This window comes from Rhizobium sp. NZLR1 (genome assembly GCF_017357385.1).
Lineage (GTDB): Bacteria > Pseudomonadota > Alphaproteobacteria > Rhizobiales > Rhizobiaceae > Rhizobium.
Window position 1 is genome coordinate 113797 of record NZ_CP071637.1, and the last position, 115343, is coordinate 229139.

Consider the following 115343-nt stretch of genomic DNA (forward strand, 5'->3'; position numbering starts at 1 on the left):
TTCAGCGGTCTGAGGGCTGGAGAACTGGCAGGCGCCTTTGGATGGTGCGCTAGACGAGCGAGTCCACGACGCCGCCATCGACTCTCAGCGCCGCACCGGTCGTGGCGGACGCGAGGGGAGAGGCGACGTAGACCACCATGTTCGCGACTTCCTCGACCGTTGCCGGCCGCTGGATGATCGAGGTCGGCCGATGCGTTTTGACGAAGTCGATGCCGGCTTGCTCGAAGGACCGCTTGGCCGTGACATGCCCCTTGAGCATCTCGGCGGCGCCTTCGGACATGGTCGGGCCTGGTAGCACCGAGTTCACCGTCACTCCCGTGCCAGCCATGCGCTTGGCGAGACCGCGCGCAACCGCAACGTCGGCGGTCTTGCTGACGCCGTAGTGGATCATCTCGACGGGAATATTGAAGGCGGATTCCGAACCGAGGAAGATGAAGCGCCCCCACGACTTGGCAGCCATTTTCGGAAGGTAGGCGCGCGCCAGGCGCACGCCGGCCATGACGTTGACCTGCCAGTGGCGGTCCCAGATAGCATCGTCGGTCTCGAAGAAATCCAACGGCTGAAAGATTCCGAGGTTGCTGACGACGATGTCCGGCTCGGGTTCGGCTCGGATCATCGCGTCACAACCCTCGGCGCCGGCGAGGTCGAGCGCATGACCGCGCGCACGGCCGCCGAGGCGCGCCACCGCTGCATCGACCTTTTGCCGGGTGCGGCCGTTGATAATGACTGCTGCGCCCGCCTCATGGAGGCCGCGGGCAATGGCAAATCCGATGCCTTCGGTGGATCCTGTAACCAGGGCGACATTACCTGAAAGGTCGATGTTCAACTTGCTTCTCCTGGAAGGTTGGCCGGGCGCCGCGTGCATCGCGCCGCCACCAGTGTGTTGGACGGAGCCGGCGCTTCGGACCCGGTGATGGCGACGTCCCTGTCGGCAATGCGGGAGCGGCTTACGCCGCCGCGTTCAGGGTATTGAAGGCGGCCCGGTGCGAGGTGACGAAGTCCTGAACGGTCATCGGCGGCACGCCCGTCACTTCGGCGATGATCTTGTCGGCGCCCGAGAAGATCCCGTTCTGGTAATCGAGGGCGATCGCGCAGAAATGCTGGATCAGAAATTCCGGCAGGCCGAACTTTTCCAGGCGATCGCGATAGGCGGGGATGGTCAGCGGCTGGTAGCTGATCTTGCGGCCGAGCACCTCGCTGATGGCCGCGGCGATGCCCGGCTGGTCAAGCTCGGTCGACCCATGAAGCGTGTAGGTCTTGCCGATATGGGCGGCCGGATCGGCCAGCAGCAAGGCGATCAGACGGGCCTGGTCCTCGGCGGCGATCGGCGCATGGCGGCCAGCGCCGTAGGGCAGGTCGATGATGCTCTGCTCGACGATCGTCTTGCGTGCAAACGGGTAGAGCAGCCATTGCGAGAAGAAGGTCGGCCGCAGGTGGATGGTGGGAATACCCGACCAGTCGAAGATCCGCTCGGCGATCCAGTGATCGCGCGCCGCATGGCTCTTGGAATCTTCGCGCGCGGAGATCTGCGACATGTTGATTACGGCCTTCAGCCCGGCGCGCCTGGCCGCATCGGCGAAATATGCCGTCGTCTGGATGATGCCGGGACGGACGGGATAGCAGAAATAGGCGGCGGCGGTGCCGGCGGCGGCGCGGATAACGTCGTCATGCTCGAAGAGGTCGCCGACCACGACCTCCGCGCCGTCGCTGCGAAGCGCCTCGGCCCGCTGGTCCTCCTTGTGGACCATGGCCCTGACGGCATGACCCTTTTCGAGCAGACGTTGGACGGTGTAGCGGCCAGTCTCACCGGTCGCGCCGGTAACGAGGAACGTGTCAGTCATTTCTATCTCCTTGTGTTTGGCTGCATCGTGATATGTGTAATTACACACTTTCGGGTAAAAAAGGGAGCTACCCGCCGAGGTTCAGCTCCAGAATTTCATCGCGCATGCGCACGGCACGGTCCTGTCCGACCTCCCGCTCAAACGCGGCCTGGGCGTTTTCCCAGAGCGGAATCGCCTCCGCCACCTTTGCAACGCCCGAAGGGGAGAGTGTGACATCGAAGGCGCGGCCGCTGTCGGCTCTGCCGGCGACAGCCCATCCGGCCATCTGCAGCGGCTTCAGCGCGCGGACCAGAGTCGTGCGCTCCATGCTCAGCATTTCAGCCAGACTGGTGATCTTGAGGCTCTGGTAGGCCTCGAGCAGGGACAGGATGGAGAACTGCGAGACCGACAGTCCGGCAGGCGCCAGATGATTGTCGTAGAGACGACTCAGATGTCGCGCGTTCTGGCGTGCGGCGAGGGCGTAACAGAGATGGGGACCAGTTGGTGTCGGCATGGGGTACATCTAAATGTGCAATTGCACAGTGTCAAGTCCATACCTCGCCTCCGATCGACAAGGCGTCAGACCTACAAAGCCGCGGTTCAGGGCTCATTGCTTAAAGTGCAATTACACACTACGTTCAGGAATGTCGCAGTCGAGTTTGGATCGCGCTTACGCGACACGATAGAAATCACGCCATCCCGGAGAAACGACATGTCGAGCAGTAACGGAGAAAAGCATCCATTCCTTGATGATCTTGCTGAAGACGCGGAGCTGAGAGGGACGGTCCTGCGCCGTCCGGTTTCGGGTCGTGACAATATCAAGCGCCTGGTCGAGGCGGTCGGCACGCTCTACGCCTCGCAGACGCCCACCTTCTATGGGGCGATCGATCAGCGCCATTTCCTGCAATACAAGGCAACACTTCGCACCGGCCTCGATCTGGAAGCGGTAGGTGTCATCGAGCGCGACGAGACCGGGCTCGTTCGGCGCGTGACGATGACGTTTTCGCCTTTGGACGCTGCGCTGTCGCTGTCGGCAGGACTGGGCGGCATTGTCGGGGAGGAGTTTGGTGACGATCTCTTTTACGACGCGTCGGTCAACGCGATCACGGCGTCCTGATTGCCAGACTCGCATACGATCGCATGCAAAGGCGCCGGAGGCTGGGCTACAGCCAGCCCCCGGCCTTTCCCACGCCATCAGCCGCGAAGGAACGCCAGCAGGTCGGCGTTCAAGCGGTCCTTGTCGACATGCAGCAGCCCATGCGAGCCGCCTTCGTAGACAATGAGCTTGGCATGTGGAACGAGCCCGGCGGTCAGTTTCGCGGAGATTTCCAGCGGGACGATCTGGTCGTCGCTGCCGTGGACCACCAGCGCGGGAACGGTGATCTTCTTGAGGTCGTCGCGGAAATCGGTTTCGGAGAAGGCGCCAAGCGCGTGATAGGCGGCAAGAAAGCCAGTTGCCTGCCCCTGCCGCCAGTAGCTCTCCCGCAGGCCCTCCGAGATGTGCGCCCCCGGCCGGTTGAAGCTGTAATACGGCATGGCGACCTCGAGATTCCACTGTGACCGGTTTGCCTGCACCGCCGCACGGAATGTATCGAACAGTTCCTTTGGCGCACCGTTCGGGTTGGTCGCAGTCTTCAGCAGGAAAGGTGTCACCGAGGAGACGAAGGCGACCTTGGCGACGCGGCTCTGGCCATGGCGCGCGACATAGCGTGCGACCTCTCCACCGCCCATCGAATGGCCGACGAATGTCGCCTCGCGCAGATCGAGCGCCTCGACGAGCTGGGCCAGATCATCGGCGAAGGTATCGTAGTCGTAACCACCGGCCGGCTGGCTTGATCGGCCAAAACCCCGGCGGTCATGGGCGATGACGCGGTAGCCATTCTGCAACAGGAAGAACATCTGGTCCTCCCAGGCGTCGGACGAGAGCGGATAGCCATGGCTGAACACCACGGCCGGACCGGTGCCCCAGTCCTTAAAGTAGAGGCTGGTGCCGTCTTTCGTGACCAAGCGGTCGCCTGTGAGCTTCCCGGCATGGACTGACGCGGGCGTTTTTGCTGCCGCCAAGTTCGCGCTAGCACCGGCCGCCGCCAGTCCGACGCCGGCGATGGCGGCCCCTTTCAGCAGGTTGCGCCGGGAAGTTCTGTCGGGTGTTGAGATCGTAGACATGAGGAAACTCCGTGAGAATTATGCCGCCTGGGCGGCGCGATTGGCGAATGTGGTTGGGCGTCGGTGCCGTGTTCGCACCCCTTTCGTGCGGGTGGATCAGAAGCCGAGCCTGCGCAGATCCTCCGCGACGAACATCTGGCCGCTGCGATTCTTGACGCTCGGCAGTTCGGAGACCTTGGCGCGCCAGGACTTCAGCGCGGAATGATCGTCTGGGATGGCAATGCCGGCGGCGTCCGCGAACATCAGCCCGGCAAACACGTGATGTCGGCCATCGAGAATGCATCGCCGGCGACGTACGAACGATCCCGCAACACCCTGTCGAAATACCTCATGCCGGCGAGCGCCTTGTCGCGCTGGCGATTGCCCCAGTCCTGACGGCCGGCCCATTCCGGGCTCTTGAACACCTGCAGCTCGGCGCCGAGGCCCGGCGTCGCGTGATGGAAGTAGTTGCCGACAGCATCGAGCAGTTCGGTCTCGGCCCGTTTCTGCATCATGTGGATCACGGCCTTTTCCTTCGGCGTCTTGCCGGTGAGCCGAGGATCGCCGTCGAGATTATCGAGGTATTCGGTGATGGCGGTTGCCTCCGCGATGTAAGTGCCGTCCTCGAGCTGGAGGACCGGCAGCACGCCAGACGGGTTCTTTTCGAGGAAAGCCGGCTGTTTGTGTTCGGCGCCGATGAGGTCGACGGAGACGAACTCGACCTGCGGTTCGAGGCCCTTCTCGGCGAGCACGATGCGGATACGGGCCGGATTGGGAAAGCCGGGGCGATCGAAGATTTTCATGGGAGACTCCTTTGTCTGTCTATCGATAGATAGATTGCAGTCGTGGTTTATCCCTTCCCTTTTCTGGCGTCAACAACTATCTATCGAGTGATAGGTAAGGATCGATGATGGCCAAAACCAAAACGGATATGCGCGAGGCGGTCATGACCGCCGCAAGGGCGACGGTGCAGTCGCATGGCTACAATGCGCTCAGCTTTCGCGAACTCGCGAAAGAGGTGGGGATCAAAAGTGCCAGCGTGCACTACCACTTCCCGACCAAGGGCGACCTGGGGGCGGCGTTGGCGCGCCGTTATACCGAGGAGGGGGCGGCCTATCTCGCTGAGCTCCTGGCGACGTCCGAGGACGCGACCTGGTGTATGGACAAATACACGGCGATCTTCCGCTCGGCCCTAGCCAACGATAACCGCATGTGTCTGTGCGGCATCATGAGCGCCGAGCTTGACGATCTTCCGATCGAGGTTCGGACCGAGGTCGACAAATTCGCGGCCATGAACGTTGGTTGGCTTGTCACGGTGCTCTCGCGGGCAAAGCCTTCAGTGAGCGAACAGGACCGGCGGGAACAAGCGATGGCGATCTTTGCCGCCATCGAGGGCGCCCAGCTGGTCGCGCGCGGCTGCCGGGACATCGGCATCTACGACCGGACGATCCGGTCTTATCGGACGACTGGTCTTATCCCGTGATTGGTGATTATGGACCATCCTTTCAGAGTTCATAAGATGCTGAAACGATCGGGCTCTCTCCCGAGAAAGACCCGTTTCGCAGCAGGGATTGGGGGACACATCCAACTTCCGTCGCCGTGGCGCTGCCCTACGGCAGCCGACCGTGGCGCGACGGCTGCAGATCAAGTTTGCTGACCACGGCTTATGTTTCGGTGGATGCAATTGTTCATATTGCAGCCACTTGGGACCCGCGGGCACCCCGCGACGGCGGCGGAGAAGACAGGCGCATCATAGGGTGTTTTTCAGATGGTATGCTGCCCGATCTGCCGAATCTCTATCGGAACGATGGAGGTTGATTATGCGACCCGCATCTGTGATGCTTATCCCGTGCTTCTTTGCGAAGTAGGCTACGTCATAAGGGTCTGAAACCTTTTTACGTGTTTCCTGCACAATGAGATGATCTCGGTTCATTGCATCTCCTGGTAGCTGATCGATCCGTTGAGCAACGATGGCCGCTTCGTCGTTGTTTGGCGAGAGACAATCTCAGTTTGTGTCTTTTGATCGAAAGCTCTGGGGCAGGTGTTGCAGATTGGACTCAAGTAAACCGATATGGAACGCGCACCATCTGGCTGGCCGATATTGTTCTTACCAAGCGGTCATTCTTGTCGATGTCAAAATGCTACGGCCTTGGTTAGCTCAGAAGTTTCAATAATGAGGGTCGGTGGTTCGAATCTTATCAAGGCGCGCATAGGCGGCCCTTCGTATCGGCTCTCATTTGGACCCTCAATGCCTCAATGATCGCCGCGCGATTCTCACGGTCGCCTCAGCCGCACTGAACGTCGATAACGAGTCAGACTAGAACGCGATCAACCTACCTGCTCATCAAAATAGCTTTCTGCGCAGGAAGATTGGTCGCAATCGACTATGGTTGCTTATCGGGCGATTGATCGTACTGAGCGTACGCATCTAGCATCATCTGCGTATACTCACTCGTGCTGGAGGTTAGCTCGCCCAGTCCAGGCCAGGCGAAAGGTATGGAGGACCACATCGATTCAAGTTCAACCTCGATACCCAGCTGGGCCGCCACAATCAAAGCCTGAACCGGCTCTTTGTCGTGCGGCCACAAGTCGTCCTCTAGCGATATCCAGACGTCATTCTCGTCATCGACACTGATCCGAGCTTGAAGCGCGCCGAGCCTCTCGCTGATGTTCGTGGCGTCATCAAGCAAAGCACTTCGGATGAGGAGAGTGATCTTCTCCTCATTCAGCTCGAGTTTGGGTCCGTCATCTACAAGCCGGAAACGGGGCTTGTCCCCGTCCACGGTGCTGTCAGTTTTCACGGGCGGGAGAGATTTGCCCTCATCTTCACACCAGAAGGCCGTGTCGAAGATGTCGAGAGGAGATGCGCCACACCCGGGGCAATGCCAGAGGTTTTGAGCGATCTGAGTACCGGTAATCGTTCCGTTACAATGTAAGCAGAACCACACTCCCGAGTCTCGGCCCCACAGCGGGTGGCGAACCACCCCGTCGATGTCAGGTTTTGTGGACCGTCGGGGCCAATCGGTAGAGATCTCACCACGAACCTGGACCGCCCGATCTCTGACCAGGCTAAGCGCCTTCTGAAGAAATTTTGGGTCAAAAACAGGGCATTTCCCATCATTTTCGGTAGATGTCTGGACGATCGGTGACGCGCCAGGGTTCCCCGGCACCGTGATACTCCACCCATCTCCGGCCATGATGACGTCGTGGAAAGCCACTTGAAGGCGGTATGCATGACCTCCAATCACGCCATGCTCGGCCTGTTCCAGAAGTGCGAAGCGGCGGGTCATCGCTTCGGGATCTCCGGTCTGAAAATCCGGCACCGGAAGAGCATGTGCCACGAAGGATTCAACGCTCGCCATCTGTTCGGAATTAGGCATCCAATCATTCTTGCTGACGGAAATCAGCTTTGTCCAATTGGCAAAACCCAATTTCACCGCAACCAAGTCAAGAGCTTGGTGTAGCGTAATCCTGTTGGCCCGCGCGTATCGTTTAGCAAGAAGCTTGAGGCTACTAAGTTTGTTCGCTTCGGTCATATCCATATCCTGAAATGATCCGACCATGTGCCCGCTAATGGCCAGACCATGCCTATTGGCACGGAGTGACACTTCAGAAATGAAACGCTGACATAGCTTTGCGTGGCGGGCACACCGGCCCGCGTGTAGGGCCAGGCTTTGTATGCCAGGCAGGGCGTTGTCGGTCAAGCGGATGCAAATTTGCCCACAGCGATTTCACACAGCACGCCGGCAACCGCGGAGCGGTGAGGACATCGTCGCCTTATTTTCAATACGTTAGTTTCAAGTGGCCGGCGGGCCGCGGGTTCGCATCCCTTCAAGAGCTCGGAATGGCGTGTCCGATCCTTCTCTGGAAAAGGCGCTTGAGCGTAGTCAGCTCCTGATAGCAGGTGTCGCCGTGTTCGCGACGAGGCTCATATTGATGCCCATTGATTACCATATAATATTTCGGATGCGGGGCTCGAGCAGCGGAATCATTTCTTTGACCTTGGGAGAGGAATTCCTCTGAGAGGCATATACGAGATAGCTCGGCCACGGGGCCGTTGACCACTCCGGAAGTACGCGCATCAGCCGTTTTTCCGAAATGCTGCCATGAACCAGAGTGGGCGGCATGAGGGCAATTCCTTCGCCGATCAAAGCGAGGTGCTTGATAGCACCAACCGAGTTTGAGGAGATACGGGCTTGTGGAACGATCCTGGCTTTTTCGCCGTCGGTGGAGACCAGATTCCAGGTGGTCAAGCTGTTGGTATTCTGCTCGGGTAATATGACAAGACACTGATGATGTGCCAGTTCGCGTGGCAGGCTAATCTCGTGCGACTGCTCCAGGTATTGGGGAGCCGCAACCAGGATCAGGCCGGCTTCCCCCAATCGCTTTGCCGTAAACCCGGCGTCCTTGAGCGGACTTGCCCTGATGGCGATATCGACCCCTTCACCGACCAAGTCCACAAGGCGATCCGTCAAGAGCATTTCGACTTTCACGTCGGGGAACTTCTTCGTGTACTCAATTGCGGCATCGCAGATCGACGCGTAGTCGAAATCGACGGGCGCTGTGATTTTCAGGGTGCCCGAAGGGTGCTGCTGAAACGACGAGGCTTGAGCGCCGGCGCTCGCCAGCGCAGCCACAGCTTGCTCCGCTCTCTCGAAAAATATGCTTCCAGCGTCCGTGAGACGGAGTTTTCTAGTCGTGCGCACGAGAAGGCTCACTCCAAGCGCTTTTTCGAGGTCGGAGATCCTATCGCTGACAGTCGAATTGGGAAGCTCCAGTTCTAGCGCGGCTTTCGTGAAGCTTCCCAGCTGCGCGACCCGAACAAATATCTTCACGCCATTCAAGTCCACGGGCCCCTCCGACTCACTGTCCGGCTCAGCGGATAATATAATCGAAATGTACGGACTAATCTACCAGGACAAAGCGGTCTATCTCTTGCACTCGTACAGATCAAAAAAGAAAATTTAAGGAAAAACCGCATGTCACAGAGCCACACGGACAAAATCCAGATCGAGCAACTCATCGAAAAGTATATCGGCGCACTGAACCATTCGAAAGCCGACGACGTGGTGGCGTTGTTCACCCCGGACGCCGTGCTGATGGGAGCGGACGCCCCAACGGTGGAGGGGGCGGAGCAGCTCAAGGCTTTCTTCGACCACGGCTTCGGCTTGATCAAGCTCGAACCTAAAATCGACATCGACGAGATAATCTTCACCGGAGATTTCGCGTTCGCAAGATCGCATTCGCAGGTGCGGGTCACCGTTTTGCAGGCCAACAAATCCCATTCCGAAGAGAACCGCGAGCTGTTCATATTCAGAAAGGATGGCGGCGAGTGGAGAATTGCGCGGTACATGTTCAACAAGCTACCTCCCGCCCATTAACGGTATGACGAGCTACCCGTTTCAGAAACCCTGTGTTCTGGACAGTCTGCCATCCGCTCGTCGCGATGGCGACGGCAGGGTTTGGCCCTGCCGTCGAACGCGGATCGTCTTTGCCGGTAGGACCGCAAGAAGGGCGGCGAGTCTTTCTGCCGGAGTTGTCTGGCGAGTGGTGGTGTTTTCGCGGCGGTGCCCGGCGCCTAGAAAGCGGCCTCACCGATCGACGCCCCGCCATCGACATGCAACGTCTGGCCGGTCATGAAGGCGGCATCGTCGGAGAGCAGGGAGGCGATGGTCGGGGCGATCTCTTCCGGAGCGCCGAAGCGTCCCATTGGCACGCCGGCCAGGTATCGTGCTTCACCGGCGCTGCCGGCCGGATTGTTGGCCCGGAACAGTTCGGTCTCGGTCGGACCAGGCGAGACGGCATTGACCGTGATGCCCGAGGTCGCAAGTTCCAGGGCCCAGCCGCGGGTGAAACTGACCAGGGCCGCCTTTGCTGCGGCGTAGGCCGTAGGCTCGACACTACCGAGAATCGTCAGGCTCGTTATGTTGACGATCCGTCCCCAGCCTCGCGCCTTCATGCCGGGCAATGCTGCCTGGGTAGACACCAGCGCTGGATGCAGGTTGACCCGCAAGACGAGCAGACTGACGTCCTCGCGATTATCGTCTCCGGCGAAGGACGTCTGATATGTTGCGAGGCAGCCGAGGATGCCCCAGCTTTGCGGTGCGACGTCCCCTGTAAGAGAGGATGTTCGCGGCCTTGGCGAGGATATCTAGCCACTTCTACGGACGCCTGCCGGTCCTGCCTCGATCAGCATGTTGATCCTGGAGAGAAATGTCGCGAGGACGGGAGAGGGGTTGTCGCGGCGATAGCCAACCGCCAGCTCGATTGTCGGTGGTTCTCCGTCGAGAGGGCGACTTACAACCGACCAGGGAAGTAGCGGCTCAACATACGCAGGAAGCAGCGCAATTCCCCTTGTTGAGGCAACGAGCGAAATCCCCATCGCGAAATTGTCAATGCGGTGGGAAGGGGTGATATCGATCCCTTTGTCCCGTAGATAGTCGTCGACGACCGCGCGCAAGACGTGCGGTACGTCGGAAAAGCCAATGATGCTCTCGCTCGCCAAATCTAGAGGGGTGACCACGGAGCCGGCCGCAAGCCGATGATCACTCGGCAGGACGGCGACCAGCGGTTCGCGCGCCACGACTTGGTAGGTAACATCCGGGCGCGGCTCAACGCGCAGAAAGCCGAGGTCAAGCTCACCGCTCTGGAGAGCGTCGGCCACATCGGCGAGTACAGGCTCGATACTTTGAAATCGATCAAAGGCAGTTCGGCGCGCAGGATTTGTGTGACATGCGGCAGCCAATCGACCTCCTGTCCCGTGAGAAAGCCCACAGCAAAGGTAGCCTTGGCAGGCCGTGCCGCGCGTCGGGCTGCAGCAATTGCCTCGTTTGCTTGACCGAGCGCCAGCCTCGCATGATCGAGAAACGCTGAACCCGCAGGCGTCAGCGTGATCCCACGGGCATTGCGGATGAAAAGCTCGGCGCCGACCTCGAGTTCGAGATCGCGAAGTTGTCGGCTGAGAGACGGCTGTGCGGTATGCAAGCGCTTTTCTGCCGCTACCGTGAGGCTGCCCTCTTCAGCGACCGCGATGAAATATCGAAGGTGACGCAGTTCCATCAAGCCATGCCTCTGAGGTATCGCTCGCGAACATATAAAGTCTTTTTCCAGGCCGCAAGGATAACTTATCTATCCCTCAACGAGATCGAGATCACCCGATGGCAAGCGCTACCGAACACAAGCGCTTCCGAGTGTGAAACCACTTGTTTTTCGAACATAGGAAAAGGAAACCATCATGGAAAACCAAGTCATTCTGATCACTGGCGGCCTGACCGGCATCGGTCGGGCAACGGCGGTCGCCGCTGCACAAGCGGGCCATACAGTCGTCGTGTCAGGTCGCAACAGCGAGACCGGCGAGGCATTGGTCAACAGTTTGCGTGCCGCCGGCGCCGAGGCTGAGTTCGTTCGCGCCGACGTCCGCAACGACGACGATGTTCGCGCGCTCATCGACCATACCGTCAGCCGGTTCGGCCGGATCGATGCAGCCATCAACAACGCCGGCACGGAAGGCACGCCCGGCCCGATCGGCGATCAGACCGGTGAAAGCTATGCCCAGACCTTCGACACTAACGTCCTCGGCACGTTGCTGAGCCTGAAGCACGAGCTGCGCATCATGCAGAACCAGGGCCATGGAAGCATCGTCAACATCTCGTCAACCTATGGCCATGAGGGTGCTGCCGGCGCTTCGATCTACTCGGCCAGCAAGCACGCTGTGGAAGGCCTCACCAAATCCGCGGCTCTCGAAGCGGCACCACATGGGGTCCGTGTCAATGCGGTGGCACCGGGACCGACCGATACGGGCATGCTCGATCGCTTCACGGGTTCCGAAGACCGGAAGTCAGCCCTTGCGAGGTCTGTGCCGCTCGGCCGTGTCGGCAAGCCCGATGAACTTGCCGCAGCAATTCTGTTTCTCGCATCACCCGCCGCATCCTTCGTGACGGGGCAGATCGTTACCGTTGACGGCGGCAAGACGGCTGGCTGATTTTCTCAACCGATTTCACACATGGGCTCTGCTATGACCAACTATACCCACGATACCGTCCCGACGCAGTTCGTCGAGGCCAACGGCATCCGCTTCGCCTACCTCCGGTTCGGCAAGCAAGGCGGCATACCGCTTGTCTTCAACCAACATTACAAAGGCACGATGGATAACTGGGACCCGGCTGTGACCGATGGGCTTGCCCGGGACCGCGAGGTGATCCTGTTCAACAATGCCGGCGTGGCGAACTCATCCGGTGAGACGCCTTCGAGCTTTCAGGAAATGGGTGCTAACGCGATTGCCTTCATTCGGGCGCTAGGCCTCACCAAGGTCGACGTGCTCGGTTTCTCGATCGGTGGCTTTGTCGCCCAGGAAATCACGCTGCAGGCGCCTGATCTCGTCCGCAAGCTGATTTTAGTCGGCACGGGTCATCGTGGCAACGATATGTCGCAGAGCCAGTCGAACGCCATCTTTTCGGGCAACTATGATCCGCCTGAACATCTGTGGCTCGCCGTACATTTCTCGCCGTCCGAGACAAGCCGGGCCGCCGGCCTGAAATTCATCGAGCGCAAGCTTCGCCGTCAGGAGCGCGATCCGGAAGTCAGCCTGCAGACCGTTGAGGCTCAAGGCGCAGCGATCGGCAAGCACATCATTCCGCGCGATGACGCGCTGGATTACCTGAAGACGATCCATCAGCCGGTGTTGGTCGTGCAGGGAAGCAACGACGTCATCATCCCCACCAAGCATTCCTACACCCTGCAGCAGAACCTGCCGAACGCGCAGTTGATCCTCTATCCGGACGCCAATCACGGCTCGTTCTATCAGTATCCGGAACTGTTCGTGGCGCACGCCAACCTGTTCCTGAACGTATAAACCGGCCGCCTCACCACAATCCGAGATCGAACGGCGCCTGGCAATAGGCGGACGCCGAACGATCCCTCACACCCCAAGGAGATACCATTATGAACGGCTGCAAAGGTAAGACAGCACTCGTCACGGGTGCTTCCCGCGGCATTGGCCGCGCCACGGCACTCGCGCTCGCAAAGGCCGGAGCCCAGGTGCTCGTGCATTACGGTCGCGGCGCTGACGAGGCAAAGGCCGTCGTCAAGGAAATCCGTGACGCGGGCGGCCGGGCTGAAGCCCTCGGTGCCGACCTGTCCTCGCCGGCGGGGCCGCATGACCTCGCCAAGCAGGTTCGTGCCATCGTCGGGGATCGTCTCGATATTCTCGTCGCCAATGCCGGTACGTCACAGGCCGCGACGATAGAAGAGACGACAGTCGAGGATTTCGATCGGCTGTTTGCCGTCAACGTCCGCGCTCCCTTCTTCCTTGTCCAGCAGCTTTTGCCGATCCTCGGCGAACGCTCGAGCGTCGTGCTGCTGTCGTCGCTCGCAGCGGATGCTGCGGTGGGAAACCTATCGGCCTATGCATCGACCAAGGGCGCCATCGATACCCTCGTCAAGCATTTCGCCGCGGCGCTTGGCCCGAGGGGTATCCGCGTCAATGCCGTCGCACCGGGCGTCGTCCCGACCGACATGTCGAATTTTGCGAAGACCGACCAGGGTCGTGAATTCACGCTCGGCATGCAGGCGCTGAAGCGGATGGCCGAGCCAGAGGACATTGCGGACGCTGTGGCATTCCTTGCCTCTGAAAACGCCCGCTGGGTGACCGGCGACACGCTGCATGTCGACGGCGGCTCCAAGCTCTGATTGCAACCCCATTGCCAAACCCATCACTCAAGGACAGTCATCATGAACGCCAACTTGAAACTCTACCAGTCGAACGGCTCGCCGAATTCCCGCCGCGTCCGCATCTTCCTTGCCGAAAAGGGTGTCACGCTCACCCAGGTGGCGATTGATCTCGGCGCCAAGGAGCAGTTTTCCGACGCCTATGTCGCGATCAACCCACGCCGGGTTGTCCCCACACTCGTGCTGGAAGACGGAACCGTGATCGGCGAAGTCCCCGCCATCATGCGCTATCTCGACGAAGCTTTCCCGACCAAACCTTTGCTCGGCGCAGATGCCAAGGAGAAAGCCGTCATCCAGATGTGGGAACGACGGATGGAGCTTGAAGGCTTCGCGGCCGTCATGGAAACGGTCCGCAACCGCGCCGCCGGCCTGAAGGGACGCGCGATTGCCGGCCCGCATGATTACGAGCAGATTCCGGCCCTGGTCGACCGCGGCATGGAACGGGTGAAGGATTTCTACACCGACCTCGAAGCCCGTCTCAACGAGCAACCGTTCGTAGCCGGACCCGCCCTATCGGCCGCCGACATCACCGCCTTCGTAACGATCGGTTTCGCCACCAATGCGCTCCAGCTCGCGATCCCCGAAGCGAACGCGGCGACCAGTCGCTGGTACAACGCCCTGGCAGCCCGCGAAAGCTTCTCGGCCTGACCTCTCAAATCCAGCTCCGTCTCCCAAGAACATTGGCAGGTACATATGATGTCCAAGCTCTTCACTTCAGTGCGGATCGGCGCGCTTGACCTCAGTCATCGCGTCGTCCATGCCCCAACGACCCGACTGCGTGCGCTGGCGGACGAGACACCCAGCCCGATGATGGTGGACTATTATCGCCAGCGGGCATCGCAGGGCGGTCTGTTCATCACCGAGTCCGCCCATCCCTCGCACGACAGCCGCGGTTATATTGGCGCGCCCGGCATCTATACAGACGCCCATGTGGCGGGATGGCGGCAGATCACCGACGCCGTCCATGCCAAGGGTGGTTTGATCATCATGCAGATCGCTCATGATGGCCGTCAGAGCCATGTCGATCTCAGCGATGGCGGCGCTCCGATAGCGCCATCCGTTGTGCCGTTCGAAGGAAAGGCCTTCACGCAAAACGGCCGGGTTCCCGTTTCGCCGCACCGGGAGATCGCACTCGAGGAAATCCCGGTGCTGATCGAAAGTTTCCAACGCGGTGCCGAGCGGGCCAAGGCTGCCGGCTTCGACGGAATCGAACTGCATGCCGCAAACGGCTATCTCGTCGACACCTTCCTTCAGGACGGCACGAACAAGCGCACCGACGCTTACGGTGGCTCGATCACCAATCGGATGCGTTTCCCGCTCGAACTCACCGCGGCCTTGATCTCGGTATTCGGCGCCGATCGCGTCGGCGTCCGTATCTCGCCGAGCGGCACCTGGGGGGCGATTTCGGACAGCGATCCACAGGCGACGTTCGGCGCATTTGCCGAGGCCTTGAACGCCTACGGTCTGGCCTACCTGCACATTATCGAACCGCGCGTCAGCGGTGTCGAAACTGTGCATGAAGGGCAGGCACCTGTCGCATCCTCCTATCTGCGCAAAATCTTCAAGGGGCCCATCATCGCCGCCGGCGGATTTGATCGCGCCGACGCCGAGTCGATCATAGAACGTGGTGATGCTGACGCTGTTGCGTTCGGTCGGTTCTTCACATCGAACCCCGATCTGCCGGAACGGTTTCGTCGCAACCTGCCGCTCACGCCCTATGTGCGCGAAGCCTTCTGGGGTGGTGACGAACGGTATTATACGGACTTCCAGCCTATGGCCGGCGATACCCCAACGCAGTTGCATAGTCTCGTCAAGAATTAGCTTAGGCAGGAAACTGCGTCGCTCCGAGCTCCGGCTCAATTTTTCAAAGTTGGTCCCACGTAACTTTCTGGCGATGCATCAAGCAATCTCGACTTCGCGGCCAGGAAACGCACCAATCACCCAATCTGAAAAGATCTGTGTTGAGGCCGGAACCGTTCCTTTAGGAAGCGCAAGATAGAAAGCGTGGCGAGCAATCGGAGGCGCATCGACGGGCTGTATCAACGACCCCTTGTTGAGGAAGTTCTCTATCAGAGGAGGACCGATCAGAGCGAAGCCTTGGCCATCGAGAGCTGCCTGAACCAAATTGGTGTAGGAGTTGACCGTGATGCCGGTCCGAGCCTTGCCCATGTCGATCCCGAGGGTGTGGAAATACTTCGCCCACCGGGTTTGCTCGTCGTAAGGACCTTCGAGATGAATGAGAGGCTGCTGAAGTAGATCGATGGGGGTCAGTCTGGTCCCGGATGGCAACAGCTTGTCTGAGCAAGTGGGACTGATGGACTGACGGCTGAGAAAAGTCGCCTCGGCATTGTCAGGTTGCGCATCACCGTATCGGATAGCAACATCGATATTGTCGTCGAAGCCCAGGTTTCCGTCGGAAACGATAAACCGCAGCTCGATGTCCGGATGGATTGCCCTGAACTCGCCAAGCCTTGGCATCAGCCAATAGGTCATGAAACCCGGCGTGGTCCCGACATTGACGACATTGGTGTCGGCTTGCCTGGTGATCTCCGCTGTCGCCCGAAGCGCTCTCTCCAAGGCATCGGAAATAGCTACATGATACCGCTCTCCGGCCTTCGTCAGCCTGACTGAGCGCTGCAAGCGCTGAAACAGCGGGACACCAAGGAATCTCTCCAGCGCTTGGATCTGCTGGCTGACAGCCACGCGTGAGACATTGAGTTCCATCGCCGCCTTGGTAAAGCTAAGCTGACGTCCAGCGGCTTCGAAGGTCACGAGGTGGTTCGGGGGTGGCAGTCTTGACCGAAGCTTTTGCATAAAGCTGAGCTTACGCATATCGTAGGAATTAAGCAACTTGCCATCGCCTGTATGGAACGTAAGCTGACCCCTGCTTGATAACAATAATTCAACATACGACGCCGGAAGCTTGATGCTCACCGCCGAACGTTCAGGCGTAATTTGTTCGAAAGGGGAACGACATGAAATCTATTCTCGCAGCAATCGGCTTGCTTGGCGCGAGCCTGCTTGCCAGCGTCACCAACGCGAATGCCGCCTGCGGCAATGTTACGATCACCGAGATGAACTGGTCATCGGCCGCGGTGGTCACCGCCGTCTCCAGCTTCCTGATGGAGCAAGGCTACGGCTGCACTGTCAAGAAGGTGCCGACCTCCACTGTTCCGGCACTCACCTCGCTTGCCGAAACCGGGCAGCCCGACATTCTGACCGAGGTCTGGCCAGGTGTGGCCGATGTCTATTACAAGCTCGAAAAGGAAGGCAAGATCGTCAAGGTCGGCGACGTGCTGTCCGATGGCGGCGAAGACGGCTGGTGGATTCCCCAGTACCTGGCTGATGCCCATCCAGAGCTAAAGACCCTTGATGGCATTCTGGCAAATCCGAAGCTCGTCGGTGGTAAGTTCAACAATTGCCCGGTCGGCTGGGGCTGCCGTACGTCGGATGACAATTTGATCAAGGCGTTTGAGCTCGAAAAACACGCGATCGAGATCTTCAACCACGGATCCGGCGAGACGCTCGCCGCTTCGATTGCTTCGGCTAACACCGCGAAGGAACCATGGTTCGGCTACTACTGGGCACCGACAAGCGTGCTCGGCAAGTACAAGATGTTCAAGGTCGACATGGGGCCAATCGACAAGGACAAGGCAAAGTGCAACGCGACCGCCGATTGCGCGACACCCGGCAAGACCGGCTGGCCGAGCGCGACCGTGCTCACCACTATGGGCAAGGCCTTTCACGACAAGAACCCGGAATTGGTCGCTCTCATGAGCAAGGTCAGCTTCAAGAACTCGCAAATGAACGAACTGCTCGCCTGGCAGGAAGACAACAAAGCGACTGCCGACGAGACGGCGGTCCACTTCCTGACGACCTACAAGGACGTCTGGCCAAGCTGGCTTTCTGAAGACGCCAAGGCCAAGATCAGCGCCATCGTCAAGTAACGTCTCGGGTCCGCGGCAATCCGCTTGCGGACCCCATCACGTTCGATCCTTGTCTCAAGGGCAGCGTCAACCTGTCCCTCAAGCTTCAGATCCTGGGTGCTCATGGCTTTTTACGATGGACTGTTCAATCACCTTGGTCTTCGTGACTGGTGCGACGCTTCGGCCTCGACTGGCCCTGTCAGCATGGCCGACCTGATCAAGAAGAGCAAAGAGGCAGGTGGGCCGCCGCCCTCATTAATGGATGCTCCCTTTCCCTCGCTCGACGCCTTCCACGATGCCTGCCGGGCCATTCCACGAACGCGCGATTTTACGTCGGGGATAGAAAGCGGCTTCCTATACATCCGCGTAGCGCTGAAGACGGTGCTCGATCCCCTGACCCAGCCGCTGTCCTGGCTGCTCGATTCATCGCTGCGCTTGGTTGAGATTGCGCCCTGGTGGGCGATGGTCCTGGCGCTTCTGGTCTTGGTCTACCTCGCGTCCCGCTCGTGGTCGATCCTGGCATTGGTCGCTGCGGGGCTTCTGGTTCTCGGCGTCGTCGATCACCTTCACTATGCGTTGCAGACCATGGCGATCGTCTTTTCCTGCACCTTCATTTGCATTCTGGTTGGCATCCCGATCGGCATACTCATGGCGAAGAGCAAACGGATGGAGCGGCTTTCGCTTCCCGTGCTCGACATGCTCCAGACGCTGCCGTCCTTCGTCTACCTCATTCCGCTGATCTTCCTGTTTTCGGTGACGGAATCGAAGCTCTACGGCATCGCCATCATCCTTTACGCGGTGGTCCCAGTTATTCGTCTGACCAATCTCGGTATCCGCATGGTTGACGGCAGTGTCGGCGAAGCCGCCGATGCGTTTGGCATGGATGGGTGGCAGAAGTTGTTCCGGGTCGAGATGCCGCTGGCATTGCCGAGCATCATGGCGGGGGTCAATCAGACGATCATGATGGCGCTGTCTATGGTGGTCATCGCATCGCTGGTCTCGGCCCCTGGCCTTGGTGTCCTCGTCCTGCGTGGTATCAACAATCTCGAACTTGGGACCGGGCTTGTCGCAGGTTTTGGCATTGTGCTGCTCGCAATCATGTTCGACCGGGTCAGCAAGGTCTCGATGTCGCGTATCAATGGAACTCTCCAGCCACGGGGAGAGCGCCCTTGACCGACCAGCCGAAGATTTCGATCCGAGACCTCTACAAAATATTCGGCCCCCACCCTCATTCCATGGTGCCGAAGGTTCATGGTGGCATGGGCAAGGCCGAGCTTCTCGAAAAGCACGGTCATGTCCTCGGGCTGAGAGACATCAACGTCGATATGCGCCGCGGCGACATCACCGTCATCATGGGCCTTTCGGGATCGGGGAAGTCGACCCTGATCCGGCATCTGAACGGTCTGATCAGTCCCACTGCCGGTGAAATCCTGCTGGACGGCATCGATGTGGCTGGCTTGACGGGAAAGGCACTTCGCGAGCTGCGACGCTTCCGCATGTCGATGGTGTTTCAGAGCTTCGCCCTGATGCCGCACATGCGTGTGGTCCAGAATGTCGAGATGGCGCAGGACGTCAGGGGCGACAACAAGACCGAGGCGCGGGAAAATGCCATCCGCTGGCTGGCGCGGCTCGGGCTCAAGGGTTACGAGAACCATTACCCGCACCAGCTTTCCGGTGGTATGCAGCAACGCGTCGGCATTGCGCGCGCACTTGCCTCCAATTCTGATGTCATGCTGATGGACGAGGCCTTCTCGGCGCTCGATCCGCTGATGCGCACCGACATGCAGAGCCTGCTGCTCGATCTGCAGCACGAGCTTTCGAAGACCATCATCTTCATTACCCACGATCTCGATGAGGCGCTCCGGCTCGCTGATCACCTTGTCATCCTCAAGGATGGCGTCGTCGTCCAGCAGGGCGAGCCGCAGAGCATCATCCTCAATCCCGCCGATGCCTATATCGAGAAGTTTGTCGATGACATCAACCGGGCTCGCGTCCTGCGCGCCGGCTCCGTCATGGTCTCGGATGTTGCGAATGGCACGGGGACCTTCGGCGAGGTGGATATCGACGACAACCTCGATACGGTCATGGCCCGCTCGGAAGGCGATCTTGCAAGCAGCTTGACGGTCGTGAAGGACGGACTACCGGTCGGGGTGATCAGAATGCAGGACGTCTTCAGGGCGTTGGTGCCGCGGCATTCGGTAAGGCCGGTCAGCGTCGAAAACGCGACCGCCGGGACAGTCAAACAGGAGCAGGCCACTTGAAGTACCTCGACCATTTCTACATCGATGGCCGCTTCGTTCCGGCCGGCGACAGGCCCCAGCGCGTCGTCGTCAACCCGGCGACCGAGGAGCCGGCCGGCACGATTGCCATGGGCACCGCCGAAGACGTCGATCTGGCCGTCAGGGCCGCTCGCCAAGCCTTCGGCACCTATGCCTTTTCCTCCCGCGAGGAGCGGCTGGCAATGCTTCGTCGCGTGCTGACCCTGTTCGATGAGCGGGCCGAGGAATTCGCCCGACTGACGACCCTGGAAATGGGCGCACCGATCACCTTTGCACGTGATGCCCAGATCGCCGGATCGCGGGCGCATATTGCCGACACGATCCGCATTCTCGAAACTTATGAGTTCGAACGCCTGGCGGGCCAGACATTGCTGTCCTTCGAGCCGGTCGGTGTCTGCGCGCTCATCACGCCCTGGAACTTCCCGGTGCTGCAGATCATCACCAAGGTGATGCCGGCGCTCGCGACCGGATGCACGATCGTGCTGAAACCGAGCGAATATGCGCCGATCAGCCCGATGTTGTTTGCCGAAGTCCTCCACGACGCCGGCGTCCCTGCGGGCGTCTTCAATCTGATCAATGGCGACGGGCCGACGGTCGGCGAAGCAATGTCGAGGCATCCCGATATCGACATGGTCTCATTTACGGGATCGACACGCGCTGGCGTTCAGGTTGCGAAGAATGCCGCCGACACCGTCAAACGCGTTCATCAGGAACTCGGCGGCAACTCGGCCAACATCGTGATGCCGGATGTCGATCTCGAGGCCTCGGTTACCAAGGGCGTTCTCGGCGCCTATCGCAATGCCGGCCAGTCCTGCACCGCTCCCACGCGCATGCTCGTGCCCCGCCATCTTCATGATAAAGCCGTCGAGATTGCCAGGCGCGCGGCAGAGTCCGTTGTCATCGGCGACGTGAACGATGATGCGACGACACTCGGCCCTGTCGTCAACCAGAGGCAGTTCGAGCGCGTCAAGTCGCTGATCGATGCAGGGATTGCCGAGGGCGCGACGCTGGTGACGGGCGGATCCGATATGCCGGCCAACATGAACCGCGGTTTTTTTGTCAAGCCGACCGTCTTCGCCGACGTGACACCGGAGATGAGCGTGGCGCGCGAGGAGATGTTCGGACCCGTCGTCAGCCTCATCCCCTACGATGGTACGGAGCAAGCCATCGCAATCACCAACGATACGCCCTATGGCCTCGCCGCCTATCTGCAGTCGAAGGATCTCGTCGCCGCCAAGCGCGTGGCATCCAGGCTACGAGCCGGGCAGGTGATGATCAACCACCCTTCATGGGACGCGTCGGCGCCTTTCGGCGGCTTCAAACAGTCGGGTAATGGTCGTGAATGCGGGGAGTTCGGCTTCGAGGCCTTTGTCGAAGTGAAGGCTGTCGGCGGTCTGCACGAAGATTGAGCGGACAGAATCTAACAATGGTCGCCCATCGAGGCGACCATTCCCCTGACATCCAGGCCGCTACCTCCCGGCACGAGAGCTTTCAATGAAGGCTCGAAGATGGTCCCGGCTTGAAACCGCCTTCGTCGATCTGCATTTTGAGGGTCGGCACCAAGACACTCCTTTGGCGCTGTTCTCTCAATCGCTGTGGCGATGCCCCATGGAACTGCCGGAAGCATTTACTGAAGTGGGACGCCGATATGAACCCGCTGGCTATCGCGATATCGACAATGGGCAAACCGGACTGCAGAACCATAAGGCGAGCGTGATCAAGCCGCAATTCGAGATAGAAGCGAGACGGAGACGTCGCTATTTCCTTTGCGAACAGTCGTTCCATTTGCCGTCGTGAGAGATTGATATGCTTGGCGACAGCCGAGATTTCAACCTGCTCGATTATGTTGTCTTCCATGAATTGTACGGCGGCGATGACAAGGGGATTGAGGGAACCCAAAGTGCTCCGATGGGATCGTTGACGCTCCGACGGGTCTCGGTGTCTGCCAATAATCGCTTGCTCGCCAATCGCCAGCACAACCTTTCGGCCAAACCTTTCGCTGACAAAATGAAGTATCATGTCGAACGACGCAATTCCTCCAGCGCATGTGTGAACGTCGCCATCGCTTTCCATGATGTTGCCACCAACAACGGCTGTTGGAAACAACTCTCTCAGCATTGGGATATGTTCCCAATGAATGGTGCAACGTCGGTCCGCTAGAAGACCGGCGTTGCCGAGAATGAAGGCGCCTGTGCATACCCCGGCAATTTCGACGCCGGATTTCCGGCTCTGCCGAAGCCAGCCTGCAACGGACTTATCCACGGCCTTTTCGACATTCCATCCGGCGCAAACGATGATCATGTCCGCGCGTTCCGACTGCGGGACGAGGCGCTCTTCGGAAACCGATCGGTCAGAGGCGACAGGAATTCCACAGCTTGCTCGCACAGGCTTTCCGTCGGCGGTGACGATCCTCCAACTGTGGGCTTCTCGTCCGAGCACGGCGTTCGCGAGACGAAGCGCCTCTATCGCGGCCGTGAATGCGAGCATGGTGAAGTCCGGAACAATGTAGAAAACAAATGTTCTGCGTTTCGCTTCTTCGGTCAAATCCATTCCCCGTTCTGGAAAGAATAAAGGTAACCCATCAGGCCGCCGCCCGCGCTATACGTTCCTTGAGGATCATCTCGGCGCCCCTTTCGCCGATCGCCATGCTGATGGCATTGAGGTTGCAACTCGGTATCTGCGGGATGATCGACGAATCCACGACCCGCAACCCTTCGACGCCGATGACCTTGAGCTCGGGCGTCACCACGGCAGCCGGGTCGATGCCCATCTTGCACGTACCGCAGGGATGATAGCTGCCCGCAGCATTGCTGCGCATGTAGTCGATCCACTCGTCGTCGGTCTGGACATCCTTGCCTGGCTTCATCTCGCCGGTGACGTAAGGCGCGAAGGCCCTCGACCGCAGCGCCGCACGGGCGATCCTGCCGCCGGCCATCAGCGTCTGAATGTCGTAGGGATCGCTCAGAAGATTGAGCTGGATCTTCGGTTGTTCGTAGGGGTCGGCTGAGCGCAGTTCGAGATAGCCGCGGCTGCGCGAATTGTTGACATTGGGCTGCAGATTGATCGCAGCCTCTTTCTGCATCTCGATGCCTTCGTCGGTGTAATTCGCGGAAAAGGCGCCGAAATGGAACTGGACATCAGGATATTCGAGCTCCGGGCGGGTCCTGACCAGACCCATGCCGGTGTAGGTATAGGTGGCATAGCCCGAGCGATCGAAGATGAACTGCGCGCCGTACTTCAGTATTCCGAGGAGGTTGAACTCCTGGTTCGGTGTCCTGACGTTCACATAGGCCTTCACCTGCGTGCTGGCATGTTCCTGAAGGTTGCGCCCGACGCCGGGGCTGTCGTGGAGCACATCGATGCCATGTGCCTGGAGCTGATTGCGAGGTCCGATGCCAGACAGCATCAAAAGCTTGGGCGAATTGATAGCGCTGGCTGAAAGGATAACCTCGCCTGAGCAGCGTTCGATCCTTGTCCGGCCGCCGACGTCGAATTCCACGCCTGACGCCCGTTTACCGTCGAATACCACGCGACGGACGATGGCACCCGTGACGATCTTCAGGTTGGGACGTTTCTTGATCGGGTCCAGATAACCCCTCGACGCGCTGAACCGCGTCCCCATATGCTGGGTGACGTGGCTTACAGCCGCTCCTTCGGTCGGCTCAGCATTGTAGGACGGATTATTGGGATATCCCAGTTCCTTCATCGCCTCGATAAAGACATAGGCGAGCTTCGGTGGCCTGCGGACGGCGCTGACGACGATCGGCCCGTTCTTGCCGTAGATGTCGGTGACGCCGTCACGGTTTCCCTCAACTTTCTTGAAGTACGGCAGCAACTCGTCATAAGACCAGCCGCGATTGCCGAGCTGCGCCCAATGATCGTAGTCGCCCCGATTGCCCCGGACATAGAACATCGCGTTGATTGAGCTGGAACCACCGAGAACCTTTCCACGTGGGACCATATCCCGCCGATTGTTGCGTGTCGGATCCGGTTCGGCCATGAACTTCCAGTTCAGGCGCTGGTCGGCCATCGCTTTGAAGGCCAGCGACGGCATCATGATGTTGAACCGCTTGTCGCTGCCACCAGCTTCGAGCAGCAGCACCTTGACTGCCGGATCGGTGCTGAGCCGGTTGGCCAGCACGCATCCGGCCGACCCCGCCCCGATGATGATATAGTCCCAGTCCATCAGTTCTTTGTCCGATTACGGGCAATCAGCTTAGCAAGGGTTCGGAACGTGGCGCGCAGGTCGGACTCCGGAATTCCCTCGACCTCCCGGTTCTGAAACTCCTGCCATCTATTGCGGATTGCCTCGCGCAGCTGCCGCCCTGTTTGTGTCAGCGTCAGGCCGCCATCAGCAGAGGTCACCAGCATCGCGCGTTCGGCGAGCGCCGAGATTGCGTCCTCAGTGTCTCGCTGTCCGAGATAAGTGGCTCGCGCCAACGCATCCTTTTTCATGCCGGCATTGTCGTAAAGGCAGGCAAGAACACGGGCGAGGGCTATATCGACGCCCTCGGCACGGCGATGCTCGTCGAATGTCGCCGAGATCAGATGATGAGCGTCGAATATTTGGGAAATGATGGTTTCGGCAGAGGATGTTTCCGGATTGGAGCCCGCGGTCTCGGGAGCCGGCGAGGCATCCGGATGGGAATCTGCGACGCTATATTGCCCCTTGGCAAAGAGAAGCGGCTCGCCGTCGAACCGGCTGGCACGCCGCACGAGACCGATGAGGATCGTGTGATCGCCGCTTTCGACCTGGGAATAAGTCTCGCACTCGAAATGCGCCAGGCAACCGTCGAGGAGCGGCGAGCCGAACTCGCCCGTCGCCCATGCGACATCCGCGAACTTGTCCTCGATCTTGCTCGAGAAATGCTTGGAGATATCGATCTGGGAGGCCGACAGAATATTCACCGCGAACCGGCCGCCACTCTTGAACAGCGCACAGCTGCGTGACGTATGCGCGATCGACCAGAGGATCAGTGGCGGGTCGAGCGACACGGAGGCAAAAGAATTGACGGTGACGGCTGCCCGTTGGCCATTCGTCTCCATGGTGATGATCGCGACCCCTGTTCCGTATTGGCCAAGGCATTTGCGAAATAGCCGACCGTCGATAGCAGGATCGCCTTCCTCGAGCGGCTGGGCGAAAGGCGTTTTGGTCGTGAGGGCAGGGCTGCTGGTCATTTCCGTACTCCCACTTTGTTAGGCGCGTTCGTAACGGCTGGCAGGAACCGGCAGGCCGAGATTTTCGCGAAGCGTACGACCCTCGTATTCCTCGCGAAAGCGGCCGCGCTTGCGCAACTCGGGGAGGACAAGCTCGACGAAATCATCGATGCCGGCTGGAAGGTGCGTAGGTGTGATATTGTAGCCGTCGGCAGCGCCCGCCTCGAACCAGGATTCCATTTCGTCGGCAACATCCTCCGCCGTCCCAACAACGGTTTTGTGTTCCTGCGCCATGCCCAGCTTCTTGTAGAGCTGGCGGATCGTCAGGTTCTGCTTTTGGGCAAGATCGTAATACATCTGCGCACTGCTCTTCAGGCCGACCTTGTCGAGATCTGGCTTCGGAACTGGCCCGTCGAGAGGCAGGTGTGAGAGATCGCCAAAAGACCGATAGAGGAGTTGAAGTCCGACGACCGGATCAATCAGGGATTCGAGCTGCTCATATTTCTCCTGCGCCTCTTCGCGCGTGCGGCCGACAATTGGCGTCAGGCCGAGCATCATGAGCAGATCGGTGCGTTTCCGGCCGTAGCCTTCCAGCCTGTCTTTGACCGACCCGTAGTAATCCTGCGCCGACTTGAGATCGTTCTTGGCCATGAAGACCATGTCGCAGTGCCTTGCCGCAATCTGTTGTCCCGGTTCGGACACGCCCGCCTGAACCAGAATTGGGCGCCCCTGCGGCGAATGACGAACGCTAAGCGGTCCACGGACGGAGAAATGCTTTCCCACGTGATCGAGGACATGCATCTTCTTCTCGTCGTAGAAGACGCCGGATTCCTTGTCGATGATGAAGGCATCCTCATCCCAGCTATCCCACAGACCTGTGACCACCTCGACGAACTCCTGCGCCCGCTCATAGCGGGTGTCGTAGTCGAGCTGCTTGCTCATCGAGAAGTTCCAGGCTTCCTGATCCGACCAGGACGTCACAACATTCCAGGCAGCTCGGCCTCCGCTGATCTGGTCGAGCGAGCCATATTTGCGGGCGATATGGAAAGGCTCGTTGTAGGTGGTGGAGGCAGTGGCGACCAGACCGATGTTTTGCGTAAGCGCAGCCAACGCTGAGAGCAGCGTTAAAGGTTCCAGCTCGACGTTATGATGCGAACGGCATATCGAGCCCTTCGGCTTGTCGTCCAATCGGACGCCAATGCCGTCTGCCAGAAATATCATGTCAAACTTGGCACGTTCTGCTGTCTGCGTGACGCCAAGAAACGACTGAAGCATCGAGTTGCCGCCACGGACCGCATCCGGATGGCGCCACGCGCCAACATGATATCCCATGTAGCGTATCGAAAGGCCGAGTTTCATCTGCTTTTTGGTCATGGAGAGCCCCGCTGGCAAACCGAAAACAATCGATCCGGTGGTCGATCGTTTCCAATGAGGTACATATCGTTGGGGCAAAGTCCGCCTTTGGCAGCGCGTTGTAAACGCCGAAAAAACTGCCGTCTTTGTAAAGTCTGGCTTACGTGAACTCCATGCTTCAGGCATTGATGGAAACGCTCCTCATCCAAGGAACTTCCACCATCTGATACGTGTCGCCGCAGAAAAATCTAGGGAACTTTGCGGAAATAAGGTGTTGGAGTACGCACGCGGTATTGCGTACATGTTGGTTAACGATGCCGTTGGTTCATATCTGTTCAAGGCGATCAGATTTCACTCGGGAACAGGCTATATTACATCCCGCTGATTGCCGATCGAAAGCTGGCGACGACGCGACCGACATCCTGGTGACCAGAATGAGCGGCTACATCTCAACTTTCATAGAGCTGAGCAATGCTTCTCTCGACGCGAGGCTTGTCATGGCGCGATCACCCATTTGGCGGGCCACGAGATTGAGTAACCCTTCGCAAAATACGATATAGGCACCCATGCTGTTGCTGAAAAAACTGCTCGCATGGGGCACGAAAAATGCGTGTCGGGAGGGGCCGACGAGAGGAGAAGCGCGTGTATCCGTCACCGCGATAACGATAAGACCGAGCTTGGCCGCAATTTCAGCCACGTTAGCGACGCTTCGGGTATACGGCGCGCAACTCGCAACGACGATGACGTCCCCCTTTTCCAACTGTGCCATCGCCTCTGCGACGCCAAGGCGAGGCGCGTCCAGCAGCGAGACATCGCTGCGTAACATCCCCAGGCCATAGGTGAGAAAGCTCGCAAATGCATGAAACTGACGGACGCCATGGACCCTGATACGGCTCGCATTTGCTAGCAAATCGGCGGCTTCAAGCAGCGCGTTCGGCTGAAGCTGCGTCAGGAAACCGTCGATATTGTTCTTGGTTTCTCGGCCTAGCCTTTCGAAGATGTGCAGTTCCTCCTCGCTGTCCTCCTTCGTCGAGAGAAGACGCCCCGCCTGCTGACTGTAGAAGTGCCGATCGTCCGCAGAAAACGCCTGGCGAAAAACCCTCTGAAAATCGCTGAACCCGGCAAAGCCGAGTTTTTGAGAAAGCCGAGTTAAGGTCGAAGCGTTCACCCCAAGACCGGACGCCAATTCGGAAATGGTTCGAACGGCTGTCTGCTCGGGTGTCTCCACCAACTTTGCCAGTACGTCGAGCGCTTTGTTACCGAGCGAGATATTGGCGTTCTCGCGATTGATGCTCACCGTGAGGTTCCGGAGTTCGTCGATTGTCGCCGGTTTTACAAAATCGGTCGCCTCGTTCGTTAAAGCCATTCATACGCCTCGGGTCACATTGCCGCGATGTTCAGATCAATGTTCTCGAAACGAGCTGCTGATCCCTCGCTATCATAAACGGCCCATTCGACGCTGTCCCTGCCGATTTTGAAGACGGCCGTGGCAAGCGTGTTTTCGCCATCGGGATCGTCAGGCTGCATGCGATAGATCGGCAATGCGTGCCGTTCCCTGTCTCGAAGAATGGAGAGCGGATCCAGTGATCCGTCGCTTGCATCGAGGATACCCCTTCCACGTTCCTGCCGGGAGGCGGACGACCCCGTTATGATCTGCGGCTGCGACGCCATGTCCGCATGCACGAGATGGTTGGCATGCACAGATGCGCCGGCAATATCCAGGACCGAGCAACGGGTGTGCGTGAACTCGACGCTGGCCAGGCGAGACTGGCCCGCTTGCGCTAGCGTCAAGTGAAACGCACCAGCGCGCGGCGCTTCAGACAGCAAAGAGAGCGCAGCATCAATCGTCGGGCAATCGAGGATAGCGCGGGTTAGCACCATTCGCGGCAACCCGCCTCCACTGAGCGTTGAACGAATGTTGTTCACGGTCAGCACGAGGCCGTTGCTGTTGATCGCGAATGTATGCCCGGGTATAGAGCCCGGATAGACGAATGCTGTGAAAGACCGACCTCGTTCGGGAGCAATGGTCGCCAGTGCGCAGCCCTGTCTCAGCCCCGGATCGCCGTCTTCGTTGTGAGCAACGACCGGGCACGCGCCTGGTATCTGAACGGTGGTGCAGCCGTCCGGCGCCATTGCCCAGAGATCACCTCGGCAATTCCAAGCAAAAACCTCGTTGAAGGGAAGCCCCAGCCCGTCCGCCAGGCCCAAAAGCTCCTGCCAGTATTGCGGGTAGCGTTGTTCGACCAGCGATCTGGCAACTCGTACCCGGTCGTCGTCCCTGAACGCCATCACCGTTGCCCAGGCATATGTCCTGACGAGATGACCGTGGACGAGAGCCGCTCCCTGGTGCCCGAGACCCCGACCGATATCGTAGTGGCTCCCCTTGAGGGTCAGGCTGGTAAGACGATAGCCGGTGTCAGTGGACATGCTGCAGGAACTCGCGGAGACGTGGATTTTGGGGATTGTCGAGAAGAACAGCCGGATCGCCGTCAACGGCGATATTGCCGTTTTCCATGAAGATCAGCCGTGTTCCGACCTGGCGAGCGAAGGCGATCTCGTGCGTCACCACGATCATCGTCATGCCTTCCTCGGCCAGCGACTGCATGACGCGCAACACCTCGTGACGCAGTTCCGGGTCGAGCGCGGAGGTCGGCTCGTCGAACAACATCAGTTTTGGCTTTACTGCCAACGCGCGGGCAATGGCCACACGTTGCTGTTGGCCCCCGGACAACTCCGATGGATAATGGTGGCCGCGATCGGCGAGACCGACTTTTGCAAGCAACGCGGTCGCCTGCGCGGTCGCTTCCGCCTTGCCGAGATTGCGGACCCGTCGCGGACCGAACGCGACATTTTCAAGGGCGGTCATCTGGGGGAACAGGTTGAACTGCTGAAACACCATTCCGGCTTCCTGGCGTATCAGCCGGACCTTGGCGCGGCTTTCTCGCACGCTGATCCCGTCAACGACGAGATCGCCGCCGTTGATGTCTTCGAGTGCGTTGATACAGCGCAACAGAGTGGACTTTCCGGAGCCGGACGGACCGATCAGGACAACAACTTCGCCCGTGTCGATCCTGAGGTCGACGTCCTGTAAGACCGAAATCGGCCCAAAATTCTTGGTGACGTTTTTGAATTCGACGAGGCTCATAGGATCCGCATCCTTTTCTCAGTGATCCGCAGGATGAGGGTCAGCGTTCCAGTCATGATCAGATAGAACACAGCGACAGCCGACCAGATTTCGACGGCGCGGAAATTCGCCGCCATGATTTCCTGACCCTGACGTGTCAATTCGCCAACGCCGATTACGATGAACAGGGAGGTATCCTTCAAACTGACGATGAACTGATTTCCAAGTGCTGGGATCATGCGCCGAAAGGCCAGTGGGCCGACGACGTAGACCAACACCTTCCAGAGCGGCAGGCCAAGCGCCAGGCCTGCTTCCTTCAAACCCTTATGGATGGATAGAAACGAGCCCCGGACGATTTCCGCGATATAGGCACCGGCATTGAAGACGATCGACACGATAGCGGCCATCAGCGGATTGATCCGGATGTCGGCCAGCAGCGGAAGCGCGAAATAGATGAACATCACCTGCACGATGATCGGTGTGCCCCGGATAATTTCAATATAGATAAATGCAGCGGCGTTGAGGGCGGCATTGCCGTAAGCGCGCATTAAGCCGGCACCAATACCGATCAACAACCCGCCAGCGAGGCCGGCAAGCGCGATCATGACGGTCAGCCGCGCGCCCTTGAACAGTTCCGGCAGTGCCTGCCAGATCACGGACCAATCGAATTCCATAGAAATCATCTCCATGCGAGGAAGGAGCGCCGGCACAGCCGGCGCTGGTAATCTCGTTTGGAGATCAGCTCTTCGGCGGTTCGGAACCGAACCACTTTTTATAGATGGTGGTATAAGTACCGTCGCTCTTCAGTTTGGCGAGTGACACGTTGACCTTGGCGACAAGCTCGCTGCCCTTGGGGAACGCCATGCCATACTGCTGTGCCATCATCTGAGAGCCGACGGTCTTCACTTTACCCTGGCCGTTGGTCTTGATGTAGTAGAGCACGTTCGGCGTGTCGTGCATGGCGGCATCCGCACGGCCGGTCGCGACTTCCAGATAGGCATTGTCGCTGTTGGGGAACAGGCGGAGCTCCGTATCCTTGAAGTTTTCCTTTGCGTAGTCGGTTGCGGATGTTCCCGTCTTCACGGCAAGCGTCTTGCCCTTCAGATCTTCCGGCCCCTTGATGGTGCTGTCTGTCGGTACCATCAGCAGGAAGCCGCTGTCATAATAGCCGTCCGAGAAGTCGATGACCTTCTTGCGCTCATCCTTGATCGTGATGCCGGCGAGACCGACGTCGACCTGCTTTGTCTGAAGGGCGGGAAGGATGCCATTGAAATCCATCGGTTGCAGCGTGTAGGTGACGCCAATGTCCTTGGCGACCGCATCCCAGAGGTCGATGTCGAAGCCGACATATTTGTCGCCTTGCTTGAATTCGAATGGCACGAATGCCGTATCGGTGGCAACGACAAGATCGGCCGCCCGTGTGGGCGACGAGAGTGCGATTGCCGTCACTATGGCGGCGCCCAGCAGGTATGCAAATCCCAGTTTCATGTGAGTTCCCCTTTTTTGGCAAAGCATCCGGCGTTTGCCTTCGGTCTACGAGTGCAAATATAGAATGCTTTTGTAACGTTGTCGCATTTGAAATTTGCACAGTGATGCCAGGGGCATGCACTGGCGGGCGGAAAATGCCCGCCTTATCCTAACGTGACGAAATCATCCTTCGGGTGACTGCAGACGGAAAGACATGCTGGATGTGAGGAGTTTCAATTGCTTAGCGTGAGACCAACGTCGTCGCTTGAAATCTCGTCCCGCTCTACATGCCCAGAAAATATTCAACACGATTAAAAGAGATCCATATGGATCATATTTTTTGATCAAGAAATGAATGGATCACAAATTGTTACAGTGTCGGGCATCGGTCGAGCCTTGATGCGCGGGTTGCCCGGAGGAAGCTGGCAAACGGCAAACGGGAACGGCCAGAAGACTGGTCATTACGGCCGTTCCAAGTTTTGGTTCCGTCGAAGGGCGCGCCTGATTGGGCGCAACGTCAATGTGTGGACGCGATAGCTGCATCCACAGCATCGCCGAGGCGCTCGACGATCATATCGATGTCGTGCTTGTTGACGATGAAGGGCGGTGCCATCAGCACGTGATCGCCGATCTTTCCGTCGATCGTTCCGCCCATTGGATAGACCATCAGCCCACGAGCCATGGCTTCCCTCTTGATGCGGGCATGGAGCTTCAGCGCCGGGTCAAAGGGTGCTTTTGTCGTCCGTTCACTGACGAGTTCGATACCCTGAAAAAGGCCGCGCCCTCTGATATCGCCGACATGATAGTGGTTGCCGAAACGCTCGTTCAGCCGCATCTCCAGGTGGCGCCCCATTTCGACGACGTTGGCGAGCAAGCCATCCCGCTTCAGGATCTCCTGCACGGCAAGGCCGGCCGCCGCCGCCATCGGATGGCCCATATAGGTATGGCCATGCTGGAAGAAGCCGGAGCCGTGGGAAAATGCGTCGAAGATCGCGCCGGACAAAAGCACGGCCCCGATCGGCTGGTATCCTCCGCCGAGGCCCTTTGCGATGGTCATCAGGTCCGGTGAGGTGCCATCCTGCTCGCAGGCATGCAACGTGCCGGTGCGGCCCATCCCGCACATGACCTCGTCAAGGATCAGCAGAACGCCGTATTTGTCGCAGATCGCCCGGATGCGCTTGAAATAGTCGGCCACAGGCGGGACTGCGCCGATCGTGGCACCCACGACGGTTTCGGCGACGAACGCGATCACCTCGTCGCCACCAAGCTCCAGAATCCTGTCTTCAAGCTGCTGCGCGGCGCGGGCTGCGTATGCCTCGTCGCTTTCGCCTTCGGCCTGGAAGCGGTAGGCATAGCAAGGATCGATGTGGTGTGTCTCGATCAGCAATGGCTTGAACTGGGACCGGCGCCATTCGTTGCCGCCGGTGGCAAGCGCGCCGAGCGTATTGCCGTGGTAGCTCTGCCGGCGCGCAATGACGTGACGTCGCTGCGTCTCGCCCTTTTCCACGAAATATTGCCGCGCCATCTTTAGTGCAGCTTCGATGGCCTCCGATCCGCCACTGACGAGATAGACATGATCAAGCCCGGCCGGCGCATCCTCGACCAGACGATCCGCCAGCCGTTCCGCAACTTCTGTGGTGAAGAACCCGGTATGGGCATAGGCTAATTTGTCCAACTGCTCATGTAACGCTTGGATCACATCGGGATGTCCATGCCCGAGGCAGGACACGGCAGCGCCACCGGACGCATCGATATAGGCCTTTCCAGCGGCATCGAAGAGTTTGATGCCCTTGCCGGCGACGGCAACGGGCAGCTGAGCGTGAATTGCCCGGTGGAGAAGATGCGTCATGGCTGTCTCTTACTGTTTCTTGGCTTGATATGAACATTGAATGAGGCCAATTGCTCGTCGAAACGACGAAGCGCCTCGACTGCTTCTTCTCCCCCATGGCCCGCTAGCAGCGCGCCCAGAACTTCAGCAACCGCGAAGGCTGGCGACATGGTGTGGAAGAACGATGGACCTTCGGTTGAGACCAAAATGGTGGCTGTTGCAAACTGCGCCAGGGGCGCGACTTCGCTGTCGGTAATAGCCACGACGTTGACGCCGCGGTGCCGGGCATATTCGGCAACTTCGATCGTCGCACGGGTGTAAGGCAGAACGCTCGCGACGAGCAAGACATCATCCGGCGTCGCTGTTCCGATCGCATCCGCGCCTGTTCCGGCGATGCCGTCGAGCATTGTCGTTTTATCGCCAATCAGCGTCAAAATGTAATGAAGGTGCCAGGCGACAGCGTGGCTGGCACGCAGGCCGAGGCAGTAGATCCGGCGAGCCTTTGCTAATGTAGCTGCGGCATTCACGATGCGATCGAGGGACCGCGGCTCAGCAAGGCGGGCGATCTGCCCTCCGATCGATTGAAGCATTTCCGCCGCAAGAGCGTGATCGCCCTTCAGCCTCTGGCTTAAGGCCTGGGCTCCGGCCTTGCCCGCAAAGCCGGCATCCCCGCTGCGCATTGCCTCGGCATAGAGATTGCGTATGGCGTCATAACCATCCAGCCCCAGATGCTTGGCAAACCGCGTCATCGTCGCCGGTTGCACGCCGGCCTGGCGGGCCTGCTCTCGCATCGACAGCAGAGCGACGTCGCTCGGATGATCGAGCACATAGCGCGCAGCGGCCTGCAATTGCGTCGACATGCCTTCGAATGCCGTGATGATCGCTTCTGTCAAAGGTCCCTGGTGCATCATCCCAACTTACATAGTTTCGATTCAGGTTGCAACATTTGTTTCATTGATAGATATTAAGATCTAATTGGATCCTATTGGAGTGAACGATTTTCATGAATGCAAAAGCCACTCTGAATTCAATTGCAGTAGCCGTCGCTCCGAACGGCGGTCGCGGCACGAAGGCTGATCATCCGGCCATACCCTTGACGCCGGCTGAGTTGGCAAGAACAGCGGCGGAATGCCTTGAGGCTGGCGCCGCCATGATCCATGTGCATGTCCGCAAGCCCGATGGCTGCCATCTTCTGGATGCCGACGCCTATCACGCTGTCATTGCCGCGATAGAGGCAGAGGTGGGTGATCGGATCATTGTTCAGATCACCAGCGAAGCGCTTGGAATATATCAACCGCACGAGCAGATAGCGGTCGTCAAAGCCGTGAAGCCGGAAGCGGTGTCACTCGCGCTCCGCGAGCTCGTTCCGGATGAGACATTTGAAGCAGAGTTCGCAGAGCTATTGCTGTGGACGAAACGGGAGCGGATCCTGCCCCAGATCATTCTTTATGATCAAGCAGAAGCTTTCCGCCTTGCTGACTTCATGCGCCGGGGGCTTGTTCCGTGGGGCGACATACCGGTTTTGTTTGTGCTTGGCCGCTACTCCGTCAATCAGCTGTCTCAACCGAACGAGATACTGCCATTCTTGGCGATGGAGACGCCGCGGTTTGCGCATTGGAGCGTTTGCGCCTTTGGTCGTTACGAAGCCGCCTGCGTCACTACCGCAGCTCTACTCGGCGGAAATGTTCGCGTGGGTTTCGAGAACAACATTTCGTTGCCGGATGGCACTCTCGCGAAAACGAACGCGGATCTTGTTGGCATTGTCAGAAAATCGGTGGAGACGCTTGGCGTTGTCACCCACGATGGCGAAGAGCTTCGCGAGCGTCTTCATAAGATGTTGGGTTAGGGTCAGATCGGGAATGCGGCTATGCAGCAAATTTATTATGTTAGGACGCTATCGCGTTAATCAAACATTGCCAACGAATCCAAATACATAATCTGCGCGAGATGGGCTCACTGGAATTGGACGCCGACGGTTCAGATCTAATCAAGACCAAGGCATAGACCACCGATGGGCATCGGAGTGCGCCTCGGTGTCGGCACCTGCAGCGATTTAAGCGATGACATTCAATTTCTTGGCTAACAGCACGAGGAAGGTCTTCGCTATCCTTCCTACGGAGGCCTATGCAAATTCCAGGTCAACGCTGCGATGCTAACGACATCGGCGTTTGGAGACGCGAGGCAAGTAGGGAACGCCGATTGTTGTTGTGGCTGCCGATGAGGTTGGATCTAACTTAGCTCGAGGCGCTCAATCCAGAAACCCACTGAAAACGCCGACGCCGCACTGCGGACTTAGGCCCCAGTTCCTTAATTAGCTGTTGTACCGCCCCGCTTGCCAGTTTCTTCTCACCCGCCAATCGGGAGCTACATTTTTGAAGCGGTCAAGCGAGAGCTGGCCGACCGGCATCGCCGTTTCACGATTCATCAGCAACTGAGAGACGGCAATTCCCACTGCAGGTGCCATACCGAAGCCGTGGCCCGAGCATGCTGCGGTCACGAGGCCCGCGGGGCTTTCAAATCGATGAATCGTTGTCATTTGGTCAGGTGCCATGTCGACGATACCCGCCCAACTGCGAAGGAACTGCGCGCCCTTGAGGACAGGCATCGTCTCGATCGCCCTGCGCAGAATATTGCGGACGATTTGTGTGTTGGGCTTTGCCGGCTCTTTCCCGATTTCCAGATCAACCCACTCATACGGTCCGCCGTTCATGTGAAGGTTTCCTCGCTTCGTTTGGCGGATCGAGAGACCATTGCCGATAAACGCTTGCTCAAACAGAGGCGGCATCGGTGTTGTGACGAGCGCTTCCAGTCTCACCGGAGCAAGTGGGAAATGGATGCCCAGCGGCGCAAGCAGCAAGGAATTGTGAGCAGCAGCGCAAAGAGCCAACTTGTCACAATGAAGTTCACCCTGCGGGGTGCGAACACCCTTCACCTTACCGCCTTCGGCGAGCAGCTCGAGGACGGGGGTATACTCGCGTATTTCCCCGCCAAGATCGTTAAAAGCCCAGGCAAATGCCTGGGACGTCCGTTGCGGATTGGCGTGCCCCGACCGGCTCGTCCAGATGCCCCCGAGACAATTCGGGCTCAGGCACGGGATCAGCTTTCGCATCGCGTCACCGTCCAGGAATTCGAACGGGATGTCTGTTTTCTGGAAGGTGCCATACAGCGATTTAAGTTCGTCCAGTTCGCGTTCATCCAGTGCGGCCCAGATTCGCCCTTTCTGTGTCCACTCGGTCGGGTAACCCAGTTCATCGTCCAGGCTGTCCCAGAGCTTTTCGGCTTCCTGGGCAAGTGGACTTTCTGCAGGCGTTTCACCGCGCAGACTGAGATAGCCCGTTGCGCGCGACGACGCTTCGTAGGCAGTCGCGCCCGCATCCAGAACCAGCACCTTAGCGCCTGCTTTTTGTGCCTGGTAAGCGGTTGCCAGTCCCAATATCCCGGCGCCAACAACAATTATATCGAAGTTTTTCATTGTCTTATCCGGGTTGGCAATCTGATCAGTCTTGGCGGGTTTCGTAAGGCCACATCTGCCAATTCAGACGAATTTCGTCGCTCTCGTCGTCGTCCGCAATAAGACCCAGGTCAATTGGGCGCAGAGGGAAACGGTAGCTAGCCGGGCGGATCGCCTCGACGTCACAACCAAAGCGGAGCGACAGCGCCACAACTGCTTCATCGCGACAACGCTTACCTTGGCAATGGCCCATCGATACACGCGTCATCCGCTTCATAAAGTCTTGATTGATGCGAGGAGCATCAGAACTGTCACTTTGATTGACGGGCGTTTGCTGGTTGCGCAGCTCCTTACCCAGGTACGCAGGTGGGGCGATGCCACAGAATTCGCCCCGACTGACAGACTCGCATTGGCAGAGGGTGACTGCGTCATCGCCGCTCTGGTGCAAGGCGCTTATCCAGGCCTTGATGTAGTCCAACGTAGAAATTGAGGCGGCGGGAGGTGGCCCTGGAGGCGCATCCGGCTCCGCGCCATTGATCCGCTCAAGAAGGGCGTCAACCGCTCGATCATTGGCTGCCCAGAAGACGTTCTCAAGGCTGGTTTCGCCCTGAGCGTTGATTTCCGGGACCCAAGAGGCAACGTTCGGGTCATATTGCATCTTGCAGCCCATCGCGGCCGGCAATTCAATATTGGGCAATGTTGCAATTGCCACCGCAATGGAATCGCAATCGAGATCGAAAGTCGAGCTGCCATCGAGCGACGCGCATCGAGCTCCGGTGACGGCGACTGAACCTTTCGCTTCCTGCAGAACATGACCGAGGTGTACGGGGATAGTCTGTTGCGACAGCCATTCAGCTGCCTCTATACCTGCAGCGACCTCGTCGCCGGCTTCGATAACAGCGACGATCTCCACTCCACGTGACAACGCGGACCGAATGAAACGCAATGCGAGCTCGGAGGTGCCTAATACGACCACCTTCCGACCCTCGAAAACCTGATAGAGGTCGAGCAGCGCGATACCGGCCTTGCCTCCGAAGACGCCGGGCAACTCCCAACCCTTGAACGAGGGGACAAAGTCGCGAACGCCCGTGGCGATGATCAGAGAGTCGTGCTCCAGGATTTCGTTGCCATCCCGGGTCACCAATCCGACCCTTGGCCTTCCAACGTTGACGCAATTGGGACCATTGCGGAATGCGCCCCACAGGATAGTGGAAACGCGAATATCGACGCCTGCCTCCAGACATTCGACGAGCTCGGGGCTTCCTTCCAATAGGGCTTGTGCAATCGAGTTGTCGTTCAAGAGTGCCGAAGGAAGACCAGCCCCGTAAAACCATGGAGCATCGAAGCTCATATCTTTCATTGCTTGTGGATGCTCGTCGACGAGCGTGACGTCTTGTCCGACCGAGTGAGCCGCGAGCGCAAGTCTGCATCCAGCAGCGCTTGCTCCTACAACGACGATTTTCCCTAACATAGCCGTCTCCCTTCCCGATCAGGCTTCGTCGATACGGCCCTGGAGCTTCAGAAGCCTGGCATGTTCGAGGGTTGCCCCATTCCACGTGCGGCAGATGGTGAAAGCTCGTTACCCGAACCGATGTTGTGATTCCTCTCGTCGAGGGGAACACTTGAGCCAGCAGTCAGACGATAGCTCGCTTAAAACAGACCGACAAGTCGAAAAATACGACCTAGTGATCTTTTTATTGTCCGAACCAAACCGAGCGTCATCTCGGCCTTGTGGGCGTCGAACGAGAACAGCCGCGGCCGCAGGCGGGGCAAGAGCTCCTGCCGTCGCGCGCGGCGGTCTATCTCGTCATTGTGGGCGTCACGCGTCCAGACTACGAAGTAGGTGAACGCCGATTCGCTCTCCTGCCGGCAATCCGTGCAATGACAGATGCCATTCCGATTGGCGCCCCACGGACATGGTAGCGAACCTTGCCCGCATCTGTAGCTTCCCTGTCTTGCGATCATATCGCCCCCTGGTGCACTGCTCAGCAGGGACTCTTCCTCGTCGAAGTTGCCGATTGCACAGAGCGACGCTTCGACCGCCGGCTCGCGTGCTGTATGACACCCTCCCGAAGCGCTCGCGTTCAGCAGAAGGGTAATTTTAGTGCTTTGACGGGCTATGCAGACCTGAAATCTGAACGTATCGTACGAAAACTGACTCTCGGGTCAGTGGGGAGAATAGAGCAACAAGGACGCGTTGGAGATGAAATCCCTCCTGACACTTATTTCCATTCTCGTTTTGGCCAACACGCCGGTCGCATTCAGTGCGGGGTGCAAGGGCGATGTCCAAACCGTGACCCAGGGCAAGCTGACGGTGGCCGCCTACGACTATCCGCCGTTTTCGATCGCTTCCCCTGACGGCCAGATTTCAGGCATTGATGCCGCCGTCGTCAAACGGATGGCCGCGGACAATTGCCTTGAGGTAGTAACTTTAGTGACTGATCCCGCGGCGACGGTACAAGCCGTTGTCGCCAACAAAGCCGATGTTGCCATCGGCAGTTGGAATCGAACCGAAAAGCGCACGAAAGTGCTCGGGCTTTCAGCACCCTTGTATCTTGACCACATGGGTATTTATTCGAAGGCTGGGTACGATAGCCTGGAAGCCACCATCGGCCATCAGGCCGGCACCGTATCCGGCTTTTTCTGGGTTCCCGATCTGCAAAAGCTATTCGGCGCAAATCTGAAGCTTTATCCAACTCCGGTTGCGATGGGCCAGGATCTGGCGGCCGGGCGGATCGACGTCGGCTTCCTGGGCTACAATACCGGCATCTTCAACCAGAGAAACAACGGCGCCTACAAGGGCATCGAGATCAAGATGGCCACACCCGACGAGCGGGTGAATGCGTCGGTCTTGCCGCCGCAAATCAGTATCCTCTATACCAAGGGCAATGAATCTCTTGGTCAGGCTCTCGACGCGAGTATCAAAATTCAGCACGAAGACGGCTCTATGGCAAAGTCCATCAGCGATGCGGGATTCGACACTTCTATCCTTGATGTCGGAGAACCGCGCCTCGTCAAGTGAGCCTGAAGATCCCGGTTCGCATCGTCGCTACAGGTTCGGATGCATCCATTCACCCGTGCCCCGCTCGGAGAGGCATGGATGACTTGGCTTGCTACTAAAACAGTATTTGTCGTTGCGGCGCAGCAATATGGGTAGCCCTGCGCGGCGCTTTCCATGTCGAGGAATTGTCATCCGCATAAGGAGCGAGCAGCCCGTTAGCTCGCCCGCTCCTTCTGCATCGATAGTTCAAGCCTTGGCTATTCCATCTGGCAAGTCGAAGGCGGTTACAGGGGGCACTTCCCCCGCGAAACGCTCCACTTCTACCAAGCATGTTTGAGCAATGGTTGCTTGGCTTAGGCCCGACGCCGGCTTGTCAAGCGTTAGAACATTCGGATTTCCATGTTTCTCCAGCACATCTGCGCCTCCCCAATCGACAGGATCAAACCATGCTCCCGTCCGCAAGATGACTACTTTCTGCATGAGATCAGGAACAACCTGCAGAGCTGCGAGACAAGCACCACGTTCGTTGAAAACTCGAACAATGTCGCCGTCGTCAATCCCCCGGGCCTTGGCGTCGTTGGGGTTCATCAAAATCGGCTCTCTGTCCTTGATCTTTCCTGCGCGACTATAGGCTGAATGGTCGAGCTGACTGTGCAGCCTTCGGCGCGGCTCTTGGCTCAGGAGATGGAGGGGGAACTGCTGAGCCATATCCGATCCAAGCCACTCATGGGGCTCCAACCATGTTGCTTGGCCCGGACAATCATGCAGATCGAACCCGTGGACCTTGCTAGAGAACAGTTCGATCCTTCCGGAGGGGGTGGAAAGCTGGTTTCGTTCTGGGTCTTCCCTGAATTTCGCGAGCAGTGTCGCTGACTTTCTTTGACCGGACAACTCGACCCGCCCGATCCGCAGAAAGTCGTCATACTTAGGTAGGTCCACCTCCGAGGACAGCGTCCTTCTGAACTGCTCATACATATCCAGTAGCCAATCGTCCGCGCTCTTCCCAAGAGTGAACTCTTGTGCGAGCTGAAGTCTGTCGGCGATACCGGTGAAGATATCAAAATCACTCTTGGAGTCGGCGAGGGGTTCCCGGCACTTGCTGACGGCGACGAGATGACCCTCTCGCGAAGCATATCCAAGGTCGTTCCGTTCAAGATATGTGCTGGTGGGAAGAACAATATCCGCGGCCTTGGCGGTAGCCGTCCAGTACGGCTCATTGACTATGATCGTCTCAGGATTTTGCCACGCTCGGCGCAGACGATTGAGGTCTTGATGGTGATGGAACGGATTGCCACCTGCCCAGTAGATGAGCTTGATGTCCGGATAGGTGTAGACTGAGCCGTCGTAGGTGAACTTACCTCCGGGGGTAAGCAGCATGTCGGCCACACGAGCAACTGGTATAAACTCTTTGATCGGATTGTTGCCTTGGGGAAATCTTGGTCCGGACAGTTTTGCTTCTGACGATCCAACGGAATTCAAAGTCCCGTATCCAAAACCGAAGCCTCCTCCCGGCAGGCCGATCTGGCCCAACATCGATGCTAAGGTGACGAGGGCCCAATAGCTTTGCTCGCCGTGGCTTTGACGCTGTAGTGACCAAGATGCGTTAACCATCGTGACCGACCCTGCCATATCCCTGGCAAGGGCTACAACACGATCGGCCGGGATGCCCGTAATGGCCTCCGCCCAAGCCGGGGACTTTGGGCAGCCGTCCTTGTGACCCAGAAGATAGCTCTTCACTTCCGTAGCGCCGACACAGTAGCGTTGAAGGAACTCCTCATCATGAAGGTTCTCTGAGAGAAGAACAAACGCTAGTGCAAGCATAAGTGCGACGTCAGTTCCTGGCCGGATGGGCACCCATTCAGCGGCACCGCTAATATCGTTCTTTAGCGGGCTGACATTGATGAATTTCTTACCCATCGCCCTCATTGAAGCGATGGCATCCTTCACTCGGTGTTGCGACGTCCCTCCGGGTGACATCTGCGTGTTCCGAAGGGGCAGACCGCCAAATGCGACGAAGAGCGTTGTGTGTCGGGCCAGCGTTTCCCAGTCGGTGTGCTGCTCCAGCAGACTTTCCATTGGGCCAACGATGTGCGGCATGATAACCGAGCCGCATCCATAACTATAAGAGTCGCGCGACTTCACGTAACCGCCAAGGACATTCAGAAAGCGGTGAATCTGACTTTGTGCGTGATGAAATCGCCCGGCACTGCCCCAGCCATACGAGCCACCGTAAATGGCGGTATTGCCGTACAGTTGAACAACGCGGTTAAGTTCGTTTGCGACGATATCGAAGGCCTCGTCCCAAGGTAGCTCGACAAACCGATCTGACCCTCGGTCGATACCGGAGTTTCCGGGTCCTCCAGTTAGCCAGCCTTTGCGAAACGCTGGCCTGAGAACTCGCAGTCGATCGACTTCCGCCGACAGCTGATCGAGCCCTATTTCGCTTGGATCGGGGTCGGACCGCCATGGTCGCAGTGTTGCCAGCCCTTGAGGGCCCGACTGGACTTCATGCAATCCCCAATGCCCAAGCGTGAACGCGAGCCTTTGATCCTCCATTTCAATCGGTCCTGTGATCTCGGTGTCAGCTGAGCAGCGTCTTCGGCGGCAAGATCGTCGCGGCGAAACCAAATCGCACGACTTGCTCCGTTGTGCGTGGTGCGCTCCAAACGGAAACATCATCCTCCGCATAAGGTGAAAGGCGGCCCGTTAGTTCGTCGGCGTTAGCTGCGAGCTTGTCAGCCAGCGGGCTGTTTCCTGCTCGAGCCGCCCAGGCGTGCCCGGCCTGCTCGATTTCCCGCAGTCCGGGCAGTCTGATTGGCAAACTCTCCCGCCATTGATGAGATAATCTTGCGACGGCCCCTGCGGCTCCTTCGAGATCGCCATGCCGATAGATGGCGACGGCGTCTGCAAACGCGCTTTTGAGGCGGCTTGCATTGACCCATTGCGTCAGGGATTTTTCCTCAAAGCCCCGATAGTATTCGGCATATTTGCTCGCCAAACGCATGTGAAACGCGTGTGCTTGGGGGGTTAGGGATGCGCGCATATGCTGGACCTCAGCCAGGACAACATCCCACCTGGAAAATGCCCCCGTCCGAGCCTCATCCTCAGACACACCATCCGTTAGTTTAGCTATTGCCCCCAGGTGCGACCTGACGGCAAGGCATACCTCGGTTTCGAGCTTGCTCAAACCATCAAGTCTGACGCGTCCGAGTGCGCTTCTGATGTCGACCCCGGAGCGAGCACGATCACTCAATTTCCAGAGGAGACCAATAGTGTCTTCGTAGTCCGGATTAGACACCGATATATGCGACTCGGACATGTTCGTTATCCTTCATGTCGGTAGCCATGCCTTGAAGAGAAATTCGTCCCTGCTCCAGGACTGCGGCCTTTGCGCTCAGACCCAATGCCACATTGGCATTCTGCTCCACGAGAAGAACCGACTTGCCCTCGGCGTTGATCGACCTGATCACCTCGGCCATCGCAGCGACCATCACTGGCGAAAGACCCATCGACGGTTCATCCATCAAAACGAGTTTTGGTGCAGCCATGATAGCCCGCCCGATCGCCAGCATCTGCTGCTCACCGCCGCTTAACGTGTTGGCGTATTGCTTGCGCCGTTCGGCAAGCCTTGGGAAGACGCTACAGATGTTGTCGTAGTCGCGCTTGACCGCGACCTGATCACGCCTGAGATAAGCGCCGATCTTGAGGTTTTCATCGACTGTGAGCTCTGGAAAGACGTGACGACCTTCCGGGACATGGGCGATACCGCGTTCGACGATCGCCTTTGGCGTAAGGCTCTCGATCGCCTCTCCCTCGAACAAAATACTCCCTGAACTTGGCCTGACGAGACCGGAGATCGAGCGCATGATCGTGCTCTTGCCGGCGCCATTGGAGCCGATGATACAATTGATGCCATGGTCAAAGGACAGCGAAATATCGTGGACCGCAGCGACACGACCGTAGTGGACGACCAGGTTGCGAAGCTCTATCATGCGGTAGTTCCCAAATAGGCGGACATCACTTCAGGATGGCGTCGAACATGTTCAGGCGTACCTTCCGTCAGCACACGACCGAAGTTTAAAACAGTGATGACGTCGCAAAGGCGCATGACTGTGCGCATATCGTGCTCCACCAGTACTACCGTCGTGCCGCTCTTGCGGATTTCCCGAAGCATTTCGACCAGGCGGTCCTTTTCGCTGGCTGTCATGCCAGTAAACGGTTCGTCCAGCAGAAGAACACGCGGCCTGGCGGCAAGCGCGATCGCAATGCCAAGAACCCGCTGTTGGCCGTGAGACAGATCGCGTGCTGCACTGTGTTTCAGGTCCGTCAGGCGTGAGAAAACAAGGAGCCTCTCGACTTCGTCGCGCCTTGATTTTGCATAGGCATTGCTCTCCACAATCCAATCGACCCAGGAGCTCGATGCCTTTGCCAAGAGGCCGTTGCCAATATTCTGCTCCACCGTCTGTTCGGGAAAAAGCACTGTCCCTTGGAAGGTGCGCACCAGTCCGTTGCGTGCGCGAAGACTGGTCGATAGCGACGTGACGTCCTTGCCATCCAATTCGACACGGCCGGCGGTCGGACGATAAAAGCCCGTAATGAGGCTAAATAGGGTGGTCTTACCCGCACCGTTCGGCCCGATCAGCCCGTGAATGCTTTCACGCTCGACACTGAACGTCACGTCGTTGACAGCCGTAAGCCCGCCGAACTTTTTAGTGACTCCATGTAACGATAGGATTGTCATCACGCATCTCCTTTCGAAGGCGCTGCAATACCACTTGTAGTGCCGGGCGTTTGCTTGGCTACCGGAACTGCGGCAAAGCCGATCAGCCGTTCCAATCCTTGCGGCCAGAAGAGCATGACCAAGATGAGTATGACGCCGTAAACGCCAGGCCGCAATTCGTCGGCAAAACGCAAGGACTCGTCAAATCCCATCAACAAGATGCCTCCCAGGATCACACCATAGAAGGAGCGTGTCCCGCCAACGATTGCCCAGATCATCAGATAAAGTGCGAAGTTGAGGTTGAAGCGGTTGGGCGTAACGGTTCCGAAGGCATAGGCAAGCAGGACGCCAGCAACGCCTGCAAATACGGCTGATATGACGAAGGCAACGCGGCGATATCTCCTGGTGTCGATCCCAACGGCCTGAGCAAGCACATCTTGCTGCTCAATCGTCCGCCAGATCTGCCCCAAACGCGACTGTTCGATGCTCCAGATGATGAGCAGACAGACAACGCAAACCGTCAGCGCAAGATAGAAGAACGCTGCGGGGTGCCCAAAGTCGATGGCGAAATTGCCGATACGCAGAAAGGGCGGGGAGATGCCCGAAAAGCCTCGCGTGCCGCCGAAATAGTTAAATTTGCGCCAGAGCAGGCGAACGGCTTCCGCAGCGCCGAACGTGCCCATCAGGAAGTAGAAGCCGCGCATCTTCAGGAGAGGAAAGCTGAGGATTGCCGCAACCGAGCCTGCCACTAGAGCACCGGCAAGAAGCGACACCATGAAGGGTGCTCCCCAGTCCTTGACGAGGATCGCGGCTGTATAGGCGCCCACGCCCTGAAGGACGACGTGGGCGAAGGACCATTCGCCCGTGAGCACAACAATGCGATAGCTCGACAACATGAGCACCATGATCACGATTTCGGTGGAGAAGGAGACGTAGTAGTCTCCCGTCACCGCAGGGATCATGGCAGCCGCAGCAAGCGCTAGAACCGCGGCACTGAGACCGATTTTTTTCCGAGCGTCCATGAGTTAAACTTTCTGCGCCTTACCCATCAGTCCGCTTGGCATGACGATGAGCACGACGAGCATCAGGCACAGGCCCGCAATGCTGGCGATGGTGCTGTCAAAGTACGCTGAGACGAAGGTGAAGAACGTTGAGTAGATGATTGCAGCCAGGATCGCACCCTCCATGGAGCCGATCCCGCCAAGAATGATCACAATGAAGGCGGTGATGATGATGGGCTGACCCATGTAGGGGCTGACCCGAACGATCGGAGCCATCAATCCACCGGCAACACCGGCAAGCGCTGCACTGAGCGCCATCGCCATCAGCGAAATAGTGCCGATCGAAATCCCCTGCAGGCAGGCGGCGTCACGGTCCTGCGCAACGGCGCGAAGCGCCCAGCCGAACCGGGTCGTCCGCAACAAAATTGTCAGACCGCCAAGCAGAACGATCGCGGCCGCGATCACGAACAGGCGGTGAAGTGGCATATTGGCGCCGGCAATTTTTACGACGCCCGTAAACGGGCTATCGACCAGGTAATTCGCGTTCACGCCAAAGAGCCAGGCGGCTGCCGTCTGCAACACCAGCAAAACGCCGATGGTCACAATCAGTGGCCCCAGGGGGTTTCCCTTAAGCCGTCGAAAGAGGAAGAACTCCATGAACGCGCCAATGGCGGCGGTGATCACAATGGCGGCGACGAGACCCACCGCGTAACCGGCTCCAAGGTGGGTGCCGAAGTACCAAGTGGCGTAAGCGCCGACCATATAAAGTTCGCCATGGGCGAAGTTTTCGATGCGCATTACGCCGAAAATCAGAGCAAGACCGACCACAACGAGCGCGGAAGCCGCGCTCGCCATAGCGGAATTGAGAAGAGTCTCAATCAAGAACTGCATGTCAATCCACCGCCAGTCCGTCTTATCGCTTCTGATCGGGCATCAGTTGCTCTTCGCGCCAGCGCTTCAGGAAAACGTCCTTGTGCGCATCGTACCATGCAACCTGGTCGCCGACGTCGACGATATTGACCTTGCCATCCTTGACGGCGACGACCGGCCAGTTTCCGACCAGTGCGCTGTCGGCTCCAAAAAGTTCCTTGCCCCACCACCGCGCCTTGCCAAAGATATGCTGCGGCGGGTTGGCCTTCATGCTGGCAAGAACCTCGTCGGCATCGAAGGAACCAGCACCCTCAACACCCTGCTTCCACACCTGAAGCGCTGCAGGGAATTCCCACGACGTGTTGTTCCATTCTTTCGGGTAGGCCTTGATGAAATCCTGGTAAAATCCGGCGGGGTCGTCGAAGCCGCTTGCCGTTTTTGCGATCGAGGGATCGTCGAAGCGCGGGAAGAATGCGATCGATCCCTCCATGAACTCCTTGCTGGTGCGCGCGACCATGTCGGGCAAAAGCTCGAAACCTGCATGCAGGATCTTGCCTTTGAAGCCCTGCGTGAACAGTTGCTCAACGAGAAGAAGCGCGACAGAGGGGTAGGTGGTATCGATGCAGGCCACATCTGGCTTGGCCGAAAGCATGGCACTCACGACAGGCGCAAAGTCCGTCGTGGAATTGTCGAAATATTGATCGGCGACGATCTGAAAATCGTGGGCGTCAAAGCCGGCGCGCCATGCGGCAAGCGAGGAGCGTCCCGTGACGTCATCCTGCGCGCAAAGCGCAACCGTCTTGGCTGCAGGTTCTGTCGTGCGCAGATATTGGACGCCAAGACCAAAATAAAACGGATGAATTTCAACCGGTGCAATCAGATACTTTGCGCCGGCGTTGAGGTCCGACACGTAGAGCGTCGACGTCAGCATCTTGTTGCGGTTCGAAAAATCTTGAAGGGCCGACCAGTCGTCGCCGCCGATGACCATGGTGAATTTCACATCCTGATCCACGAAGGCGCGTGCACCTTGCAGGGTCTTCTCGGCAATGTAGGCTCCATCGAAGGAGACGACCTCGACGCTGTATTTTTCACCTTTCACGGTCAAGCCACCGGCCTTGTTGAGACGATTGGCCCAGATTTCCGCGCCATTCTTGGCCGGCAGGCCCCAGAGGGACAGGTCACCGGTCTCGGGAACCAGCGCGCCGACTTTGACGGTCTTGTCTGCAGCGCGCAAAATTGATGGCATTGCCAGCAGTGTAGTACCAGCCGCAGCCGAAATCAGGGCCTGGCGACGGGTTAAAGAAAGGGACTTGCTCAAGACGTGCTCTCCTCTGAATTGATTTTCAATCTTATTGACCAGCTGTACTGTTAATTTGACTGGTGCGTCAGATTATGAACTAATCAGTCGAATTCGCAAGTGGATTCGTAACGCAAAAGTACACGCCCCTTTGAGGCGGAATGGCGCAGTTCGCACGGGCCGCGGCCGGCATGACGATCGCGGTGAGGTCAGGGAGAGATGGAAGGATGAGTATGGAGTTCGATTTCATCGTGGTTGGCGCGGGGTCTGCCGGATGCGCTTTGGCGTCACGGCTGTCGCAGGATCCATCATGCTCGGTTCTCTTGCTGGAGGCGGGCGGTGATCACAACAACTGGGCAGTGGACATGCCTCTCGCGGTTGAGAGGCTGCTCGGTGAAGATCCTCGCAACTGGAATTTCCTGACCGAACACGAGCCATATTTGAACGGCCGAAGGGTCGTACATCCGCGAGGCCGGCTGCTTGGTGGCTCCTCGTCGATCAACGGCATGGTCTATACCAGAGGACATCCGCTTGATTTCGAGAGCTGGAAGCAAGAGGCAGGCTGCCATGGCTGGGGCTATACCGACGTTCTTCCCTACTTCAAGCGCGCCGAAACTTGTCTCGCTGGAGGAGATTCCTACCGCGGTAGCGATGGTCCGCTGATGGTCACCAAGCCTGATCTCAGCCGCGAGCCGTTAAACAGTGCGTTCATGAAAGCTGGAGAGGAGGCCGGGTATCCGGCAACGCCCGACAGCAATGGCTACCAGATGGAGGGTTTTGGCCCCAACGAGCAGACGATCTTTCAAGGCCGGCGCTGGAGTGCGGCGCGCGCCTATCTCGACGGGGCAAGGAAGCGTCGCAATCTTAAGGTCGTCCGCGACGTCCTGGTTGACAAGGTTGCATTAACACGGGGCCGGGCTACGGATGTTGTCTATTTTAATGGCCAGCAGCGATCGGTTGCGCGAGCAAGGCGAGAGATCATTTTGTCGGCCGGGTCTTTTGGCACCCCGGCAATCCTGCTGCGTTCAGGAATCGGACCGGCCGAGGAGTTGCGCGACCTCGGCATCGATCCTCTCATTGCCTCGCCGGACGTCGGTCGAAACCTGCAGGATCATCCTGATGTCACGATTCAGTTTTGGGCCGCAGGCTCGGTCGGTCTATTCTCCGCCACACGAGGTGTCAGAAAGATCATGACGGGCCTGCAATGGTTCTCGCTGAAATCCGGCCTTGCCGCGAGCAACCAGTTTGAAGCCGCCGCCTATCTGAGGACCCGTGCCGGCATCCCATATCCAAACCTGAAGCTTGAGTTGCTGCCGCTTGCCTTTCAGCATGACAGCTTTGATCCGCATCCAGGACCATCCTTCCAGATCCACATGACGCTGCTTCGTGCCGAAAGCCGGGGCCGTGTCGCCCTCGTGAGCGCAAACCCCGTACAGTTGCCATCAGTGGTGTTCAACTATCTCCAGGATCCCCGCGACATCATGGTCCTGCGCGAAGCCATCCGGCTTACCCGGGAAATCGTCGCTCAACCGGCATTCCAGGGACTGGCGAGGGCGGAGATTGCGCCGGGCCGTGATGTTCAGGCCGACGACGCGATCGACGCCTGGCTGAGGGATCACGTTGCGACCGCCTACCACCCGGCTGGGACGTGCAGAATGGGCAACGACGCGGCAAGTGTCGTCGATCCGGATCTCAAAGTGCGAGGTGTCGATGGATTAAGGATAGCTGATGCCTCGATCATGCCGCTTGAGGTCAGTGCCAACCTCAATGCGTCGACCATCATGATCGGCGAAAAAGCCGCCGACCTGATCCTCGGCAGGGCGCTTGCACCGCAGTCCGCCCCCTTCTGGACCAATCCAAATTGGGAAACCGCGCAGCGCTGAAACGCGACATACGCACTAAACAAAAAAACTGACCCACTGGACAGATTTTTCATGCTCCGGTACGAATGGCAGGGACGATAAGCGTAAAAGTGCCCTCCCGCTAAGTTGAGGGCGCCGTCCAGGGGAGATGTCCACCCTTGCGCCGGCAAACAAAAGGATCATGAGGATGGATCATTTTTCGAAGTTTTTTATTGATGGCGCCTGGATAGAGCCGTTTTCCGCTCGCTTCATGGATGTCATCGATCCTGCCACCGAGAAACCTTTCGCACGCATCGCTCTCGGGTCCGCAGACGATGTTGATGCCGCCGTTAAGGCCGCACGGCGCGCCTTTGACGCCTATTCCCAAACGTCGGTTTCGGACCGAATTGCGTTTTTCAAACGCGTGCTCGATATCTTCAAGCGCCGTCAGCATGAAATCGCCGATATCGTCACGCGGGAAATGGGCTCGCCAATCACTTTCAGCATCGAAGCCCAAACGGCGACCTGCGTCGCACATCTCGAAGCCATTATCGAGATCCTCGGCAATTACAGCTTCCAAGAGCAAAGTGGCACGACCCTGATCGCCAAGGAGCCGATAGGCGTTGTTGGTCTCATTACGCCTTGGAATTGGCCGATCAATCAGGTCATCTGTAAGGTGCTTCCCGCGTTTGCCGCAGGCTGCACGATCGTCTTGAAGCCCAGCGAAGTCGCGCCGCTGGATGCCACGATTTTTGCCGAGATCCTCGACGAGGCCGGTCTCGCGCCTGGCGTCTTCAATCTAGTCAATGGCGAGGGGCCGATCGTCGGCGAAGCCATGTCTTCTCACCCCGATATCGACATGGTTTCCTTTACCGGTTCGACCCGTGCCGGCGTGCGTGTCGCTAAAGCTGCCGCCGACACCGTCAAGCGTGTGACGCAGGAATTGGGTGGCAAGTCCGCCAACATCCTGCTCGATGACGTCGACCTGTCAACGGCTGTGCGGGATGGCGTCATAGCCTGCTTTGCAAATAGCGGCCAGTCGTGTGACGCGCCGACGCGCATGCTGGTGCACCGGTCCTCTTACGCGGAGGCGCTCGACATCGCAGAGGCAGCAGCGCGCGGGCAGGCCGTCGGCGATCCGGCCGATCCCGCAACCATTCTCGGTCCGGTCGCGAGCGAAATGCAGTTTTCGAAAATCCAGACGTTGATCGGGAAAGGTATCGAGGAGGGGGCGACGGTCATCTGCGGCGGCGTTGGTAAACCAGACGGTCTCGATGTTGGATACTATGTCCGGCCAACGATTTTCGGTCATGTCTCGAATGACATGACGATCGCCAGGGAGGAAATCTTTGGTCCCGTTCTTTGCATCTTGCCATATGACGATGAAGAGGACGCGATCCGCATCGCTAACGACACCCCCTATGGCCTGGCAGCCTATGTGCAATCGGCCGATATCGAGCGAGCACGGAAAGTCGCACGGAAATTACGGGCCGGCTCCGTCTACATCAACTATCCCGACTGGGATGCAGTCGCACCTTTCGGCGGTTACAAGCAATCGGGCAATGGTCGGGAAGCCGGACACCATTCCCTGAGCGAATATTTGGAGATCAAGGCGATGGTCGGTCACGGATAGTTTCGCAATAACGTATCGAAGATCACAAACGGCGACCAAATCCGGTTTTGGCCGCCGTTCTTTTTCCTTAGGTATGTCGGAAGGAAGGCGCGTCGGAAGGTGCAAGGGGCTCAAGACCCAGGATGAGGTCGGCCGCCTTTTCCGCGATCATGATGGTCGGGGCATTCGTGTTGCCGTTTGTCGGCCGCGGCATGACCGATGCATCAACGACCCTCAGCCCCTTGATGCCGTGCACGCGCAATTGCCCATCCACAACACAGTCAGGCCCATCTCCCATTCGGCAGGTCCCGGCGTAGTGGTACCCGGTTTCGGCATGGGCGCGAATGTATTTATCCAGGAGAGTATCATCGTCGAGCGTCTTGTTGGGATGGATGCGTTCGCCGCGATATTCGCTGAGCGTTGGCATTTCCAGGATTTCGAAAGACCGCCGGATTCCTGCACGCGCCTCGACCCAGTCACGCTCTTCCGACAGGTAATTCGGTTGAATGACGGGATGGTCCTCGGGATTCGGTGATTTCAGGGAAATCCATCCGCGGCTTTCAGGCAGGCCGGGGCTAAGATGAACCTGGAAACTATGGCCCGGAGCAGAAACGCGACCGCTATATTCGGCCGCGAGCGCCACGAAATGCAGGTGAACGTCCGCATAGGCTTTCGACGGCGTCGATCGTAGGAAACCGCCGGCCTCGAAGAAATTGGATGCGCCAAGCCCGGTTTGGTTGGCGAGCCATTGGGCGCCAATCATCGCCTGCTTCAAGGGTTTGGTTGCACCATAGTAGGAAAGTGGTTTCGTGCATTTGTACGACACGATCCATTCGAGGTGATCGCCGAGGTTCTTGCCGACACCGTTAAGGTCGATCACCGGTTCGATACCCTTCGATCTCAGATCGTCGGCGTTCCCAATCCCCGACAGCATCAACAGCTGTGGTGACTGGATTGCGCCGGCACAGAGAATGATCTCGCGCTCCACGTGGGCGGTCTGAGTCTTGCCTTCGCTTCTGTAGGCCACGCTTTCGGAGCGGCGGTTTTGAAAGTTCAACTGCCCGACCAGCGCCCCAGTCACGACCGTCAGGTTGGGACGGGTTTTCATGATCGGGTGCAGATAGGCGCGCGAAGCGCTTTCGCGGATCCCGTTGTGAATCGTCGCATCGAAATAGCCAAAACCTTCCTGGCGAAAGCCATTCACGTCGGGGGTGTGCTGGTGCCCCGCCTCGTAGGCTGCCTGCAGGAAAATCTCGTAAAGGGGACTTTCTGGCTTGCCACGCGACACATGCAGCGGCCCGGTAGAGCCGCGATAGTCATCGCCGCCTTCCGAGTACGTCTCCGAACGCCTGAAATAAGGTAGGCAGTGCGCATAGTCCCAGTCGTCCAAGCCCTCGTCGAGAGCCCAGTTGTCGAAGTCCATCGCGTTTCCACGCACGTAGACCATGCCGTTGATTGTCGACGAGCCGCCCAAACCCTTTCCCCGGAAGAATTGCAACTGCCTGTTGTTCAGCGCTTGCACTGGCTCGCTCAGGAACTGCCAGTTATAGGTCGGGCTGTTAAGAGGATAGACCAGTGCGGCTGGCATGGTAATCCTGAAGTCCCACCGACGGTCAGGACCGCCAGCTTCAAGCACCAAGACCTTCACGGCAGGGTCGGCGCTAAGCCGATTGGCAAGGACGCTCCCAGCGGATCCAGCTCCAATGATGACATAGTCAAATCGTTCGGCGACGGTCATGATATCGTTCCATAGATGACGTGGGACCTACAGATCGTGTGACCTCGACGTACATTTCGCCGGGATCCAGTTCTGACAGCCTCAGTTCCTGAAAGTCAGTTCGACTTCCTGATGAAAGTATTGACTTGTGAGTTAAAAAAATAAACCCGTGGGTCAGAATATCGCAACGACAGCTTCCTGGTCAAGCGGCCTTGGGCCTTTACATAACGTCGTGCGATCGGACGCCAACATTGCTGACAAAGGTCTCCAAAACATTGACTAAAGGGACATTTTAAAATACCCATTGGTCAGATCTATCAAAAACAGCGTGACGGAGAATCCAGATGCCGCGTCGGATCAATTTCATCAACCCGTTCGGGACCACAGCCTATGACGACCTCATCCAGGAAACGCTGACGCATTACGCCATGCAGGACACGCAGCTCGAGGTCACCCATCTCGAAGGCTGCCCGGCGGATATGGACTATTTTTATCCGAAGCACATGGTCGAAGCGGCTCTATTCGAAGCCGTCAGGAAATCCGAGGAAGATGGATTTGACGCTGTGATCGTCGGCTGCTGCTATGATCCGGGCGTTATGGTATCGCGTGAGCTGGTTAACATTCCGGTTATCGGTCCGTTCGAGGCAAGCTTGAACATGCTTTCCTTCTATGGACGCACAGCCGTCATTGTGGCTGATCATGTCAAAGCTGGTTCGCAGATGAAGGACAATGTCAAGCTCTACGGTGCCTCGGATAGGATCCTTGGCCTCGATGTGATCGACTGGTACGTCAAGGACATGGTACTGGACACCTCGGCGGTCGCCCATGATGTCGTCGAACAAACCGCAAAGTCGATCGAGCGCACTGGAGCCGAAGCCGTCATTTTGAACTGCACCATCATCGCAGCCTCCTACCAGAAGTTCTTGATGGACGGCGGAGAGCCGGCACCGTTCCCGATCCTCAATCCCAATCTGATGGCGCTTGGCATGGCGGAAACGCTTGCTAATCTTTACCAGAAGGGGAACTACCACGTTTCAAGGCTTGGCTATTACGGTCAGCCGAAAGACCCCCACTTCCAGGCTGTCACAGAAGTCACCCGTCAGGCGTGGCGCAACGCAAAGCCGAACCTCGTGAGCAGCTACATTGCCGAATGAACAGCCGACGATCACTCGGTGAGAAACGATAAAGCCGCAACGGACAACCCGTCTGCGGCCTTTTCAGTTCTGGAATGCCGTTTGTTTCAAGGACGGGGGATGGCGCAGCGAGATCCTGGCCAGCATGGTCAACCCTGAAAGAGAACTTACTAATAAGGGGAGTGCTCAGCCCGGCCAGTGGCAGGTATGCCGTGTTTCGATCGCGGCATATGCACCCCTAACGGTTGCAAGGGGCGCTGCCAAGATCGTATCTGTTAGGTGGCCGTCCACCCGCCATCAATGGCAATCGCCTGGCCGGAGACGTAGCTTCCGGCATCTGTCGCCAGAAACAGAGCAACCGCAGCAACTTCGTGCGGCAAGCCCTTGCGCTTTGCCGGAACTAGCCGCTTGTATCCCTCCGGATCGCTGCCGACGCCCTTTTGCATGTCGGGACCGTCGGCACCCAAGATGGCCGCAGAGTTACCGCGAATGTCGGTCTGGATTACGCCCGGGCAAATTGCGTTGACCGTGATCCCATACTGGCTGTGACTGACGGCGATCTGGCGTGTAAGGCCCACAACACCAAATTTCGACGCCGTATAGGAGGCGCCATCCGCCGCACCACGTAGTCCGCCAACCGACGATGTGTTGATGATCCTGCCTGCGCCTTTTGCCATCATGTGCTTCAGGGCTGCCCGGCATCCGAAGAAGGTACCCTTCAGATTGATGTCGATAATCTGGTCCCAAAGTGCTTCAGTCGTCTCCAGACAATCGGCAAATCCGTCGAACACGCCGGCATTGTTCACCATGACGTCGATTGCGCCAAATCGCTCGACAGCGCCTTCCACCAGAGCGTTGACCTCTCCTTCCACGCGGACGTCGGTCTTCTGGAAAGAGACCTTCAAACCAGCTGCGACCAGTTCATCGGAAAATTTCGTCCCGACTTGGTCGAGGATCCCGCCGATGACGACGTTTGCGCCCGCCTCGGCCAAGGCGCGCGTGATGGCAGCGCCAATCCCGGTTTCTCCGCCGGTGATGACTGCTGTTCGTCCCGACAAGCTCAGTTCCATAGCATTCTCCAATCATAGATCTGTTTTCGAGTGTCGCCGCGGCTGCGGCTCTAGCTATCTGGCAAATTGCGGTTTCGATGCATTCCAGACGCGTCGGGCATTATCGAACTCGTCCTTGAAATGCCCGGTGGGTTGCATGTAGAAGCCCTGGCGAGCCAGCTGATAGCCGCCTTTCTTGTGAAGATCGGCAAGTCCTTCCGCTATTTTCAGCGCCATCAGGTTGGGATTGATGATTGGCACCTCCGAGGGACTGCCGCCGTCCATCAGGTACTCCTGGTAGATCGCTGCGATTATGGTGCAGCCCATGATGACGGTCTCGGCGCCGAAGCGCTCTGCGGCCTGTTTGGACAGGCGCACCACGTCCTTGGCAACGGCCTGGCGGTCATGGATCATGTCCTTAACGAACCAATCGATTGCATCGACGCCGCGAACCGTGTTGCCCTGGCCATTCAGGCGAGCCTGATCGTAGATATAGGGAACAGCCTTGCGGTGATCAGTCAGCACCATCGTTGAATGTCCGTAGTAAGCCGCCATCTGAAACGATGCTTCAAGTGGGCCGATAACCGGAATGTCGACGAGCTCGCGCGCGATTCTGACGCCCGGATCGTAGAGGCACCCGACGATCACGGCGTCGTATCCGGCTTCCTGCGCGACCATGATCTGCTCGAAGAGCGATTGTTCGATCATGTGTTTTGAATAGAAGAAATCGATGTCCGCCGGGCAATTGTCGAGATGCGTGACGTCAAGGGCCGTGCCCTCGGACGCGTAGTGCGACAACGTCTTTAGGATGATCGCGTCATAGCTTTCCGACCCGAACGGATTGATGAAGTTGATGCGTTTTGTCATTGGCGCTCACAAAAACTGACCAAAGGGAATGTAAATTAGACTCGAAAGTTTGATTACTCTTTTGGCTCCTTGTCAAGCGCATATCGCCAGGCTGGGCACGACGCGGACGACTAAAATTTCTGTTGACATACTCCACAGTCAAAATAACAGTATTAAAAGTCTTTAATTTAGGCGGAGAGGTTTGATGAAAACGGCCATCACTGAAATGTTTGGCATCGAAGCCCCGATCTTCGCCTTCAGTCACTGCCGCGATGTCGTCGTCGCGACGTCAAAAGCCGGTGGGATCGGGGTTCTCGGAGCCGCCTGGATGACGCCTGAGCATCTTGAGCAGGAACTGAAGTGGATCGACGATCACATTGAGGGCAAGCCCTACGGTGTGGACATGATCTTCACCTCGACCGCCTCCGACATCTCAGGCGGCAAGAGCCCCCGCAAGATCCTTCCACGCGAGCAGGTCGACTATATCAACGGCCTGATGTCCCAGGATGGTGTGCCCGAACTTCCGCAAGAAGATGTCGACGGCTGGTACGAAGACTATGCCGCGAACTTGAGCTTCACGCAGGAGGAGAGTGACGCCCTTTTTGAGGTCGCTATGCGCCACCCCGTCAAGCTGGTAGTCAGCGCACTCGGCGTTGCCCCATCAACCGTGATCGACAGGGCTCACGCTGCCGGGATCAAGTTCGGCGCCCTAGTCGGATCGTCCCGCCAAGCCGAAAAACAGGTTGAAGCCGGCATGGACCTGATCATTGCCCAGGGCACAGAGGGCGGTGGACACACCGGAACCGTGGCTTCAATGGTCTTGTGGCCGGAAGTGGTCGATCGCGTTCATCCGATTCCGGTTTTGGCTGCCGGCGGCGTCGGCAACGGCCGCCAGATGGCGGCAGCACTTGCCCTAGGCGCAGAGGGCGTCTGGTGCGGAACGGTTTGGCTCGGTACCGTCGAAAGCGAGCTCAATCCGGATATGCGCGACGTCCTATACGCGGCCAAATCCACCGATGCAGTCATCACCTACGGCTATACCGGCAAGCCGTGCCGTGCGCTGAAAAGCAAGTTCACCGAGGCCTGGGCGGCTGAAGACGCGCCCAAGCCTCTGAAAGTCCCTCTCCAGTCAATTTTGTCGGGAGAGCCTTTCCGCAGGGCGGAGCGGTCCCATCGAAAGGACTGGATGACCTATGCAGCAGGTCAAGTCGTTGGCCAGGTCAACGAGCCGAAGACCGTCAAGCAGGTCGTCTACGACATGTTGACCGAATATGTCGACGCTATGGAGCGCATGGAGAGCCTGCTGCAGGACTGAGCCCCGCCCGTCCGAGAATTCGAAAGCCTCTGTGTTTTCCAAGATCCGGTTACAGGGTGAGACCGGCAAGCCAGTCACCTTCGTCAAAAAGCAAAGAGAGGGAATAACTATGAAGCGTATTCTAACATTTACAGCAATGGCTCTGCTGGCCCAGGCCGCATCCAGTTTCGCAGCCGACTGTGCGACAAAGGTCAAAACCGTCCAGGAAGGTAAGCTGATCGTTGCTGCCTACGACTACCCGCCTTTCTCGGTCACCTCGGGCCAGGGCATTTCCGGCATCGACGTCGACATTGTCACCCGCGCCGCCAAGGAAAATTGTCTGGAGGTTGTTCCCATGGTGCTCGATCCGGCGGCAACAATCCAGGCGGTCGTCAGCGGCAAGGCAGACGTTGCTATCGGAAGCTGGAACCGCACCGAAAAACGAGCCAAGGCCGTGTCGATGTCGGCGCCGACCTATCTCGATCCAATGGGGATCTTCTCCAAGGATGGCGCAGACACTGTGGCCGCCTTCGACGGCAAGAATGTCGGTACCGTTCAGGGCTATCTTTGGGTTGGCGAGATGCAGACGATGCTCGGACCCAAGTTGAAGCTTTATCCGACGCCTGTGGCGCTCGCACAGGACCTAGAAGCCGGACGTATCGATATCGCCGCGGACGGTTACAATTCAGGCGCTTACATCCAGAAGACGGCGGACGGCTACAAGGGCATCCAGATCAAGCTCGCAAAGCCTGACGAGCGCATCCAGGCTTCGATCCTGCCCGCCCAGGCCGGCGTGATCTACACGAAGGGGAATGAATCGCTCGGGGCCGCCCTCGACAAAAGCATCGAAAGCCAGCACAAGGATGGGACGATTGTAAAAGAACTAGAAGCTGCCGGCTTTGACAAGAAGGTCGGAGACGTCGGTGAGCCTCGTATGGTGAAGTAGTCCTTTTCAGCCTTTTTACAGTGAAGACCGCTTCGGGCAGCCGAAGCGGTCTTTTGGTTTTTGCGGCCGTCCATGCTTGGTGGCTTGAACGGCTTTGCGAGCTTACGTCCGGGTTCTATTTTTCCGGCAACGGATCTCGGGTAAGGTCGTCGGCAAGACCATTGCGTGTCCGGCGTCGATTGGAACGGGACGTGACCGCGGAGGAACTATATGTTGAACTGGCCTGGCATTCCCGATGATGCAATTGAGTTCTTTTACAAGGTGTTCGCCGAGGCGAACCGCATCGTGTCGGAGCGATTGATCAATGTTCCCAACATCCGCGAAACCAGCCTGGATGATGGGCTCATCGAAGCAATTATACCCTCTTGCGCCCCAAGACTTCTGCCGTCCGGAGCGGTCGTGCAAATGGACGTGCACAATATCGGTGGCCTGCGACGTCTCTACAGTTGGGAGACAGCCGATATTGCAATCCTTGTTTTCGTCTACCGGGCCGAGGCGCTTATTGCGCAAAAGATTGGTCTATTACAGTCCAAGCGGCTCTACCCCGAGAACAATGATGTCCAGGACGAAGACCCGGTGGGATTTCAATATGGCATGAACGAGTTTCTGCGTCGGGATCCTCACTCACCGTTGCACAAGTTGCACGTCCAGTATGATTTCGTGGACGGCTGTAAATATGCTGCCCTGAAAGCGGGCAGCAAGCAGGTGGCGGCGATGAAGGACATGAATAACGTCTTTGGCGAGGTCGTCTACTACCTCCTTTATAATCCACCAACCGTGCCGTCATCGACCCGGTATCCCGTCAAGGAGTATGTCCGATTTGAAGAGGCTCCGGTCGGTTGCCGCGTGCGGACGGCGGGCGCCGTCGAGACGTCGCTGGAAGCCCTCAAGGAGGGAGAATCGCCCACATATGCTCAGCTCGAGGGTGCGCAGGCTTCCGGCAATTGGCGCCTTGAATCCTGGGTCGTTGATCTTTTGAAATGCAATGTCGGGCAGCAGTTTGATGAGAGCCGAGAGGAAAAAGTCGCTCAAATGCTGGAGCGGCGGTCGGGACCGATCGGGGCGGCGATCGCGATATCCATCGCCTTGCCTGAGGATAGCTGATCCGGTGTTGGTGTTTCGATGAGCCGGGCGCCTCTCGGATGGGACGCCCGCTCGCCTGATCGGTCAAGCAGTCCAGCCCGCGGCGGCCATGTCCCTGTTCAATTCCTTGCGCTCGCGCGCGTAGTCGACAATATCGTCGGGAAGCGTGCGAATACGGGTCTTCGACTGAAGCTCCTCGGAGATATGGGCAACGACGCCGGGGAACGTCGACAGAAGGGCAAGACCTGTCATTTCGTCGGGGGTGAACGACATTTCCGTGAGGATGGCGGCCATCATGCCGACTTCGTTGATGGCCATCTCGGGCTTGTTCACCCGCTTGATGAAAGCGCGATGAACCGCTTCATACCAGTCGCAGACATCACCCCACACGCCCGCCTCGGCAGCAATCGTCTTAAGCTTCTGCGCTCGCGGGTCGAGATATTTGAAGTTCGGATGGCCGAAGCCGCCAACGCGCATCTTCGTCTGGCGGATCTCGTCGACCGCGGCTTCCGCACATTCGTCGATGGATGCGCCGGGCTTGCGGTGCGTGTCGTAGGTGTTGCGAATGAAGGTCCCGGCGCTATCAGGCGCAAGCGTATATTCGCCTGCCGAAAGCATTGCCGTCGCAAGACCGGCAACCATTGAGGGATTGCCGGAGACACAGTAGCGAGCTGCCACGGTTCCCGGCTTCTTCAGAGAATAATCGAGGACGGAGCAAAGGACCGCGTCGATCATCTTCGTCTGTCCCGGTGTCGGGAGCTTTCCGCGAATGAGCAGATAGGTTGCCGCCGCAAAGGACATGTTGCCGATAATGTCGCCCAGGCTGTAGCCGCGGATGAAGACATCTGCATCCTCAACATCGCTCACGCTGGTAGTCCACGACTTTCGCACATCGGTGGGCATCTACTCGGTCCTTCCTGAACTGGTATTCCGACCATCGACTGGCCGCTCGCCAAAATAGTTATCAAGGATCGAAATATTTGTCCAGCGGGTATGTTTTTTGGATTTTATGGTATAATTTCTTTTGGAGGCGATCGTTGCGAATCCGTCCCGCGCTGAGCTGATCGCGGCATCATCATTGGAGGCTCTTTTGAGAACTTACTCTGGCGTGGTTTATCCTTTGAATTGTGATGCCATGGGCCACATGAACGTCCAGTATTATGTTGCCGCTTTCGACCAAGCGATGTGGCACTTGGTTCATTCCCTGGGCTACCGCGCAGAGTGGCAGACAGAGCGTAGCCAAGGCTGGGCGGACGTCCAGCACACGGTGAGCTTTTCAAAGGAGCTTAAGATCGGCAGCCTCTTCTACATCAATAGTAACGTCGGACGAGTGGGACAAACGTCACTGACAACGCTCCATAAGCTCTACGATATGGCCGGCAACCTCTCCGCGGCGAACGAGATCAAATCGGTCTACTTCGACCTCAAGGAGCGGAGAAGCTTGCCGTTGCCTGACGTGATCAGATTGGAGGCAGAGCAGTCGCTCTTCAGGCTCCAGGACATTCAGCCGCTCTAACCCGACGCGCAAACCACAGGCAGGGCCCGTATGAAAGATCATCATCTCGTCGTCGTCGGTGGCGGGTTCGCCGGCCTGCAACTGATCAACGACCTCAAGGGCGTTCCGACCCGGATAACGCTCATAGACAGGCGCAACCATCACCTTTTCCAGCCTCTGCTCTACCAAGTGGCAACGACACTCTTGGCGACATCGGAAATCGCCTGGCCGATCCGCTCTCTTTATCGGAACCGGTCGGAGGTGACGACGCTGCTCGGCGAGGTCGTTTCCGTGGACGCGAAAGCCAATGAGCTGTCGCTCAGCAATGGCGAGGCTATCTCATACGACAGTCTGGTGCTTGCAACGGGCGCAACGCACGCCTACTTCGGCCGGGATGAATGGGAGCCGGTCGCTCCCGGGCTCAAGACGCTGGAGGATGCGACGACAATCCGTCGACGAGCCTTGCTCGCCTTCGAGAGGGCAGAGGCAACGCGGTCGTCAGGAGAGAAAGCAGCGTTTCTAACGTTTGCGATTGTCGGGGCAGGGCCAACAGGTGTTGAGCTTGCGGGGATCATCGCCGAGCTTGCCCACAGAACGCTTCCGCAGGAATTTCGCCGTATCGATACGCGTGCGACCCGCGTCCTCCTGATTGAGGCAGGGGGACGGATCTTGCCAAGTTTTGACGAAGCGCTTGCGCGTTATGCACACGATAGCCTGCGTAAGCGCGGCGTTGAAATCATACTCGGTCGGCCGGTGACCAATTGCTCCGTCGAGGGGGTCACGGTCGGTGACGATTTCATAGCCTGCAAGACCATCATTTGGGCTGCAGGTGTGAAGGCGTCGCCTGCGGCCAAATGGTTGGGTACAAATTCCGATCGCGCGGGACGCACGATCGTGGATCCGGATCTGACCGTCTCCGGCCAGCCGAACGTGTTTGTCATTGGCGATACCGCTTGCGTGATCCAAGCTGAGGGGAAGCCTGTGCCAGGGATTGCGCCGGCCGCCAAGCAACAGGGTGCTTATGTGGCCAAGGTTCTCCGCGCCCGGCTAGCAGGAAAGAATCCGCCGGGACCATTCCGCTATCGCCATCAAGGCAGCCTCGCGACGATAGGTAACAGTGCAGCCATCATCGATTTCGGGCGTATCAAACTTAAGGGTTCGCTGGCGTGGTGGATATGGGGTCTTGCCCATATTTATTTTCTCATTGGAACCCGCTGGCGGTTTGCTGTCGCCTGGAGCTGGCTCTGGATTTCTATCAGCGGCCAGCAGAGTGCCAGACTCATCACGCAACGCGAAACCATCAAGGAGTTTGCCAAGGACGAGTGATGAGGCTGCCACTTCCACGATCCGAAAGCCAATCTATCGCAATTTGAATGCATAGACTCTTTTATAGACTTGTCAGTATGTATTTTTGATTGTTAGTTCGGTTTGCGTCGCCTTGTGCGACCGAACCAGGAGGGAACGAATGAGCATAGATAATCGCATCCTGACTATTTCTCGCCGCAACGCTTTGAAATGCGCCGCCGTCGGGGCCGGAGGAGCACTTCTGAATTTCGCATATCCTGTCTTAGCTGACGCGGCGTTAGACGGGCCGCTCGTGACTACTCACGAGGGAAAGCTTCGGGGAACATCCACCGACAAGCTCAACATCTTCAAAGGCGTCCAATATGGCGAAACGACTGAGGGGAACGGCCGCTTTCGACAGCCGACGCCCGTAAGACCTTGGAACGGCATTCGAGAGGCGACTGCGCTTGGCGATCCATGCTTCCAAAACAACCCAGATTGGGTTGGTTGGAAAGAGGATAACAACGGCAGTGAGGACTGCCTGGTCCTGAACATTTGGAGTGCTCACGGTAGCACGAAAAAGCCAGTGATGGTGTTTTTCCATGGTGGCTCTTACATGTACGGTTCTGGTGGTGCGCCAATGTATGACGCTGCCCATCTTGCCGAACGTGGCGACGTCTTGGCGGTGACCGTCAACCATCGCATTCACATGCTTGGCTTTATGCACCTCGCAGGTCTGTCTGCAGATTACAAGGGATGCTCCAACGCTGGACTGCTTGATCTCGTTGAGGCGCTCCGATGGATCAAGAGAAACATTGCCGCCTTCGGCGGTGACGCCGAGAATGTCACTATCTTCGGGGAGTCGGGTGGGGGCGGAAAAGTCAGCTGCTTATTGGCAATGCCTGCGGCAAATGGGCTCTTCCATAGAGCGATTGTTCAGAGCGGATCTCAGTTGCGCTTACGCTCTGCTGAAAAAGCAACAGCGGACGCAAGAGCAGCTCTAAAGCTGTTGGGCGTCTCCGAAGACAATCTCCACGCCTTGGAGAGCATTCCGCCGCAGACGATTTGGGATACCTACATCAAAGTATCAGAAGCGAACATTCGTGGCGGTTTTTCAGACATTGCCTTCTCGCCGGTACTCGACCCGGACACACTGCCGTTTCACCCTGGTTCACCGGAAGCGATTGACAATTCGAAGAGCATTCCTCTCCTTGTCGGCACCAACGAAGCCGAGGGCACGTTTCCGCTTTTGATTGCTAACTTGCTTAAAGCTCCGGCCGATGAGAAGTCAGTCATCGGAATTCTGGAGCAGCTGTTTTCGAAGGTTGTAGATGAAAGTCGGACGAAACTCGCCGAATTGATTGATGCAACAAAGAAAAAGAACCCGGACATTGATCCCTACCACCTGCTTGTGGCGGTCTCTACTGAGTTGTGGATGACGCGTGATGCCATCGAACAGGCAGAATCCCGTTTCGAGCACAGTGCGTCCGATGTCTACATGTATCGCTTTGGCTGGAAGGAACCTTGCTTTGGTGGAGAATGGGCTACGCATGCGGCCGAATTACCGTTCTTGTTCGACCATCTCGACATCGACTTGATTTGGGGAGACTCAAATCTCGACGCTGCTCGCCAGAAGCTCGATCCTAATGGGAATAGACACAAGCTCCGTGACGCTGTGATAGGTTTGTGGTCGAGCTTTGCGCGAGATGGAAAGCCATTCGCAAACGCGTTGCCCACATGGCCGGCCTACGACACCAAGACGAGACAAGTCATGCGGCTCGACAGTGAATCCGTCGTCATTGCCGATCCATTAGGTGGCGACGTTCGCAAACTCCTTGCGAGCCTTGACGTGGGTGTGGGATCATAACGGGGTCGGCACAGCGCATATCGCACGTGCCTGTCGCCTTGGCAGCTTCAGACGACATCGTGTAGGGCAAGTGCTTTGTGCTTCGACATCGCGCTGTCGTCTCTCGGAGCGTCGAGCACGATGAGCCGCTGCTGGTTCCAGTAGTAGTTTGCTACAGGCCCAACGCTTCCATTTGGGCCTGCAAGCTCTTTTGGGCTGCCAGGAAAGGCGGAGGTCTGCTCAATTCGGCACAGCTCGATGACAGCATCCAGTCTGCAGCGCTTCTGGCGGAGCGTTTTATCCAGTGCAACAGCTTGCTGGATCGTTTCTGGCAAACCATGCAGCATAAAGCCATTGCGCGCATCCGAATCAGAAAGTCGCTCAATCACTACTCCTTGCGTGGTATCGTTCTAAGATGACACCGCCGCCTTCCATCTTCTGCTGGGCGGCTGCGCCACCTACCGTTCCGTTTCTGACGGCCTCGCGTAGCATCTCTCCTGGAGAAAAATGCGGAAAAGACAGTCTTTTTGAAACAGGCTATGCCTGGGCGCCGATTCCTGCCAGATGAGAACCAATGATGACCATTCACATGGAAACAATTGTTCGTTGAGCATCGGCGCGTTCACGGCGCAGGCCGGTGAGCCGTTTCGGATTTCTATTAGGATACGATCTGCCGTAGGGGATTGCGCAGGACGAGGTTCTTAATGATCGCCGAAAATACCCGAACGCCGTTGTCATCGTAGGTTTCTGCGAGCCAATGAACAATGCCGAGGTGAGGCTTGCTTCGAGACTCGCGTAAAGACTTCACCGTGAAAGTCGCGCTGAGCTTACTTTCAGGAAGCAGCGGCTTGAGGAAACGCATTTCATCCACGCCCAGCCCTGCAATAGCATTGCCCGTGAAGACCCCAGCGTTGACGCCCAGTCGCATAGTTAGCGCGTACGAGTGTGCCCCACTCGCGACAAGAGTCGCGAAGAAGCTGTTGGCTGCTCCTTCTTCACTCAGGTGAAACGGTTGTGGATCGAACTCGCGGGCAAATCGGATAATGGCGCCCCTCGTCAGCAAAATAGGCTCGCTACGAACACCGAAGCCAATCGACAGGTCTTCAAACCATAGATCTTTCACTTGAGCCTCCTACGAATTCGTGACCGGACGGCCACGGCTACATGCTCGGATAGACCGGCCCCTCGCCGCCCTGTGGCGGGACCCAGTTGATGTTCTGGTTGGGGTCCTTGATGTCGCAGGTCTTGCAGTGGACGCAGTTCTGCGCGTTGATGACGAAGGTCTCTTCGCCGTCCTTCTCCACCCATTCATAGACGCCGGCCGGACAGTAGCGCGTCGACGGGCCGGCATAGATGCCGAACTCGGACGATTTCTGCAGGGCCATGTCCTCGACATGCAGGTGGACCGGCTCGTTTTCCTCGTGGTTGGTGTTCGACAGGAACACCGAGGACGGCCTATCGAAGGTCAGCACGCCGTCCGGGCGGGGATAGTCGATGCGTTTGTGCATCGACGCCGGCTCCAGGCAGGCGGCGTCGATCTTGCCATGCTTCAGCGTTCCGAAGAACGAGAAGCCGAAAAGCTGGTTCGTCCACATATCGAGCCCGCCGAGCGCTATGCCGACCGCGGTGCCGAACTTCGACCAGAGCGGCTTGACGTTGCGGACGCGCTTCAAATCCTTGCCGATATCGCCGGCGCGCCATTCGTTTTCGATCTCGACGACTTCGTCATTGGCACGCCCTGAAGCGATCGCCACGGCGATCTTGTCGGCGGCCAGGATTCCCGACAGCACTGCGTTGTGCGAACCCTTGATGCGCGGCACGTTGACGAAGCCGGCGGAGCAGCCGATGAGCGCACCGCCGGGGAAGGTGAGCTTTGGCACGGACTGGTATCCGCCCTCGGTGATGGCGCGGGCACCATAGGAAATGCGCTTGCCGCCTTCGAAGGTGCCACGGATAGACGGGTGCGTCTTGAAACGCTGGAATTCCTCGAACGGATAGAGATAGGGGTTCTTGTAATTGAGATGGACGACGAAGCCGACGGCCACCAGATTGTCTTCGAGGTGATAGAGGAAGGAGCCGCCGCCGGTCTTCATCCCGAGCGGCCAGCCGAAGGAATGCTCCACCTGGCCCGGCCGGTGGTTCTCAGGCTTGACATGCCAGAGCTCCTTGATGCCGATACCGAATTTCTGCGGCTCGCGGTCCTTTTGCAGATCGAACTTGGCGATCAGCTGCTTGGCGAGCGATCCGCGCACACCCTCGCCGATCAGCACGTATTTGCCCAAAAGCTCCATGCCGCGCGTGAAATTCGGGCCGGGCTCGCCGTTTCGCTCGACGCCCATGTCGCCGGTTGCGACGCCTATGACCGCACCTTGGTCATTGTAGAGCACCTCGGTCGCAGCAAAGCCTGGATAGATTTCGACGCCAAGCGCTTCGGCCTTTTCGGCCAGCCAACGACAGACCAGCCCGAGCGAGACGATGTAATTGCCGTGATTGTTCATCAATGGCGGCATGAGGAAATTCGGCAGTCGGATCGAACCCGCCGGGCCGAGAAACAGGAAATGATCGGCCGTGACCTCGGTCTTGAATGGATGCCCCTCATCCTTGCGCCAGCCCGGCAATAGGCGGTCGATGCCGATCGGATCGACGACGGCGCCGGAGAGGATGTGCGCACCGACCTCCGCCCCCTTTTCGAGCACCACGACGGTCAGATCCGGGTTGACCTGCTTCAGCCGGGTCGCCGCGGACAGGCCTGCCGGGCCTGCGCCAACGATGACCACGTCGAATTCCATGCTCTCGCGTTCGGGCAGATCAGTCGTCTCGTTCATCAATCCTCCTTACCGCCGTTCCATGTTGCACCAGAGGCAAAGGAGGGGCTTTGAAACGGAACGGAGGGCCACAAGCTCGCCGGCGCCGCAATAACTGAGCTCTCCAATGCTCACACGCTTCCATCCTTCCTGAGTGGCAGAGAATTCCATCGGGGAAAGCGCGAGAAACGACCGCGCTTGATACTGGATGTGATCGGGAAAGCGTGTAAACGGCGCCATCAGCAACATGCCGATGCGAACATCGCTGCGTTCTTCGATGCCACCTGGACCGACCAGAACCGCATGCGCGTGCCCGCTGTCAAAGTTACAGCTGGCGAACGGTCCCGAAGGGCTTCGCGTCCATTCGAAATTTCGTGTCAATGCATGAAAGTTTTGCCTTAAATCGCCGAGGATACCAGTGCTGTGGGATAAACTTCCCAATGCGCTGTCAAAAGTCTCGCTCATTTGCGCAGACAGTGCCGACGAGGACTCCGCGAGCGCGAAGCGGCCGGGCCTGATCAACTTCTCGAAGACCTTTCCGGCGATGCGTTTCGGCATTAGCGGCGTATCCGGAGCTACCATTGCGCCGTACATCCCGTTCAAAATACTCTGCAGGGCAACCGGCCGCCCGACAGAGCGGCCGTCTCCCTTCTTTGCTCCACTCGTCTCGCCAAGGAGCAATAGATCATCGCGGCGGTGTGGCGTCCTGTGGAAGCTTTGGCACATCAGGCGTTAGAGTGACTTTTCGAGTTGCGGCAGGATCTCGAAGAGATCCCCGATGAGGCCGTAGTCGGCAACCTGGAAGATCGGCGCTTCCTCGTCCTTATTGATGGCGACGATGACCTTCGAGTCCTTCATGCCGGCGAGATGCTGGATGGCACCCGAGATGCCGACGGCGATGTAGAGCTGCGGTGCGACGACCTTGCCGGTTTGGCCGACCTGCCAGTCGTTCGGAGCGTAACCGGCATCGACGGCAGCGCGCGAAGCGCCGACTGCGGCACCGAGCTTGTCGGCAACCGGCAGGATGACTTCGCGGAATTTTTCCGCCGAGCCGAGCGCGCGGCCGCCTGAGATGATGATCTTGGCAGAGGTCAGCTCCGGGCGATCGGAGGCGGAAACATCCTCCGACACGAACGACGAGAGCAGTGAAGAAAGGGCTGCCGTCGAGATCTGCTCGACAGCAGCAGTCGGGCCTTGGGAGGCCGGGGAAAAGGAAGCGGTGCGCACGGTGATGACCTTCTTGGCGTCGGTCGACTGCACCGTTTGGATGGCATTGCCAGCATAGATCGGCCGCTTGAAGGTGTCGGACGATACGACTTCAATGATTTCCGAGATCTGGGCGACGTCGAGCAGCGCTGCGACGCGCGGCATGACGTTCTTGCCGACCGAGGTCGCAGCCGAGATGATGGTGTCGTAGGCGCCGGCAAGTGAGACGATTAGATCGACCAGCGGCTCGGCGAGATTGTTGGCAAGTTCGTTGCTCTCGGCCAGCAGCACCTTGGAAACGCCTTCGAGCTTGGCGGCGGCATCGGCAGCAGGCTTTGCGCCCTTGCCGGCCACCAGCACGTGCACGTCGCCGCCGATAGATGCGGCTGCGCTCAGGGCCTTGGCGGTCTGGTCGGAAAGGCTTTGGTTGTCGTGGTCAGCCAGAAGAAGAATGGCCATGGTTCTGATCTTCCTTTCCGTAAATTAAAGCACGCCGGCTTCGTTTTTCAGCTTGTCGACGAGTTCGGCTACCGACTTGACCTTGACGCCGGCCTTGCGGCCGCCGGGCTCTTCGGTCTTCAGCACCTTCAAGCGCGGGGTCGTCGTCACGCCAAGATCGGCAGGCGACTTCTTGTCGAGCGGCTTCTTCTTCGCCTTCATGATGTTCGGCAGCGAAGCGTAGCGCGGCTCGTTGAGGCGCAGATCGGTGGTAACCACTGCCGGCAACTTGATCTCGATGGTCTGCAGGCCGCCATCGACCTCACGGGTCACTTTTGCCTTGCTGTCGCCGATCTCTATCTTCGAGGCGAAGGTCGCCTGGGCGACGCCCATCAGGGCTGCGAGCATCTGGCCGGTCTGGTTGCTGTCGTCGTCGATTGCCTGCTTGCCGACGATAATCAGACCGGGCTTTTCGGCTTCTGCGATGGCTTTGAGGATCTTGGCAACCGTCAGCGGCTCAATCGCGTCGTCGGTCTCGACCAGGATGGCGCGGTCGGCGCCCATGGCAAGCGCCGTGCGCAGCGTTTCTTCCGCTTTAGCGGGGCCGATCGAGACGACGACGACTTCCTCCGCCTTGCCGGCTTCCTTCAGCCTGAGCGCTTCCTCGACCGAGATCTCGTCGAACGGGTTCATCGACATCTTGACGTTGGTGAGTTCAACACCCGTGCCATCCGGCTTGACGCGGATCTTCACGTTGTAATCAACCACCCGCTTAACAGGAACGAGAATCTTCATGGCTCACCTTCAAGGGATTTCTGCCTCGCCAACCCAGGGCAAAGCGTCGCTGCGAACCGAAGCTAGCAAAACATACCGATAAGTCAAATCAAATGACCGGAAGGTCAGAATTTCAATTTTTCACAGCACTCTGCGGCTTGGATGCGAGTGGATCAGCTTGTCAGCCAGGCGATTTGGATGTAACTGACGGATGGGTCAAAAAAACGGAAAGATAAGTCTGTGCCATTTGCAACTGGAATGGTCCCCCCGTGGATTGGTGGCCAAAGCAACATCAAACCAGCGACGAGGATGCCGTCTATGAGGATCATTTTGCTTGGACCGCCAGGCGCCGGAAAGGGCACGCAGGCCCGTCATCTCGCCACCGAGTATCGGATCCCGCAACTGTCCACGGGCGACATGCTACGCGCTGCCGTATCGTCACGATCGGATATCGGCAGAAGGGCCGCGGACCTGATGCAATCGGGCGAGCTCGTTCCTGACGATATTGTCACCGGTGTTGTCGCCGATCGCCTGTTCCATGAAGACTGCCGTACCGGCTTCATCCTTGATGGCTTTCCCCGAACGATTGTGCAGGCGCAGGATCTGCAGAAAATTCTCCGTTCGTCGCATGCACAGATCGACGCCGTCATTTCGATTTCGGTCGATGAGAATGCTCTGGCCGCGCGTATCGAGCGACGGGCGGAAGAGGCGCGCCTCAGCGGTCAGCCCGTTCGCACCGACGACGATCCGGAGGTGCTAAAAAAGCGCATCCATGAGTTTCGTCAAAAGATCGAGCCAGTCGTGGAGTTCTACGAAACGGTTGGTCTGCTGCATACCATCGACGGGATGGGCAGTATTGAACGCGTGTCCCAGCAGATCGACGCCATCTTGAGCGCGGTGCGACTGTCAGTGAACGTCAAACCCACTGTTGCTTCCCGGTTCTAAGCGACCTTCAACGATCACATTAAGAGGATATCTCGATGCAAAACTCGCAAATTGCCGCGCGCCGCGCCGAAGCGGTCTCCCGCGGTGTCGGCGTCACCACACAGGTCTATGCCGAACGCGCGGAGAATGCCGAAATTTGGGATGTAGAAGGGCGCCGCTACATCGACTTTGCCGCAGGCATTGCCGTCGTCAACACCGGCCACCGCCATCCCCAGGTCATCGCCGCTGTGAGGGATCAGATTGATCGCTTCACTCATACCTGCCATCAGGTCGTGCCTTACGAGAACTATGTTCGCCTTGCCGAGCGCCTGAACGACCTCGTTCCGGGCAACTTCAAGAAAAAGACAGTGTTCGTCACCACAGGCGCGGAAGCGGTAGAAAACGCGGTCAAGATTGCGCGGGCGGCCACCAACCGCTCTGCCGTCATTGCCTTTACCGGCGGTTTTCATGGCCGCACATTCATGGGCATGACGCTGACCGGCAAGGTGCAGCCTTATAAGGTCGGCTTCGGCGCAATGATGCCCGATGTCTTCCATGTGCCGTTTCCTGCCGAGCTGCATGGCACCTCGGTCGAGGACGCCTTATCGGTGCTCGAAAAACTGTTCAAAGCCGATGTCGATCCAAGTCGGGTCGCAGCCTTCATCATCGAGCCGGTTCAGGGGGAGGGCGGCTTTTACGAAGTGCCGAAGGCGTTCATGCTGAAACTTCGCGAGATCGCCGATCAGCACGGGATCCTTCTGATCGCCGACGAGGTTCAGACGGGCTTTGCGCGAACTGGCAAACTGTTTGCCATGGAGCACTTTGGTGTTGTCGCTGACCTGACGACCATGGCAAAGGGGCTAGGCGGCGGGTTCCCGATTGCAGCGGTTACAGGACGAGCAGACATCATGGACGCACCCGGCCCAGGCGGGCTTGGTGGCACCTATGGCGGCAACCCGATCGGGATTGCCGCCGGCAACGCCGTCCTGGATGTCATTGAAAGCGAGAATCTGTGCGAACGTGCAGACAGGCTCGGCGCCCGCCTCAAGCAGCGTCTTCAGTCGTTGCGCGAGACGGTGCCGCAGATCGTCGATATCCGCGGACCCGGCTTCATGAATGCGGTTGAGTTCAATGTGCCAGGCTCGGGCACGCCTGACGCCGACTTTACCAACAAGGTACGTGTCCGCGCCCTCGAAAAGGGCCTCATTCTTCTCACGTGCGGCGTCTACGGAAACGTCGTGCGTTTCCTGGCTCCAATCACGATCCAGGACGAGGTTTTTGCCGAGGCCCTGGATATCCTCGAAAGCGTATTGCGCGATTGTGCAAAAGGAGCGTGAGCCATGTCGATTTCCGACGAACTCTTGAACAAACTGAAAGACAAGACCCTTGTAACGGATAAGGCGCGGATCGGCGGCGAGTGGGTCGCAACAAGCGAGACGGGCAAGCAGTTCGATGTCCTTAATCCATCGACGGGCGCACTGATCGCCACCTTACCCGACATGAACCGCGCCGAGACTGCCCGTGCAATCGACCTGGCCGACAAGGCCCAGAAGCAATGGGCCAAGAAGACAGGCAAGGAGCGGGCAGGGGTCCTTCGCAAACTGTACGACCTTATGGTCGCCAATGCCGACGATCTTGCTGTCATCCTGACGAGCGAGATGGGAAAGCCGCTCGCCGAAGCTAAGGGCGAGATACTCTACGGCGCATCCTACGTCGAGTGGTTTGGCGAAGAAGCAAAGCGCGTCTATGGCGACACTATTCCTGGTCACCAGGCCGACAAGCGCATCATCGTCATCAAGCAGCCGGTGGGTGTTGTTGCCGCGATCACACCGTGGAATTTCCCCAACGCAATGCTTGCGCGCAAATTTGCGCCCGCCATTGCAGCCGGATGCGCAATGGTCTCCAAACCGGCCCGCGAGACGCCACTTTCGGCACTGGCGCTCGCCGTTCTCAGCGAACGCGCCGGGCTGCCGGCCGGCGTGTTCAACGTGGTCCTGTCGAGGGATTCGGCTGCGATCGGCAAGGAGTTCACCGAGAACGAGAAGGTCCGCAAGCTCACCTTCACCGGATCGACCGATGTCGGGCGCATCCTGATGCGTCAGGGCGCCGACCAGATCATGAAGCTTGGCCTCGAACTCGGCGGCAATGCGCCATTCATCGTCTTTGATGACGCTGACCTGGATGCAGCGGTCGAAGGCGCCATGATCTCGAAATATCGCAACAATGGCCAGACCTGCGTCTGCGCTAATCGACTCTATGTTCAATCGGGCGTCTACGACGCGTTTTCCAAAAAGCTTGCCGCCAAGGTTGAAGCGCTCAAGGTCGGTGACGGATTCGACGACGGCGTCCAGGCCGGCCCGTTGATTTCCGAAAAGGCGCTTGAGAAGGTGGAAGAGCATATCGAAGACGCACTCAGCAAGGGGGCAAAGCTTGCCTTGGGCGGAAAGCGGCACAGCAAGGGCGCGTTCTTCTTCGAGCCGACGGTTCTGACCGGCGTCACGAAGGACATGAAGGTTGCACGCGAAGAGACGTTCGGCCCGGTCGCACCACTGTTCAAGTTCGAGGACGAAGAGGAGGTCATCGAACTCGCCAACGACACCGAATTCGGACTTGCCTCCTATTTTTACGCCAAGGACGTCTCCAAGATCTTTAGGGTCGCTGAAGCACTCGAATACGGAATGGTCGGCATAAACACCGGTCTTATTTCGACGGAAGTGGCACCTTTTGGTGGCATCAAGCAGTCCGGTCAGGGCCGGGAAGGGTCGAAATATGGGATCGATGACTATGTCGAAATCAAATATCTCTGCCTCAGCATCTGACTGGGCGAAGGCCGCCCTTGAGCTGCCTTTTTCCTTTTTTGAGCGGCCGGTCCGCCCAGCATACCTTGACGTCAAAATGTTTGACCAGCACGACCGAAGTGGTATCGTCTGCCGATAAGAACAAAAAAAGGGGCTCGCATGCAGACCGACGAGAACAAAACGCAGGCTGTCCATGGCCGCGGAATGATATGGCCCTGGAGCTCCGGCTCACCCGATGACATTCGCTGGGCGACTTTGCTCCTAAAGGCTCTCAGCTTTCTCCTTCGAAGGACCGCCGCTGCCGGGCGCTTTGCCTCCGACCCTGTACGGGCTGCCTCTTCGGCGGCTTGGTGGGCAGCGTCTCGGTCGTAGACATTCGCGTTTAACAGCGCGATTTCGTTCCAAAGCCAGCTCGCTCGAAAAACTGACGATCAAGTATTTTTATTTGTACTATCAGTCAGATTTGCTGTACATCTGGGACTAACGGAATTATCGTCAGGATAACACCGACAGGCTTGAAGGAGTTGCATGATGTTGACCGCAGTGAACCCGCCAGGAAGCGCGTGGCCCGGCGTTTCGCAAGGCGTTATCCTTAAGGGTAGCGGCGTTTTCGTTTCGACAGGGCATGTTGGAACCGACGCGGCCGGCGAGATCATCGTATCTTCGCCGGAAGATCAGATCGTCGCGTTGTTCGACAACCTAAGGGCGACGCTGACCGCCGCTGGCCTGGAGTTTGGCAACGTTGCGCGGATGACCTGCTATGTCAAAAGCTTCGACGAGACGACGATGGCGACCTTGCGTTCCGTCAGAGCCCGTTACTGGAACCAGGACTGCCCGCCCTCAAGCGTGATTGTTCAGGCGGCCCTCTACGATCCCCGCCTGCTGGTCGAAGCCGAAGTGCTCGCGGTCGTCCCGTAATGCCGGAGGTCTCGATGAGAAAGTTCGATGTAATCGTCATCGGCGGTGGCCATAATGGTCTCGTCTGTGCGTGCTATCTCGCAAAGGCCGGACTGAAGGTTTGCGTCGTGGAACGGCAGCCGTTCGTCGGCGGGGCTGCGATCTCCCGCGAGGTCTGGCCGGGCTTTACGATCTCTGTCGCGTCCTACTGGATGAGCATGCTGCAGCCGAAGATCATGCTCGACCTCGGGCTCCAGGAAAATGGCGTTGAAGTCATTTCTGTCCCTCCGAGCTTTCATCCGTTCGACAGTGGAAAGAGCATTGTCTATTGGCCCGATGAGCAGCGCTTCGTCGAGGAACTCGCACAGTTCTCGAAAAAGGACGCCGAGAACTATCCGAAGTTTGCCGCCCATATGGCCGACATCATTCCCTATATCCGCCGGCTGATGTTTGAGACTCCGGTGGACCCGATGACCGGCAAGATCAAGGACATCACAAAGGCCATGTCGCTTGCCTGGCGGCTACGCGACATCGGTGCCCGCGTCTATGACATCTGGGACCTGCTCACCCTCAGCGCTGACGATTATCTGCGCCGCTGGTTCGAAAGCGATGAGGTTTTGACGGCATTCGGCAGTTATGCATCGGGTTCGGCAGGTCTGATCAGCCCGAAGACCCAAGGCTCAGCCTACGTGCTCGCGAGACCTTACCTGCGCGACAACTCGACATCTGCTGGCGGAGGCGGGCTGATCAAAGGCGGCATGGGTTCGATATCTGAAGCGCTTCTGCGTGTCGCCAAGGCTCACGGCGTCGAGGTCTTGACCGGTGAGAAGGTTAGGAAAGTCGCTATCAGTAACGGCAAAGCCGTTGGCGTCGAACTCGAAAGCGGCCCGCATCTTATAGCCAAGACGGTCGTCTCAAACGCTGGCGCGAAGATGACCTACTTCGACCTGATCGGCACAGAACACCTTTCGGACGCCGTCAAGGGCCAGGTCGAGCGCCATCGCACCAAGTCGATTGCCTTTAAGATCAACCTCGCCTGCAATGCATTACCGCGATGGACGGCCTACGACAGCCGCAGACTAAACGAGCCGAACCCAGGCTCTGTCACACTTGCTGAAAATTCCGACGAGCTGGAAGATGCGTTTCACACCGCTCAAAACGGTGAGATGGCCAAGCATCCCTATCTCTGGATCACCACGCCGAGCGCCTTTGACGAGACCGTCGCCCCTGAGGGCAAGCATGTGGTTCAGATCATGGGCGGACACGTCCCCTACAAACTCAACGGACGTGAGTGGGACGAGGTAACGAAAAAGGAATTGCTCGATATCGTTGTCGCTCAGATTTGTCGCTACGCGCCCGGTTTCGAAAAAGAAGTCCTGCACGCCCAGATCCTGACGCCAAAGGACATCGAGGAGATGTTTGCCATGGTTGACGGGCATGTTCACCATGGTGAGATGAGCCTCGACCAAGTGTTCTTCCGCCGACCGATCCAGCACTACGCCGACTATCGTACACCGATTTCTGGGATGTACATGTGCGGCGCAGCCTGCCACCCGGGCGGCGGCGTTAACGGCGTGCCCGGTCACAATGCGGCACGTGAAATTCTCCGGGACCTCGGCAAGGCGTTTCCGGCCAAGGTTCGCCCATAGGGAGGCAGTGGACGGCAGATGAACTACGAGCAATTTACGCCCGAAGAAAACGAAATCGTCTCCACCGTGGAGCGGTTCATCGAAGAGCGCGTCCGGCCAGATGTCATGGTCTTTGAGAGAGACGGCATCTACCCGCAGGCCATTGTCGAGGAGATGAAAGAGCTTGGTCTCTTCGGGATCGCGGTTCCAGAAGAGTTTGGGGGCCTCGGCCTCAGGGTTCCGGTCTTTGCCGCCGTTATGGAGATTGTCGCGCGCGGCTGGACCACACTTGCAGCCTATATCAACAGCCATTCGACAGTGGCCTATGCGATAGCGTCGCACGGAACCGGCGAGCAAAAGGAAAAATACCTACCGGGTCTAGCGACGGGCGATTTCAGGGGCTCGCTTTGCTTGACCGAACCGGGCTGCGGATCTGATCTCCAGGCCATTCGCGCGAACGCGGTCGACCGGGGAGGGGCCTACGATCTGACGGCGAGCAAAACCTACGTTACAAATGGCGACAAGGCGACGCTCCTGCTGACGCTGGTCAAGCATCCAAAGGAGAGCCCGGAGGCAAAACAGAAGTTCAGCCTGCTTCTCGTCGATAAAGCCGCCGCCGGCGTGACCGTGACCACAACGTTCCACAAGATGGCCTTTGGCTTGGTCGATACCGTGCAAATCGAAATGGACAACGTCGCCGTTCCCAAAGCGAACCTGCTCGGTGCTGCCGAAGGCAAGGGTTTCCATCAATTGTTCGATTCTCTTGAGATCGGCCGGATTGCGATTGCCATCAGCGCGGTCGGTCTTGCTGCAAATTCACTCTCTGAAGCAAAGCGCTACGCATCGGAGCGCGTCACCTTCGGTGTGACGATCGACAAGCACCAGGCAATCCAGTTCAAGCTGGCGGACATGGCGACGAAACTCGTGACCGCGCGTTTGATCACCATGGAAGCAGCCTGGATGAAGGAACGCGGCGGGCGTTGCGACATGATCAGCGCAATGGCGAAAATGTACGCCAGCGACGCGGCGGTGGAGATCGTTCACGACGCCGTCAAGGTTCACGGGGGCGCCGGCTACATCCAGGAATATGCAGTCGAAAGGCTTTACCGCGAGGCGTTACTTTATACGATCGGGGAAGGCACGAACGACATCAACCGGATCGTCATCTCTCGCCGCATCAATGGCGACGAAGAGCAGACCTATCTCGGACTTGTGCCATGACCACCGTTTGCCTCACCTTCGATTTCGATGCAGTCTCGCTATGGATCAGTTCGCTGAAGCAGACCACGGCCAATCCGATGTCTCGCGGCGAGTTTGCCCCGAGGGTCGGGTTGCCCAGGGTCTTGGCGCTCCTGTTGGAAAAGGGCGTGAAGGCAACCTTTTTCGTGCCGGCACACACTGCGGTCTCGTTCAACGCCGAGACGAGGCGCATTCTGGACGACGGCCATGAGATCGGGATCCACGGATACTGTCACGAAACGCCGGTTGGCTTGAGTAAGACCGATGAGGCATCCCTCCTGGATAAAGCGATCGCCAAACTACGCAATGCGCTCGGCCAGGATTTTACGCCGGTCGGATACCGCTCGCCCGCCTGGGATCTGTCGGAGAATTCGATCGCGCTGCTCGAAGAGCGGGGCATTGTCTACGACAGCAGCCTGATGGCCGACGACTACAAGCCATATTGGGCCTCGAGAGGCTTTCAAGTCTCGGAAGAAGCATACCAGGCAGGTCCAGCGTCCAAGGTGGTCGAGATTCCGGTTGCCTGGGAGCTCGACGACTTTCCGCACTTCATGTTTTTGAACAAGCCGCTCTATCTCGGCATGCGAACCCCGGCTGAGGTCTACGAGCTCTGGCGCGAAGAATTCGATTTCTCGGCCACGATCGAAGGTTCGGTATTCACCTTGACCATGCATCCCGAAATCATCGGCCGCGGCCCGCGCATGGCAATGCTGTCGCGCCTGATAGACCACATGAAATCGACATCGGGCACGACGTTCTCGACGGTTGCAGATGCGGCCCGACATTGGCGGGTGCGATCTCATTAGCCTGCCTAAGGGCCAGTTGCGCCCGCCGAATTGGGCGCGACGGGACAGTCTTTCTTCTGACAGGTCCTCAGGGCCAGTGACAAAAAGCGATATGGCCGTTATCGCAAACGAGGGTTTGAACGTGACAGACAATTCCGCAGCGCCATTTCCATCCGTCTTTGCAGCCCTTGAGGCTTCGGTTCGGACAAACCCTGACAAGGTGGCTGTTATTTTTGAAGATCAGTCCCTGAGCTACCGGCAATTGCTCGAGAAGGTCGACAACACGGCGCGCCATCTGCTGGCGCTTGGTATAGGCAAAGGCGAAACCGTTGCCGCATTTGCGCAAAACCGCCCTGAGCTGATTTATTGTTACTATGCTGCGGCCAGATTGGGAGCAATCTTCGTGCCGCTCAATCCAAACCTGACGCAAAGCGAAGTCAAATACAGCTTCCGACACAGCGACGCAAAAATCCTGTTCTACGACGACTTGGTCGCCGATACCGCCAAGGGCGCAGTCGCTGCAGAGGCGCTCGTCCCCATGAGCCGGTTAGGAAACGTTCTGCCCGCAACGGAAATCGCCGCGCCATCGGTCGAGCCGGACGACGACTTCCTGATCATTTACACGTCCGGCTCAACAGGAGCGCCGAAAGCAATCATTCTTGATCACAAGGCGCAGATCAATTGCCCGATCGCCCTGGCAAGGCTATGGGGCGTGACGTCGGCCGACAGGACGCTTGTCGCGCTGCCGCTCGGCTATCTGTATGGACTCTCGACCGCCGCTGCAGCGGGACTGCAGGCAGGCGGGACGGTAATCATTCTTCGCCGCTTCCACCCGCGCGACGTCCTGGAAGCCTTCATCGAACACAAGGTTTCGGTATTCCACGGTGTGCCGACTATGTTTTCCATGATGCTTGAATATTGCGAGCAACGTGATCTCAAGTTCGATCTGAGCAGCGTGCGCAAATTGATCTGCGCCGGCGCCCCCCTCTCGGACGAAATGGCCCGCCGTTTCGAGGGCAAGTTTGCGAGATCGCTGGAAAATTACTACGCGCTGACCGAATGCACCCCGGTCTTCGGACGGTATTTTGATGACGCACACGCTCTCCCTGATGGCTCGATCGGTCGGGCGGCGCCCGGCGCGATCGTCAAGATTATTCGCTCAGATGGAAGCGAGTGCGCCGTGGATGAGGACGGCGAGCTCCTTGTACAGGCAGCCGCCACGATGAAGCGGTATTTGAAAAATCCTGAGATGACGCAGGCCTCTATGACCGATGGCCTCTTTAGAACAGGGGATCTCGTCAAGCGCGACGAAGACGGCTTCTTCTACATCACCGGCCGCATTAAGGAGATCATCATTCGCGGCGGGGCGAATATCTCGCCCTCCGAGGTCGAAAAGGTATTGATCGCTCATCCAGGTGTCCAGGATGCGGCCGTCATTGGCGCAACTGACCGCATCTTCGGGGAGATCCCAGTCGCAATTGTCGTGCGCCGTCACGGATCGGAGGTGACGCAGGACGAGCTCATTGCGCATGTCGAAGCCACTTTGTCCGACTTCAAAGTGCCACGCACGATCTTCTTCGAGCCAGTCCTGCCCCAGGGAAAGACTGGAAAGACCGACAAGAAGCTTCTGAAAGAGCGTTTCGAGCCGCTTTTGGCAGCTCGCTGACTAGCCAGTGATCAACCTCTTGGAGTGATGCGATGGACCGTTCGCAATATCGATCCCTTGATGGCCTGAGCCTTGCCTCTTTGCTTCATTCCCGGCAAGTCTCTTCTGCAGAACTGATGCGCTGTGCGCTGGTCCTGGCCGAAGACTGCGACAACGAGTTTAATGCGCTTTGCTATGTCAGGCCGGAAGAAGCCTTAGCTCAGGCGGAAACGTCCGAGCTTAGGGGGCAGTTTGGTGCCCTGCCGTTCCTGTTGAAGGATTCCGGGCTTGCTTCGACGACCTTGCCGTCCAGTGTCGGCTCCCGCCTGTTTGCTGGGCTCAAATCACCGATCAACGCGACGCTGAACGAGCGGTTCATTTCCGATGGGTTTATCTCCTTCGGCCGCACGACAGTTCCGGAATTCTGCATGGCGCCGACAACGGAGGCCGTGCAGAACTCGGGTCCCACGCTCAACCCCTGGGACAAGACGCGGTCGGCGGGTGGATCGAGCGGTGGTGCTGCGGTCGCAGTCAGCACGGGTGTTGTTCCGATCGCCCATGGCAGTGACGGGGGCGGTTCGATCCGCATTCCTGCCGCCTGCTGCGGTGTCTTTGGTCTGAAGCCGTCACGCGGGCTGGTGCCGCTCGGACCATCCCGCGGGGAGGCCTGGGGCGGCCTTGCTGCCGACGGCGTCCTGACCAGGACGGTGCGCGATACAGCAGCCGCTTTGGACGGCATTGTTGGTATGGAGATCGGCGCACCCTATGCTGCCCCGAAGGTTCCGGGAAAGTATCTGGACCTGCTTGATGTCGCGTTCGACCGGCCGCTGAGGATCGCCACGTGGACGCAAGCTTTCGACGACATCCCCGTCGCGAATGAATGCATTGCGGCCGTCGATCAAGCCGCCCGGCTCTTGGCGTCCATGGGGCACGAGGTGGTGTCGGCTCCGCTTCCGGATCTCAAATACAAGAGCTTTCTTCGCGCCCATCAGGACGTCCTTGCCGCAAGTGTTACATTGACCGTCAACGGCAAGCTGCGGTCGAGCCCGGACGCGGCCTGGCGCGAAAAGCTTGAGCCGGCGATCGTCGACGCCTACGACATCGGCACCACCTTGAGCGCGGAGACATACGCGCTTGCCATCAACCGCTTTCATGCGCTTGCCCGGCAAATGGAAGTCTACATGTCCTGTTACGATTTCGTATTGTCGCCGACGCTGACGCAACTTCCCGCCAAGCTCGGCATAATGACGATGGAGAGCGACTTCAGGACGTTCCGCAACCGTGTCGGTGAATACACGACGTTCCTGGCGATCATCAACGCCTCCGGTCAGCCGGCCACCAATGTTCCTCTATACTGGACAGAGGACGGTATTCCTGTCGGCATCCAGTTCATCGGTCATTTCGGCAAGGAATCCGAGCTCCTTCGCCTCTCGGCCCGGCTGGAAGAGGCCGCGCCCTGGATAGATCGCTATCGAGGTCGGGTTTCATAAACCAAATCAGAACAATAGCTTGACTATTTTGACCAATAGGTCGAAAAAAAGACTAACAAGTATTCTAATCTTAAGGAGAGGTTATGACTGGCGAACTCAAGGTAGGGCCGAACGCAAAATTCTTCGATGATTTCGAGGTCGATCAGAACTGGATCACGCCGCGTCGCACGATTACCGAAGCCGACATCGTCATGTTCGCGGGTATGACGGGTGACTTTAACCCGGTCCACACAGACGAGGAATTTGCAAAGACAACACCGTTCGGCACACGCATTCTGCATGGGCCCGCAGTCTTCGCGATCGCGACCGGCCTTGAATTTCGTCTGGGCTTGAAGGAAGGAACCGCAATCGCCTTCCTCGGCATGACCTGGAACCTAAAGGCTCCCGTCAAGATCGGTGACACCATTCATGTCTATCAAAAGGTCGCCGGCGTTCGCGCCACCAGCAACCCGGCGCGTGGCATCGTCAACTTCTGGGTCGAGGTCCGCAATCAGGAAGGCACCGTTTGCCAAGAAGGCGAGTGGAAGGTCATGTTCCACTCAAAGGCTGCTGCTTGATCTGACAATCGAGGCTCCGCTTTCGTCGTTCGAAGCGGAGCCTGTTCGATTGTGAGCCATCAGAACCCAAGCATATGCAGTGACGCGGGCCGGCCAAAGATATGCTGCTTCAGGGCGTTGAACAAAGCTTGGCTAGTTGGATTGGCTGCTACGCCTTGCAGCCGTTTAGAATGATCTCGACATAATGGTTGGCGATGTCGTTCGGTGAAAGCTGTCCCTTCGGCTTGAACCATGCGTGCGTGAAATTGCACATGCCGATGATCGAACTGACGATCAGATAGGTCGGGATGTCGCGGAAGATGCCTGCTTCCACGCCTTTGACGTAAGCGTTCTTGAAAAGCTGGTCATATTCCCGCTTGCGCTTGACGATGATTTTCTGCTGATCATCGGTCAGTTCACCCTGATCACGGAAATAGATCGCAGTCCAGGCCGCGCGACCCATGACGTTCAGCGCATGTTTGCGGATCATTGCACCCAGAAGCTCGTCAGCGGGCAAGTCCGTCTCGATGATGGCGACCATATCCTGCCACCAGGCTTCATGGATACGCTGGAAGATCTCCCACAGGACCTGATTCTTGTTCTTGAAATAATAGTAGACGACGGACTTTGTGTAGCCCAGGCTTTTTGCGATATCGTCGATGGTGACAGCGCGAATGCCGGTCTCCGCAAAAAGTGTAGCAGCAGCAGTCAGGATTTCCTCCTGAACATAGGCTTGCTTTTTCGCCTTCAGCTCTTCCCGCACTTTCAAATTCATCTTTGCCTCGTGCTCAATGTCTAACGATCGTCGCCAGCTCAAATGGTTTCGGATGGGTTGGCTTGATTCCGGCAGTCGCGGCAGTGGCGTGATTGACCACTTAGCGCAACGCAAACTTACAAAATTTTTGACCAATCAGTCAATTGATTCGGACTGATCGGATTAAAAATTGGGCGGATTGCATGTGGCAACGAACGCAAAAGCAACATATTCGATATCCCGGCGGTCTTGGAGCCCGTTTGGACTCGTCGCCGAGAAGCGAAGGCCACCTCGAGTGGAGGTTCCCAGGGTCTAGGCCGTATGCCGGCCAAGCCGCCTTTCAAGCGACGACACGAGAATTGTTGCCGGAATACAGATGGACGCATAAAGCAGGCCCGCAAGTAGAAGGATCGGCAGATACTGGAACGTGGTGGTGCCGATCATATAGGCCTGCGACAGCAGTTCCGGCAGAGCGATCGCAAAGCAAAGCGACGTGGCCTGGAGCATAAGTATCGCAAAGCCCAGCAGGGCAGGGGCCGCTACGCGAAGTCCTTGCGGGACGATCACATAGCGAAGCGCATCGAGTGATGTGAAACCCACGGCCACGGCGGCTTCCTTCTGGCCGTGGGGAACGGCCTGCAGTCCGGCCCGAATGATCTCGCTGGTATAGGCCGCGGTCGTCCAGGATAAGGCAGCGGCGGCAGCGGCAAAGGATGTCAGACTGATACCAGTGCTTGGAAGGCCGTAATAGGCAAATTGCAGCAGGATGAGTGCTGGTGCACCGCGGCCGATCTCGACCACGAAAATCGATATCGCGCGAGCGAACATTGATTTTGCCTGAACGCCCAATGCCAGTATTAATCCCAGCGGAATGCCGATGAACAGGGCGACCCCCGTCACCTCAAGGCTCACAAGAAGCCCGTCGACCATCGTTGGCAGGTTTTCTTGCCAGAAATCGATAAGATCGCTCATCGGGCCACCTTTGCACGCATGACGCCGTCACTGTAGCGGGCGAGAGCCGCAACAGGCAGACTGATGAGAATGTAAAGCAGGCCGGCGACCGCAAAGACCTCGAGACCTTCGAAATTGCGGCGCGACACGAAACTGGCCTGGAAGGCGACTTCTGTGACGCCGACCGTCGAGGCAATGGCTGAATCCTTCAGGAGCCCAATAATGTAGCTCGTCGCTGACGGAAGGATGACCCGGATCAGCTGTGGGGCCATGATGTCGAAAAATACCGACCAACCCGGCATGTTCAGCGCGCGTGAGGCTTCCCACTGCCCGACATGGATGCTCTTCAACGCGCCGCGATAGATCTCGGCCATGTTCGCGCCAGTGATGACGCCCAGCGCAACGATCGCAGACTCGACCGGGCCGACCTGAAGGTATCCAGAGCCAATTCCGAAATAGAGGAAGAACAGGCATACGATGGGCGGAATCGACCGAAAGGTCAAAATGAGTGCAGTTGCAAGCGCGCGAAGCAACCACGACCGCGACACTTTCATGGCACAGAGTGGGAGCCCAAGCAGCGCTCCGAACACGAACGCCCCGATCGTGATGGCGATCGTCCAGGGAATGCCACTCAAAATGATAGCGAATGATTCTGCGTTCATCGGTTCTTGACCGCCTGTAGAAAGCGTTGCGCCCGCTCCGTCTGAGGGTTGCGCATTAGCGATTCGCTCGGACCCTCTTCGAGGATGCGGCCATCGGCCATGATGATCACACGATCGGAGACGGTTTCCGCGAAGTGCATCTCGTGGGTGACGACGATCATGGTCATTCCACCCTCGGCAAGCTCCTTCATGACGGCGAGGACTTCCAGACCGAGTTCCGGGTCGAGTGCGGAGGTCGGCTCGTCGAACAGCATGATTTTCGGGTCGAGAGCAAGCGCGCGCGCAATCGCGATACGCTGCTGCTGACCACCCGAACACCGCACGGGATACTGATCGCCTTTGTTCTCCAGCCCGACACGTTTGAGAAGGGCAAGCGAGCGCCTGTCGGCTTCGGCCTTGCTACGGCCGAGCACACGCTGCTGCGGCAGGCTGACATTGGCCAGCACCGACATGTGCGGGAAAAGATTGAACGATTGAAATACCATGCCGGCGGCGCGCCGAAGTTCGGTCAGTTGCTTTTTCGTGGCAGGACGCTTGGCATCAACGCTGATGCCGGCGATGCGGATCGAGCCCTGTGTCGGCGGCTCGAGCTGATTGAGGCATCGTAGAAGCGTGCTTTTGCCAGAGCCACTCGGCCCGATGATGGCAACGACCTCACCCGTCTTCATGGTAAAGTTAATATCTTCCAGGACCCGATGTGTTCCAAAGGACTTTTCGACGTTCGAAACACGAAGGATTTCCTCTGCCTGTTGCGATTGCTCGGTCCGGGATTGCTCATTCATCGAGGACATTCTTTCGACCTGCCGGTTTCGATTAGGCCCTGGCTGATCTGATCCACGAGAGCGGGAACTGCCTTCGAGGCGGATGATTTCGGACAAAGTTCAACTCCCTTCAGTCACTCCCCATTCGTCCCGATTATTCTTTTCTGATCGGAGAGTTTTAAAAACTGACGTACGAGTATAAATACATATCCAGCTAGGGTTTGCAACGCACATTTTCCAAAATACTCTGTCGCATTCTCGACAGTCAAAAGGGGGAGCATAAGGAGTTGTGGGGCGCTCAGAGGCTACTGAGAGATACTAGGCCTTCGAGCGGAAGACATCAGGGCTCCTTTCGCTGCATTGAATTCACTTCCGTTACCTGTTGCCCCATGAACCCTCATGCTCCCCAAAATATGAATGGCCTCCCCCAGCGTAAGCAGCTCGACATCATCTTTCATGGAAACGAGAAAATTAGAGCGAGCCTGGACAGCGATTACGGTATTCGGAACGACATCGCGCACAATAATCAGCGTCCTCCCGCAAAGGCTATGGATATAGCCACGTGGTTGGAAGACTTGGAGGACCTCGTAGACAATTTCTGATGCGGAGAAATGTGCCAGATCCCTAAACGTTCCGTGACATCGCGGATGGCCTACTCGCGCAGCAGCTGCTCGAATTAAGCTTCTTTGCCCTTGGCTCACTGGAGGTATTTCTTCCGGCATTGCGGTGCAGCTCAGGTCAATGACCTGCAGTCAAGGCCAAGCTTCGCCTCGGCCAATGTCACCGTTCCCTCAACTATCTGTTAAGTATCGAGGAATGCCATTGATGGCCGATCAATTCATCGGGATCAAGGTAACGTGAGATCGTGTAGGTATTTCGGGTGGATAGTACTGCATCGTGCGATTCGTTCGGTTCACGCCATTCGGACTCGCAATTGCGAGTTTGGATTTGCCGGAGATGCGCTGCAGCGTGTCCTGCCAGAGTTTGTAGAGATCTGCGACAATCGCGGTCGAGGCCTCGTGGCGCGCCGCACGGCGCCCATCCGGGCTCTGTCCACGCACTTTCTCTTCAATTGCCCAGAGCCGAGCCATCTTTTTGATCGTAACTGTTGCTACTTTCGTGCTGCCGCTATTGCTATTTCCGATCGGCCAGCGGCCTTGGCAGGGACAGTTTTTCCTTCAATACTCTACAAAAGAGATCGATTTAGTTAGTCAATTTCCTTGGCTACGAATATTCTGTCGGAGTTGATGGGGAATCATACGCATGCTCGATAAATCTGATGCCGTGACCGGAAGCCGGTTTTCCGCGCGCTTGACGGAGTGGCCGACCGTCGTGCTTTCAATAGCCATATATGGCGGGTTTCTCGCCGTGACCTATTGGTGGCAATCGCTGCCGCCAGCGCTTGTCATCTTCACCGGCGGATGGCTCATCGCCTGGCACGGCTCGCTGCAACATGAGGTCATACACGGCCACCCGACCAGGTTTGATCGGGTGAATGACGCTATTGGGGCGGTGCCGCTGTCGCTCTGGCTTCCCTTTGCGATCTACAAGGAAAGTCACCTTGAGCATCACCGCGACGAACATCTGACGGATCCAATCGAAGATCCGGAATCCTCTTATTTCACGCGCGCCGCTTGGGAGCAGCTGGGGGCGGCGGGCAGGCTTTTAGCTCTCTGGAATACCACGTTGTTTGGCAGGCTGACGCTCGGGCCAGCAGTGATGATCCTGAGCTTTCTTGCGCAGGAATGGCGCTTGGTCCGTGCGAACGAGCCGGGACGCCGCCGCATCTGGGCGGTCCATGGAATCGGTGTCGCCGTTGTCGTCTTCTGGGTAACGGCGATTTGCGGCATACCAATTTGGCTTTATCTTTTCGGCTTCGTCTATGTCGGCGCGGCAATGACGCGGCTCAGATCCTATGCTGAGCACCGCTATGCGGACAGCCACGAGGAGCGCACGGCTATTGTCGAGAACAGTTATCTCTTCGGCCTATTGTTTCTCTACAACAACCTGCACGTCCTTCACCATCGCCGTCCCGGCGTACCGTGGTATCGTTTGCCGAAGGTGTATCGTCGCAATCGAGAAGAGCTCATCCGGTCGAATGGCGGGCTTGTCTATGACGGATATTGGGAGATCGCTCGCCGGTTTTTTCTGAAACCCCACGACGATCCGACGCATCCTCGTCACTCGTAAGGGGATCAGCTCGATACTTTCCCTAATGCTGAACGACCATCCGTGCTGCGTTGCTGGCGTCTGAAGCGTCAAGACCGTTAGGATTCTTTGGCAGACGAGCGCTGCCTAGCAGCGCATCTGTTCTTGCCCGATGACGCCGAACCCAACCAGTTCCATTCCTTATCTAATTTTAGCTACTGTTCTGAAACGAAAAGAGTTTGAAATGCGCCTTGCAAGCCTCGCGATGTACATCAGCCCACCCCCAGTTGCCGAAGCCACCACCATGTTCTGGAGCTTCCTTCGGAACACGCTGCGCGACGAGGGGGTCGAAGACGTTCCGGAGGCTTTGGACGAGCAGGTGCGATACGATGAGGCCTGGCGTCATCCCGACTTGTTGCTGGCCCAGACCTGTGGCTATCCCTACGTAAAACATCTGCGCGGCAAGGTCCGGCTGGTGGCAACGCCAATCTATGGCCACCCCGGCTGTGACGGTCCCGACAAATGCAGTTTTATCATCGTTGGCCGGGACGCGGACGCGCGTTCGCTCGAAGACCTGCGCGGCGCCAAGGCGGCGATCAACGAGCCGGACAGCAATTCCGGCGTCAACCTGCTGCGTGCGTCGGTCGCGCCGCTTTCCAGAGACGGCCGGTTCTTCTCCTCGGTCGTCGAAACCGGCGGACATCGCAACAGCATCGACGCCGTTGCGTCCGGCATCGCGGATGTGGCGGCGATCGATTGCGTCACCTACGGAAATACGCTGCGTTTCGACCCGGAACGGCTCTCCGGCGTGCGGGTGCTGGCCGAGACTGTCAAGGGGCCGGGACTGCCGTTCATCACCCGCGCGAGCGCTACGGACGCGGAAGTCGGTGTTCTCTGCCGCGCGCTCGAAAGGGCTGCTGCGGAGCCGGCGCTTGCTAAGGCGCGTGATGCGCTTTCCCTTAAAGGCTTTGAGGTCCTTTCCGATACCGACTATCAGCCTTTGGCCGATCTTGAGCGTGATGCGCATGACCTGAACTATTCCGTTATCGCCTGAGGAGCAGTCAACGGAAAATGGCAGGCGACCGAACGGCCATCCGCCATGGATGCCAATTGTGGCGGGATGTTTCTGATATCAGACATCCGAGGCAAAGGCCTTGGAGATAAGATTTACGCTTGCGACCAAGGATACAATAGCAGCAGAGTTGAAGGCAACGATCCACCAATACCCACTGGTCAGAAAGCCGTAGCTGTCGGCGATTGACAAGCCCCAGTCGGCAGACGGTGGTTGTATGCCTAAGCCTAGGAAACTAAGTGTGGCCACCGAAAAGAATGCAAAGCCTAGTCTTAACGTAAATTCGATTAAGACAGTGTCGCGGATGTTCGGAAGAATTTCGAAGAACACGATGCCGAAGCCGCTTTGGCCAGACAGCCGCGCCGCCTGGACGTAGTCCCGTGCTAGTTGTTCTCTGGTGGCGGCCCTAACAGTTTTCGCGACAAGCGGGGTATAGGCGAGGCCAATCACAACGATGACGGTAGAATTCGCTGGTCCGAGAGCGACGATCGCCATCGTCACCAAGACGACAAACGGTAGTGACATGAATGCATCGAGAAGCCTGCCGGCGATCATGTCGAGAATTCCGCCAAAGTAGCCGATCAGCATTCCAACGACCGTTCCAAGCGCCACGCCAAGCGCCGTCGCTACGGGGGCGACCATAAGAATGTCACGCGATCCGACGAGAATCCGGGAAAAGACGTCGCGGCCCAGCTGATCGGTCCCAAACCAATGCACAACGTCAGGCGGTGACAGACCCGTGAGTATGTCATCGGCCATTGGGTCAAACGGCACAAGCCAGGCGCCGAAGAGAGCGCAGCCGATCCAGAACGCCAGGATAGTGACGCCGATAGTCGATGCCCAGTTCATTTGCCTCCAGCCGCTGAGGCGTAGATTGGCCGCGATAGCCCTCATCGTCCTGTCCTTACTCTCTGGCGAGGGTCCAGCAGCGTCTGAAGCAAGTCGCCTAACGCTGCAGCCAAGACATAAATTGTCGCCATCGCCAGGACACCACCTTCGAGCAAAGGAAAGTCTCTGGCCTTTGCAGCACTCAGTATGAGATTGCCAAGACCCTGGATACCGAAGAGCGTTTCGATGACGACCAGACCGCCGAAAAGATAGCCGGTCTGTGTTGCTATTACGGCAACGGTCGGCACCAGGGCATTGCGCAAAATATGCCGGGTGATGACCGTTCGTCTGGTGAGGCCCTTAAGGACAGCTGTTCGAGTGTAGTCGGCAGCAGACGCTTCGATGAAACCTGCACGCGTCGTTCGAGCGACATAGCAGGAAAGATTTAAAACCAGGGGCAGGGCTGGCAGAATTAGATACTGAAGCTCCTGTAGAAGATTGGAGCCTTCCGGAGCCGAGCCTGACAACGGCAACCATCCCACCCAAAGACCGAAGACCATCATCAGAAGTAGGCCTGACACGAAGTCCGGCACGGTCGCAATGGCGATGCCAAAGAAAAGGATGCTCCGGTCGACCAAAGAACCTGGTCTCAGACCGCAGAGAACCCCACCGCCTATGCCGAGTGGCAGAAGCAAAGCCATGATGATCGCCGCAAGCAACGCAGAATGGCCAAGGCTGTAGACGATGAGTGGGCCTGCGTCTGACTGGAATGACAGCGACAGCCCAAAGTCACCTCTGAGAGCGTGACCGAGCCAACGTATGTATTGCAGCAGAGCCGGTTGATCGGTTCCAAGTCTGTGGTTCAAAGCCGCAACCGCATCAGCGTCAGCAAAAGGTCCGAGCATGACCCTTCCCACATCACCGGGAAGGATCTGCCCGCACATAAAGACAATGACGCTGACCAGCCAAAGCGTTAGGCCCAGAAGGCCAAGCCGGGCAGCAACTTTGACTATGACATTCATATTTTTGTGCCCGGTCAGACGAATGAGGCTTTGTCCAGAAGGAGTTGCGAGATTGCCGTAAATCTGACCCCCTGTACCTTGGCGCTGGTGATGCGGCTGTACTGAGAGAAGTAAGGGATGATCACCGGAGTCTCATCGAGGAGGATGTTCTGAATTTTTCCGGCAGCTAGACGCTGGCTTTGAAGGTCTCGTGCCTTGCTATAATCGAGCAGAAGCCCGTCGTACTGTGGATTCTTGAAGTGAGCTGCATTCCAGGCGCCATCGCTCTTGAGGGTGGCGTTCAGGAAAATGTCGGGCGTGCCTCGATGACCGTAGTCGGTGATACCCAGTGTGGAGTCAAGCCAGTTCGAATTCCCGAAGGTCGCGGCACCATAATAGGCGTCCTGCGGCAGGATGTTCAGTTTGATCGCAATTCCGACCTGTTTCGCGAAATTTTGAACGAGAACTGCATAGTCAGGAATGCTGTAAGCGCGTTCCGTCGTCAGGGTGACCTCGAAGCCGTTCGGCACGCCAGCTTCTGCAAGAAGCTTTTTGGCCTGAGCGATGTCCTGCTTACGCTGGGGCACCGATGGGTCGGACGATGGAAAAATCGGAGCAAAGGGTGTGTCGTTGCCGACAATCGCTCTGCCTTTGAAGAGGCCCTTGACCAAGGCATCACGGTCGATCGTCAGCGCCAAGGCCTGGCGGACGCGTTTGTCCTGGAAGGGCGACTGGTCGACGCGAAGATGCAACTCTTCGTGCGTGCTTGCTTGGACGCTGATGATCTTGAACGCAGGGTTCTTCTCTACGGCCAGGATCGTTCGCGACGTTTCGGGGATGACGTCCACCTGACCGGCCTGCAACGCGAGGAGCTGCGCCTGTGGATCATCGAAGAACTTGATGTCGACTTGATCAGGAAGGGCTTTTTCTCCCCAGTAGTCGGGATTGCGGACGAAAGTTGCGCCCTGCTTGGGGCGGAAAGACTGCAACTTGAATGGGCCCGTTGCATTGAAGTGGTTCTGGAAGTCGCCTTTGTAGTCCGCAGGCAGGATGATCGCATTGAAGACGTCCGACGAGACGTAGAAGGGGAAGTTGCTGTTAGGCTGAGCCAATGTGAAGGAGACCGTCAAATCATCCTTCGCCTTGATCGAGCCCGGAAGGATCAAGCCTTTGTACGCTGAAAGCGCGGAAGATCCCGAAGATGGGTTGACCAGTCGTTCGAACGTGGCAACGACGTCCTTCGCAGACAGAACCTGGCCGTCGTGAAACTTAACGCCGGAGCGAAGCTTGAATGTCCATTCGGTGGCATCGTCATTGCCGGACCAGGACACGGCCAACGACGGTTGGAGGCCATGCTCGGAGTCGTCAAAGAGCAGATACTCGCCGACTTGGCTGATAACACCGATGCTCGCTGGGTCGGTGACCGACACGGGATCGATAGCGCCGGTCGGCTGATCCAAAGCCACCCGAATTTTCCCGCCTGGCTTTCCTGTCGCGGCTCGTGCCGACGACGGCATGCCCAAGCCTTGCGACGCGGCGAGGCCGGTCAGGCCCAGCAGTGAGGCATATTTGAATAGATCACGTCTGGACAGGAAACCTGCCTGGTGTTCATCGACGGCTACGTTCCACAGGTCACCAGACATATTGCGTATGCCATTGAGGTCGTCTCGGCTTGTCATTGTTTGGCTCTCTCTAAAAAATCAGGAAACTGGTTTGCCGTCGACGCGGATTTCGTCGACCGCCTGTGGGTAAAAGGCGATCAGACCCTTGATCTTCGGAATTTCGGGAAGCGGGGCCTCGTAGCTCCAGGCGACATCTGCCCCATCCTCACCGATTTCAGGGGAATAAGACCAATAGGATGCGATCCCCTTATAGGGGCAGCGCGACGTGCTGGAGGACACTGTCAGCGTATCCATCCGGATATCCGACGGCGGGATGTAGTAGCGGGTTGGAAGGTGCGTCTCGAAAAGGAAGACAGCATTTGTCGTGTCCGCGATGACCTCGCCATTGAGCTTGACCTGCAAATGGCTCGAGCTGGATATTGTGTCTACGCGGGCGTAAGGGTCGCGAGGGTGGACGAAAATCTCTTCGTCTTCTTCGAACCACTGGTCCACGCTCTTCCAGCGGAACGCTATATGGTCTTTCAGGATCTGCAGCGCCGGGTCATCAATTTCCACAGGCGACCATGCTGCTTCCAAAGATGTCCGATCCCCGATCGTCAATCCCCAGTTCAAAACTTCAAATCCCAGTTCATGCTTCGAACGGGTTGGCTCCGTATCAAGCAGACCGGTCCTGACCGACGATTTCGGGAAAAAATAGATCGGCAAAAACTGATTGCTTCTGAGGATCAGAGCTTCCCGACTGTCAGCCACCGTCTCGCCAGCAAATTTAACCCGGACGCGTTTCGGGCTGTGCAGGACGTTCGTCAACACAGGCGTGTTTGGTTCGCGCGGCTGCAATTTTATCGCTCCATTGCTCATGGGATGACCTTTCCTGGATCAAGAGGCGGCGCGGGAGATGGATGGTGTCGCAGCGAACCGGTTGGTAGGCTTTTCGAGTCCCAACCGATCGCGGAAGGTGCCGGGTTCGTATTCGGTCCTGAACAAGCGGCGTTTTTGCAGTTCCGGCACGACCTGCTGGGTAAAGTTGAACCAATCGTCGGGGAGGAGAGGGAACATCAGGTTGAACCCATCGGCTGCTCCAGACGTGTAAAGGTCTTCCAGTTGATCCGCGACTTGTGACGCGGTTCCTGCCACGGTCGGCACGGCGCCGGAATTTGCCAGCTTGCGTGCAATTTCACCCAGCGTCAGGTTTTGTTGACCCCAGACTTTGACGCGATTGAGAGCCGTGTGGCCGCCATTGTATCCGGCTTCTTCCGGCAACGGCGGAAGCGGGCCATCAAGTGGGTAAGCAGAAACATCAACACCGCTCCAGCTGGACAGGAGATCGAGGCCGACCTGAACTGGCATCAACGTTTGCAAATATTCTTGCCGCTCTTCGGCTTCGGAAACGGAAGAAGCAACGACCGGCATCACGCCAGGCAAGATTTTGAAGCTATCGGGGTGACGGCCAAACTTCCTCAGTCGGGCGTTGATGTCCTCGCGATAGCGGAGACCCTCTTCCTTGTCCCGCACGATTGCGAAATGGAGATCGGCGTGCTTCGTGGCGAAGTTTTTGCCGTCCTCGGAGGAGCCAGCCTGGACGATGATGGGATGACCCTGGGGCGGTCGGGGAACATTCAGCGGACCACGGACACTGAAATGCTCACCCCTGTGATTAAGGGGATGAACGCGGGTGGTGTTGGCATAAATCCCAGACTCCTTGTCCAGCAGAATAGCGTCATCTTCCCAGCTGTCCCAAAGAGCCTTGACGATGTCGAGATATTCGGCGGCGCGTTCATACCGGTGCGCATGGTCAATATTACCGTCCCTCCCAAAGTTTTGCGCTTCCTCGTCCATTGCAGAGGTCACGACATTCCAGGAAGCGCGGCCTTTGCTGATATGGTCGAGCGACGCGAACATCCGAGCGATGTTGTAGGGTTCGCTATAGGAACTCGATGCTGTCGAAATAAGACCAATATTCTTCGTCACCGCAGCCAGCGCTGACAGAAGTGTAATCGGTTCCAGGCGGGCGTTCGCATAGTGAGCTACCCCACTTTGGACGGAGTCCCAGATCGCTACGTGATCGGCAACGAACAATGTGTCCAGCTTTGCTCGCTCAGCTTCTTCCAGCAAGCCTCGATAAAAATCGAAGTCGAAAACCTCATACGTCGGGGCCTGTGGATGCCGCCACGACATGCGATGATCGCCCTGCGGATTGAAAAAGAACGCGCTTAGAATCATGTTTTTACGTGGCACGGTTATTCCTCGTGATCGCCTTAATGAGCGATTTCATCTCCTGACATTGACGGCTAGCGTCTGCTAAATTCTTAGTCTAGTAAAACCATAGATTTTTGTTCTGGAGCTCACAGATGGAATTTTTGCCCAGAGATCGTGTTTTGGAGGTCTCGGCGCTCTCAGTGTTTTACCGAGGTCGGGAGACCGTCAGAGCGGTTGATGACATCTCCTTCACGATTGATCGCGGCGAAGCCTTTGGCTTGCTCGGAGAATCCGGCTCAGGGAAAAGTTCGGTTGCGCTCAGTGTGTTACAGTACCTGCCAAAGACAGCCTCGCTTGAAGCGAAAAAGATGTTTTTGGAAGGGCGCGATCTCAGAGATCTGTCCGCCGCACAGCTTCGCGAAGTTCGCCGGAAAAAGCTTTCGGCTGTCTATCAGCACCCGGGGAGCGCTCTCAATCCTTCGATGACGATTGCTCGCCAAGTGACGGAGCAGCTGAGGGGGACCTCAGTCAGCGACGCACAGCGGAAGGCGACCGATATCCTGGATCGCGTGCGGGTCAGAAGGGTGGATAGAGTTCTCAGTTCTTATCCGCATGAACTGTCCGGCGGAATGCAACAACGGGTGGTCCTGGCGATGGCGCTGCTGGCAAATCCAGCGTTGATCGTGCTTGATGAGCCAACGACGGCATTGGACGCCAATGTGAAGGCGGAGATTGTCAGCCTGCTCAACGAGCTCAGGCGGGATCAGCGTACCAGCTTCTTGATCATTAGCCATGATGTCGATCTGATCGCGGCGACATGCGAGCGCGTTGCCGTCATGAATTCCGGATCGATAGTGGAGACCGGCTCCATTTCGTCGGTATTACACCATCCCTCCCATGGCTATACGCGCGACCTGATTTTGAGCAGTCCCCGAGATGGCTTCACAAAACGAGACGGCCTGCTGGGAGTATCGACAGTGCAGCCATTCGATTCCCGACGCCAGCACAGGGCCGCTGAAGATCAGAGGGACGACGGTTTGAATGTAGCACTTCGATGTGCCGACATTTCCCACAGCTTCGGTAAGCACCGCGTCCTGAGCGGCATCAATCTTGACATTGCAGCCGGCGAAACATTTGGTCTCATCGGCGAGTCGGGATCCGGCAAGTCTACATTGGCGCGGATCATCGCGGGGCTACAACGTCCGGACCAGGGCGCTGTCAGTATATTCGGTGCTGAGACGGCTAAAACGGTCGAACGCCGAACGAAGGACCATCGAGCAGCGTTGCAGTTGGTCTTCCAGTCTCCAGACATGACCCTTAATCCCCGACATCGCATCAGAAGGATCCTAGCGGGACCAATGAAAAGGCTCACCCGCGTCAGCCGCGCAGAGATCGCCGAAAAAATCGGCTCACTCATATCCTCCGTTCGGATGCCTAGCGAAGTTGTCGCCCGACTGCCGAAAATGCTGTCGGGTGGGCAACGGCAACGAATAGCGATCGCCCGCGCGTTCGCGGCTCAACCTAAGATCGTCATATTAGACGAACCCACATCCGCACTCGACGTATCCGTGCAGGCAACGGTGCTTAACCTGCTCAACGACCTGCAAAATCAGAACCAAACTGCCTATCTGCTCGTCAGCCATGATCTGAAGGTTATCCGGTATATGGCAGACAGGATCGGCGTGTTGTTTCGTGGTCGGCTCGTCGAGATGGGAACGGCCGATGAGATATTCGAAGGTCCCAATCACCCATATACGCAAAGCCTCCTGCGTCCACAGGGATTGGCACGCGCTGTTTCAGACGACGTCTCCTCCCATCAGGATAGAGGCTGCGTATTTGCAAAAGACTGCCAGCTTGTTTCAGATCAATGTTTCGCCGAAACACCACAAGAGCAAAAATTCGGATCGACACATAGCATCAGTTGCTGGCGCGGGGCGCGTGAGTTGCTACCTGCCCGTCGATCACCGATTGGGAAGATCCCCTTCAACATCTAGGAAGCGCGTGGTTAAGTCCATCAAATGGGTTCTGCCGGTCACCGTGCTGGGCAGCGGGCTGGGCTTCATCGACAGCTCGGTCGTCAATGTCGCTTTGCCGACAATGCAAGACAACCTCCAGGTTACTCTCAGCTCGATCCAGTGGGTGACGAATGGGTACCTACTGACGCTCTCAAGCCTGGTTCTCCTCGGGGGCACCGTAGGAGATAGATACGGAGTGCTTCGCATTTTCGTTGTCGGCCTTTGCTTGTTCGCGATCGCCTCCATCGCCTGTGGCTTCGCGCCATCTATAACGGTTTTGATTATTGCCCGCGTCTTGCAGGGCGCAGCGGCTGCATTTTTGATGCCATCGAGTCTGGCTCTCCTCAGTATGTCTTATCGAAGGGAAGAGCGCGGCAAGGCGGTCGGGACCTGGGCAGCTGCCGGCGGGGCTCTGATGGCAGCCGGGCCGCCGGTCGGCGGATGGTTGGTCGGGATTGCAGGCTGGCGGTCGATATTTTTTATCAACATCCCGATCGCCGCGATCGCGTTGGCCCTTTGCTTTTTCATTTCATCCCGCGAGCGCAAAGTTTCGACGTCTTCGATCGATTTTTCCGGTGCGGCGTTGGCAACGGCTACCTTGGGATTGCTGACGTATGGATTGATTACCCTGGGCCGAGGCGATTTTGTAGGTTGGGTTTACATTGTCGCGGCGTTTCTTGCGGGCATTGTGTTCATCGTGATCGAGCATAAAATCGACAATCCGATGCTCCCGCTGGAGCTATTTCGAAACAGAACTTTTGCCGGAACAAATATTCTCACCGTAACGCTTTATGGTGCTTTGAGCGGGGCGATCTTTCTCCTGCCCTACGCTCTCATAAGGGTCCACAATTTCAGTCCAGCGCAAGTTGGGCTTGCGATGCTTCCCCTGTCCGTTATTCTCGGACTGGGCTCGCGATTGGCCGGAAATATGATCGGGCGAATCGGGAGTAGGGGGCCGCTCATCATCGGCCCGTTGATCACGGCAGGGGGTTTTGCGATTCTGGCAACCAGTTTGGGTTTCGCTGGTTATGCACGGGCCTTCCTTCCAGGACTGGTGTTGATATCAGTTGGGATGACGCTCGTGGTCCCGGCGTTGACGACTGCCGTGCTTGACGCCGCACCAGACGAAAAGAGTGGTGCCGCTTCCGGGATAAGCAATGCGGCCGCGCGATGTGGCGGCCTGCTTGCGGTCGCAACGCTTGGGATAGCTTTTGGCGACGACAACGGAATTGCGCTCACGGCCGATCATGTGGCAAACGCGTATGTCGCAGTGATGTCGGCAGCGGCATTGGCAGCGGTTCTAAGTGCGGCAATAGCTGGCTTGACGATCACCAATCTACCAAGCGAAAGCGGGAAGTGATCGGGTACTAAGGAAGCATCGATAAATAGCTGAATCGTATAATGTCTGGCGGAGGGATTCCCTTTTCTTGCGTTACTTTATAGCTTGATGGGGTGATTTATTTGGCCGCATCAATTTGTGCTATGAGACGCTCAGCCCAGTTCTGGACGAGCGGGGTCGTCGTCGTTTTGCTGCATCTGTGTTGATTTCCACTGAGAAGTTCCCCGGGCATTTCCAACGAGATTTGGCACGGCAATCACGTGCTCGAAAATTGTCAGCGCTTCATGCTTCGACGACGTCGATATTATCCGGGATATTCCATCGTCTGTATAGGTGGATTGATCGAGCTTGGGGTGGCGGCCATAGATAACGTAGGCGCTTACTGACCGAAGAACGATCGCTCTTTTGACCCGGGGCTATCGATTGCCTCCAAAAGCAGCTGGCAGGTACGCCAGTAGTGTTCCGCGATCAGCCTGGATGCTGCCTCGGCGTTTCGCGCAAGAGCGGCGTCCATCAGATCCTTGTGTTCCTTCATTGTGTCTCGTTTGTTGACACCGGCAATCAACCCCGACAGGTTTCGATAACGCTCCGCGTGATCAAGCAGCGTATTGCGCAGCGACAGTAGGCGCGGCGACCCGCATGCAGACACCAAGGCGAAATGGAACGAATTATGCACCTCGTCCCAGTGGAGTTTTTCCGCATCAATAATGTTCATGGCGTGCGGCTGCAGTTTGGACAGCTGGTGAAATGCCGAAACAATACGGCCCTCCCAGGCAACGTCACCATTTTCGATCGATTTGCTCAACGCAAGGCCATCGATTTCCCCACGAGTGATGGTCAGATCAATGAGATCAGAACGCGACACATGCGAAACGCGAAATCCTTTGTGATCCGTCGCAACGACAAGCCCTTCCGAGATAAGTCTCGAAAGGGCTTCACGAATAGAGGCGCCACCGCAATTGTATTGGGCTTTCAAGGCTACGACACCAAGCCGCTTACCCGGTTTCAGCCGCGCAAGAAGGATATCCTTGCGAATGGCGGCTGTGGCAACCGACGTCAAGCTTGGGGTCGGATTATCGTCTTCTGTTTCGATGACGAAAGCCGGAGACGGTTTCGTTGTCGGGCGTGCCGCCATTCCTGTTCTCAACCTCTCCAATTCGGTTGGCCGTTTCTCCGACCGGCCGTCAATTTCCGATATATAGCCGTTGGACATTAAACCGGCAAACGGTTCAGAAATATCGGTCGGAATGCACAATCAATCACTTGGCGATGAAGTCATGCGGCAGGTCCGGCCCCCAGATGTGCGATTCGGCAAAGGTCCATCTTTTCGGATATTGCGGGCAATCCTTGTGATGAGGTCGAGGATCCCAGTAGCCCTGGGCGTCGTTGGACATGCGGTCGAGATCGCAAAAGAGCTCGACGATATTGCCGTCAGGATCGCGGTGATAGGTGAATATGTTGTGGCCAGCGCCGTGGCGGCCAGGGCCCCAGATGACGCGTTGGCGGTTTTCTCCGAGGATTTCGCAAGCCCGACCGATATGGTTCCAGTCACGGAGCTCGAAAGCGAAATGAAACAGACCTGGACGGTCCGAGTTCAAAAAATTCAGCACATGGTGATCGGCATTGCATCGCATGAACACGAATACATCCTCGATCCAGTCCGAGCTCTTGAATCCGAGGGCATCTCCGAAAAATTGCTCTTGTCTGCGATAGTCGGTGCAAAAGGTGGCTACATGACCGATCTTGTCCGGCCGCACGCCGTGGCTTGCGTAAGGACGGTGATTTTGGTCCTCCTCGTCATAGAGATAGAGAAGGAACCCGTCAGGGTCTTGAAGCGAGATCGCTTGCCTGACGCCGGGAAACGCGTCGCTGACGAGCTCTGCCTTGAAGCCGTCGCCTGAAAGGCTTTTGGCCTCTGCCGCCAGACTGTCATCAGCTGTTACCTGGAGCCCGACGTGGCGGTAGCCTTTGGCAGGGCTTGCGTGGATGCCAAGGGCATGGCTGCCGATGCCACAGGCGAGATAAGCCGCTTCCGATGAGATGCCGGCAATCGGCAATCCGAGGACACGATCATAATGATCTTTCATCGCCGAGACGTCCGGCGTGTTCAATCCCAAAAACCCCAACCTGTATGCTCGAACGCTCATTTCTCTTTCTCCTCCCGCAAGCGGTTTCATCTGGGCGCCAAGGTCGTCCATAGGCGACGATGCGCTGATCGGCATCAAACGCCAACGCGAAACTCTCGTCAATTATTTTATCGACAAAAATAGTTATTGACGACAAAACATGCTTATGTCAGTTTTTCGACATCAAGCAGTTCTTGCGATCGGCGTACCGGACCTAACGACGCCCACATAGACATCGCAAACGTGTCGATCTTTTTTTGGAGGAGAAAAGTATGAGGTTCGTCAGGCATTCCGGCGGTAGGACGGGCTTGGTCATCGGCTCTGAAGCGACGAAGGTACTCGATGTCTTCGACAATCTGTCCATCTTTGCGAGGAAGGAGGCCGGCGCTGCCAGCAGGATCCGTTCGGTTCTAGCTGAGAAGGGTTTTCAGTCCTGGGTAGAGATGATCGGGAATTGGGACGACCTCCGCGATGCGTTCCAGGCGCTTGAACGCTCCGCGATTGTCTCTGACGGCAACACCTATGTCCTGCGTGATCTTGGTGACGTGGCGCTCGAGGCTCCGGTCGCGTCACCGACTAACAATATCTACGCCTTGGGAAGCAATACCGTCGATCATATTATTCGCGCCTTCAAGGCGATGGCCGATCTTGATCTGACCGCGGATCAGGCAGCCGCCGCCAAGCGAAGCGGTCGTCCACCGTTTGGCTTTACGGTTTGGCCATCGACCGTTGTTGGGCCGGGCGCCGTGGTTGCTCCTCCGACCGGCAGCCTCAAATTCGATTACGAGGCCGAATGCGCCGTTTTCGTCAAGCAAGGCGGCAGGTACCTCGATTCTGTCGACATCTGGGGATACACCGCCTTCAACGACTTCGGCGTGCGCGATACGCATCTTGGGCTCGCGCCACAGGCCGATTTTGGTCCGTTTTCGTTCAACATGCCAAAGAATTTTGATACCGGAAAGTCGTGTGGTCCCTGGGTCGTGGTTGACGAGGGGGCGGATGCGGAAACGCTGCGCTGCACGTTGCGCGTCAACGGCGTGCTGCGCCAAGACTGGCATCTTTCCGAGATGATCTACAGCTTCAACGATGCCCTTTCATACCTCTCCAAGGGCATCACCCTGCGTCCAGGCGATATGTTGGCCTCCGGAACGGGTGCTGGTGTTGCACTGGAGGATGGCAAGGATGGTGCCTCCTGGCTGAAGCCGGGAGATGTGGTCGAGGTAGGCCTTGGGGCGATGGAACCGCTCCGCAACATCGTGGGGCAGTGGTAATGCGGCAACAGGCGATCAATGCCGGGGGTTCGACGAGGATCTGGCGGGTTTCGGACGAAGAGCTTCAGCGGCGCTGGAACCTGGTACGCGATCATTTGCGCCAACAGGGTCTACAGGCGCTGATCGTTCAAGGCTACGAAGAGAAGATTGGAGGAAATGTCCGCTGGCTGACCGATGTGCCGCCCGGGTACCCTCGCACCATCATCTTTCACGTCGATGATTTGATGACGATGATCGATCATGGACCCGAGGGCCAATCCCGACAGCTTGGCGGGTCGGACGTCAATCGGCCGGGCGTCGGTGAGCTGATCACCACCTGGGCATTGCATGGTGGGCACTTCACCGCAGGGCTCACGGCGCGCGCGGCAGCCGGCGTATTGCGGGGGCGGGACTACAAAAAGGTCGGTCTCGTCAATTCAGGCGCAATTCCTCACGGCTTTGTCTCAGGCCTAAATGACGCGCTGGACGGTGCGGTTGCTTTTACCGATGAGACGGACTTCTTCGATCATGTGAAGGCATGCAAAAGCGCTGAAGAGATCGAACTCATTCGCGGTACTGCTGCGATCCAGGACCAGGTCTTCTCCAAGTTGCTGAACTGGATCACGCCAGGCAAGCGTGATTTTGAGATCAACGCCTTTCTGGACTACCAGTTGCAGCTTCTGGGAGCCGATCGCGGGGTCTATATCGCCACTTCAGCCCCTCCCGGCAGCCCATCACTCTTCGGATATCGGGCAGTTCAGGGTCGCTTGATGGAGCGCGGTGACCACATCAACGTGCTTTTGGAAAGCAACGGGCTCGGCGGGGAGTGGACCGAACTTGGAAGGCTGATCGCATTCGGGAAAGTCGATGGCCGAACGAGGGAGGCTCACGAGATTTGCCTTGAGGCTCAGAGGCTGACGGCGCGACGGCTTGTTCCGGGTGCAGATCCAGTCGAGATTTGGGTCGCTCATAACGATTTCATGGCAAGCCATGGGAGTGAACCCGAACGTCGTATCCATTCGCATGGACAAGGCTATGACGCCGTCGAAAGGCCTTTCATACGCGCGGACGAAACAATGAAGCTTGCGTCCGGCATGAACCTCGCCGTTCACCCCTGTTTTGTGGGAGGGCAGGTTTTTGCGACAGTCTGCGACAACGTGATCGTCGGCGATCAGCGCGGCGCGAACTTCCTCCATGCGACACCGAAGGAAATTTTCGAACTCTAACCGTATTCATCTATCTTAAGTACCGGAGGACGGACATGAACAACGGAACGTTTCTTCTCGACAGCCCGGACGTTGCCAAGGACAGACCCTTTTCGGCTAAGAAAGTTGCGGTGTCGCACGGCGCTGATCCTGACTATGTCCCGGGCCGGCGCGCCTGGGTGAAGTACAGGGAGCTGGGGGTAACCGCAGCAACAGACGGTGCCATGCGAGCCCAAGTGATCATTGCCGAGGAGGGCGACAATCAGCCGACCGGTTGGCATCTACATCGCTGTGACATGCAGTTTCTCTTCGGGATAAAAGGCGAGATCCACATCGCCTTCAGCCCAACGCACATCGTCACCCTTGGCGAGGGTGACGCATTGATGATTCCTGGCGGCGTCATCCACATGGAGCTTGGTGAGCCGTCCGGCGCCCAGATACTTGAAGTGACGGTTCCAGCCGAGATGACTACTGAGAATGTCGAATCTCCCTGGGAGGGGTGGACGTTGACTTTCTCCGGGCGCGGCGAGCCGGGGCACCGAAATAACGGACGAGGGGCCGCAGGTCAGCAAAAGCGAAGACGATGGAGGCGGGCCGACCGACAGTCGGACCCGTGAGGATTATTGTCGTCCGTCGCGTTGACGGAGGGAGTGGTAGTGCCAGGCACAGGGAGGAGAATATGGAAGAGGTCGATGTGCTTATAATTGGAGGAGGGGCGACCGGTCTTGTGGCGTCGATGCTGTTGTCGACCTATGGTGTCGACACCCTGCTCGTCAGCAAGTATCCCGAGACGTCGCGTTTGCCCAAGGCCCATCTCCTGTCGATGAAGACGATGGAGATATTTCGCGAACTGGGCCTGGAACCCATGATCCGGGCTCAGGCGACACCGCCAGCGAATATGCAATATGTGGGATGGTATGCGGGCTTGGGCGGACCCTCCCCTGACCATGGACGAGAGATCGCACGATTGGGAGCGTGGGGACGCGGCCACGAGGACATCGACTGGCGGCGAGCAAGTTCGACGCCCTATGCCAACCTCACTCAGAGCCGTCTGGAACCGCTTCTTCGACGCCACGCCGAGGAATTGGCCGCCGATAGGGTCCGATTCAACAACAGTTTTGTCAGCCTGAAGCAGGACGATGATGGTGTCATCGCCACGTTGAAGGACGGGCTGACCTCTCAGCTTTACCAGGTCAGGGCGCGCTATTTGCTTGCGTGCGACGGGGGGAGGGCGGTTGGCCCACAAATTGGGGTAACGATGGATGGCGACCTTGCCGTAGCCACGAATGTCACCGTTCACTTCAGCGCCGATCTGTCCAGCTGGGCTCGCGATCCCGAGGTTCTCATCAGGACCATATTCAATCCCGATGCGGGACGGCCTTGCGTTCTGGTGCCAGTTGGGCCGGACCGCTGGGGACCTCAGTCGGAAGAGTGGGTTCTCCACTTCATCTCGTTTCCTGGAGATCACAAGCAGTACGATGAGCAAACCTGTCTTGCACTGATGCGAGAGAGCTTGGGCATTCCGGATCTCGAGCCTGAGATTCATGTCATCAATCATTGGCCCCTGGACGCCGTCGTCGCTTCGCGGCTGCGGGTAGGACGCTGTTTCATCCTTGGCGATGCAGCTCATCGAATGCCGCCGTCGGGAGGCCACGGCCTGAACACGGCGGTCCAGGATGCCTATAACCTTTGCTGGAAAATAGCCGCCGTGCTGCAAGGTGCCGCAAGTGATGCCTTGCTCGATAGCTATGCTGCCGAGCGGCGTCCGGTTGCGGAACGTACGGTCGCCTCCGCATTCTCGAATTGGCAAAATGCGCGGCTCATGGGTGCCGCACTCGAATATGGCGGTGGACGCAGCAAAGAGGAAATGTGGGAGAGCCTGCATTTGCTGTGGTCCGGCGAGGGGCAGGAAGCCGGTCGGTTGCGCGCAAATTTGTCCACCGCGCTCGTCGCAAGCCTGACTACATACAACCATCTCAATGTCAATTTCGGCTATGCCTATCAAGCAGGCGCCGTCGTTGGAGCTGGTTCGTCAGAGCCAGAATCTCTCGACGAGATTCAGATCTATCGTCCCTCGACCCAACCCGGTCATAGCGTTCCCAACGCGATCGTCGAAGACGCGCATGGATCGAGCTTGCTCGCAGACGAATTGGGCGGCGGCCATTTCACGTTGATTGCGGGAGAGGAAGGCCGGGCGTGGTGCGAGGCCGCGAGCGTTGTGGCGGCAAGACGGGGGCTGAAGCTCAAAGCTTTCACTTTGGGAGCAACCAGCGGCGATCGCCTTGATATGCGACGGGAATGGGAGCGCCAGCGGGAATTTGGAAAAACCGGCGCCGTGCTGGTACGGCCGGACCGGTTCGTTGCCTGGCGCTGCCTGGAGGGAGCGGCTGAACCGGAGAAGGTGCTGGAGGATGCGCTTAATCTGATCTTAGGCGGCAACCGGACCAATCTCACGAGCGGGGAGACGCCCGCAGGTGTCATGGTCGAAAACGGTAAGAATCGAACGGCGCTTCGGTCCGAAATCCCAGTCGGCGGAATGATCGATGGCTAGGATATTCATTTGCGGAGATACCGGGCAGACCGATCTGCTCGAACGTGTGTCGCAAGTCTTGACCGCGAAAGGGCATTGCATTGTCCGGGGGCCGCCGGATGACTGCGGAGCGATCAAACGATATTCCAGGCAAGAACAGGACGCCCTTTTCAAAGAGGCAGACGTTGCGGTTCTAACCACGCGTCACGAATGTTCCCGTACGCTGATGAGCGCCGCGCCGCGATTGCGGGGAATCTGTTTTCCCGTGACTGGGGTTGAAACCTTGGATGTTCGGGCCGCCACAGATCTCGGAATCATCGTTGGCCACGGCGCCGTTCAGGAGAACACCGTCGGAATGGCAGAAGCGACTGTGATGCTGATGCTGATGTCGCTTTACGACGTCCAAAGAAGCTTGGGCTTGATGGCGCGCGGAGAGTGGCGCGGTGCCGTTCCATTTGCACGACAGATCGCACGTAAGACCGTCGGCATGATCGGGTTTGGGCGCATTGCACGCGAGGTTGCTTCCAGGCTCAAGCCATTCGGTGCCCGGATCATCACCTGTTCGCCGCGCACCAGCGAAAGCGACCTGCCGCAATTCGTTCAGAAGGTCGAACTTGCTGATCTGATGCGAGAGAGTGACGTGGTCGCGGTGCTGACAGGGTTGACCGACGAGACACGCGGCATGATCGGGGCACAGCAACTTTCGCTGATGAAGGAGGACGCCTTCCTGATCAACACGGCACGCGGAGCCATCGTTGACGAGCCGGCATTGATTGAGGCTTTGCGCGAGCGTCGCATAGCAGGCGCAGCGCTGGACGCTTTCGCCACCGAACCCCTGCCGCTCGACAGTCCTTTGCGACGGTTAGACAACGTTCTGCTCACACCGCACAGCATTGGTCACACGAAAGAGGGCGTCTCGGCATTGTGCCCTGCGCTTGTAGAGAACGTCACCCGGATCCTGCAGGGCGAGCTTCCGCTCATCTGCAAAAACCCGGAAGCAGAGCCGCTGTGGCGCGCGAGGCTGGTGACACTCAACGGCAAGTCAGACTGAAAAAAGAGAGCAGCGGTGGGAGAAAAGCCGTGACTGAACATGATGTCATTGTTGTCGGAGCTGGTCCCGTCGGGTTGGCGGCAGCGTGCCTCCTTGCCGACGCGGGCGCAAGGGTTGTGGTCGTGGAACAGGCTGCTGGCCCGAGCGATCTGCCCCGCGCCATCAGCATGGTTGACGAGACATTCCGGACTTTGTCCAGGATCGGCATTGCGGATCGGCTGGCCGCGGAAGCCAATCTCGATACCGGGTCACGCTACTATGGCGTGGGTCAGCGCCTGCTATTGAGTTCCAAACCCGCATCGTCGAGGACCGGCTTTCCGAGCAAGTCTCAATTCGATCAGCCGGTGATGGAGCAGGAACTCTATCGTGCTGCCCGCATGCGTGCCGGGATAACGCTCCTGAACGCGACGGAGGCGACTGGGCTGCGGCAGGACGCTGGAACCGTGACACTGGCGATCTCGGGCGAGGATGGGCCTTCTGAGCTCAAGGCCCCATGGCTCATCGGCGCGGATGGCGGCCGAAGCTTCACGCGCGAAGCGCTCGGTATCAAACTCGAGGGCTCTACCCAGGTCGAGAGATGGATCGTCATCGATCTCCTCAATGAGCGCAGTCGGTATGAAAAGGCTGCCGAATTTCATTGCGACGGAAAGCGTCCGCATGTGATCGTACCGGGCGTTGGAGGGCGGCTGCGTATCGAGTTCATGTTGTTTGCGCATGAAGATGCGAACGAAATGACCAAGCCTGATATGATCCGGAGCCTGGCGAAGCCTTTTCGGCCAGACCTTCAAGATCGCGACGTCAGGCGAGCAAGCGTTTATGTCGCGCATAGAAGAATTGCCGAACGATACCGGGTCGGGCGCGCCTTTCTGATCGGCGATGCCGCCCATTTGATGCCGCCCTTCGCAGGCCAAGGCCTGAATACGGGCATCCGCGACGCGTCCAATCTTGCCTGGAAATTGGCCGAGGTCATCGCTGGCCGCGGTTCAGACCAACTCCTCGATACTTATGAGGTTGAGCGGCGCTCTCACGCGCTCGACATGATCAGGATCTCGGGTCGTATCGGCAAGGTGGTGATGATGAGAGGCCGTCTTACCCGCCTCCGCGACGTAGTCATCCGTGCTTTGTCGCTTCATCCCTCCGTGCGGAACTGGTTGGCCGGCATGCGTTTCATCAAGGTGGTCGACTATTCGAATGGGGTCGCCCAAGTTCCCGAACCCGATGTCGAGCCACATCTTCGACGGCTGGTCGGCAGCCAATTGCCTCAACCGCGTGTCCTACTTGAAAGCGGCGAAAGGGTGCCTCTTGATGCAGCGCTTGGTGCCAGATGGGCGATCCTATGCCTTGCCTGCGACGGATCGCGGCCGTTCGAGGGGCTCGATCCCTTCTGGGCCGCGATCGGAGCAAAGAGGGTGGTGCTTGGCACCGCCAATCAAAGCCAGGCTGAGGGAGAAATCCGCGACTTGGACGGCTGGCTGGCCGAACCGGTCGCCCGGCAGCCGACCTTCCTTCTCGTAAGGCCGGATCGCTATGTTGCCGCAGCCTTCACCGCGGCCGGGCAGGCGGACTTGGTAAAGAGGTTTGCCCTCTTCCTGCATGCGCCCGTTCAAACCCTTCAAACTCACGGGCGACCGGCGCTTGCCCCTTCTTTGCCCATTTATGGAGGCCACGATGCCTGAACAGCACGCCCGCGTCTTTGAGCTTGAGAGCATGCGGCTTGATATCGTGCGGGACGGACTTTCGCGGACGGGAATTCGCGCCGAGAACGCCCTGATAACGATCAATTGGCTCGAGGCTGGCTATAAATCCATTGGGCAACATTCCCATCCGTTCGATCAGGTGAGCCTCGTCCTCTCGGGAAGGATGCGGTTCTTTCTCGGTAGCGAGATCAAAGATGTCGCGGCGCCGGCAGCTGTCTACATACCCGGCGGATTGCCGCATGGCGGCGAGCCCCTTGGAAGCGAGAGGGTGCTGAACATCGACGTGTTCGCGCCGCTTCGAAAAGACTATCTGCCTCATTGCATCAACCGCGACGACTTCGAGGCCTCCGGCGATGCGGAAGCGACCTGAAATGCCCTAGCCGGACCAACCCGCGCGCTGTCGCCATCGGGCGAGCAGACGCGCTGGTGGCGCCTTTTCCATCCTTATGAACAATCGGGAGATATCCTCATGAAGTTGACTTCCTTTGAGATTGCCGGGCGCACAAGTTACGGGCTCGTCGTTGAGGGCGGCCTTGTCGATCTTGGCCGCCGTTTTCCGGAAGCCCCGACGCTCCGTGACTTCCTCGCTGCCGGCTTTCTGGATCGGCTTGGCCCGCTGGCGAGCAGCGAGGCAGACATCTCAACCGATGACGTCGCCTTTGCGCCGGTTATCCCCAATCCCGATAAAATCATCTGTGTGGGTTTGAACTATCATGATCATGTCGTTGAAAGCGGGCGCAGCGTGACGGCCAGGCCGGTTTTGTTCGCGAGATATAGCGGAAGCCAGGTCGGACAGGGGCAGCCGTTGGTAAAACCCCATGAATCGGATGAGTTTGACTATGAGGGAGAGCTCGCCGTCATCATCGGCAAGGGCGGTCGTCGCATTGAGGAGGCGCAGGCGCTGAGACACGTCGCCGGATATGCCTGCTACAATGATGGATCGGTTCGCGACTGGCAAAAACATACAAGCCAATTCATGCCGGGTAAGACCTTTGCATCCACCGGTGCCTTCGGTCCCTGGATGGTGACGACGGACGAGATCCCGGATCCCACCAGGCTGACACTGACAACGCGGCTCAACGGACAGACGGTCCAACACACGTCGCTTGATCTGATGATTACCTCGATACCTTCGTTGATCGCCTATTGCTCCACAATCCTTCCGCTTGTTCCTGGCGATGTCATCGTTTCCGGCACGCCAGGCGGTGTCGGTTCCAAGCGAACGCCGCCCCTGTGGATGCGGGACGGCGACCGCGTCGAGGTGGAAATTTCGGGCATCGGTATCCTCAGCAATAGGGTGACCGACGAAAGACGCTTGTCCGGCGTTGGCAAGGAGTATCCGATTTCTGCTGTTGCCAATCGGTCGCCATAGACAAATCCGGCTCCGGGTCGTGAAGACGAAGGACGTATTCGGAAAATCGCCACGCGGTCAGTCAGGGATTTGGCGACCGAGAAACCCGGGTGCGCTGGGCGAAAATGATTTCAGCTACAAAGAAGGAGAACTGATATGTCATGGGGAGCGATCGCGCGTATGGGATATGTGTGCCTGCACTCGCAGGATCTAACCGCTGCTGGAGACCATGCGAAGAGCATTCTCGGACTGACAGAGACCCTTCGTACGGGAAACGGCATTTTCCTGTCGTCAGCTGCACGTCTGCATCATGAGCTCGTTTATCTGGATGCTCCGTCAAATGCGGTCGGTCACTTCGGACTGGTCGCCGCGGACCTGAACGGGCTCGATTCCATCCGCCTGCGGGTCCGGGAAGCGGGATTGCGGGTGGTGGCCGAAACCCCGTTATTACCGGGGGTGGCGGACGGGTTCAGTTTTGAAGGACCGGAGGGCTTTGTCTACGAAATCTATGTCGACATGCTGAGCCAGTCATACGTGCCGTTGCCTCACCGGCCGGAGCGCTACGGCCATATCAACCTCCACCCCAAAAATCCGACGGCTTATGCGGAATTTCTGGTCAAGATTCTCGATTTCAAGATCAGTGATGTCATCGGCGATGGCTTTGGCTACTTTCTGCGGTGCAACTCCGAACACCATGGAATAGCGCTCATCACAGGGCGAGGAACCTTACATCATCATGCCTGGCAAGTTCAGAGCCTCGTGCAACTCGGCGAACTGGGCGACCGCCTTTGGGAGGCGGGCTCGCGACTACTGATGGGGCCCGTACGCCATGGTGAAAGCGGCCGCAATATCGCGGCTTATTATGTGGAGCCGACAGGCGCCGTTGTCGAACTCTATGCCGATATGCGTCACATCTATGACGACAATGCACCGGTCAACCATATGTCGTCGGCAACGATCGATTGGGCAACGCAATGGTCCAAATATGATGCGACAGAGTTCCGTTCCCACGGAGTATTGCCGACGACGGAGATTATCACTTCCCGATAGGATGATCTGCTAGCGCCGGGCTGCGAATTCCAAGTCCAACTGCTGTCGGGAGACAGGGTATCCTTTATTTGGGAAATGACATTCTTGCAGACGTCATTGGCTCTCAGTTGCAGTTGACGGGCGACATTTTTGGTCCGGATCACCTCAGTGGGTTGATGCACAAGTCTCCTGACATGTATTAGCGTTCGATTGGTGCCGGTCTGCCGGTCGTCATGGCCAATCGTGATATTCTGCAGCAAGTTGACCAGTGTTGTCAGCACCGCTCCTGCGGAGCTGGCGATAGCGGCCCGGCGGTATCCGGCCCGGGTGAGCGGCGCGCGTTTCTGACGAAAGCAGCAGACATCCTGGCCTCCAAGTCTGAAGAGGTTGCCAGGATTATGATCGAAGAGACCGGCGGAACGGCGCCGTGGGCCGGTTTCAATACGATGCTTGCCGCGGGGATCCTGCGCGAGGCGGCCGCCATGACGACTCAGATCCAGGGAGAGGTCATTCCGTCCGACAAACCGGTACTCTGTCGATGGCCGTCCGCCAGCCGGCAGGCGTCTGCGTCTGGATAGCACCGTGGAACGCACCCAACATCCCGGGAACCCGTGCGATCGCGGTGGCGCTCGCCTGCGGTAACACAGTGATCTTGAAAGCGTCTGAGGTCTGCCCCGGTTTGCATGTTCTCACTGGGCAGGCACTCGTTGAAGAGGGATTGTCGGCCGGTGTGGTCAACGTTATCACCAATGCACCCGAAGATGCCGCCAGGGTAGTGAAAGCGCTGATCGTTGTGCGTGAGGTCAAGCGGGTGAATTTCACCGGCTCGACCAAGATTGGTCGCATCATCGGCGAACTCTGCGGGCGCTATCTTAAACCCGCGCTGCTTGAGCTTGGCGGAAAGGCCCCACTTATCGTTCTGGACGACGCGGATATCGATGCGGCCGTCAATGGCGCCATCTTCGGCTCGTTTGCGAATGCCGGTCAGATCTGCATGTCAACCGAACGCATCATCGTCGACGAAAAGGTAGCAGATGAGTTCATCGCGAAGCTTTCGGCGCGGCGGCGACGCTTGCTGCCGGCGACCCCCGCGGGCATGTCGTTCTTGGATCGCTCGTATCGTCTGAGGCCGCGGATAAAATGGAAGAGTTTATTGCCGACGGCGTCAAGAAGGGCGCGAAAGTGATCGCTGGCGGCAAGCGGACCGGCTCCGTCGTGCAAGCGACGCTGCTCGACCACGTAAAACCCGGAATGCGCAGTTTCGACGAGGAGTCCTTCGGTCCCGTCAAACCGATTATTCGCGTGAAGGACGAAGACGAGGCCGTTCGGGTTGCCAATGATACCGAATACGGGTTGTCCGCGTCGGTTTACAGCCGTGACGTCCAACGAGCGATGGCTATTGCGACGCGGATCGATTCCGGCATCTGCCACATCAACGGTCCCACGGTCCATGACGAAGCGCAGATGCCCTTCGGCGGAATGAAGAATTCCGGTTATGGGCGCTTTGGTGGCAAGGCAGCAATCAACGAATTTACCGATCTACGCTGGATCACGATTGAGGACCCGAACCAGCATTATCCCTTCTAGACTGGTGAGGATTTCGATGCCAGGCGGGTGGTATAGTGCTCGTCTGGCTCGATTTGATCCTCGATCATTGCCTGAGAGGCAGGAGAGGGTCTGGCCTAAGTGATCCAAAAAAGCGTGTGCGTCCAACGGTGAAAGCAAGAGGCGGCGCGCTCGAAAAACTGCCGGTCTTTGCAAAAGCGCGCATTGCGAACCAAACACTTCAGAATGTTCTCTGCAGGTCCTGAGGATCCGGCTATCAAACAGGGCGAAACGCGCACTAATCGACACGGATTTCAGGAACGACGGACATTCCAACTCTTAGACTGTCGGCCCCCTTCTGCCCAGGCTCAAGGTGAATGCGAACTGGCAGACGCTGTGCAATCTTGGTGAAGTTCCCAGTCGCGTTTTGCGATGCGACGGCTGAATAAGTGGATCCGCTTGCTGGCCCAATGCTGTCGACGGCACCCTTGAATTCGAGATTGGGAAGAGCGTCCACGGTGATAATGACACTCTGCCCCGAACGCACACGCGCCAACTGGGTTTCACGAAAATTGGCACGCACGTATATCTGATCCAGCGGCACAATGGACAGGAGCGAAGTGCCGACGCCGATATAGGCGCCAGTTCGGACCGATTTCTGACCGACCGTACCGGAAATCGGCGCGGTGATTGTGGCATATGAGAGCTGTAGCCTAGCGTCTGCGAGTTTGGTACGGGCCTGGGCGAGAGCTGCGTGCGAGCCTTCGAGTTGACTATTGAGGATATCGATTTGCGCCTTGGCCGCATCCAACGCTGCCACGTCGCTCGCATGGGTCGCAACGGCTGTCGCAAGGTCGGCCACGGCCTTGTCATAGCCTTGCTGGGCGGTCGCATTGTTTTCTATCAGTGACTTTGCCCGCAACTCGTTCGTTTGCGCCAGGGCGAGCATGGCATCGTCGGCCTCGACTTTGGCAGAGGCCTGCGCGATTATCGCACCTTGCTGCCGAATCTGAGCCTCGGTGGTTCTTGTGCTGGCTTCGCCCGCTGTCAAAGCCGCTTCCGCATTCTGCAACGCGATTCTCAGATCGCGGTCGTCGAGCACAACCACCGTGTCGCCTGCGGATACGAGCTTGTTCTCCTCGACGAGCACTTTAGAAACGACGCCTCCGATACGCGAGGCGACATTGGTGAAATCTGCTTGAACATAGGCATCGTCGGTGGATTGTGTGGCAGAAGACGACTCCGCACGATTGAAATAGACATAAAAGCCGGCGGAAGCGGCGAGAGCGACAGCTATAAGAAATGGCCCGGGGATACGCATGGGTTTTATCCGTTGTTCTTGGATCCGAGCGCCTTGGAAGGCAAATTCGGCGCGGGGATGTATTGCATTGCAAGCGTGAGAGGCACGAGCAGGAAGGCGAGGAGGCCGAGGACGCGATAGACATCGGCTGTGGCCAGCGTCAGCGCCTGCGTATCGAATATGCTGCTGACGTCGGCGGCATTCGCCGCTTGCGGGAGTATTTGAGCGATCATTCCAAATCGATCTGTCAAAAGCCAGGAGTGAAAATGCTCGCGGATCTCGAGGAGGTGATTGACGAACGCCCCGCCCATGACCGTTGCGAGCGACCGCGAGACATTGACGAAGCCCGAGATGTATTGGCCCTCCATCGGCTGCACGACGGACGTCGCAAGGAACAGCATGGAGACCACCGCCATAGGCTGGCCAATCGCATGAAGGATCTGGACCGGAATGAGCTGCTCCCACGTCCACAGTGCATCGAGTTGCGCCGCTCGCAGGCATGCAAGACCGACTAATGTGAGGCCTGCGGCCATGACGTAACGGGCATCCACCCATTTGCGGTAAAGCAGTAGCGCCACAAGAGAGCCTGCGATCAGTTGCGGCAGCCCGATGATCAAGCCGATCGGCGCGTTTTGTAGTGCACGATAGCCCCAGTTCGAAGTCATGAACGAAGTTGGCAGCACCGTACCCGATAGAAATGTCGTGAGGAGGAATATGAAGATCGTGAAACCGACTGCCAGGTTCCGCCGCGCCAGCAGCTGGAACTTGATAAAGGGAGCAGGATGCGACCATTCGGATATGGCAAATGCCACGAGGCAGATTGCGCCTGCGGTCAACGCGCTGCTGACAAGCGGCGAATTGAACCAGTCGAGACGGTTCGCCTGATCGAGAGCCACGACCATCAGGAACAGACCGGGCAGCCCGACAGCGAGCGAAGTCCAATTGATTGAAGAGAATCGCTTCCATTGTACCGGCACTTTCGGCAGAGCCCAGGCGACCAGTCCACCTGAGATCAGGGCGACAGGGATGAACTGCCAGTAAAGCCAGCGCCAATCGATGACGATATCTGTCCATTGTCCGACAATCCAGATGGCGACATTTGGTGCGAAGGTCGCGGTCATCGCATATAGCGCAAGCCCATGGAGGCGGATCGGTGGTGGCAACATACTGAGCGCCATCATCATAAGGATCGGGATAAGCGCACCGGCGGTAATGCCTTGTACGAGGCGCAGGGTGAGAAGCAGGTTCAGGTTCACCGTCAATGGCACGACTGCCGCGATCAGCGCGGAAGCCGTCAGCATGGTCAGATGAAACCGCCGCACAGTGAAGGTAATCGCAAACCAAGTGGTGAACGGCATCGCCATCAGCTCACCGGCCGAATAGAAGGTGTTGAGCCACGATGCGTCGTCCGTGCCAAAGCCGAGAGCGCCACGGACGTCTGCCAATCCCAGAGCGCCACTTCGGCTGTTGAGCCCCGCCATCATCGCCGAGACGAAGATGCCAAGCAAAGCGGACGAAGACCGCAGCGTCAGCGGCGGCGGACCGGCAGGCACCGGCGTCTCGGAAGATCCAGACATGACAAACGCCTCCGAGCCAGGCGAAATTCCCAGGCCAGCCATTGAAACACCTATTGAACCCGATTCAGATCCTGGCTTGGAGCACCGGATCAGCAACGCCGAAATTTTTAGAGTCTGCTTGTGTTTTCGAGCACAAATCTTCGAGCCTATCCCGCGGCCGCCATCGGTGATGTCCCGATACTCTTGCGTGGCGGGATAGGCGATCGATTGTTACTTCGAAGGGGCAGCGGAAGCCGTGGCCACAGCTTCGGCTTTGAGCCCTTCGGGCTTGGACAGATCCGGATAGAGATCGAACAAGACGCCATAGGCGGTGGTGACCGTTGCGCCGAGATCTCGCAGCAAATCATAGGTCACAGCGTCAGCGAGCGGCGTGGTGGTTCCACTGGCGTCGGCGACAACTTCGACGTGGTAGCCGGCAGCAAGCGCCGACTTCACTGAATGCGCCAGGCAAACATCCGTCAGAATGCCGGCGATGATGAGGTTCTTACGGCCTGTCGCCTTAACCGCCGCGACAAAGGCCGGATCAGAGAAGGCATCGAGGGAGCCACCGCGACGGATACGCTTCTCGTAGGCTGTCGGCGCGGCTTCACGCACTTCCTTGAGCGTCGTGCCAAGGAACTCGATCGTTTCCCGGGTAGAGGTGATCACCAACGGAATCCCAAGTTGGTCACCGAGGCGTGCCAGCATCGAAGTGTTGCGAATGACCACATCATGCGGAAGGCTACCGACCATGCCAAGGACGCCCGGCTGGTGATCGACGAGGAGGATAGCGGAGTTTTCCGGCGTGAAGTGAACTTTACCCGAGCTCATGGTACTTTCCTTGGTGGTGGGACTATTTGACTTGATTGCTTCTGCATTGGATGGTGTCGGAGCGACGATGCTCAGGGCAGCGGCTCCGGCGATCGTTGAAAGAAGCGCGCGGCGCGAGATATCCGTGTGCAACTCAGCGCCATTTGGGTTTGGCGTGTCTGTCATCTTAGTTGTCCTGTTTGATGGGTCCGGACGATGTGTCCCAGTACGGGATTGCTGTCCGGCATTGCGTTAGGCGTTCGATTGCTCATGTCACCGCTGGTTTCCTCCTTAATGAGGATCCTTGAGGCATCGGGCGCTACTCAAAGGCCCAATGCCTTCCGCGACATACCAACGAGCATGTCGTGGGCTTTGATCTTCTTGGCGAGGAACGATGCGCGGAATTGACCGAAGGGTAGCGAAGTCAGCCCATCCGTTCGGCCAAGCGTGACCACCATCATCCTGCCCATACCCTTTCCGGGTCGGGCCGGCTTGTAGGGCTTAAGCCGCATATCTGACCCCTCTCTTGCCGAGAGCAGCTTCTTGATATTGGCGACGACAGACTTGGCGTGAAGGCCGGCGATAATGGCAAGCCGGTTTTCCGGAAGGTTGGTGATATCGCCGACAGCAAACACTCTCGGATGGCCAGGGACACGCAAATGTTCGTCGACCTTCACGTGCCCGTTCCTGTCGACCGCTCCCGGCCAGGAGGAGGCCACAAAATCGGTGACGGGCTGCGTCCCGGCCGCCCAGATGATGACATCGGCCGCGACGGCGCGACCAGCACGCGTCACAACCTTGCGGTCCTTAGGCTGTTCACCAAGGGTCGGGGTGACGACGAGATCATTGACGATGATCTCGACATCTTTCGAGCGCAGATATTGCTGCGCCCATGCAGGAAATTTGCTCGGTGCCTTGTCGAGGACGGTCCGGCCAGCGTGAATGAGTGTCACTTTCGCACCCGGCAGCGTCTCTCGCAATTCCGCCGCGGTCTCGATCCCGACTGGACCACCGCCAACGACTGCTATCGACCGGGCAGCCTTCAGGCGCTGGTTCATATCCTGCAGTTCCGCCGCGCGCTCCTGTTCGCTTGGAGCCTGCGCCTTGATCAAGGGATCGAGATAACGTGATCCCGTGGCAATGACCGCGTAGTCGAAGTCCAAGGTCTCTTCGCCGCCATCGGTAAGGGCGACGCGTGCGGCCGCTTCACCGAGCTGCACAACCTTGCCCTGCACGTGCCGCCCGCTACCGAGAAACGTGCCATATCCAATTCGAGCGCTGAGTGCGGCCGGATCAACGAGGAGCCGTGGCACCGCCATTGGCACCTCCCAATAGGTCTTAGGATCGACAAGGGTAACGCTGGCAACATCGCGCAATTGATAGGCGATCTGATGCCCGGCAGCCCCTCCGCCAATGACGAGGATGGCTTTCTTGTGCATGATATACTTCCTTTTAGGGGGCGCAAAAAACCGCGCTGTTCAGCGCACGGATAGTGCCGCGAACTGGGCACTGCGCTGCAGGTCGGCTATGGTGCGCTCTCCCACGAGCAAATTTTCCCTGCTCGTGTGGACCGACGAGGAACCGGTCACTAACGCATATGGATGCTTGGCGGCCGATGCTATGACGAGCTCTGTATCACCTTCCGCCAACAGCTTTATCGCCTCATTTCCCTGGGCAAAGACGGCGACCTCGCGCTCGAGAACAGTTCCCGCCGTATGGACCTTCCCGGCATTTGTGGCCAGCCAGGCCACGTTATGATCGGCAGACGGCTCATAAGTCCATGTCTCTCCGTCCTTCAGTCGAACATACAGGTAGGTAAGCGCGACAGGATAAGCGATCGGACTTGACGTGCCATGGTAGCTTCCAAGAATGACGCGCGCCGGACCGACTTGCGCAATTCGATCGGCATCGAGATAGAGGCTTTCGGCAGGGCTCAGTTCGAGTTCGGGTGGAAGGGCGACCCACAGCTGGAAACCACGAGCGGGCTGACCGGGCGCCGGTTCACCGCCATGCCATACGCCGCTTCCGGCGCGCATCCATTCAACCGCACCGCTCGCCAGCGAACCGCT

100 protein-coding genes and 5 pseudogenes (1 of these 105 running past the window's edge) are annotated in these 115343 nt (G+C 57.9%); 47 read left to right on the forward strand and 58 right to left on the reverse strand.

What is annotated here, in order from left to right; translation table 11 throughout:
• Positions 1-49: 49 nt before the first annotated feature.
• From J3O30_RS32340 to J3O30_RS32350, 3 genes are all read right to left on the reverse strand, one after another.
• Positions 50-826, reverse strand: coding sequence for an SDR family oxidoreductase (locus J3O30_RS32340; RefSeq protein WP_207586135.1), 777 nt, complete (start codon positions 824-826; stop codon positions 50-52).
• 121 nt (positions 827-947) lie between these two features.
• A complete protein-coding gene (locus J3O30_RS32345; protein ID WP_207586136.1) occupies positions 948-1841 on the reverse strand; it encodes an NmrA family NAD(P)-binding protein in 894 nt (297 codons plus the stop codon).
• Between the two features lie 67 nt (positions 1842-1908).
• A complete protein-coding gene (locus J3O30_RS32350; protein ID WP_128400691.1) occupies positions 1909-2334 on the reverse strand; it encodes a MarR family winged helix-turn-helix transcriptional regulator in 426 nt (141 codons plus the stop codon).
• Between the two features lie 198 nt (positions 2335-2532).
• Here J3O30_RS32350 and J3O30_RS32355 point away from each other — a divergent pair, with 198 nt between their 5' ends.
• Positions 2533-2937, forward strand: a complete 405-nt coding sequence (locus J3O30_RS32355) for a hypothetical protein (protein WP_207586137.1) — start codon at positions 2533-2535, stop codon at positions 2935-2937.
• A 77-nt stretch (positions 2938-3014) separates the two neighbouring features.
• Here J3O30_RS32355 and J3O30_RS32360 read toward each other — a convergent pair whose 3' ends face one another.
• Both J3O30_RS32360 and J3O30_RS32365 read right to left on the reverse strand, forming a co-directional pair.
• Positions 3015-3986 (reverse strand): alpha/beta hydrolase, encoded by a 972-nt coding sequence (locus J3O30_RS32360; RefSeq protein ID WP_207586138.1) that lies wholly within the window; start codon positions 3984-3986, stop codon positions 3015-3017.
• 96 nt (positions 3987-4082) lie between these two features.
• Positions 4083-4768 (reverse strand): annotated as a pseudogene (locus J3O30_RS32365) (glutathione S-transferase).
• 104 nt (positions 4769-4872) lie between these two features.
• Here J3O30_RS32365 and J3O30_RS32370 point away from each other — a divergent pair.
• A complete protein-coding gene (locus J3O30_RS32370) occupies positions 4873-5448 on the forward strand; it encodes a TetR/AcrR family transcriptional regulator (protein WP_207586139.1) in 576 nt (191 codons plus the stop codon).
• 267 nt (positions 5449-5715) lie between these two features.
• Here the strand turns inward: J3O30_RS32370 and J3O30_RS33595 are convergent, their stop codons facing one another.
• From J3O30_RS33595 to J3O30_RS32380, 3 genes are all read right to left on the reverse strand, one after another.
• Positions 5716-5898, reverse strand: a complete 183-nt coding sequence (locus J3O30_RS33595) for a hypothetical protein (RefSeq protein ID WP_246762930.1) — start codon at positions 5896-5898, stop codon at positions 5716-5718.
• A gap of 451 nt (positions 5899-6349) precedes the next feature.
• The gene (locus tag J3O30_RS32375; RefSeq protein WP_207586140.1) at positions 6350-7501 is read right to left on the reverse strand and encodes a hypothetical protein; all 1152 of its coding nucleotides are present in this window, start codon (positions 7499-7501) and stop codon (positions 6350-6352) included.
• 411 nt (positions 7502-7912) lie between these two features.
• Positions 7913-8815 carry a LysR family transcriptional regulator gene (locus J3O30_RS32380; RefSeq protein WP_207586141.1) on the reverse strand — a complete coding sequence of 301 codons (903 nt, stop codon included), beginning with the start codon at positions 8813-8815 and terminating at the stop codon, positions 7913-7915.
• A gap of 129 nt (positions 8816-8944) precedes the next feature.
• Here J3O30_RS32380 and J3O30_RS32385 point away from each other — a divergent pair, with 129 nt between their 5' ends.
• Positions 8945-9346 carry an SgcJ/EcaC family oxidoreductase gene (locus J3O30_RS32385; protein ID WP_207586142.1) on the forward strand — a complete coding sequence of 134 codons (402 nt, stop codon included), beginning with the start codon at positions 8945-8947 and terminating at the stop codon, positions 9344-9346.
• 197 nt (positions 9347-9543) lie between these two features.
• On the opposite strand, the pseudogene J3O30_RS32390 reads toward J3O30_RS32385, so the two are convergent.
• Positions 9544-9981, reverse strand: a pseudogene (locus J3O30_RS32390) (SDR family oxidoreductase); the annotation flags it as partial.
• Between the two features lie 135 nt (positions 9982-10116).
• Positions 10117-11024 (reverse strand): annotated as a pseudogene (locus J3O30_RS32395) (LysR family transcriptional regulator).
• A gap of 175 nt (positions 11025-11199) precedes the next feature.
• Between J3O30_RS32395 and J3O30_RS32400 the strand changes: the two are divergent.
• The 5 genes from J3O30_RS32400 (at position 11200) to J3O30_RS32420 (ending at position 15512) form a co-directional block, all read left to right on the forward strand.
• Positions 11200-11946 (forward strand): glucose 1-dehydrogenase, encoded by a 747-nt coding sequence (locus J3O30_RS32400; RefSeq protein ID WP_207586143.1) that lies wholly within the window; start codon positions 11200-11202, stop codon positions 11944-11946.
• Positions 11947-11979: 33 nt separating this feature from the next.
• Complete coding sequence (locus J3O30_RS32405; protein WP_207586144.1) at positions 11980-12816, forward strand: alpha/beta hydrolase; 837 nt, start codon at positions 11980-11982, stop codon at positions 12814-12816.
• An 89-nt stretch (positions 12817-12905) separates the two neighbouring features.
• Positions 12906-13652, forward strand: a complete 747-nt coding sequence (locus J3O30_RS32410) for an SDR family oxidoreductase (RefSeq protein WP_207586145.1) — start codon at positions 12906-12908, stop codon at positions 13650-13652.
• A gap of 42 nt (positions 13653-13694) precedes the next feature.
• Positions 13695-14339 (forward strand): glutathione S-transferase family protein, encoded by a 645-nt coding sequence (locus tag J3O30_RS32415; protein WP_207586146.1) that lies wholly within the window; start codon positions 13695-13697, stop codon positions 14337-14339.
• A 48-nt stretch (positions 14340-14387) separates the two neighbouring features.
• Positions 14388-15512 (forward strand): alkene reductase, encoded by a 1125-nt coding sequence (locus J3O30_RS32420; protein ID WP_207586147.1) that lies wholly within the window; start codon positions 14388-14390, stop codon positions 15510-15512.
• A gap of 78 nt (positions 15513-15590) precedes the next feature.
• On the opposite strand, the gene J3O30_RS32425 is transcribed toward J3O30_RS32420, so the two are convergent.
• Positions 15591-16463 carry a LysR substrate-binding domain-containing protein gene (locus tag J3O30_RS32425; protein ID WP_246762931.1) on the reverse strand — a complete coding sequence of 291 codons (873 nt, stop codon included), beginning with the start codon at positions 16461-16463 and terminating at the stop codon, positions 15591-15593.
• A 203-nt stretch (positions 16464-16666) separates the two neighbouring features.
• On the opposite strand from J3O30_RS32425, the gene J3O30_RS32430 reads away from it, so the two are divergent.
• From J3O30_RS32430 to J3O30_RS32445, 4 genes are all read left to right on the forward strand, one after another.
• Positions 16667-17638, forward strand: coding sequence for an ABC transporter substrate-binding protein (locus J3O30_RS32430; RefSeq protein ID WP_207586148.1), 972 nt, complete (start codon positions 16667-16669; stop codon positions 17636-17638).
• A gap of 102 nt (positions 17639-17740) precedes the next feature.
• A complete protein-coding gene (locus J3O30_RS32435; protein ID WP_207586149.1) occupies positions 17741-18790 on the forward strand; it encodes an ABC transporter permease subunit in 1050 nt (349 codons plus the stop codon).
• A complete protein-coding gene (locus J3O30_RS32440; RefSeq protein ID WP_207586150.1) occupies positions 18787-19878 on the forward strand; it encodes an ATP-binding cassette domain-containing protein in 1092 nt (363 codons plus the stop codon). Before J3O30_RS32435 ends, J3O30_RS32440 begins: the two co-directional genes overlap by 4 nt.
• Positions 19875-21305 carry an aldehyde dehydrogenase family protein gene (locus J3O30_RS32445; RefSeq protein WP_207585936.1) on the forward strand — a complete coding sequence of 477 codons (1431 nt, stop codon included), beginning with the start codon at positions 19875-19877 and terminating at the stop codon, positions 21303-21305. The genes J3O30_RS32440 and J3O30_RS32445 overlap by 4 nt, the downstream gene beginning before the upstream one ends.
• Positions 21306-21387: 82 nt before the next feature.
• On the opposite strand, the gene J3O30_RS32450 is transcribed toward J3O30_RS32445, so the two are convergent.
• The 11 genes from J3O30_RS32450 to J3O30_RS32500 all read right to left on the reverse strand — a co-directional run bounded on the left by J3O30_RS32450 (position 21388) and on the right by J3O30_RS32500 (position 33733).
• Entirely contained in the window at positions 21388-22446 is a 1059-nt protein-coding gene (locus tag J3O30_RS32450; RefSeq protein WP_207585937.1) for a GlxA family transcriptional regulator, read from the reverse strand.
• Between the two features lie 31 nt (positions 22447-22477).
• Positions 22478-24082: a GMC family oxidoreductase N-terminal domain-containing protein gene (locus J3O30_RS32455; RefSeq protein WP_207585938.1), complete on the reverse strand. Its 1605-nt coding sequence runs from the start codon at positions 24080-24082 to the stop codon at positions 22478-22480.
• Positions 24082-25074, reverse strand: coding sequence for a flavin reductase (locus tag J3O30_RS32460; RefSeq protein WP_207585939.1), 993 nt, complete (start codon positions 25072-25074; stop codon positions 24082-24084). The genes J3O30_RS32455 and J3O30_RS32460 overlap by 1 nt, the downstream gene beginning before the upstream one ends.
• Positions 25075-25092: 18 nt before the next feature.
• Complete coding sequence (locus J3O30_RS32465; RefSeq protein WP_207586158.1) at positions 25093-26427, reverse strand: LLM class flavin-dependent oxidoreductase; 1335 nt, start codon at positions 26425-26427, stop codon at positions 25093-25095.
• A gap of 421 nt (positions 26428-26848) precedes the next feature.
• Positions 26849-27772, reverse strand: a complete 924-nt coding sequence (locus J3O30_RS32470; protein ID WP_207585940.1) for a MurR/RpiR family transcriptional regulator — start codon at positions 27770-27772, stop codon at positions 26849-26851.
• Between the two features lie 14 nt (positions 27773-27786).
• Positions 27787-28833 (reverse strand): C45 family peptidase, encoded by a 1047-nt coding sequence (locus J3O30_RS32475; RefSeq protein WP_207585941.1) that lies wholly within the window; start codon positions 28831-28833, stop codon positions 27787-27789.
• Positions 28823-29551: a glutamine ABC transporter ATP-binding protein GlnQ gene (gene glnQ, locus J3O30_RS32480; RefSeq protein WP_207585942.1), complete on the reverse strand. Its 729-nt coding sequence runs from the start codon at positions 29549-29551 to the stop codon at positions 28823-28825. The genes J3O30_RS32475 and glnQ overlap by 11 nt, the downstream gene beginning before the upstream one ends.
• Positions 29548-30204, reverse strand: a complete 657-nt coding sequence (glnP, locus tag J3O30_RS32485; RefSeq protein ID WP_207585943.1) for a glutamine ABC transporter permease GlnP — start codon at positions 30202-30204, stop codon at positions 29548-29550. The genes glnQ and glnP overlap by 4 nt, the downstream gene beginning before the upstream one ends.
• 64 nt (positions 30205-30268) lie before the next feature.
• Positions 30269-31018: a glutamine ABC transporter substrate-binding protein GlnH gene (glnH, locus tag J3O30_RS32490; protein ID WP_207585944.1), complete on the reverse strand. Its 750-nt coding sequence runs from the start codon at positions 31016-31018 to the stop codon at positions 30269-30271.
• Positions 31019-31514: 496 nt separating this feature from the next.
• The gene (locus tag J3O30_RS32495) at positions 31515-32846 is read right to left on the reverse strand and encodes an aspartate aminotransferase family protein (protein ID WP_207585945.1); all 1332 of its coding nucleotides are present in this window, start codon (positions 32844-32846) and stop codon (positions 31515-31517) included.
• Complete coding sequence (locus tag J3O30_RS32500; protein ID WP_207585946.1) at positions 32843-33733, reverse strand: MurR/RpiR family transcriptional regulator; 891 nt, start codon at positions 33731-33733, stop codon at positions 32843-32845. Before J3O30_RS32500 ends, J3O30_RS32495 begins: the two co-directional genes overlap by 4 nt.
• Positions 33734-33828: 95 nt before the next feature.
• On the opposite strand from J3O30_RS32500, the gene J3O30_RS32505 reads away from it, so the two are divergent.
• Complete coding sequence (locus J3O30_RS32505; protein WP_207585947.1) at positions 33829-34671, forward strand: 3-keto-5-aminohexanoate cleavage protein; 843 nt, start codon at positions 33829-33831, stop codon at positions 34669-34671.
• 465 nt (positions 34672-35136) lie between these two features.
• On the opposite strand, the gene J3O30_RS32510 is transcribed toward J3O30_RS32505, so the two are convergent.
• Together J3O30_RS32510 and J3O30_RS32515 are read right to left on the reverse strand one after the other, a co-directional pair.
• Complete coding sequence (locus tag J3O30_RS32510; RefSeq protein WP_207585948.1) at positions 35137-36297, reverse strand: FAD-dependent oxidoreductase; 1161 nt, start codon at positions 36295-36297, stop codon at positions 35137-35139.
• Between the two features lie 25 nt (positions 36298-36322).
• Positions 36323-37747 (reverse strand): FAD-dependent oxidoreductase, encoded by a 1425-nt coding sequence (locus tag J3O30_RS32515; protein ID WP_207585949.1) that lies wholly within the window; start codon positions 37745-37747, stop codon positions 36323-36325.
• Between the two features lie 732 nt (positions 37748-38479).
• Here J3O30_RS32515 and J3O30_RS32520 point away from each other — a divergent pair.
• Positions 38480-39298, forward strand: a complete 819-nt coding sequence (locus J3O30_RS32520; protein ID WP_207585950.1) for a transporter substrate-binding domain-containing protein — start codon at positions 38480-38482, stop codon at positions 39296-39298.
• A 225-nt stretch (positions 39299-39523) separates the two neighbouring features.
• On the opposite strand, the gene J3O30_RS32525 is transcribed toward J3O30_RS32520, so the two are convergent.
• The 7 genes from J3O30_RS32525 to J3O30_RS32555 are packed head-to-tail and all read right to left on the reverse strand — an operon-like array spanning position 39524 to position 47186.
• Positions 39524-41833 carry a molybdopterin-dependent oxidoreductase gene (locus J3O30_RS32525; protein ID WP_207585951.1) on the reverse strand — a complete coding sequence of 770 codons (2310 nt, stop codon included), beginning with the start codon at positions 41831-41833 and terminating at the stop codon, positions 39524-39526.
• A gap of 25 nt (positions 41834-41858) precedes the next feature.
• Positions 41859-42596 (reverse strand): hypothetical protein, encoded by a 738-nt coding sequence (locus J3O30_RS32530; protein WP_207585952.1) that lies wholly within the window; start codon positions 42594-42596, stop codon positions 41859-41861.
• A complete protein-coding gene (locus J3O30_RS32535) occupies positions 42568-43269 on the reverse strand; it encodes an ABC transporter ATP-binding protein (protein ID WP_207585953.1) in 702 nt (233 codons plus the stop codon). The genes J3O30_RS32530 and J3O30_RS32535 overlap by 29 nt, the downstream gene beginning before the upstream one ends.
• Positions 43266-44018, reverse strand: a complete 753-nt coding sequence (locus tag J3O30_RS32540) for an ABC transporter ATP-binding protein (RefSeq protein WP_207585954.1) — start codon at positions 44016-44018, stop codon at positions 43266-43268. The genes J3O30_RS32535 and J3O30_RS32540 overlap by 4 nt, the downstream gene beginning before the upstream one ends.
• Complete coding sequence (locus J3O30_RS32545; RefSeq protein ID WP_207585955.1) at positions 44018-45019, reverse strand: branched-chain amino acid ABC transporter permease; 1002 nt, start codon at positions 45017-45019, stop codon at positions 44018-44020. Before J3O30_RS32545 ends, J3O30_RS32540 begins: the two co-directional genes overlap by 1 nt.
• 3 nt (positions 45020-45022) lie before the next feature.
• Positions 45023-45889 (reverse strand): branched-chain amino acid ABC transporter permease, encoded by an 867-nt coding sequence (locus J3O30_RS32550; protein ID WP_207585956.1) that lies wholly within the window; start codon positions 45887-45889, stop codon positions 45023-45025.
• Between the two features lie 22 nt (positions 45890-45911).
• Positions 45912-47186 carry an ABC transporter substrate-binding protein gene (locus J3O30_RS32555; RefSeq protein ID WP_207585957.1) on the reverse strand — a complete coding sequence of 425 codons (1275 nt, stop codon included), beginning with the start codon at positions 47184-47186 and terminating at the stop codon, positions 45912-45914.
• A gap of 140 nt (positions 47187-47326) precedes the next feature.
• Here J3O30_RS32555 and J3O30_RS32560 point away from each other — a divergent pair, with 140 nt between their 5' ends.
• Complete coding sequence (locus J3O30_RS32560) at positions 47327-49048, forward strand: choline dehydrogenase (RefSeq protein ID WP_246762915.1); 1722 nt, start codon at positions 47327-47329, stop codon at positions 49046-49048.
• Between the two features lie 166 nt (positions 49049-49214).
• On the forward strand, positions 49215-50639 hold the full coding sequence (locus tag J3O30_RS32565; protein WP_207585958.1) for an aldehyde dehydrogenase family protein: 1425 nt from the start codon (positions 49215-49217) through the stop codon (positions 50637-50639).
• 67 nt (positions 50640-50706) lie between these two features.
• Here the strand turns inward: J3O30_RS32565 and J3O30_RS32570 are convergent, their stop codons facing one another.
• Positions 50707-52356 (reverse strand): choline dehydrogenase, encoded by a 1650-nt coding sequence (locus J3O30_RS32570; protein ID WP_207585959.1) that lies wholly within the window; start codon positions 52354-52356, stop codon positions 50707-50709.
• 323 nt (positions 52357-52679) lie between these two features.
• On the opposite strand from J3O30_RS32570, the gene J3O30_RS32575 reads away from it, so the two are divergent.
• Positions 52680-53489, forward strand: a complete 810-nt coding sequence (locus J3O30_RS32575; protein WP_207585960.1) for an aspartate/glutamate racemase family protein — start codon at positions 52680-52682, stop codon at positions 53487-53489.
• A gap of 254 nt (positions 53490-53743) precedes the next feature.
• On the opposite strand, the gene J3O30_RS32580 is transcribed toward J3O30_RS32575, so the two are convergent.
• Together J3O30_RS32580 and J3O30_RS32585 are read right to left on the reverse strand one after the other, a co-directional pair.
• Entirely contained in the window at positions 53744-54538 is a 795-nt protein-coding gene (locus J3O30_RS32580; RefSeq protein WP_207585961.1) for an SDR family NAD(P)-dependent oxidoreductase, read from the reverse strand.
• A 54-nt stretch (positions 54539-54592) separates the two neighbouring features.
• A complete protein-coding gene (locus J3O30_RS32585; RefSeq protein ID WP_207585962.1) occupies positions 54593-55384 on the reverse strand; it encodes an aspartate/glutamate racemase family protein in 792 nt (263 codons plus the stop codon).
• A gap of 184 nt (positions 55385-55568) precedes the next feature.
• On the opposite strand from J3O30_RS32585, the gene J3O30_RS32590 reads away from it, so the two are divergent.
• From J3O30_RS32590 to J3O30_RS32600, 3 genes are all read left to right on the forward strand, one after another.
• Positions 55569-56678 (forward strand): nitronate monooxygenase, encoded by a 1110-nt coding sequence (locus J3O30_RS32590; RefSeq protein ID WP_207585963.1) that lies wholly within the window; start codon positions 55569-55571, stop codon positions 56676-56678.
• 109 nt (positions 56679-56787) lie between these two features.
• Complete coding sequence (locus J3O30_RS32595) at positions 56788-57603, forward strand: transporter substrate-binding domain-containing protein (protein ID WP_207585964.1); 816 nt, start codon at positions 56788-56790, stop codon at positions 57601-57603.
• A 210-nt stretch (positions 57604-57813) separates the two neighbouring features.
• Positions 57814-58707 (forward strand): hypothetical protein, encoded by an 894-nt coding sequence (locus J3O30_RS32600; protein ID WP_207585965.1) that lies wholly within the window; start codon positions 57814-57816, stop codon positions 58705-58707.
• A 63-nt stretch (positions 58708-58770) separates the two neighbouring features.
• Here the strand turns inward: J3O30_RS32600 and J3O30_RS32605 are convergent, their stop codons facing one another.
• Positions 58771-59553: a citryl-CoA lyase gene (locus tag J3O30_RS32605; RefSeq protein WP_348651599.1), complete on the reverse strand. Its 783-nt coding sequence runs from the start codon at positions 59551-59553 to the stop codon at positions 58771-58773.
• Positions 59554-59710: 157 nt separating this feature from the next.
• On the opposite strand from J3O30_RS32605, the gene J3O30_RS32610 reads away from it, so the two are divergent.
• The 3 genes from J3O30_RS32610 (at position 59711) to J3O30_RS32620 (ending at position 63332) form a co-directional block, all read left to right on the forward strand.
• Positions 59711-60202 carry a thioesterase family protein gene (locus J3O30_RS32610; protein WP_221166900.1) on the forward strand — a complete coding sequence of 164 codons (492 nt, stop codon included), beginning with the start codon at positions 59711-59713 and terminating at the stop codon, positions 60200-60202.
• A 30-nt stretch (positions 60203-60232) separates the two neighbouring features.
• The gene (locus tag J3O30_RS32615; protein WP_207585967.1) at positions 60233-61507 is read left to right on the forward strand and encodes an NAD(P)/FAD-dependent oxidoreductase; all 1275 of its coding nucleotides are present in this window, start codon (positions 60233-60235) and stop codon (positions 61505-61507) included.
• Positions 61508-61646: 139 nt separating this feature from the next.
• Positions 61647-63332 (forward strand): carboxylesterase family protein, encoded by a 1686-nt coding sequence (locus J3O30_RS32620; protein ID WP_207585968.1) that lies wholly within the window; start codon positions 61647-61649, stop codon positions 63330-63332.
• Positions 63333-63379: 47 nt separating this feature from the next.
• Here the strand turns inward: J3O30_RS32620 and J3O30_RS32625 are convergent, their stop codons facing one another.
• The 6 genes from J3O30_RS32625 to J3O30_RS32650 all read right to left on the reverse strand — a co-directional run bounded on the left by J3O30_RS32625 (position 63380) and on the right by J3O30_RS32650 (position 68554).
• Entirely contained in the window at positions 63380-63700 is a 321-nt protein-coding gene (locus tag J3O30_RS32625; RefSeq protein WP_207585969.1) for a nucleoside monophosphate kinase, read from the reverse strand.
• A gap of 269 nt (positions 63701-63969) precedes the next feature.
• The gene (locus tag J3O30_RS32630) at positions 63970-64434 is read right to left on the reverse strand and encodes a MaoC/PaaZ C-terminal domain-containing protein (protein WP_207585970.1); all 465 of its coding nucleotides are present in this window, start codon (positions 64432-64434) and stop codon (positions 63970-63972) included.
• Between the two features lie 37 nt (positions 64435-64471).
• Positions 64472-66136 (reverse strand): electron transfer flavoprotein-ubiquinone oxidoreductase, encoded by a 1665-nt coding sequence (locus tag J3O30_RS32635; protein WP_207585971.1) that lies wholly within the window; start codon positions 66134-66136, stop codon positions 64472-64474.
• A 9-nt stretch (positions 66137-66145) separates the two neighbouring features.
• On the reverse strand, positions 66146-66673 hold the full coding sequence (locus J3O30_RS32640) for a dimethylsulfonioproprionate lyase family protein (protein ID WP_207585972.1): 528 nt from the start codon (positions 66671-66673) through the stop codon (positions 66146-66148).
• Between the two features lie 174 nt (positions 66674-66847).
• Positions 66848-67780: an electron transfer flavoprotein subunit alpha/FixB family protein gene (locus tag J3O30_RS32645; protein ID WP_207585973.1), complete on the reverse strand. Its 933-nt coding sequence runs from the start codon at positions 67778-67780 to the stop codon at positions 66848-66850.
• A gap of 24 nt (positions 67781-67804) precedes the next feature.
• Positions 67805-68554: an electron transfer flavoprotein subunit beta/FixA family protein gene (locus tag J3O30_RS32650; RefSeq protein ID WP_207585974.1), complete on the reverse strand. Its 750-nt coding sequence runs from the start codon at positions 68552-68554 to the stop codon at positions 67805-67807.
• 297 nt (positions 68555-68851) lie between these two features.
• On the opposite strand from J3O30_RS32650, the gene J3O30_RS32655 reads away from it, so the two are divergent.
• The 10 genes from J3O30_RS32655 to J3O30_RS32700 all read left to right on the forward strand — a co-directional run bounded on the left by J3O30_RS32655 (position 68852) and on the right by J3O30_RS32700 (position 80496).
• Positions 68852-69478: an adenylate kinase gene (locus J3O30_RS32655; protein WP_207585975.1), complete on the forward strand. Its 627-nt coding sequence runs from the start codon at positions 68852-68854 to the stop codon at positions 69476-69478.
• Positions 69479-69513: 35 nt separating this feature from the next.
• Positions 69514-70794, forward strand: coding sequence for a 4-aminobutyrate--2-oxoglutarate transaminase (locus tag J3O30_RS32660; protein WP_207585976.1), 1281 nt, complete (start codon positions 69514-69516; stop codon positions 70792-70794).
• 3 nt (positions 70795-70797) lie between these two features.
• Positions 70798-72276, forward strand: coding sequence for an NAD-dependent succinate-semialdehyde dehydrogenase (locus J3O30_RS32665; protein ID WP_207585977.1), 1479 nt, complete (start codon positions 70798-70800; stop codon positions 72274-72276).
• Between the two features lie 510 nt (positions 72277-72786).
• Positions 72787-73173 carry a RidA family protein gene (locus J3O30_RS32670; protein WP_207585978.1) on the forward strand — a complete coding sequence of 129 codons (387 nt, stop codon included), beginning with the start codon at positions 72787-72789 and terminating at the stop codon, positions 73171-73173.
• A gap of 14 nt (positions 73174-73187) precedes the next feature.
• Positions 73188-74801, forward strand: a complete 1614-nt coding sequence (locus J3O30_RS32675) for an NAD(P)/FAD-dependent oxidoreductase (protein ID WP_207585979.1) — start codon at positions 73188-73190, stop codon at positions 74799-74801.
• Between the two features lie 18 nt (positions 74802-74819).
• On the forward strand, positions 74820-76001 hold the full coding sequence (locus J3O30_RS32680; protein WP_207585980.1) for an acyl-CoA dehydrogenase family protein: 1182 nt from the start codon (positions 74820-74822) through the stop codon (positions 75999-76001).
• Entirely contained in the window at positions 75998-76825 is an 828-nt protein-coding gene (locus J3O30_RS32685) for a polysaccharide deacetylase (RefSeq protein ID WP_207585981.1), read from the forward strand. The genes J3O30_RS32680 and J3O30_RS32685 overlap by 4 nt, the downstream gene beginning before the upstream one ends.
• Positions 76826-76946: 121 nt before the next feature.
• Complete coding sequence (locus J3O30_RS32690; RefSeq protein ID WP_246762916.1) at positions 76947-78470, forward strand: class I adenylate-forming enzyme family protein; 1524 nt, start codon at positions 76947-76949, stop codon at positions 78468-78470.
• Positions 78471-78502: 32 nt separating this feature from the next.
• The gene (locus tag J3O30_RS32695; RefSeq protein ID WP_207585983.1) at positions 78503-79939 is read left to right on the forward strand and encodes an amidase; all 1437 of its coding nucleotides are present in this window, start codon (positions 78503-78505) and stop codon (positions 79937-79939) included.
• Between the two features lie 83 nt (positions 79940-80022).
• Complete coding sequence (locus J3O30_RS32700) at positions 80023-80496, forward strand: MaoC/PaaZ C-terminal domain-containing protein (RefSeq protein ID WP_207585984.1); 474 nt, start codon at positions 80023-80025, stop codon at positions 80494-80496.
• A 148-nt stretch (positions 80497-80644) separates the two neighbouring features.
• Here J3O30_RS32700 and J3O30_RS32705 read toward each other — a convergent pair whose 3' ends face one another.
• From J3O30_RS32705 to J3O30_RS32725, 5 genes and pseudogenes are all read right to left on the reverse strand, one after another.
• Positions 80645-81250: a TetR/AcrR family transcriptional regulator gene (locus tag J3O30_RS32705; protein ID WP_221166899.1), complete on the reverse strand. Its 606-nt coding sequence runs from the start codon at positions 81248-81250 to the stop codon at positions 80645-80647.
• Between the two features lie 291 nt (positions 81251-81541).
• On the reverse strand, positions 81542-82201 hold the full coding sequence (locus J3O30_RS32710; RefSeq protein WP_207585985.1) for an amino acid ABC transporter permease: 660 nt from the start codon (positions 82199-82201) through the stop codon (positions 81542-81544).
• Positions 82198-82770, reverse strand: a complete 573-nt coding sequence (locus J3O30_RS32715) for an amino acid ABC transporter permease (protein ID WP_348651600.1) — start codon at positions 82768-82770, stop codon at positions 82198-82200. The genes J3O30_RS32710 and J3O30_RS32715 overlap by 4 nt, the downstream gene beginning before the upstream one ends.
• A gap of 68 nt (positions 82771-82838) precedes the next feature.
• Entirely contained in the window at positions 82839-83633 is a 795-nt protein-coding gene (locus J3O30_RS32720) for an amino acid ABC transporter ATP-binding protein (RefSeq protein WP_281438276.1), read from the reverse strand.
• 899 nt (positions 83634-84532) lie between these two features.
• Positions 84533-84733, reverse strand: a pseudogene (locus tag J3O30_RS32725) (transposase); the annotation flags it as partial.
• A gap of 133 nt (positions 84734-84866) precedes the next feature.
• On the opposite strand from J3O30_RS32725, the gene J3O30_RS32730 reads away from it, so the two are divergent.
• The gene (locus tag J3O30_RS32730) at positions 84867-85793 is read left to right on the forward strand and encodes a fatty acid desaturase (RefSeq protein WP_207585987.1); all 927 of its coding nucleotides are present in this window, start codon (positions 84867-84869) and stop codon (positions 85791-85793) included.
• Between the two features lie 202 nt (positions 85794-85995).
• Positions 85996-86805, forward strand: coding sequence for a PhnD/SsuA/transferrin family substrate-binding protein (locus J3O30_RS32735; RefSeq protein ID WP_207586163.1), 810 nt, complete (start codon positions 85996-85998; stop codon positions 86803-86805).
• A 78-nt stretch (positions 86806-86883) separates the two neighbouring features.
• On the opposite strand, the gene J3O30_RS32740 is transcribed toward J3O30_RS32735, so the two are convergent.
• The 5 genes from J3O30_RS32740 to J3O30_RS32760 are packed head-to-tail and all read right to left on the reverse strand — an operon-like array spanning position 86884 to position 92509.
• Positions 86884-87717, reverse strand: a complete 834-nt coding sequence (locus tag J3O30_RS32740; protein ID WP_207585988.1) for an ABC transporter permease — start codon at positions 87715-87717, stop codon at positions 86884-86886.
• Complete coding sequence (locus tag J3O30_RS32745; RefSeq protein WP_207585989.1) at positions 87714-88673, reverse strand: ABC transporter permease; 960 nt, start codon at positions 88671-88673, stop codon at positions 87714-87716. The genes J3O30_RS32740 and J3O30_RS32745 overlap by 4 nt, the downstream gene beginning before the upstream one ends.
• A 14-nt stretch (positions 88674-88687) precedes the next feature.
• A complete protein-coding gene (locus J3O30_RS32750; protein ID WP_207585990.1) occupies positions 88688-90331 on the reverse strand; it encodes an ABC transporter substrate-binding protein in 1644 nt (547 codons plus the stop codon).
• A gap of 21 nt (positions 90332-90352) precedes the next feature.
• A complete protein-coding gene (locus J3O30_RS32755; RefSeq protein ID WP_207585991.1) occupies positions 90353-91132 on the reverse strand; it encodes a DUF427 domain-containing protein in 780 nt (259 codons plus the stop codon).
• Between the two features lie 18 nt (positions 91133-91150).
• On the reverse strand, positions 91151-92509 hold the full coding sequence (locus J3O30_RS32760) for an LLM class flavin-dependent oxidoreductase (protein WP_246762917.1): 1359 nt from the start codon (positions 92507-92509) through the stop codon (positions 91151-91153).
• Between the two features lie 113 nt (positions 92510-92622).
• Here J3O30_RS32760 and J3O30_RS32765 point away from each other — a divergent pair, with 113 nt between their 5' ends.
• The gene (locus J3O30_RS32765; protein ID WP_207585992.1) at positions 92623-94464 is read left to right on the forward strand and encodes an ABC transporter ATP-binding protein; all 1842 of its coding nucleotides are present in this window, start codon (positions 92623-92625) and stop codon (positions 94462-94464) included.
• 7 nt (positions 94465-94471) lie between these two features.
• Positions 94472-95845, forward strand: coding sequence for an MFS transporter (locus tag J3O30_RS32770; RefSeq protein ID WP_207585993.1), 1374 nt, complete (start codon positions 94472-94474; stop codon positions 95843-95845).
• A 358-nt stretch (positions 95846-96203) separates the two neighbouring features.
• On the opposite strand, the gene J3O30_RS32775 is transcribed toward J3O30_RS32770, so the two are convergent.
• On the reverse strand, positions 96204-96959 hold the full coding sequence (locus J3O30_RS32775) for an FCD domain-containing protein (protein ID WP_207585994.1): 756 nt from the start codon (positions 96957-96959) through the stop codon (positions 96204-96206).
• 124 nt (positions 96960-97083) lie between these two features.
• Positions 97084-97971: a VOC family protein gene (locus J3O30_RS32780; RefSeq protein WP_207585995.1), complete on the reverse strand. Its 888-nt coding sequence runs from the start codon at positions 97969-97971 to the stop codon at positions 97084-97086.
• A gap of 287 nt (positions 97972-98258) precedes the next feature.
• Here J3O30_RS32780 and J3O30_RS32785 point away from each other — a divergent pair, with 287 nt between their 5' ends.
• The 10 genes and pseudogenes from J3O30_RS32785 to J3O30_RS32830 form a co-directional block, all read left to right on the forward strand.
• Positions 98259-99221 (forward strand): fumarylacetoacetate hydrolase family protein, encoded by a 963-nt coding sequence (locus J3O30_RS32785; RefSeq protein ID WP_207585996.1) that lies wholly within the window; start codon positions 98259-98261, stop codon positions 99219-99221.
• The gene (locus tag J3O30_RS32790) at positions 99221-100426 is read left to right on the forward strand and encodes a M24 family metallopeptidase (protein ID WP_207585997.1); all 1206 of its coding nucleotides are present in this window, start codon (positions 99221-99223) and stop codon (positions 100424-100426) included. The genes J3O30_RS32785 and J3O30_RS32790 overlap by 1 nt, the downstream gene beginning before the upstream one ends.
• Positions 100427-100461: 35 nt before the next feature.
• Positions 100462-101022: a hypothetical protein gene (locus tag J3O30_RS32795; protein ID WP_207585998.1), complete on the forward strand. Its 561-nt coding sequence runs from the start codon at positions 100462-100464 to the stop codon at positions 101020-101022.
• 62 nt (positions 101023-101084) lie between these two features.
• Entirely contained in the window at positions 101085-102956 is a 1872-nt protein-coding gene (locus J3O30_RS32800) for an FAD-dependent monooxygenase (RefSeq protein WP_207585999.1), read from the forward strand.
• The gene (locus tag J3O30_RS32805) at positions 102949-103986 is read left to right on the forward strand and encodes a 2-hydroxyacid dehydrogenase (protein ID WP_207586000.1); all 1038 of its coding nucleotides are present in this window, start codon (positions 102949-102951) and stop codon (positions 103984-103986) included. Before J3O30_RS32800 ends, J3O30_RS32805 begins: the two co-directional genes overlap by 8 nt.
• A gap of 29 nt (positions 103987-104015) precedes the next feature.
• A complete protein-coding gene (locus tag J3O30_RS32810; protein ID WP_207586001.1) occupies positions 104016-105662 on the forward strand; it encodes a bifunctional 3-(3-hydroxy-phenyl)propionate/3-hydroxycinnamic acid hydroxylase in 1647 nt (548 codons plus the stop codon).
• 31 nt (positions 105663-105693) lie between these two features.
• The gene (locus J3O30_RS32815; RefSeq protein WP_207586002.1) at positions 105694-106053 is read left to right on the forward strand and encodes a cupin domain-containing protein; all 360 of its coding nucleotides are present in this window, start codon (positions 105694-105696) and stop codon (positions 106051-106053) included.
• Positions 106054-106152: 99 nt separating this feature from the next.
• The gene (locus tag J3O30_RS32820; protein WP_207586003.1) at positions 106153-107055 is read left to right on the forward strand and encodes a fumarylacetoacetate hydrolase family protein; all 903 of its coding nucleotides are present in this window, start codon (positions 106153-106155) and stop codon (positions 107053-107055) included.
• Between the two features lie 135 nt (positions 107056-107190).
• Positions 107191-108084 carry a VOC family protein gene (locus J3O30_RS32825; protein ID WP_207586004.1) on the forward strand — a complete coding sequence of 298 codons (894 nt, stop codon included), beginning with the start codon at positions 107191-107193 and terminating at the stop codon, positions 108082-108084.
• A 290-nt stretch (positions 108085-108374) separates the two neighbouring features.
• Positions 108375-109650, forward strand: a pseudogene (locus tag J3O30_RS32830) (aldehyde dehydrogenase); the annotation flags it as partial.
• Positions 109651-109906: 256 nt separating this feature from the next.
• Here J3O30_RS32830 and J3O30_RS32835 read toward each other — a convergent pair.
• The 5 genes from J3O30_RS32835 to J3O30_RS32855 all read right to left on the reverse strand — a co-directional run.
• Positions 109907-110929: an HlyD family secretion protein gene (locus J3O30_RS32835; RefSeq protein ID WP_207586005.1), complete on the reverse strand. Its 1023-nt coding sequence runs from the start codon at positions 110927-110929 to the stop codon at positions 109907-109909.
• 5 nt (positions 110930-110934) lie between these two features.
• Positions 110935-112416 (reverse strand): MFS transporter, encoded by a 1482-nt coding sequence (locus J3O30_RS32840; RefSeq protein WP_221166897.1) that lies wholly within the window; start codon positions 112414-112416, stop codon positions 110935-110937.
• A gap of 279 nt (positions 112417-112695) precedes the next feature.
• A complete protein-coding gene (locus J3O30_RS32845; RefSeq protein ID WP_207586006.1) occupies positions 112696-113460 on the reverse strand; it encodes an isochorismatase family protein in 765 nt (254 codons plus the stop codon).
• Between the two features lie 137 nt (positions 113461-113597).
• Entirely contained in the window at positions 113598-114713 is a 1116-nt protein-coding gene (locus J3O30_RS32850) for an FAD-dependent oxidoreductase (protein WP_207586007.1), read from the reverse strand.
• 39 nt (positions 114714-114752) lie between these two features.
• A protein-coding gene (locus tag J3O30_RS32855; RefSeq protein WP_207586008.1) for a pirin family protein crosses the window boundary here: on the reverse strand, positions 114753-115343 show its 3' portion. Its footprint extends 237 nt past the window's final position; the window shows 591 of its 828 coding nt (coding positions 238-828); the start codon falls outside the window, past its right edge; its stop codon occupies positions 114753-114755.

Coding starts and splice junctions, on each gene's coding strand:
- J3O30_RS32345 (WP_207586136.1), bottom strand. CDS start 1,841: ATGACTGACACGTTCCTCGTTACCGGCGCGACCGGTGAGACTGGCCGC.
- J3O30_RS32350 (WP_128400691.1), bottom strand. CDS start 2,334: ATGCCGACACCAACTGGTCCCCATCTCTGTTACGCCCTCGCCGCACGC.
- J3O30_RS32355 (WP_207586137.1), top strand. CDS start 2,533: ATGTCGAGCAGTAACGGAGAAAAGCATCCATTCCTTGATGATCTTGCT.
- J3O30_RS32360 (WP_207586138.1), bottom strand. CDS start 3,986: ATGTCTACGATCTCAACACCCGACAGAACTTCCCGGCGCAACCTGCTG.
- J3O30_RS32370 (WP_207586139.1), top strand. CDS start 4,873: ATGATGGCCAAAACCAAAACGGATATGCGCGAGGCGGTCATGACCGCC.
- J3O30_RS33595 (WP_246762930.1), bottom strand. CDS start 5,898: ATGAACCGAGATCATCTCATTGTGCAGGAAACACGTAAAAAGGTTTCA.
- J3O30_RS32375 (WP_207586140.1), bottom strand. CDS start 7,501: ATGACCGAAGCGAACAAACTTAGTAGCCTCAAGCTTCTTGCTAAACGA.
- J3O30_RS32385 (WP_207586142.1), top strand. CDS start 8,945: ATGTCACAGAGCCACACGGACAAAATCCAGATCGAGCAACTCATCGAA.
- J3O30_RS32400 (WP_207586143.1), top strand. CDS start 11,200: ATGGAAAACCAAGTCATTCTGATCACTGGCGGCCTGACCGGCATCGGT.
- J3O30_RS32405 (WP_207586144.1), top strand. CDS start 11,980: ATGACCAACTATACCCACGATACCGTCCCGACGCAGTTCGTCGAGGCC.
- J3O30_RS32410 (WP_207586145.1), top strand. CDS start 12,906: ATGAACGGCTGCAAAGGTAAGACAGCACTCGTCACGGGTGCTTCCCGC.
- J3O30_RS32415 (WP_207586146.1), top strand. CDS start 13,695: ATGAACGCCAACTTGAAACTCTACCAGTCGAACGGCTCGCCGAATTCC.
- J3O30_RS32420 (WP_207586147.1), top strand. CDS start 14,388: ATGTCCAAGCTCTTCACTTCAGTGCGGATCGGCGCGCTTGACCTCAGT.
- J3O30_RS32430 (WP_207586148.1), top strand. CDS start 16,667: ATGAAATCTATTCTCGCAGCAATCGGCTTGCTTGGCGCGAGCCTGCTT.
- J3O30_RS32435 (WP_207586149.1), top strand. CDS start 17,741: ATGGCTTTTTACGATGGACTGTTCAATCACCTTGGTCTTCGTGACTGG.
- J3O30_RS32450 (WP_207585937.1), bottom strand. CDS start 22,446: ATGGATTTGACCGAAGAAGCGAAACGCAGAACATTTGTTTTCTACATT.
- J3O30_RS32455 (WP_207585938.1), bottom strand. CDS start 24,082: ATGGACTGGGACTATATCATCATCGGGGCGGGGTCGGCCGGATGCGTG.
- J3O30_RS32460 (WP_207585939.1), bottom strand. CDS start 25,074: ATGACCAGCAGCCCTGCCCTCACGACCAAAACGCCTTTCGCCCAGCCG.
- J3O30_RS32465 (WP_207586158.1), bottom strand. CDS start 26,427: ATGACCAAAAAGCAGATGAAACTCGGCCTTTCGATACGCTACATGGGA.
- J3O30_RS32470 (WP_207585940.1), bottom strand. CDS start 27,772: ATGGCTTTAACGAACGAGGCGACCGATTTTGTAAAACCGGCGACAATC.
- J3O30_RS32475 (WP_207585941.1), bottom strand. CDS start 28,833: ATGTCCACTGACACCGGCTATCGTCTTACCAGCCTGACCCTCAAGGGG.
- glnQ (WP_207585942.1), bottom strand. CDS start 29,551: ATGAGCCTCGTCGAATTCAAAAACGTCACCAAGAATTTTGGGCCGATT.
- glnP (WP_207585943.1), bottom strand. CDS start 30,204: ATGGAATTCGATTGGTCCGTGATCTGGCAGGCACTGCCGGAACTGTTC.
- glnH (WP_207585944.1), bottom strand. CDS start 31,018: ATGAAACTGGGATTTGCATACCTGCTGGGCGCCGCCATAGTGACGGCA.
- J3O30_RS32495 (WP_207585945.1), bottom strand. CDS start 32,846: ATGACGCATCTTCTCCACCGGGCAATTCACGCTCAGCTGCCCGTTGCC.
- J3O30_RS32500 (WP_207585946.1), bottom strand. CDS start 33,733: ATGCACCAGGGACCTTTGACAGAAGCGATCATCACGGCATTCGAAGGC.
- J3O30_RS32505 (WP_207585947.1), top strand. CDS start 33,829: ATGAATGCAAAAGCCACTCTGAATTCAATTGCAGTAGCCGTCGCTCCG.
- J3O30_RS32510 (WP_207585948.1), bottom strand. CDS start 36,297: ATGAAAAACTTCGATATAATTGTTGTTGGCGCCGGGATATTGGGACTG.
- J3O30_RS32515 (WP_207585949.1), bottom strand. CDS start 37,747: ATGTTAGGGAAAATCGTCGTTGTAGGAGCAAGCGCTGCTGGATGCAGA.
- J3O30_RS32520 (WP_207585950.1), top strand. CDS start 38,480: ATGAAATCCCTCCTGACACTTATTTCCATTCTCGTTTTGGCCAACACG.
- J3O30_RS32525 (WP_207585951.1), bottom strand. CDS start 41,833: ATGGAGGATCAAAGGCTCGCGTTCACGCTTGGGCATTGGGGATTGCAT.
- J3O30_RS32530 (WP_207585952.1), bottom strand. CDS start 42,596: ATGTCCGAGTCGCATATATCGGTGTCTAATCCGGACTACGAAGACACT.
- J3O30_RS32535 (WP_207585953.1), bottom strand. CDS start 43,269: ATGATAGAGCTTCGCAACCTGGTCGTCCACTACGGTCGTGTCGCTGCG.
- J3O30_RS32540 (WP_207585954.1), bottom strand. CDS start 44,018: ATGACAATCCTATCGTTACATGGAGTCACTAAAAAGTTCGGCGGGCTT.
- J3O30_RS32545 (WP_207585955.1), bottom strand. CDS start 45,019: ATGGACGCTCGGAAAAAAATCGGTCTCAGTGCCGCGGTTCTAGCGCTT.
- J3O30_RS32550 (WP_207585956.1), bottom strand. CDS start 45,889: ATGCAGTTCTTGATTGAGACTCTTCTCAATTCCGCTATGGCGAGCGCG.
- J3O30_RS32560 (WP_246762915.1), top strand. CDS start 47,327: ATGGCGCAGTTCGCACGGGCCGCGGCCGGCATGACGATCGCGGTGAGG.
- J3O30_RS32565 (WP_207585958.1), top strand. CDS start 49,215: ATGGATCATTTTTCGAAGTTTTTTATTGATGGCGCCTGGATAGAGCCG.
- J3O30_RS32570 (WP_207585959.1), bottom strand. CDS start 52,356: ATGACCGTCGCCGAACGATTTGACTATGTCATCATTGGAGCTGGATCC.
- J3O30_RS32575 (WP_207585960.1), top strand. CDS start 52,680: ATGCCGCGTCGGATCAATTTCATCAACCCGTTCGGGACCACAGCCTAT.
- J3O30_RS32580 (WP_207585961.1), bottom strand. CDS start 54,538: ATGGAACTGAGCTTGTCGGGACGAACAGCAGTCATCACCGGCGGAGAA.
- J3O30_RS32585 (WP_207585962.1), bottom strand. CDS start 55,384: ATGACAAAACGCATCAACTTCATCAATCCGTTCGGGTCGGAAAGCTAT.
- J3O30_RS32590 (WP_207585963.1), top strand. CDS start 55,569: ATGAAAACGGCCATCACTGAAATGTTTGGCATCGAAGCCCCGATCTTC.
- J3O30_RS32595 (WP_207585964.1), top strand. CDS start 56,788: ATGAAGCGTATTCTAACATTTACAGCAATGGCTCTGCTGGCCCAGGCC.
- J3O30_RS32600 (WP_207585965.1), top strand. CDS start 57,814: ATGTTGAACTGGCCTGGCATTCCCGATGATGCAATTGAGTTCTTTTAC.
- J3O30_RS32615 (WP_207585967.1), top strand. CDS start 60,233: ATGAAAGATCATCATCTCGTCGTCGTCGGTGGCGGGTTCGCCGGCCTG.
- J3O30_RS32620 (WP_207585968.1), top strand. CDS start 61,647: ATGAGCATAGATAATCGCATCCTGACTATTTCTCGCCGCAACGCTTTG.
- J3O30_RS32635 (WP_207585971.1), bottom strand. CDS start 66,136: ATGAACGAGACGACTGATCTGCCCGAACGCGAGAGCATGGAATTCGAC.
- J3O30_RS32640 (WP_207585972.1), bottom strand. CDS start 66,673: ATGCCGAAACGCATCGCCGGAAAGGTCTTCGAGAAGTTGATCAGGCCC.
- J3O30_RS32645 (WP_207585973.1), bottom strand. CDS start 67,780: ATGGCCATTCTTCTTCTGGCTGACCACGACAACCAAAGCCTTTCCGAC.
- J3O30_RS32650 (WP_207585974.1), bottom strand. CDS start 68,554: ATGAAGATTCTCGTTCCTGTTAAGCGGGTGGTTGATTACAACGTGAAG.
- J3O30_RS32655 (WP_207585975.1), top strand. CDS start 68,852: ATGAGGATCATTTTGCTTGGACCGCCAGGCGCCGGAAAGGGCACGCAG.
- J3O30_RS32660 (WP_207585976.1), top strand. CDS start 69,514: ATGCAAAACTCGCAAATTGCCGCGCGCCGCGCCGAAGCGGTCTCCCGC.
- J3O30_RS32665 (WP_207585977.1), top strand. CDS start 70,798: ATGTCGATTTCCGACGAACTCTTGAACAAACTGAAAGACAAGACCCTT.
- J3O30_RS32670 (WP_207585978.1), top strand. CDS start 72,787: ATGTTGACCGCAGTGAACCCGCCAGGAAGCGCGTGGCCCGGCGTTTCG.
- J3O30_RS32675 (WP_207585979.1), top strand. CDS start 73,188: ATGAGAAAGTTCGATGTAATCGTCATCGGCGGTGGCCATAATGGTCTC.
- J3O30_RS32680 (WP_207585980.1), top strand. CDS start 74,820: ATGAACTACGAGCAATTTACGCCCGAAGAAAACGAAATCGTCTCCACC.
- J3O30_RS32685 (WP_207585981.1), top strand. CDS start 75,998: ATGACCACCGTTTGCCTCACCTTCGATTTCGATGCAGTCTCGCTATGG.
- J3O30_RS32695 (WP_207585983.1), top strand. CDS start 78,503: ATGGACCGTTCGCAATATCGATCCCTTGATGGCCTGAGCCTTGCCTCT.
- J3O30_RS32700 (WP_207585984.1), top strand. CDS start 80,023: ATGACTGGCGAACTCAAGGTAGGGCCGAACGCAAAATTCTTCGATGAT.
- J3O30_RS32705 (WP_221166899.1), bottom strand. CDS start 81,250: ATGAATTTGAAAGTGCGGGAAGAGCTGAAGGCGAAAAAGCAAGCCTAT.
- J3O30_RS32710 (WP_207585985.1), bottom strand. CDS start 82,201: ATGAGCGATCTTATCGATTTCTGGCAAGAAAACCTGCCAACGATGGTC.
- J3O30_RS32720 (WP_281438276.1), bottom strand. CDS start 83,633: ATGTCCTCGATGAATGAGCAATCCCGGACCGAGCAATCGCAACAGGCA.
- J3O30_RS32730 (WP_207585987.1), top strand. CDS start 84,867: ATGCTCGATAAATCTGATGCCGTGACCGGAAGCCGGTTTTCCGCGCGC.
- J3O30_RS32735 (WP_207586163.1), top strand. CDS start 85,996: ATGCGCCTTGCAAGCCTCGCGATGTACATCAGCCCACCCCCAGTTGCC.
- J3O30_RS32740 (WP_207585988.1), bottom strand. CDS start 87,717: ATGAGGGCTATCGCGGCCAATCTACGCCTCAGCGGCTGGAGGCAAATG.
- J3O30_RS32745 (WP_207585989.1), bottom strand. CDS start 88,673: ATGAATGTCATAGTCAAAGTTGCTGCCCGGCTTGGCCTTCTGGGCCTA.
- J3O30_RS32750 (WP_207585990.1), bottom strand. CDS start 90,331: ATGACAAGCCGAGACGACCTCAATGGCATACGCAATATGTCTGGTGAC.
- J3O30_RS32755 (WP_207585991.1), bottom strand. CDS start 91,132: ATGAGCAATGGAGCGATAAAATTGCAGCCGCGCGAACCAAACACGCCT.
- J3O30_RS32765 (WP_207585992.1), top strand. CDS start 92,623: ATGGAATTTTTGCCCAGAGATCGTGTTTTGGAGGTCTCGGCGCTCTCA.
- J3O30_RS32775 (WP_207585994.1), bottom strand. CDS start 96,959: ATGGCGGCACGCCCGACAACGAAACCGTCTCCGGCTTTCGTCATCGAA.
- J3O30_RS32780 (WP_207585995.1), bottom strand. CDS start 97,971: ATGAGCGTTCGAGCATACAGGTTGGGGTTTTTGGGATTGAACACGCCG.
- J3O30_RS32790 (WP_207585997.1), top strand. CDS start 99,221: ATGCGGCAACAGGCGATCAATGCCGGGGGTTCGACGAGGATCTGGCGG.
- J3O30_RS32795 (WP_207585998.1), top strand. CDS start 100,462: ATGAACAACGGAACGTTTCTTCTCGACAGCCCGGACGTTGCCAAGGAC.
- J3O30_RS32800 (WP_207585999.1), top strand. CDS start 101,085: ATGGAAGAGGTCGATGTGCTTATAATTGGAGGAGGGGCGACCGGTCTT.
- J3O30_RS32805 (WP_207586000.1), top strand. CDS start 102,949: ATGGCTAGGATATTCATTTGCGGAGATACCGGGCAGACCGATCTGCTC.
- J3O30_RS32815 (WP_207586002.1), top strand. CDS start 105,694: ATGCGGCTTGATATCGTGCGGGACGGACTTTCGCGGACGGGAATTCGC.
- J3O30_RS32820 (WP_207586003.1), top strand. CDS start 106,153: ATGAAGTTGACTTCCTTTGAGATTGCCGGGCGCACAAGTTACGGGCTC.
- J3O30_RS32825 (WP_207586004.1), top strand. CDS start 107,191: ATGTCATGGGGAGCGATCGCGCGTATGGGATATGTGTGCCTGCACTCG.
- J3O30_RS32835 (WP_207586005.1), bottom strand. CDS start 110,929: ATGCGTATCCCCGGGCCATTTCTTATAGCTGTCGCTCTCGCCGCTTCC.
- J3O30_RS32845 (WP_207586006.1), bottom strand. CDS start 113,460: ATGACAGACACGCCAAACCCAAATGGCGCTGAGTTGCACACGGATATC.
- J3O30_RS32850 (WP_207586007.1), bottom strand. CDS start 114,713: ATGCACAAGAAAGCCATCCTCGTCATTGGCGGAGGGGCTGCCGGGCAT.